Raw genomic sequence first — 113,803 nt, forward strand, 5'->3', positions numbered from 1 at the left:
GTGCCTCTTGTCCGGAGCGCGGTACTTGCGGCCGCGGCCGACCTTCTCGGCGCTGGTCACCGCCGGCGGGAAAAGCTCAACCGCAAGCCCCGCCATCGCCGGAGACTGCATGAGCGTGCGTCCCTCGGCATCCTGGACCCGCACCAGGTGCCGGTTCGGCTGCCCCGGCTTGTTAGCGGGGATCTGGTCCCTGAGCGCGTCCGGATGGCGGGCGATGATGTCCCGCAGCGTCCCGATCCGCTCCACCAGGAAATCGTTGTCCTCGTAGTCGAGGTCTTTGTGGAGGGCCTTGAATTGGAACCAGTTGGTGCAAAGGAGGATAAGCAGGGTAGCGACCAGGTAGAAACCCACCAGGCGGGCGGTGATCGAACTGGAGCGGGGTCGGTCAGGCCACTTCGTCGATGACATAGCCGACCCCCCTGATGGTCTGGATGAGTTTCAAGGGAAACGGGTCGTCCACCTTCTTTCTCAACCTCCTGATGGCGACGTCCACCACGTTGGTGTCGCTGTCGAAGTTGATGCCCCACACCTGCTCGGAGATGGTGGTGCGGGATAGTACCTCCCCCCGCCGCCTCAGCATCAGCGCGAGGAGCTGGAATTCCTTCACGGTGAGGTCGAGAGACTGGCCGCCGCGCCTTGCCTTGTGCCGGACCAGGTCGAGTTCGAGGTCCGCCAGCCTGAGCAGTTCGGTCTGCTGCAGGGGGTGCCGGCGCAGGATGATCCTGATCCGGGCCAAAAGCTCCGAGAAGGCGTAGGGTTTCACCAGGTAGTCGTCGGCCCCAAGCTCCAGGCCGTGCACCCGGTCGTGCACCGCGTCGCGGGCGGAGAGGAAGATCACGGGGACATCCTTTCCGGCCGCTCTCAGCTCCTGGATGATGGCCCACCCCCCCTTGACGGGGAGCATCACGTCGAGGATGACCAGGTCGTACTGCTCGGTCATGGCCAGGTGCAGGCCGTCCTCGCCGTCGTTGGCGATGTCGGCGCTGAAGCCGTTCTCGGTGAGCCCCTTCTTCAGGTAGTTGGCGGCCTTTTGCTCGTCTTCGATGATCAGGATGCGCATTCGGTTCCCTACTCCTCGTCAAATACCGGGAGAAGTATATATCATCGGGCGCGATAACTTAATAAAAAAGAGCGCCTACACCCTGAACCACCCCACCATGCCGTTCAGTTCTGTGGCAAGCTGCGAGAGGCTGCCCGAGGAGTGCCGGATGTCGGTGAAGGAGCTTCTCAGCTCCTTGGCGATCTCGTGCACCCCCTCCATGTTCTGGGAGACCTCGCTGCTGGTGGAAGACTGTTCCTCGGCGGCCACGGCGATCCGCTGCACCATGTCCGCCACCTGCTCCACGTAGCTCACGATCTCGCCGATGGCCCCCAGGGTCTGCTGCACCTGTCCCTGGACCTTTTGCACCGACTCCCTTTCCTCGTGCATGTAATCGACCGAGGACCTGACGCTGTTCTGCATGGTCTTGACGGTCTGGGAGATCTCCTGGGTCGCGGTGCTGGTCCGTTCGGCCAGCTCCCGCACGTTGTCGGCGACCACGGCGAAGCCGCGTCCCTGCTCGCCGGCGCGCGCCGCCTCGATCGCCGCGTTCAGGGCCAGCAGGTTGGTCTGGTTGGCGATGTCGTTGATCAGGGTGACGACGTCGCTTATCTCCTCCGACTGTTTCCCCAGCGACTCGACCTTCTGGGCCGCCTGCTGCACCGACTCTGCGAAACGGTCCAGCTCCTGTGCCGTTTCCTGCATCGCCTGTTTGCCACGCTCGGCGATCCCCTTCATGTGGGTGGCCGCATCCGAGGTGTCGCTGGAGTTTCTGGCCACCTCAATGGTGGTCTGGGTCATCTCGGTCATGGCGGTCGCTGACTGGTCGATGCGCGCCGTCTGCTCCTCGGCCCCACTCTCCAGGGCCACCGCCGTGGCGGAGAGCTCTTCGGAACTGCTGGCGAGGCTCTGGGTGGCGTCCTTGATCTTGCCCACCATCCCCCTTAAGTTGTCCACCATCTCCGCCATGGCCGCCTGGACCTTGCCCACCTCGTCGGCGTTGTTGCTGTCGATGCGGATCCCCAGGTCCCCCTTGGCCACCGCCTGCGACACCCCCAATAGCTGGGCCAGCGGTCGGGAGATGGAGCGGTAGACCCAGATGCCGAAGATGATGCCGAAGATGACGGCACCGAGGCTGATGGCGGCGATGAGCAGCGTGGAGAAGCGCACCATCTTGTTCACGGTCGTGATCGCCTTTTCCTGGTCCACCTGGGCGACGCTCACCGTTTTCTGCCCGCTCTCCGCCTGCTGCTTGACGATCTCGCGCAGCTTGCCCATGGCGGTTGCCGCCTTGGCCTCCATGTCGAGCCGGTTGCGGATCTTGGAGAGCACGCCGTCCTTTACGAAGAGGAGCCCCTTGATGGTGGAGAGTGCCCCCTCGGCCTGGCGCAGCAGTGCCATCTCCCCCCTGGCGTTGAGCTTTGAGAGTGCCTTTATGAGCTGGCCGTCCACCTGTGCTATGTGCACGAAGATGCCGTTCAGCTCGGCCTCGATGGCGTCGACATCCTTGCTGGTTCCCGCGGTGAACAGACGCGAGGCGAGCCCGTCCACCTTGAGCCCCAGGGAAAGGAGCTCTGAGTTGCTGGCCATCACCCCGGTGGCGATGGTCGAGTTGCCGAAGTAGGACGACTGCTTGCGGCTTTCCGAGGAGAGGGTGTCGGAGGCCATCGCGGCCTCCTGTTCCAGGACCAGGTTCACCGCGTTCATCTTCTGGGTGATCTCGGAGAAGAGCTGGTCCCGCGCCGAGGTGTCGGTGACGCCCGGTTCCAGCGCTGCACCCTGAGCCTTGCCGAAGGGGGCGATCTTGGAGTTCAGGTATTTTAGGTCCCCGGAGATGCTGCCGGAGCTTCTGGCCACCTCGTTTTGCAGCGCCTTGTTCATGGCGGAGTTGCACTTGGCCTGCGAGATCAGCACCCCCTTCTTGCTCTGGGCCTTGCTCACCTCCATGAGCCCCAGGTGGAAGTCCTTGAGGGTCAGCTTGAGCGCCTCCACGTTGCGCACCCGGTCCGAGACCCCCTTGGTCTCGGTCACGGATCTGCTGTAGGAGCTGGAGCTGGCCGACTGCAGACCCTTTATCTTGGCATCGAGCTCCTTGAGGCGCGCGGTCGCTTCCCGGATCCGCTCGGTGATGGCCTTGTTGGCCGCCGCCGCGTCCTCCTCGGCCTTTAGCTTACCCCGGGTGACCGTGAAGATCTCGCCGGCTATGCCGGTCAGGGCCTGATGCGCCTCCAGCTTCACGTCGCCGGAGAGCGCCTGCAACGCCCCCTGGCCGGTCTCCACCACGGCCAGCGATTTGTCGGACTCGGTCTTGGCCGCCTCGAATTCGCCGCGGTTTCGGGAGACGCTCGCCTTGATCAGGTCCGCCGTCGCCTCCTGGATCTGGCGTTGGAACTCGACCGTCCTCATCTGGAAAGGGGTGCTGCGCTGGGTGAGGTCCTGGAGCTTGCTGTCGACAAAGCGCAGGCCTACGATGCTGGCGACGGCGACTCCGGCGACGATCAGGATCACGGTGATAACGTTCAGGGTCAGCTTGGTCTTGATAGTCATGCGTTTGCTCCGGTCTGTAGGCGCTGGGGAAACGGTAGTCGGGTTACTGCTTTATGTAGCCTTGCCCCTCTCCCTTTATGAAGGAGATCAGCTTTTGCACCTTGGCCGAGGGAGCCCCCTTGGTGATCACGATCACCGGGCGCGCCACGTCCGGCGTCTTAACTGTCTTGATGGTGGTGTCCAGCATGGTCACCGGGCCGAAGGCGATGGCCTCCGGGTTGGCGGCCACCTTTTCGCGCACGTCCTCGAAACGCCCCGCCTCGACCACGTCGGTGGCGAAGGGTGCGTCCCCCATGGCGAGCTTCTTGAACGCGGCGTTGGTCGCCGGGTTGATCGCGGAGAGGACGATCAGGATGGGGGCGTCGTTGCCCCCCACCTCTTTCCAGTTGGTGATCTTGCCGGTGAAGATCCCCTTCAACTGGTCCATGGTGAGTGCGGGGACCGGGTTGTCCTTGTGGGCGACCGTGTAGATCTTGCTGGCGCCGATCTCGGTGGCGACGTAGGCGGACGGGTCCGCCACCTCGACGTTCTCCTTCCTGGCGGTCTTCACCAGGTCGGGGTAGGCGAGGCCGGCGGTTGAGAGGTCCAGTTCTCCCGCGATCAGCTGCTTGAACGCGAGGGTGGCGCTGCTGAAGTTGAGGTGCAAGGTGATGCCGGTGCTCTTCTCGAAAGCCTCCTGCACCGGTTTCAGATAGCCGTCGATGGGGGCGCCGCCCCCCCCCGCCTTGATCTCTTCACCCAAGGCGGTGCCTCCGAAGACCATCGATGCAACGAGTGCCAGACAAAACATCCCTCTTTTCATAACTACGTCCCCTCCTGGTTTGATGGATCTCTGTTACGAGAAGTCACGCGTCGACGCAATCGCCGCCGTTACTGTTTGATGTACTTTTTGCCGTCGCCGCTTATGAAGTCGAGTAGTTTCTGCACCTTGGCGGAGGGCTTCCCCTTGGTGATCAGGGTGATATCGCGCGCAAGCTCCGGCGCCTGGACCGCCTTGACCGAGTCGTCGACCAGCGAGAGCGGACCGAACCCGATGGCGGAGGGGTTCGAGGCGACGTTCAGCTTGACGTCCTCGGCCGTGGTGGCGTCGATCACGTCCTTGGCGACGGGCTTGTCGCCCAAAAACTTCTTGAAGAACATGCTGTTGGTGCCGGGAGTCAGCTTGCCGACCACCACCAGGATCGGCACGTCCTCTCCGCCGACCTCCTTCCACGAGGAGATTTCTCCGGAGAAGATCCCCTTCAACTGCTCGGCGCTCAGCTGGTTCACCTTGTTCTCCTTGTGCACCAGCACCTTGACCTTGTCCTTGCCGATCACGACCGGGGTGAAGGCGCCGGGCTGGCCGACCTCGGCCCCTTCCTTCTTCATCAGTGCCAGCCAGTCCTGGTAGCTAAGCCCCGCCGCGGCTGCGTCCAGATCCCCCTTCTGCAGGTCCACGAAGGCGTTCTTCGGCCCGGAGGCGACGATGTAGAGCTTCAGGCCGGTCGCCATCTCGAACGCGGAACGGATCGGCTTCAGGATGTTCTCGGTGGGCGCGCCCCCCGCTCCGATCTTCAGCTCGTCGGCGCTCGCCTGGGTGGTGAGAACTGCAAGCAAAGACACGAGAAGCGCTGCTGCAACACGTATTACTCTCATAGCTATTCCTCCTGCTTGTTGATTAGGGGACCGAGAGACCACGACGGTCACTCACAGTCGCTAGCTCCTATTCGACACTCACTAACGAAAACTTGAAAATTAAAAAGACGGAGATCGGGGGAAGGGGTGTGACAGAGAAATGTTCCTGCTGTTACAGAGTGGTCGTGGTTTAACGGGGGGGGAGGAGCCGGGAACGCACCCGGCTCCTGTTTGGATGGTCAAAGCCGGAACTGCTGCACCAGCTGCTGCAGTTCTTCCGAGTTGGTGTGCAACTGGGCGGCGGCACTCGCCGACTCCTGCGCCCCCTGCGAGGTCTGCTGCACGACCTGGGTTATCTGCACGATGTTGCTGGAGATCTCGCTGGTGGTGGCCGTCTGCTCTTCGGCGGCGGTGGCCACCTGGTGGATCTGCATCGCCACGTCGTTGATCTGCTCCAGGATCTCCTGCAGCGCGCTTCCCGACTTGGCCGCTTCGGCCGTGCCGGTCTCGACCTGGTGTACCCCTTCTTCCATGGCGACCACGGCACCCCTCGTCTCGCTCTGGATCGCCTTGATCATCTCGCCGATCTCCCTGGTCGCCCTGGTGGTCCGTTCTGCCAGGGCGCGCACCTCGTCGGCGACGACGGCGAACCCCCGTCCCTGCTCCCCGGCCCGCGCCGCCTCGATGGCAGCATTCAGGGCCAGGAGGTTGGTCTGGTCCGCTATGTCCTCGATGGTGCCGATGATGGCTCCGATCTGGTCGCTGCGCTGGCCGAGACTCTCGACGGTCCTGGAACTTTCCTGCACCTTCGCGGCGATCTGTCCCATCACCGTCACGGTCCCTTGGACCACCTCCGCACCGTTTTGTGCGGTTTGGGCGGCGCGTTTCGCCCCCTCGGCCGCCATCTGGCAGTTGCGCGCTATGTCCGAGGAGGTGGCCGACATCTGCTCCCCGGCCGTGGCCACGGTGCCGGCCTGGGCCGCGACCTCCTCGGCGCCGGTGGCGATCTGCTCCGACGTCGAATGCAACTGGTTGGAAGCGGAGGCAACCTGGGCGGAGGTGTCGGCGACCTTGCCGATGGTGCAGCGCAGGTTCTCCGCCATCGCCTGCAGCGCGGCCATGAGCTGCCCCGTCTCGTCGCGCGAGGTCGACTCGATACGCGCCGTGAGGTCGCCGGCGCCGATGGCGCTGGCCGCGGCAACGGCGGCCTGGAGAGGCTTGGTGATCATCCTGGTTATCACGACACCGCAGACTATGGCGATCACCATGCCAGCGACAACCAGGCCGGCCATCACCAGCGTCGCGCTGTTGGCGATCCTCGTGTTTTCCTTCGACGTCAGTTCTGCCTGCTTTTCCATCTCGTCCATCAGCTTGTTAAGCTGGTCCTGCTCGTGCAGCGCCGCCTTCTTGGCCTCTCCGTGCAGGAGAGCCATCGCCTCGTCGACCCTGCCCGCCTGCACCAGCCCGGTCATCCGGTCGATGTGGTCGCCATAGACCTTGCGGGACTCCTTGAACTCGGCGAAGAGCTTGCGTTCCTCGGCGCTGTCCAGGTTTTTTTCGAAGACGGAAGAGCGTTCACCGATTTCCTTGCGCAGCTTGTTCACCATGGCCAGCGCAGCCTGCCTCTCGCTCTCCTCTTTGGCTTCCATGAAATCCCGCAGGTTGATGCGGACCCGCTGGAAGTCGATGGACATCTGGGCCACGTTTGCCAGCGGCGCCGTGATCCACTCGTAGAGATGGGTATCCGCGTCGTCAATCTGGCGGATCTTCAGTATCCCTACACCGCCGACCACCGCGCTTATGACGGCAATCAGCAGAAATGCTGAAAGCAATTTGGTCCCGACTTTGACGCTTGCCAACATGTTTCCTCCTTGAGGATCTTGGGGGGTGTATTTTTCCCTTCTCTTCGGACCTGGTTTTCCACTTCAAAATCGGTCATTTGTTCGGGGAGGCTTCGATTACTCCCAATTTTCCCGGAGACGGTACCCCAAGGTCCGGCATGCGGGGGCGGAGACGGTCGTTGAATGGCCTTTGCATTGCAAATTTTTTATGGCAGGATTCTAACCGTTGTGCCTTTCCCGTTTCTTGTGGACGCGCAGGTATCTGGCTTGACAGCCGCCGAATGGGAGGAACTGCAATGAGCCGGTCGATTCTGAGCTACATTTACCCTCCGGGATGCTTCGCACTGCCGGAAATCAAGGAGAACCGCTGTCCCTTGTGCGGGAATTTCCAGGTCGACTGTAGCTGCACCGAGTGCCAGCACCCGGTGCTGGTGGACGACAAAGAGGAAAAATGCGGTGTGCAGGGGTGCCTGGAACACCTGCTGGACCGAGAGCTGGTCGCCCGGATCGAGATGCTGGAAAGCCAGCTCGAAGACCTCCGGGAGGAGGCGAGGAAGAGGGAACGGCCGACCCCCCCGTGCCCGGTGTGCGGCGACGTGCTGGTGGTGGACATCTACAACAGCGGGCCGTATTCATGCCACGGGCACTTCTACGCGGGGGAAAAGTACGGCTGGATCAAGAGGGAGCGGTATTAGCCGATGGATTCGCCATAGTGGCACAAGGGCCCGCGGGATACCCTGCGGGCCTTTTGTCGTCGGGAAGCGGATTCCCCGTTGCGCGGCACCGTCTCGATGTTGTATCTATCGGAGGACCTGACGCCGTACCGGGAGGAATCATGGAACCGCGTAAACTGCTGCAGCAGATGTTCGAAGCCGCCGTTCGGTCGGCGCTTCCCGAGTACTGCGTGCCGCGCCACCTGCCGTCCCCCCCGAAAGGGAGGCTGGTGGTCGTCGGAGCGGGGAAGGCATCGGCGGCCATGGCTCGCGCCTTCGAAGACGCGTGGGATGGAGAGATCTCGGCGGGACTCGTGGTGACGCGTTACGGCTACGAGGTCCCCTGCCGCCGCATCGAGGTGATGAGCGCATCGCATCCGGTCCCGGACCAGGCCGGGGGCGCGGCGGCGGCAAGGATGCTCGAACTGGTGCGGGGACTCACCTGCGACGACCTGGTCGTCTGCCTGATTTCCGGCGGCGGCTCGGCGCTGTTGCCGCTTCCCCTGCCGGGGGTGACCCTGGCGCAGAAGCAGGAGCTCAGCCGGGAACTCCTGAGGTGTGGAGCCGCCATCTCCGAGATAAACTGCGTTCGACGCCACCTCTCCGCCATCAAGGGGGGGAGGCTTGCCGCGGCCTGTCATCCCGCCCGTGTGCTTACCCTGGCCATCTCCGATGTTCCCGGCGACAACCCTACCGATATCGCCTCCGGCCCGACCGTCGGGGATGCGACCACCTGCGCCGATGCGCTTGCCATAGTGGACCGCTACCGCATCCCGCTGCCCGGGTCCTTGCGTGAGCGCCTCGTCTCCGGGCGGGGGGAGTCGGTGAAGCCGGACGACCCGCGCCTGAGGGACGCGCAGTTCCGCCTGGTCGCCACGCCGCAGGCGGCACTGGAAGCCGCGGCGCAGGTCGCGCGCCGGCAGGGGATTGCCGCCCACATACTGAGCGACCGGATCGAAGGGGAATCAAGAGAGGTGGGTAAGACGCTCGCGGCGATAGCCCTGCAGGTGGCACGGCGTCGGCACCCTTTCGGCGCCCCCTGCGTCCTGCTGTCGGGAGGGGAGACCACGGTAACGGTGCGCGGTAGCGGACGCGGTGGACCCAATGTGGAATTCCTGTTGGCGCTCGCGCTGGCCCTGGATGGTGAAAAGGGGATCTTTGCGGTGGCGGGGGATACCGACGGGGTTGACGGCCAGGAAGAGATAGCGGGGGGCTTCGTGAGCCCGGATCTGTTGCAGCGGGCCTGGGAGGCGGGGATCAACCCGAGGCTAAGCCTGGACGACAACGACGCGCACGGCTTTTTCGAGGCGTTGGGTGAAACGCTGGTGACCGGCCCCACGCTCACCAACGTGAACGATTTCAGGGCAATATTCATTGCCGGGTGATCAGGCCAGGCTCTCCGTCATCAGTTTCTTCATCACGAGGACCAGGAAGGCGACCGCCACGATGAGTGCCGTGTCTTCCAGGGACTGCCAGGGCTTGAAGGTCAGCGCGGAATGGCTGTAGTAGTCGGAAACGTAGCGCGCCAGGCCGGCGAGCAGTGAAACAAGGAGTGCTCCGCGCCGCCCTCCCCGCCAGGACACCAGGGATACCGGGGCGAGGTAAAAAAGCAGCAAGGAATAGTCACCGGTCAGGTAGTCGACATAACCCAACACCACGACCAGTAAATATCCCGTCGTAACCCACCCGCACCCGGCGCTGAGGAACTTCCGCATGAGACACCCCTGAGTTGCCCCGACGCGGGGGGCGAATCGCTGCTACGGCTTGATACTAAAAAAGCCGCCCGATGTTGACCACGGGCGGCTTTTCTACTACAGGTGAAAACTGAATTACTTTGCAGCCGGAGCAGCTTCAGCGGCCGGAGCAGCTTCTTTCTTCTCTGCTTTCTTAGCAGCTTTCTTTGCTTTTTTCTTCTTAGCAGCTTTCTTAACCGGAGCTTTTTCTTCTTTCTTCACTTCAGCAGCCGGAGCGGCCGGAGCCGGAGCAGCGTCAGCAGCGAAAACAACACCAGCGAAAGCAACAGCAACGAGAGCAGCAACTACGGAGGACACGATCTTTTTCATTTGAGAATCTCCTAAAGGGTGATTTTGAACTTCTGGCCTTTCTATAGCATCAGCCGTGCCAGGTTTTGTAATGCTAGATAACTACCTGATATCTTTTGAAGTTAAATTTTCATTCACCCTCCGGTATGGCGAAGCATACCTTATTTGCTTCATCCGTTACCTCAAATGAGGTATCGAGCCGCCCTGTCAAAAAGTTTGACGGGGCACTGCATGAGCGGTGCCCCGTTTCTTTTTGTCGCTGCTACAGGCATGTTGGCACTCTCATCCGAATCTATGCCGTCACATTGAACGTCACGATCAACACCCGAGAGACGATTGTAAAAGGTGGCTCTGAGTGTAAACTGGAAAACGATTTTCGAGCTGGTCGCCGGTGTCGGCATTGCGAAAGGCGCTGCTATTCGCGTGCTGATGACTGTGTTGATCGGCTTTCGGAGCAATCCCGTGCCGCGGTTTGACTTGCACCGTTAAGCTGCTATCAATTTAGCGTTCCACACCAACAACACTCAAGGAGGAAAAAGAATGAAACTTATCGCAGCTTTGACAGGAATCACTTTGCTTGCCGCCACCACCGTCTATGCCGGTCCCAAGAGCTACCAGGTGACCGGCCCGGTACTCGAAGTGAAGGATGACATGATCGTAGTTCAGAAGGGGAGCGAGAAGTGGCAGATCGCCAAGGACAAGGACACCAAGGTCACCGGGGATGTCAAGGTGGGGAGCAAGGTCACCATCATGTACACGATGAAGGCCGCCAGCATCGAGGCTAAGGACGGCGCCGCGAAGCCGGAGAAGAAGGAAAAGAAAAAGTAGGGAGATGACCCGGACGTTGCGGTGCGAAAGAGTTCGGGGAACTGGGGAGGAGCTGACATGAAACAGAAAACCGTCATCTACAGCTTGCGGGTCGCGGCCTTTGCCGTGGTGTTTGTGGCAGGATATCTCTGCGGCTCGATCACCGAGCACAGGGCCGATGCCCAGATGGGAGACTTGGGTAGCGAACTGTTGCAGAGGGCAGCCGGCAGCGGAGGTATCATCGGCAGCGTGGCCCAACTGGGCACCACCATCACCGAAATGGAGAAGAACGTGAGCGGTCTGCAGAAGAACATCGACACGCTGAAGAAGGTGAAGAGCGCCCTCGGGGGGAAGTAGCCGGCAGTCCGGTCGCCCCCAGGGAAACGGGTCACCCAGGCAGTTGGTTGGCAGGTTGATCGAGAAACCGCGTGGCCTAGGCAAGCCCGCAGCAGCAGAAAAGCCCCCGTGCGGTCACGAGGGGCTTTTCGTTACCCGCGTGTGCGGTGTGACGGCGGGTTCTCCCCCCGGACAAGCCCGATCACTGGCGAGTGCACGGCGGGATTCAAAGAAGGAATTGCCGGCGGAGCTGGCGGGATCAAGCGGTAGAAGGCGCTGTCCCGCCGGCAAGTTAGGGCAAAGCACATTAAATATCGTTGACACGCCTGCGCTCGTGCGATATGTTGCGTTCGCAAAAGCGAGGACCGATACACGAAAATACTAAACCATCCGCGAGGATGGGACGGAAAGCCTACAGGGTCTCACCGAGACAGCCGGGTCGCCGAAATATCACTCCAGATATCGAAGCCCCGGCTTTTTCGCGTCCGGGCGCGGCCGGGCCTGAACGGCATAGGCCGGTTTCGATACGACGGGAATATCCAGTGTGAATGTTCGGGTGCTTGGCATGATGCCGCGGGAGGGCTTATGTTTAACACAAAATGGACCTCAGACCTGGTGGTTGGTATCGAAGACATCGACCAGTGTCATAAGTACGTGGTCGAGAAGATAAACGAAGCGTACGACCGCTTCATGACCGGCCCCCCTCCCGAAGGTTACATCTTCGATGAAATCCTGGTGTACATGGCGCAGTGTTTCGACTACGAGCAGATGCTGATGATGGACACCTGCTATCCCGATTTTCTGGCGCACAGGGATGAACATGAGATATTCAGGCAGAGGATGATAGACATCCGCAGTCCTCGAAATGCAAGCAGCAGCCTGAGCATCGACCAACTGGTTATCCTGGACCATTGGGTCAGTCATCACATCCGCGAATGCGATGCGAAGCTGGGGGCTTTCGTGGGGGACCTGTCCGCGCCCCAGGGAAGGAGCAAAACCGCTTGAAACCATGCCGGGTACCCCTTTCCCTGCAGGAGATCTTTCCGGCCGTCGGAGGCTGTTTTGTAAAAAAAATCGCCATTGTGAAAAAAATTGTTGCAAACCGTTAAGCCATCTGTTAAAAGGTGGCCGTCGATTACAAAACGTTAAAAAAGTTCTCCGAACGGGCAAAACCAGAGTGATCTGGTGACGCAAAGCCACGGGTCCTGAATAAGGATAGCCGAGTTGCCGAAGAGATGAGTTACCCATCTTGGCATCCGGCTATCACCGATCAAGGGGCGCTCTCATCTTTGGCAGATGTGAGCGCCTTTTTTATTGGCACGGCGAGGTGCCCGGGCGATTTAAAACAGAATACGTTCTCCGAACGGGCAAAACCAGAGTGATCTGGTGACGCAAAGCCACGGGTCCTGTGAAGGATAGCCGGGTTGCCGAAGAGATGAGTCAGCATCTTGGCATCCGGCAAACCCCGATCTAGGAGCGCTCTCATCTTCGGAAGATGGAGCGCTCCTTTTTTTTATTACTACCATCAGAGGTACATGAGGCATGCGATGGAACAGATGACGAAACGGAACCTTGACCCGGAGTGGAAGCGAAAGCTGACTGAGTGCATGAAGGAGATAGGGCTTCTTTCCGCGCCGCACCTTCAGGTTACGGTGAACATCGCCGACTACCGCGTTTGTGACGCGATCAGGAATGAAAGAATGAAGTGACCCGGCCCCGGGCCGGAGCAAGCAACAGCAGCATCAAACAGCGGTAAGTCTCATCCCTACGGGGCAAGTGAAACCCGCGTCATCAGCCGAACAACCGGCTGTGGCGCGGGTTTTTTCGTGGTGCGTGCAGGTGGTCTCTTGAGGGGCCGCAACAACAGTGGTGCGATTTTCGTCGAGGGCTGAAGTGAGAATTCTTACACAGACAATGCTGATGTTATCGATGGCCGCCACCAGGCTGGACGCTGCTTCGTTCCTTCAGCGCCTGGCTGCGGCCGCCGCCCTTTTGGTCATGCTGCTGGGATCGGGGAGCACTGCGCAGGCGGCGGGGATCTTCTGCTCCCAGTTCGGCGGTGTGGTCGACGGCAACAACCCCGCCACCCTCGCCGCTGTCAGGGGGGCGTCGACGTTCGGGATCGACACCAACTGCACCATCAAGAATTTCCCGGATTCGATCGGCGGCTTCCCGATCACCAACATAAACTTCAACTTCCCGCAGCAGCAGTCCTTCTACATCGCCTTTCTGGATGTCTTCTACTACGGAAACATGTCGTGCAACGACCCGACCCAGTCGGACTTCTGGATCTACTGGGCCCCCGGCGGGTACAACAACATAAGCCCCGCCTGCCAGGCCTTCATGGTGCCGGTGGACGCGGTGAGCAAAAAGAACCCGCCGGCACAGACCAGCGCCGCAGTCGGCGTTCCCTTCACCTACACCATCAGCGTTCCGTTGCTGGGAAGACTCGACGCCACAGGCTCCTTCCAGTACATCGCCAACGCCGATGACGCGACGGTCACCAACGTGGTCATCCCCGATGATCTCACCGCGACCGGGGCGGCCCTGACTTACCTCACCAACACGGCATACCTGGTGAACCCGGCCACCGGCGTCAAGACGCCGCTGAACGGGGGGGCGCCGCTGGCCCTGGGGGCGAGCGCCAGCTGGCTCACCAACCACCCCGGCGTCCTGTCCGACGGCACGAAGCACTTGGTGTTCTCCTACGAGAACAACGCCCCCCTCGCGTCGCTGCCGGCAGGCTACAACCTGGAGATCGAGGTCACCGTCGTCCTCGACAACAGCCCCGCCAACGTCAACCTGGCGGGGACCCAGTTCTCCAACACCGCGAAGATGTGGTTCAACAAGCCGATCAACACCACCAGCATGGTGGACTTGCAGGCATGGCCCGGCACCACGCCGCCGATGACGGTGGTCGAGCCGAACCTCACCCTCGCCAAGAGCGGTTCGGCAGCAACGGTCAACATCGATTCGCAGGTAAGGTACACGCTCAACATCCAGAACACCGGGGGAAGCGACGCCTGGAACGCCACCATCACCGACCACATCCCGGCCGGCATGAGCACCGTCTCTCCGGTGGGCACCGTCACCGCCCAGGTCTTCGCCTCCGACGGCGTCACCCCGATATCGGCACCCCTTGCGGCCGGCGCCGACTTCGCCACCACCTGGAGCGGAGGCTCCGGCTCCCCGGGCCTGTTCACGCTGACCCTGCTCGACACCGTCAAGATCGCCCCCACCCAGCGCCTCATCATCACCTACCGGGCGCAGGTCGACAGCACCGGCGTCGCCTCCGGGACGACGCTCACCAACATCGCCGGCGCCACCAGGTGGTTCAGCGCCAACAGCAGCTACCCTGGGCGCCGCGAGTACGACCGGACCATCACCGACGGCACCCCGGGCACGCTGGACTACCAGGACGCCTACACGGTGACGGCCGCGCTGGCCGGCTACTACTTCCAAAAGACGGTGCGTGACCTTACCACCGGGGCCGCTCCGGCCACGGCGGCCTTTCCCGGGGACCGGCTGCGCTACACCCTGCTGCTGCAGAACTTCACCTGGCCCCCCCTGAACGGCGTCACCATCACCGATACCCTCCCGGCTGGGCTGCGCTCCATCGCCAACGTCACCGTCACCCCGGCGGGAGGCTCCGTGAACGTCGTCCAGCCGAGCGGCGGCACCCCGGGATCCATAACCGTTTCCGGCCTCAGCCTGCCGGGAGGCGCCACGGCCAACTCGCAGATCCAGGTCGAATTCGACGCCACCCTCGATGCGACCCTCGCGAACGGCGCCGTGGTCTCCAACCAGGCCAACGTCACCGGGACCGACACCGGCACCACCCCGGCAACGGTCTGGTCCGGCCCCAGCGACGATCCCTACCTGAACGGGACGGTGCTGCTCGGCTCCGGCGGGGACCCCACCCGGGTCACCATCCAGGCGCCGGGTGCACTCTCCAAGGCGAACCCCGCATCGGCCACGGCGACCATCGGCCAGCAGTTCAGCTACCTGATCAAGGTCCCGGCCACCCCGGCCGACGTCCCGCTCTACGACGTGAGGATACTGGACAACATGGCGCTCTCCGCGGCCGGCATGAGCTTCGTCAGTGCCGACGTCATCTCCGGCGGCAACTGGAACCTGACCAACACCGGCACGGCCACCAACGTCATCCTCCAGGACCTCGCCACCGGCATCGACATACCGGCGGGGGGGCAGGCGGTCATCCAGGTGACGGCGGCACTGCAAAACGGCAGCGTGAACCGCGCCGGACTCGCCTTCAGCAACACCGCTTCCTACACGTACAACAAGTTAAACGGCGACAGCCTGACCCAGTCGGCCGGAGGCGCGGCGACCACGGCCAACATGACGGTGGTCGAACCGCACCTGACCGCCGCCAAGACGGTCAGCTATGCCTTACCCGCCGGGAAAGCGGCGTCCGCCGCCGCGGCTCCCGCAGACGTGCTGCGCTACACCGTCACCGTCACCAACGACGGCGGCTCCCGGGCCTACGACGCCGACGTCATGGACTTTCTCCCCTCCAACGTGTCGCTGGTACCGGGGACTGCCACGGCGCAGATAAACGGCGCATCGGTGACCGGCTTCATGCCCACGCCGGCCGCTCTCGCCAACGGCGCCGTGGACTGGGGGAGCCAGAACGGGGACGCGAGCCTGGACATCCCGGCCGGCGGCACCCTGGTGCTCAGTTACCTGGTGACCGTACTGGAGACCAGCGGCGCCCCCATCACCAACGACGTCTATGTCGACTGGACCTCGCTGTCCGGCTCGGTCCCCGGCGAGCGCACCGGCGCCGGCTGCCCCAACGCCACCGCTCCCAACAACTACTGCTCCGGTCCGGTCTCCGCCACCGTCTCCTCGCTCGACCCGACCTCACTTGCCAAGAGCGTGGTCTCGGACTCCTGGAGCGCAGCTCCGGCAAGCGGCACCGACTCTACCCTGCGCGTGGGTGACACCGTGGTCTACAACCTCGCCCTCACCCTGCGCGAAGGGACCACGCAGAACGTGCTGCTCACCGACCAGCTCCCCGCGGGGCTCGCCTTCGACGGCCTGGTGAGCATCGCCCCCGCCTCGGGGAGCGGCAACTTCAGCTACACGGTTTCATCCCAGCCGGCGTCCGGCGCCACCGGCACCCTGACCTGGAACCTCGGCAACGTCGTCAACACGGCCGACAACAATGGCGCCAACAACACCCTGACGATCCAGTACCGCGCCCACGTGGTCAGAAATGCGCTGGCGCAGTCCCCGACGGCGCAGCAGCTCGTGAACAGCGCCACGCTCAACTACGCCATCAACGGCGTCGCGGCGACGCCGAAGAATTCCGGCGCAACCCTGAACGTCTGGCAGCCGCTTCTCAACGTCTCCAAGAGCGCGGCCACGGCAGGCGGCGGCACGGTGATCAGCGCCGGCGAAGCGGTCACCTACACCGTCAGGATGGCGAACAGCGGCACCGCCCCGGCCTACGACCCGGTCCTCACCGATGTTCTGCCGGTTGGCCTGCGCCAGGGCGGGGTCACCACCACCGGCGTCACCCTGGTTGACAGTGCCACCGGCGCGACCAGTGCCACCTTGCCGACGCTCGCCCCGAGCTACAGTGCGGCCACCGGTGTTGCGACCTGGAATTTCGACGTCGCTGGTTCCGCGGCCCTCTACGCGGTCCCGCCGGGGCAGACCCTGCAGGTGACCTACCAGGTGAAGGGGGACGCGGGGCTGGGGGCCGGGGTGACCCTGAACAACCAGGCGCAGGTCACCAGCTACTACTCCTTCGACAGCCAGGACGTCCCGACGGCGAGCGTCCTTGCCAACCGGCAGCTCTACGGCCCGACCGCCGCGGCCACGGTGCAGCTCACCACGGCGGCGGCTACGGCGCTCTCGAAGCAGGCCCAGGTGACCGGCGCCGCCATCGGCCGCCCCTTCAGCTACACCATCACCGTTCCCGCCGTGCCGCAGCCGACCGCCATGTACGACGTGCGCATCCTGGACGACTTGAGCTCCACGGCAACCGGGGTGGACCTCCGTTTTGTCGCTGCCCAGCGGGTCTCAGGCCCGGCCTTCACCCCGGTCAACACCGGCAGCGCCACCAGCCTGGTGATCCAGGACAGCGGCAGCGGCATCGACATTCCCGCAGGCCAGCAGGCCGTGATCAACGTCACGGTGGTGCTCACCAATTCCCCCGCCAATACCCTGGGTAAGCAGTTCCAGAACACGGCGACCTACACCTACAACGGCGTGAACAATACCCCCGCCACCCAGGCCAACGGTGCGCCGGGCGCCAGCGCCGCGGTCACCATCGTCGGCCCCGCGCTCACCGTGCACAAAAGCGGGCCGGCCACCATCAGCGCGCTCGCGCCGGGCCTCTTCACCCTCGACGTCCAGAACAGCGGCGGCAGCACCGCGTGGCAGGCGACCCTCACCGACATCCTCCCGAACGTCACCACCCCCGCACCGGGGAGCATGTGCGGCTCGGCCCCCACCAACGTCACGGCGCGCGTCTACCAGGCCGACGGGGTCACCCCGGTCTCGGCGAACCTGGTCAACGGCACCGACTTCACCGTGAGCTTCGCGCCGGCGCCCGCCTGCACCATGACCGTCGCCATGAAGTCGGCCGCGGCGGCCATTGCGCCGGGGGAGCGCCTGCTGGTGACGTACAACGCCGCACTCGACCCCTACACCGCGGGGGGGATCACCCTCACCAACGTGGCGGGCGCCACCAGGTGGCTGAGCGCCGACCCGGCGGTTGCCGCGGCGGGGGACATACAGACCACGACCGGCGCGCTCACCAACGGCACCCCCGGGGTGCTGGACATCCAGGACGCCTTCACCGTGACCACCCAGGCGCCGCTTTTGAGCTTCTCCAAGACGGTGCTGAACGCGACCACCGGGCAGTCCGGCGCGAACGCGAAGCCGGGCGACACCCTCAAGTACACCCTCACCATCCGCAACGTGGGCACCCTGGGCGCCGCGAACTTCACCCTCACCGACGAGCTGGACAGGCTGAACACCGTGGCCATGTTCGCGCCGGGGACCCTGAAGCTCTTGACCGTGCCGGCCGGCGCGAACGTCGCCGCCACCTCGGCCAACGGCGGCGCCAAGGGGACCGGAGTGGTGAGCGTCGGCAACCTGACCGTGGCCCCGCAGGGGCAGGCGGGTGACACGCTGGTGGTCGAATTCCAGGCCACCCTGGCGCCGGTGCTCGATCACGGCTCGCTGGTGCAGAACCAGGCGCAGGTCGCCTCCCCCCTGTTGCCGTCGCAGTCGAGCGACGATCCCTCGCTCCCCGGGAGTGCCGATCCGACCCGGACCCTGATCGTGTCCGCCCCCCGGTTCCTGTTCCAGAAGACGGTGCAGGACGTCACCTCCGGGAGCGCCACGGTGACGGCGGGTGACACGCTGCGCTACACCATCACCGTCAAAAACGACGGCACCGAGAACGCGACGGGGGTGACGCTGCGCGACCAGGTTCCGGCCAACACCGCCTACGTCGCCAACAGCACCACCCTGAACGGCAGGCCGGTCGCGGACGCCGGCGCCGGTGTGAGCCCGCTGCAAAACGGGATGCCGGTCAACTCGCCGGCGAATCCGGTGCCGGGCGCCATGCCCGCGGCCGCCGCAACGAGCAGCAACGTGGCCACCATCACCTTCGAGGTGCGGATCAGCAAGAGCGTGGTGGCCGGGACGCTCATCTCCAACCAGGCCTTCGTGGCCGGGACCGGCGCGGCGAGCGGCCCGTTCCCCGAAGAGGCCTCCGACAACCCCGCGACTCCGGCGCCCAACGATCCCACCACGGTGGTGGTCGGGAGCTTGCCGCTCGTCTACGCGCTGAAGACGGTCCAGCTTGCCGGCGACGTCAACGGCAACGGCCTGGTCGATCCGGGCGACGCGCTTGAGTACACCATCACCATGACCAACTCGGGGGCGATCCCCGCGACCGGCGTCGTCCTGACCGACGCGATCCCCGCCAACACCACCTACGTGGCGGGGAGCGTGCGCCTGAACGGCGTGTCCGTCGCGGATGCCGTTACCGGCGCATCCCCCCTCGCCAACGGCATCGGTGTCGTCTCCTCGGGACTCGCCCCGCCTGCGCCCCCCGCCAGCACCGGGACCCTCGCGGCAGGCGGCACCGGTGTCGTTACCTTCAAGGTGCAGGTGAACCAGGGCGTCGCCTCGGGTACCGTGATCAGCAACCAGGGGAGCGTGGGAACGGCGGAACTGCCGCCGCTCGCCACCGACTCCGACGCGAACCCCACCAACGGCTACCAGCCGACCGTGATCGCGGTGGGCAACGCCCAGCAGCTGACGGTCACCAAGTCCGCCGTGGTAGTTGGCGGCGGTGCCGCCCTCCCGGGGAGCGTGCTCGAATACACCGTGCGCGCCACCAACATCGGCCAAGTGCCGGCCACGGGGGTGGTGCTGACCGACGACCTGACCCCGCTCCTGCCCCAGGGAAGCTACCTCTCCGGATCCGGCGTCATGAACGGCTCCTCCAACGGGGTGAGCTACGCGGCCCCGGTCATCAGCGCCGGCTACGGTACGAGCTACGGCGCCCTGGCGCCGGGCGCCTCCGTCGTGCTGCGCTTCCAGGTGAAATTGAACGCGACGGTGGCCAGCGGCAGCGTGGTCAACAACCTCGCCCAGGCGAGCTGGGATACCCCCACCCAGGTCGCCAGCGCCGGGACTTCGGTCGCCGTCGGCGGGATGCCTGGGAGCGCGAGCCTTGCCGGCTCGGTGTGGCAGGACGCGAACCACGACAACGCGCTGGACGGCGGCGAAATCCCCTCCGCCGGCTGGGCGGTGGATCTGTACCAGGACGGCCGCGTAGTGGGGACGGTGAACAGCGCCGCCGACGGCTCCTACCGCTTCAGCGGACTGACGCCCAACGCCGGCACCGCGATCAGGTACGAGCTCCGCTTCCGCGCACCGGGCGCCGGCGCGGCGACCGCCCTCTTGGGGTGGTGCAGCTCCCCCTTCACCAACGGCATGCAGCGCATCTCCGACATAGTGGCAGGGGGAGGGACGCTGCTGCAGGAGTTGAACCTGCCGCTCACCCCAAACGGCGTGGTCTACAACTCCGTTATCCGTACCCCGGTCGCGGGGGCGACGCTGACCATGGTCCAGGCGGCGAACCGGCTCCCCCTCTCCGGCGGCTGCTTCAACGACCCGGTGCAGCAGGGGCAGGTCACCACGGCCAGCGGCCTCTATAAATTCGACCTCAACTTCAGCGATCCTTCCTGCCCCTCCGGCGGGGATTACCTGATCCAGGTGACGCCACCGGCATCCGGTTACACGGCCGGCGTCTCCAAGCTGGTGCCCCCCACTTCCAGCGACAGCACCGCCGCCTTCTCCGTCCCGGCCTGCCCGGGGAGCACGCTGGACGCGGTGCCGACCACGGCAGGGTACTGCGAGGCGCAGGCGTCCGACCTGGCGCCGGGCACCTCGGTGCTCCCCGGCGCCGCCACCGCCTACTACCTGCGGCTCACCCTGGACAACCTGCAGCCAGGCTACAGCCAGATCTACAACAACCACATCGCCGTCGATCCGACGCTCAACACGGCGATCGCCATCACCAAGACCGCGGCGGTGACCAACGTCTCGCGCGGCGCTTTGGTCCCCTACACCATCACCCTCAAAAACACCCTCGGGGCGACCCTCAGGAACCTGAGCGTGGTGGACATCTTCCCCCCCGGATTCAAGTACGTGGCGGGGTCGGCGCGCCTGGACGGCCACAAGGCCGAGCCGACGCTCAACACGCGCCAGATGGCCTGGAACGTCTCGCAGCTCACCAGCAGCACCAGCCACAGCATCACCTTCCTGATGATCGTCGGCTCCGGCGTCTCCGAGGGAGAGTACGTGAACCGCGCCCAGGTGCTGGACAACACAACCGACAGCGTCGCCTCCGGCGTCGCCTCGGCGACCGTCCGCGTCATCCCCGATGCGGATCTCGACTGCACCGACGTGATCGGCAAGGTCTTCGACGACGCCAACGCCAACGGCTACCCGGACCAGGGAGAGAAGGGGCTCGCCGGCGTGCGCGCCGTGACCGCCCGGGGGCTCGTGGCCACCACCGACGAGTTCGGCCGCTTCCACATCACCTGCGCGGTGGTCCCGGACGAAGACCGCGGCAGCAACTTCATCCTCAAGGTCGACGAGCGCACCCTCCCCACCGGATACCGCGTCACCAGCGAGAACCCGCAGGTGGAGAGGGCGACGCGGGGCAAGATGCTGCGCTTCAACTTCGGCGCGGCGATCCACCACGTGGTCTCCCTGGACGTCGCGGACGGCGCCTTCGAGCCCAAGGGGACCAAGCTGCGCAGGCAGTGGCAGCCGAGGGTCGACCTCCTTTTGAAGGAGCTCCGCAAGGCGCCGGCGGTGCTGCGGCTCTCCTATCTCGCCGAGGTCGAGAGCAAGGGTCTGGTGGAAGAGCGTCTGAAGGCGCTCAAGAAGGAGATCTCCGGCAAGTGGGGTGACGGTTACCCGCTCACCATCGAGACCGAGACCTTCTGGCGCCGGGGCGCACCGCCGTGATGAGACGTTCCCAGGGGAGGACCTGGCTCTCCCTCCCCTGTTCCCAGGGGGCCCCCACCCCCATACCCCCCTCCCGCAAGGGAGGGGGACGCATGCGGCGGGAAGATAGAAATGGCATTCAACAAGGCAACTCAACCTGTTTGGGTAGATGGATGGGACCAATGGTGAAGCAAAGTATCGCCCTTACATTCATGATCCTGGCCTCGATGGTCGCAGCCGAGACCGCCGCCCGTGCGGAGAGCGCGCCGGCGGCCACCAAGGCGGCGACCGCGACGGCAGCCCCGAAAGTCAGGGAGGCCGCCGGGTGCGGTGAAACGACCGAGGGGCACCTCCCCAAGGATGCGACCTACACCCCGTGGCTCCTCGACCCGTCCGTCTTCGCGCAGGACCAGGGGGACCGCACCGAGAAGCGACAGGTCGCCGAGAAAGAAGTGAAGACGGTCAAGCTGGCCGACCTGGTCCCCCCCATCCGGTTTCGCACCGGAGAGGCGGAGATCACCCGGGAGTACCTGGAGCTTCTGCGCGGCGTGCTGGAGAAGATGCGCGGCCGCGCCAACGTCCGGCTCCACTTCGTAGGGCACGCCGACACGCAAAGGCTGAGCGGGGCGCTGCAGGCGAAGTTCGGCGACAACACCGGCCTGTCCCGGGAGCGCGCCGGCACCACGGCCGAATACTGCCAGCGCGCCCTGGGGCTTCCCCCGGAGGCGATCTCCTACGAGGGGATGGGGGACGCCAAGCCGGTCGCCTCCAACGCGACCGAGGAGGGGAGGGCGCTGAACCGGCGGGTGGAGGTCGAGGTCTGGTACGACGAGATCGGCGAGAAGATGGTGGAAAAGGAGGTGGTCGTCCCGGCGCAGGTGAACCGGGTCAAGGTATGCCGCACCGAGACGGTCTGCAAGATGCGCTACAAGGAAGGGCTCGCCCATCGGGTCCGCGTCAGGAACCTGGTCGCCCCCCTGCAGTACGACGCGGCCCTGGTCACCGTGCCGGAGGAGTTCCGGCAGCAGATCCGGCAGGCGCTGAACAACCTGGCCGGCAAGCAGAACATCGCCGTCAAGTTCATCGCCTACAGCGACACCACGCCGCTTGAGGCCCGCGACGAGCGGATTTACGGCGACCAGCTGGGGCTTTCCAAGGCGGTCGCCCGGCGCGTGGCCCTCGCCGTGCAGGACGCCCTGAAGGGAGCCCCCGCATCCTTTGAAAGCGAGGGGAAGGGGGCCACCCAGCCGGTGGCCTCCAACGACACGCCGCAGGGAAGGGCGCGCAACCGGCGCGTCGCGGTCGAGTTCTGGCACGACGATGCCATGCAGGAACTATCCGACGAACCGCAGCTCTGCCCGGAAGACGCCGGCGCCGAGACCGTCACCAGGGTCTACGACCCTCCCTCCGGGGCTGTTCCCCCGATCCTGTTCCAGGACGGCAACCCGGTGCTCCCCGAGGGGTACACCGAGCGGTTGGGGCGGCTCATGGACGAGATAAAGGACCGAAGCAACGTACGCCTGCGCTTCACCGGCTACATCAACAACGAGCGGCTGGACCGGCGCACCGCCGCCGTCTACGGCGACGACATCGGCTGGGCAACGGCGCGCGCCCGCCGCAGCATGACCGCCGCGAGCGAGAAGATGGGGCTTGCCGTCAAGCAGGCGGAGTTCGAGGGGCGGGGCTACGTGCAGTCCGCGGACGTGGTCGCCACCGGCTTCACCGGCACGGGAGAGTCGCGGGTCGAGGTGCAGGTCGTCTATGACGAGCAGGTCCCCATCAACGACTACGAGGGTGTGGACATCGTCCGCATGACCCGCGAGGTGAACACGGCCGATCCCCTGGCGCTCAACCTCCTGCGCATCTCGGTGGACGGAAAGCCGGTCGACGACCTGAACAAGAGCATCCCCGACCTGCAGCGCTGCACCGACGTGGCGCTGGAGCGCGCCAGGATCGAGTTCAAGTACGACGACCTGAGGAGCGAGCCCCGGCTGAACGTGACCGCCTGGCCGCGCAGCATCCGCTACCAGGATCTCCCCGGGACGGAGTTCCCCGAGAACCTGGTCCGCTTCCGCCTCTACGCCAACTACCACAGCTTCATCAAGCGCGCCGAGGTGAGGATCTTCGAGGAGGCCCGTTCGGTGCGCGATCTCCCGCTGGCGGTGGTCCCCATGGACGGCGAGGGTACGGCGCAGTGGAGCGCGAACTTCGACAACCCGGTCACCCCCGCCCGCGAGCTCAAGTACCTGGTCCGCGTCTACGACGCGCAGGGGAACTTCGACGAGACCGTGCCCCAGCCGCTTTGGGTGGTCGAACAGCTCGAGCCGGGCGCCGCCCAGTCCGACCCGGAAAGGGAACTTCTGGCCGGCTACGGCGGCAGCCGCATCGCGCAGAGAAACATCCCGGTCAACGGCGGCACCGTCCAGGCCTACGGCAGCTCGATTCCGCCAGAGCACCGGGTCTGGCTGGCCGGGTACCCGGGACCGGTGGACGCCAAGGGGCGCTTCATCGTCGAGGAGATCCTCCCCAAGGGGATGCACACGGTCGAGGTGGCGGTGCTCGACAAGTCCGGCAACGGCGAGCTCTTCCTGCGCGACCTCTCCATGCCCAAGAACAACTGGTTCACCGTCGGGATCGCGGACCTGACCCTGTCCGCCGACAAGACCAGCGGCCCGGCGCAGCTCCTCGCCCCGGACCGGCCGCGGTACAGCCACGACTTCAACGCCGAGGGGCGCCTCGCCTTCTACACCAAGGGGGAGTTCGGCGACGGCTGGGGGCTCACCGCCAGCGCCGACACGCGTGAAGGTCCCCTGGACGAGATCTTCACCAACTTCCTGGACAAGTCGCCCGAGTCGCTCTTCAGGCGCATCGACCAGGATTACCACCTCCCGACCTACGGCGACGACGGCACGGTGCTGGAGGACGCACCGACCAGCGGGAAGTTCTACGCCAAGCTGAAAAAGGACCAGAACTACGGCCTGTGGGGCAACTTCAGGGTCGGCTACCTGGACAACGACCTGGCCCACGTGGACCGCGGGCTCTACGGCGCGAACCTCCACTACCAGGTTCCCGGCGTCACCAGCTTCGGCGAGAAGCGCTTCATGGTCGACGGTTTCGCCGCCGAGCCGGGGACGGTGGCCGGCCGCGACGAATTCCGCGGCACCGGCGGCTCCCTTTATTACCTGCGCCGCCAGGATATCCTGCAGGGTTCCGAGCGGGTGCGCATCGAGATCCGGGACAAAGATTCGGGCATCGTGCTGTCGGTGAAGGACCTGACCCCGGTGCAGGACTACGACGTCGACTACCTGCAGGGGCGCCTGGTCCTGACCCAGCCCCTGGAGTCGACGGCGGCGGACAACCTTCTCGTGCACAGCGACACCATCGGCGGCAACCCGGTCTTCCTGGTGGCCCGCTACGAGTACACGCCGGGAGTCGCGGAGCTGGACACCATGACCTTCGGCGGCCGGGCCCACTACTGGTTCGGCGATCACGTGAAGCTCGGCCTGACCGGCACCGGCGGCAAGGAGGGAGACATCGACGAGAGCCTCGCCGGCGCCGACCTCACCCTGCGCCAGTCGGCGGCCACCTGGCTCAAGGTGGAGACCGGCCGCAGCAAGGGCGCCGGGCTCTTCACCTCCACCTCGCTCGACGGCGGCTTCAACTACGGGACCGTGCAGGCACCCGTCGATGCCGCGACCGCCGCCAACGCCTATCGGGTCGACGCGAGCCTCGGGCTGCAGGATTTCAACAAGGACTGGCGGGGACGCTTCACCCTCTACAGCCAGCTCCTGGAGGCGGGGTACTCGGCGCCGGGCCAGGCAGCGGAAAAGGAGACCACCCAGATCGGCGGGACGGCCGAGGTCCCGGTGAACGAGCGGCTGAAGGTGAACCTCAAGGCAGACCGGCGCAGCGTGGACCAGGGGCTCGAGACCACGGCGGCCGAGGTGAACGCCAACTACCAGGTGGACGAGCACTGGAGCGCCGGTGTGGGCGCACGCCTGGACAGCCGCAAGGACAAGTCGGCCGTGGTCCCCCTGACCCAGGAGACCGGGGACCGCACCGACCTGGTGGGAAAGGTCGCCTACGATACCAAGGCGCGCTGGAGCGGCTACCTCTTCGGCCAGCAGTCGGTCCTTACCACCGGCAACCGCGAGGATAACGGCCGGGGCGGCGTGGGGGGCGCCTACCGGGTGACCGACCGCTTCAAGGTGAACGGCGAGGTCTCGGGTGGGAGCCAGGGCGCCGCGGGGCGCTTCGGCAGCGAGTACCTCTACAGCGACCGCACCACGCTCTACCTGAACTACGCCCTGGAGAACGAGCGCTCCGACAACGGGGTGCAGGCGAGGAAAGGGGCGCTGACCTCGGGCTTTCGCACCCGCTACTCGGACAGCGCCAGCGTCTACGGCGAGGAGCGCTACAGCCACGGCGACGTCCCAAGCGGCCTGCTCCACTCCTACGGCGTCGATCTCGCCCCCACCGACCGGCTGAACTTCGGGGTAAAGGGGGAGCTCGGCACCCTGCGCGACAACCTCACCGGAGCGGACCTCAAGAGGACGGCACTTGGGGTGAGCGCCGGGTACGGGTTCGAGAAGGTGAAGCTCTCCAGCGCCGTCGAATACCGGGTGGACGACGCCGAGCAGTCGGACCTGAGCCGTGTGAAACGGACGACCTGGCTGTTCAAGAACAGCCTCAAGTACCAGCTGACCCCGGACTGGCGGCTGATCGGCAAGTTCAACTACTCGCAGAGCACCAGCTCCCAGGGGGATTTCTACAACGGCAGCTACACGGAGGCGGTAGTGGGCTACGCCTACCGTCCCGTCGCCAACGACCGCCTCAACGCCCTGGTCAAGTACACCTACTTCTACAACCTGCCTGCGGCGGGGCAGCTAAACGGCACCGGCACGAGCGCGGGGGTCATGCAGCGCAGCCACATCGCCTCCATCGACGCCACCTATGACCTGACGCAGCGCTGGAGCGTCGGAGGGAAGTACGCCTACCGGCTCGGTCAGGTCAGCATGGACCGGGTCAACCCGGAATACTTCGACAGCAGCGCCCACCTCTACGTGGCGCGGGTCGACTGGCACTTCCTGCACAAGTGGGACGCGCTCGCCGAAGGGCGCCTGCTCGACCTGCCGGATGCGCAGGACCGGCGCAGGGGCGTGCTTTTGGGGCTCTACCGCCATCTGGGCAACAACTTCAAGGTCGGCGCCGGCTACAACTTCAGCGACTTCTCCGACGACCTGACCGACATGAGTTACCGGCATCAGGGTGTCTTCGTCAACGTAGTAGGGATGATTTAGCAACTAACAAACCACAGGGTGGCAAACATGAACAAAGTTCGGAAGTTAATCATCGCAGGGATCTCGGTACTTCTGTTGAGCTTTCCTGTCCATGCGCAGGAAGCCGCCCCGGTACAGCCCGGACAGGGGAGCGTGCAGGAAGAGGCTTTTCCGGAGAGCGTCGAGGATCAGGCCGTACCCGAGGATATCGATGTGCGGGTGGCAGCCGAGGGTGTCGATGCGCGAACCGCAGCGAAGGGGGGCGAGAGTTCACCGGGGCACCACCCCGAGCAAGGCCCGCCCGAACAGGGGGGTGCCAAGGCAGAGGCGAGGCGGGCTGCCGCCAAGGAACAGACCAAGGGGCTGGACGAGCAGGTGCAGGAGATCAAGGCGGACGTCCTCTCCATCGCCACAGAGCTGAACCGGCTCGAAGAGAAGCTCCTCTACCCCTCGGACACCCAGGTCGCCATCTTCGTCTCCCTGGAGGGGAACGAGAAGTTCCGGCTCGACGCCGTGACCATCGAGCTGGACGGCAAGAAGGTGGCCCAGCACCTCTACACCTTCAACGAGATCGAGGCGCTGAAGAAAGGGGGGGTGCAGCGCATCCACGTCGGTAACGTCATGACCGGCGAGCACCCGCTGCACGTCACGGTGCTCGGCAAGACCGAGAGCGGTGCGGATTTCCAGAGGGAGGAGAACTTCAAGGTCGCCAAGGGGATCGGCCCGAAACTGGTCGGGGTGGTACTCGCCGGCGGCAAAACCATTACCGTGAAGGATTGGTAAGCCATGTCCAGGTTGATTCTCATACTGGTTTGTCTGCTCTGCGCGAGCGTCGCCCTGGCATCCGGCACTCCCGTGAAGAGCGGTGCGGACTCCCGTCCCGCCGGCGACCTCAAGGACGTCTACTTCGGGGAGGCGCTCTACCACGCCTACCAGGGGGAGTGGTTCGAATCGGTGGCCCGGCTGGACACGGAACTGGGGCAGCACCGCCGGGTCGACGAGCCCGCGCTCGACACCCTCTACCCCCACCTGAACCAGGCGGAATTCGACGTCGGCGACTTCGAGCTGGGGTACCGGATGCACCTGCGCGCCGGGCGCGCCATCCGCGCGGTCATCGAGGGGAAGGTGGACGAGCCCCAGCGCAACGCGGCCATCTACCGGCTGGCCCGGCTCTACTTCCGGAAGGATCAGCCGCGGGAGGCACTGCAGGCCCTGGAACGCATCCGGGGCGAGGTGCCGGAGCGGATCCGCGACGACGTCGAATTTCTGCGGGCGCAGGTCCTCATGGCCAACGGCCGTTTCGAGGACGCCTCCCGCGTTTTGAAGGGTCTGCAGGGGGCGAAGGGGCTGGAAGGCTTTACCGGCTACAACCTGGGGATCTCGCTGATGGAGCAGGGAAAGGAGCAGGACGGGCGGCAGTACCTGGATCGCGCGGGGCAACTCGCGAGCCTCGACCCCTCCAGCCAGGCGATCAGGGACAAGTCCAACCTGGTGCTCGGCTACAAGCTCCTGGACGAGAACAACGGCGCCGGCGCCAAGCTGGTCCTGGACCGGGTGCGCCTGACCGGCCCTTTCTCGAACCGGGCCCTCCTCGGCTCCGGGTGGGCGGACGCCAACCAGGGGGAATTCGAAAGGGCGCTGGTCCCCTGGAGCATCCTGGCAAGGCGCGAGGTGACCGACCCCGCGGTGCAGGAGGCGCTCCTGGCCATGCCGTTTGCCTACGGGAAGCTGAAGGTCTACGGGAAGGCGGCGCTTTTGTACGGGCAGGCGCTGGAATCCTTCGGAAAAGAGATCGACAAGCTGGGTGCCTCCATCACCTCGGTGCGGGAGGGGAAGTTCCTGAAGGCCCTGGCGCGGGAAGAGCTGAAGCAGGACTCGGACTGGGTGGTGAAGCTGCGCACCCTGCCCGAGGCGCCGGAGACCTATTACCTGCTCGACTTGATGGCTTCGCACGATTTCCAGGAGTCTCTCAAAAACTACCTGGATCTGAACGAGTTGAGCGGCAAGCTCGTCGCCTGGGAGGGTGACCTGAACGCCTTCGAGGAGATGATCAGGAAGCGCCGGGACTACTACGAGCCGCTTCTTCCCGGGATCGACCAGGCATTCAAGCAGCTCGACTCCCAGATCCGTCTGCGTGAGGAGCAGCGCGACCGCATCGAGAAACGGCTGCACGCCATGCTGACCGCGCCGCGCCCGGACCACCTGGCCACCGCGCAGGAGAGGGTCGCCCTGGAGGAGATCTCCCGGCTGGAGCGTTCCGGCGGCGGTGCGCTTCCCGACGACGTGAAGCAGCGGCTGGCCCGGCTTCGGGGGGTGATCTCCTGGAACATCGCCACCCAGTACCACCAGCGCTTTACCGACACCTTCGAGGACCTGGACCGGCTGAACCGGGAAACCGAGCTGCTCAAGCGGCAGTACGACTCCTTCGTGCGCACCCGCCAGGCCGCGACGCAAAGCTACCAAGGGTACGACGGGGCCATCGCGCAGCAGCGTCAGCAGATCGCCTCGGCCCGGGAAAAGGTGGCCGCCCTGCTGCCGCGCCAGGGGAAAATATTGGAAGCCATGGCCGTGGAGGAAATGACCAAGCGCCGGGCAAGGCTGGAACAGTTCCAGGTCACTGCGCGTTTCGCCATCGCGGACAGCTACGACCGCGCCAACAAGGCGCAGGCTCAAAAGAGGGTGGGACCATGAAGCGAATCGCATTCCTACTCCTGGCATTCCCCGCGCTTCTTGCCGGGTGCCAATCGGGCGGCGGCAGGGAGACAATCGCTCAGCTGCGCGACGTGCGGCTCGAAATCAAGGAAGAGCCCATCGAAGGGGGGCTGGACAAGGCCATGGAGGGGTACCAGCGCTTCCTGGAGCAGACGCCGGAATCGGCGCTCACTCCTGCGGCGATCCGCCGCCTCGCCGACCTGAAGGTCGAAAAGGAGTACGGCTACCTCGCCGCCGCCCAGGCCGCGCCTGCCGGAGGGGTCGCGACAGCGACGCTCAGCAAGCCGGAGCCCACCGTCTCCTCCGGGGGGGGGCAGCCCGCCCAAGGCGAGACCGAGGCGGATTTCGAGAGGAGGGCGCTTGCGGGGACGCAGACGGCCGGACCTGTGCACGAAGCGGGGAGCGAGGGACTGGAGCGGAGCGGGACGCGTGAGGCGATCGCGCTCTACCAGAAGCTCCTGGAGAAGTACCCCAACTACCAGGGGAACGACCAGGTCCTGTACCAGATGTCCCGCTCCTACGAGGAGCTCGGCGAAACCGAGCAGGCCATGGCGGTCATGCAGCGCATGGTGAAGGATTACCCGCAGTCGCGCTACATCAACGAGGTGCAGTTCCGCCGGGCCGAGTACTTCTTCACCCACAGGCAGTACCTGGAGGCGGAAGCGGTCTACCAGGGGCTGGTGGACATCGGTCCCGACACCTCCTACTACGAGCTGGCCCTGTACAAGCTGGGCTGGACCTTCTACAAGCAGGAGCTCTACGAGGAGGGGCTGCACCGGTTCATCGCCCTTTTGGACCACAAGGTCACCACGGGGTATGACTTCGCCGAGGCCAAGGACGACCTGGAGCGCAAGCGGGTCGACGACACCTTCCGGGTGGTCAGCCAGAGCTTCTCCTACCTGCACGGCGCCGCCTCGGCCGTGGAGTACTTCGAGAAAAACGGCAAGCGCGCCTACGAGGACCGCGTCTACAGCAACCTGGGTGAGTTCTACTACGAAAAGCGCCGCTACAGCGACGCGGCGGCGTCCTACAACGCCTTCGTAGGGCGCAACCCCTTCCACCGCGTGTCGCCGCAGTTCCATATGCGCGTGATCGAGATCCACATCGCCGGCGGCTTCCCCACCCTGGTGATCGAGGCGAAGAAGGAATTCGCCAAGAACTACGGTCTGAAGGCCGAGTACTGGAAGCATTTCGAACCGGCCGAGCGCCCCGAGGTGCTGGGCTTCCTGAAGACCAACTTCACCGACCTGGCCCACCACTACCACGCGCTGTACCAGGACCCCGGCCACGCCAGGGAGAAGGAGGCAAGTTTCCAGGAGGCACTGCACTGGTACGAGGAGTTCCTGGTCTCCTTCCCCAAGGAGAGCGAGTCGGCGGCGATCAACTACCAGATGGCCGACCTGCTCATGGAGAACCGCTCCTTCGCCCGGGCGGCGCGGGAATACGAGAAGACCGCCTACGACTACCCGCGCTACGACAAGTCTTCCGCCGCGGGCTACGCGGCCGTCTTCGCCTACCGGGAGCAGCTCAAAGGCGCTCGCGAGGAAGAAAAGGACACGGTCAAGCGCGAAGGGGTGCGGAGCTCGCTCAGGTTCGCCGACGCCTTCCCGGAACATGAGAAGGCGGCGATCGTGCTCGGCGCTGCAGCGGACGACCTCTACGAGCTTAAGGACTACGAGCAGGCGCTCACGGTCGGGCGCAAGCTCATCGCGACTTTCCCGGCCGCCGACAAGGAGGTGCTCAAGTCGGCCTGGGTGGTGGCGGGTCACTCCTGTTACGAACTGAAGAAATACCCCGAGGCCGAGGCTGCCTACGTCCAGGTGCTGGCCCTGGTCCCGGCCGACGACAAGAGCCGGGAAGGCTTCAACGACAACCTGGCCGCCTCGATCTACAAGCAGGGCGAACAGGCCAACGCCGCCAAGGACTACCGGGGCGCGGCGGACCACTTCCTGCGCGTCGGGCGCATGGCCGCCGGCTCCAAGATCCGGGTGAACGCCGAATACGACGCCTCCGTCGCACTGATCCAGCTCAAGGAGTGGAAAGCGGCTACCGCGGTCCTCACCGGGTTCCGGGAGCTCTTCCCGGGACATGAGCTGCAGCCGGAGGTCACCCGGAAGCTCGCCCACGTCTACAAGGAAGACGGGCAGCTCGCCCAGGCCGCCGGCGAGTACGAGCGCCTGGAGACGGAGTTCAAGGACGAGGAGGTCAGAAGGGAATCCCTCATGCTGGCGGCGGAACTGCACCAGCAGACCGGGAACAAAAAGCAGGCACTCGCCGTGTACCGCCGCTACGTCGGTTACTTCCCTGAGCCGGTCGAGGTCAACCTGGAGATGCGCAACAAGGTTTGCGAGATCCTGAAGGAGGACGACCGCAAGGCGTACCTCGACGAACTGACGGAGATGGTCGCCATCGACGCAGCAGCCGGCCCGGCGCGCACCCCGCGCACGAAATACCTGGCAGGGAAGGGCGCCCTGGTGCTCGCCGAGCAGACCTACGAGCGCTTCACCGAGGTCCGCCTGGTGAAGCCGTTCGAGACCAACCTGCGCAAGAAGAAGGAGCTGATGAAGGCGACCACCCTGGCCTTCAACAAGCTGCCGCAGTACGAGGTGGGCGAGGTGACCGCGGCGGCGACCTTCTACCTGGCGGAGATCTACGGGCACTTCAGCAAGGCGCTGACGGGCTCGGAGCGGCCGGACGACCTCAACCCGCAGGAGATGCAGGAGTACGAGATGGCCCTGGAGGAGCAGGCCTTCCCGTTCGAGGAAAAGGCGATCTCGGTACACGAGAAGAACATGGAGCTGATCTCCCTGGGCATCTACAACGACTGGATCGACAAGAGCCTGGGCAAGCTGGCCAAGCTTTTGCCGGTGCGCTACGACAAGCCTGAACTCCCCAGCGGACTCATGGCCTCCCTGGAGAGCTACAGCTATGAGATCGAGAAGCCGGCGGCGGCGCCCGTGCCCGCGGCCGGGAACCCCGTCCTGAACGACGCCACTGCACCGGCGGAGCCTGCCGCCGCGGCCGGCAATGCCGCCGAGGGGACGACGACGGTACCGGCCGGGGGGGAGCAGGGAAAGAGCGCCGGCAAGGGGACCGTCGAGGGGGGCGCGGCGGAGGGAGATGCAGCCACCGCCGCGGCACCCGCTGAAAAGAAGGAAGTCGCGCCGAAAGCGGTACCGGCCAAGGCGAAGAAATCGAAGCAGGCCGCGAAGCGGCGCGCAAAAGGAGGCAAAAAATGAAGCGATTGACGATCAGCCGTCCCGGTTTCCTGCTCCCGGCCCTTTCGCTGCTGGTTCTGGCAGGGTGCGCGATTGGCGGCCAGGCGAAGAAAGAGCCCATTGCTCCCCCGCTCCCCGTGGCCGGGAAACCGGTCCCGCAGCCTTCAGGTCCCTCGGTGAAGCGTCTGGGCGACGGCAAGGAAGGCTTCCTGATCATGGAGCCGTCCAACCTCGACGGGCAGGCGCGCGCCGATTTCGAGAAGGCGAACGAGCTCCTGAAGGCGGGCGAATACCAAAAGAGCGCGGAACTCATGGAGAAGGTGATCGCCAAGGCGCCCGGCCTCACCGCGCCCCGCATCAATGCGGCCAGCGCCTACAGCCACATGAGCAAGCCCGAACAGGCCGAGCAGCACCTGAAGGCCGCGCTGGAGGCGATCCCCGGGCACCCGGTCGCGGGGAACGAGTACGGACTGCTGTTGCGCAAGGCCGGGCGCTTCGTCGAGGCCCGCGCCGCCTACGAGAAATCCCTGGCGGCCTTCCCCGAGTACCGCCCCCTGGAAAGGAACCTGGCCATCCTCTGTGATCTCTACCTGAAGGACCTCGCCTGCGCCAAGGCGCACTACGAGGCCTACAGCAGGGCCACCCCCGACGACAAGCAGGTGAAGCTGTGGATCGCGGACCTGCAGGCCCGCACCGGGCAGGTCGCCATGAGCAAAGGGGGCGGGCAATAGGTTATGAAGCGGAAAACGTTTCCATGGATTCATCACCGTTACAAGAACCCGTTTTGTTGGAATCACCGTCGTTTCAAGGAGGAGCGTATGTGGTTGAAGCTGATTTTCTGCATTTTCCTGGTGGTCTTCCCCGTCGCCATGGTTGTGGCGCAGGACGACAAGCCGGGCGGGCCGGTCACCGTCGACCCCAACGTCGACGTGGCCGCCGCCCCGCCTGCCGGCGCCGCTGATCCCGAGGCCAAGATGGTCGGCGGGATGTCCATCCTGGGCAACAAGGAGGCGCCCATGTCGCTCTTCATCGTGCCCTGGAAAACCTCCGAGCTCGGCGCCGAGACCAGCCTGGCCCGGACCCTGACCGAGCGGCAGGTGCCGGTTGACCGGGACGTCTTCCTCCGGGAGGTCGCCTTCTACGAGGTGAGCACCGGGAACAAGGTACAGGCGGCAGGCTCGCGCACCAACTGAAGGTAACCAACCGCATGCTGCGGATCAACTGACCCGAGAAGGTCAATCAGGCAAGGAGGAAGTGATGCACACGATTGTAAGGTTTTTCCAGATGGGCGGGTTCTTCATGTTCCCAATTCTGCTGGTGCTGTCGGCCGGCATCGCCATTTCCGTCGAGCGCTGGATCCATCTGAGCCGCGTCAAGAAGGAAAACCGCGAGATGTGGGAAGAGGTGCACCCGGTGCTGGCCCAGGGGGATTTTGACAAGGCCAGGGAACTGGTCTACGAGGACAACTCGGCCATCGCCCAGATGCTCTCCATGGGGCTTGCGCGCCAGGGAGCGGTCAGGCGCCGCGAGGACATAGAGATCGCCATGGAGGAGAGCCTGATGGAGATCATCCCCCAGTTGGAGAAGCGCACCCCGTACCTGGCGCTCCTCTCCAACATCGCCACCCTGTTCGGACTGCTGGGGACCATCATGGGTCTCATCACCGCCTTCACCGCCGTGGCCAGCGCAAGCCCCGCCGAGAAAGCGGCGCTGCTCGCGGCCAGCATCTCGGAGGCGATGAACTGCACCGCCTTCGGTCTCATGTCGGCGATCCCGCTGCTTTTGATCCACGCCCGCCTCAGTTCGACCACCGGGGAGATCGTGGGGAGCCTGGAGATGGTGTCGGTGAAGGCCTTGAACTCCATCTCCACCTTCAGCAAGCGCGCGTACTGAGAGATCTTCACCCCTCAATTGACAGGAGCAGGTTATGGCCAGACGTAGAAGAAGGCAGAAGGAACAACCGCACGAAGACATCATGGAGATCCTGAACCTGACTCCGATGATGGATGTCTTCACTGTTTTGGTCGTCTTTTTGCTCATCACGGCGGTCTTTACGAGTATCACCATCATGGAGTTGAGCGTCCCGACCAGCGCCGGCGCATCCGCCGCCACCCCGCCGAACTTTGCCATCGAGGTGATCGTGCGCAAGTCGGGGCTGGAGATCGCCAACGGGAAGTCCGTAGAGGCCGCCATCCCGAAGAAAAACGACAAGTACGACCTTGAGAAGCTCTCCGAGGTCATGCGCAGCCTGAAGGCGCAGTACCCGCAGAAGGAGGACGCCACGGTCCTTATGGAGCCCAAGGTCGAATACGATTACCTGGTCCAGGTCATGGACACGGTGCGGGGCGCCGAGGTGCGCACCCCCGGGAGCAAGGAGGTGGCCAGGGTCGCGCTATTTCCCAAGATATCGATAGGAGACGCACCATGAGAGAAAGCAGACGCTTGAAGCGGCTGGAGCGCAACAACAGCCGTCGCCAGGCCTTCCTGAACCTGATCCCGATGCTGGACGTGCTCTCGGTGCTGGTGTTCTTCCTGCTGTTCCATTCCTTCAACGGCGACATGCCGGAGCAGCGGCTCGCGCTCCCCACCTCCGTGGTGGAAACCAAGCCCAGGGGGACCGTGGTGGTCTCGGTCACCCCGGAGGCTGTGGTGGTGCAGGGGCAGGCCGTGGCGCGCACCGCGGACCTCTACGACGACCGCGTCGGCACGGTCCGGGAAGTCACCGAGCGGCTGGACCAGATCGAGAGCAGCCTGAAGGCCACCGGGGGGGGGACCGCCGCAGAGAACGAGACGAGGGAAGTCACCTTGTTGGCCGACAAAACCATTCCGTTCAAGGTTCTTAAAAAAATAATGACGAGCTGCACGGCTTCCGGATACGGCAAGATTTCGCTGGCCGTCATCCAGAAGGCTTCGCATGCCTAGCGGGTGCACTGTGAATACATCGTTACTGGAACAGGAATTGGCGCCGCTGAACGCGCGCATCGAGGAGGTCCGGGGGACGCTCTCGGACCTGGAGATGCAGATGCAGGTGGCGGAAGCGGAACTGGACATGTTTTCCGCGGACCGGGCGTGTTTCGACGCCTTGCGGGACGCCTGCGACGCCCTTGAACGTCTGGCGGCGCTGGAGGTGAAACAGCTCTTCTGGGGCGTGCTGCCGGAGATCCAGGATCCGGAGCCGCGCCTGTCCCGGATAAAAAGCTGCGTCGCCAGGTTCGACGACGATATCCGCGGCTCGCTGGAGAGGAAGGCGGGGCTTCGGGCGCAGATGAACCGGCGCCAGGAGGAACTGGACCTCCTGCATGAGGAGATCCACGATGCGCACGCCCGGGACGAGCGGCGCGACGAGGAGTACCTGGTCGAGCGGGAAGTCTCCCCGGTCCCGGGGCACACGCTGGTGATGCCCTGGAGCGACGACGAGGTGGTCGAGCGGCGCTACCGCCGGACCATGTGCAGCTCGATGCTGCTTGCCCTGCTCCTGGCCATCGTGGTCCTCACGGTGACCCTGCCGCCGCCGGTCCGTCCCGTGATCGCAGAGGTTCCGGAGCGGTTGGCGATGATGGTCCGCAAGGAGTACCACAAGCCGGAGCCCCCCCGCAAAGCCAAGGAAGAGAAGAAGGAAGAGAAAAAGGACGAGAAGAAGGAAGAAACGGCAGGGAAAAAAGAGGAGAAGAAGCAGTCGGTGGCGCAGGATAAACCGGCACCGGACCACCCCAGGCCGGCGGCGGTCGAGCAGGCCGCGGCGCCAAAGAAATCCCAGAACACCGGCGTTCTGGCTTTCAAGGAAAGCCTGAAGGACCTGATCGACGAGACACCGACGGCCAATCTCGGCGCGGAAGCGCGTCTGGCGAACCCGGCCAACTATGCGGCGGGACATGCCCAGGCAAGCCGGTCCCTGGTCACGATGCAGGGAGGCGGAGGCCCGAGCGGTGGCGGCTACGGCGCGGTAAGCCGCAACGTCGGCAACGGCGGCAGCGGCGGGATCGGGTCTGCCGCGGTGGGGCGCAGCGTCGGCGGAGGTGGAAGCGGCCGGCTGGGACGCGGCGACGCGGGCTTTGCGCAGGTCAAAAGCGGCATCGCAGGCCCGGGGGGCGCCAAGGAGGGACGGCCTCTCAGCTCGGGCGCACGTGCGGCCCGCACCGACGAGGAGATCCAGATACTGTTCGACCGCTACAAGGCGGCGCTCTACCGCATCTACAACACCGAGTTGCGCAAGGATCCGACCCTGCGCGGGAAGATGGTGCTGCGCATAGCCATCGAGCCCAGCGGTGCCGTTTCCGCCTGCTCGGTAGATTCCACCAACATGAACGCGGCAGCGTTCTGTGACCAGATCGTGGACAGGGTCAGAAAGTTCAACTTCGGACCCAAGGAAGGCGTGCCTAAAACGACGATCCTGTACCCGATCGACTTCCTCCCCGCGCGTTGAGACGGCGGGCACCTACATCACGACCGCAAGGAGGGCAGGGTATGGGCGTAATCATCGACACGCTGATCATTGCGCTGGGCGAACCGACCAGTTTGACCAAAGCGTTTCCTGGTTGCGAGATCAACAGGCTTACCCCGGCGGACTCCACGATACAACGGTATCGGGTCGCCCTGAAGGACGAGGATGAACAGCGCTACTTCGATTTCCTCCAGGACAACTGCATGGCCATGACCTCGAACCGCTTCTATTTCAGGATGAAAAGCGACAAATCGTTCGCAGACAGGATGAGGGTGCGCTTTGCCGGCAACTGCGGCAGGAAGTAAAACAACAGCCCGTGCAAGGGCGACAGGAGAGATAAGGATGCCTTACCGATTAACCGTCGGCGACTGTGCCGATCACCATCGACAGATGCGGCAGCCGACATGGCAGGAGGTAACGGGATGACGCTGACGGATATACTGATTTTGGACCAGGAAGAGCTGAAGCTCGTGCGCGACAAGTACATCGACTGCAAGTTGGATAAGTTGAGCCCCAGTGACAGCATGATCCAGCAATACCGCATCACCATCGACGTGGACAATGAAAACTCGTACTACAACTTCCTGCTGGACAACTGCATCGCGATGTCGTCTCACAACTTCTATTTCAGGGTTAAAGTCGACACAATATTTTTTGAAAGGATAAGGAGGAGAAGACTGGCATGACAATCACGAGAGTACTCAAGCAGATCAGCACGCTCGCCATCCTTGCGGGGACCCTTTCCCTTGCATCGGGCGTGGCCATGGCAGAAACCATCAAGGGAAGAGTCGGCGTCAGCGGCAGGATAGGATTTCAGGTCCCCGCCGACAACGAAGCGGAGTTCGGCTGGGGGAACAACAAAACGGACACAGGCTTGGTCGGAGGCGGCGGGCTCATTTACGGCATAGACGGCAACTGGGCGGCGGAAGTGGATCTCAGCCACTCGAGCTTCGACTCCGACACCGGCGATTTCGGAGTTTCCGACATCTCGCTCGGCGCACAGTACCGTTTCAGGGTCCCTGACCGCAAGGTCGTCCCCTACCTCGGAGCGGGCCTCGATATCCTGATCACCGACTACGATCCCTACGATGGGGCCTCACTCGATGTCGACACCTGCTTGGGAGCCCACGTCAAGGGCGGTGTCGATTACTTCGTCACCAGGGATCTGGCCCTTACCGCCGAGGCCAAATTCGTCCTTGCCCCCGATACCGACATCACCTACCAGGGGCTCCACACCGGCGACTTCGATCCCTCCAGCTTTTCCGGGACGATCGGCGTGCGTTATTTCTTCAATTGACGGACATCCCGTAACTGAGAGCATTTCGGAGGTACCACTATGAGACGCATCATTTTCCTGCTGGCGTTCTGCGTTTTCATCCCGACTGCCGCCTTTGCCGGCGGACTGGAGGTTTTCCTCTCCAACGTGAACGTCCAGGCCCGGGCCGATCTGCCCGGCTTTTCGCTGGGACTCAGCACCCAGTTCGGGGTGCCGGTGACCCAGGTCCAGGCGGTGATCAGGTCCGTACCCGAACCGGCGGACGCTTTCATGGTCCTGCAGCTCGGCCAGATGTCACACCGGCGGCCGGAGTCCGTACTGGCCATCTACCAGCCCAACAGGAAGAAGGGGTGGGGAGCCATCGCCAAGGAACTCGGCATCAAGCCCGGGTCGCCCGAATTCCATGCCCTGAAGAACGGGGACCTGCACTTCACCGGAGGCAGCGCCGAACGCGGAGGGGGGCGCGGCGACGGTCCCGGCAACGGTCACCGCGGCGGGCACGGCAGGGGGCACAACAAGTCTTGATTCGGCCCAGAAGTGGCGGCGTTCAGCCCCGCTGCTGTCGACCCGTTTAAGGAGACGCAATGAAAAAAGGTATCGTGACTGTAGTGGTGGTTGGCAGTTTTGCCAGCATTTGCGGCTGCAAAAAGGAGGGGCCCACGCAACGCGCCGGTAGGGAGGTCGACAAGGCGGTGGAGAAGATCGCCGGGGAACTGGGAAAAGCAGGGGACCACATGGACGAGCTTCTCAAGAAGGTGGGCCCGTAACGGGGAAGGAGCTCTCCGCCATCAATATCTGTCCGGCACCTGCAGCCGAGCGCACGTGGTGAAGAGAATAGAGTACTTGCAAGGGTGAGCGAAGCGGGTGTGTCGGCGATTTCCGGCGCACCCGCTTTCAACTTTATTATCGAGGAGCGGTCAGGTGGGACGTGGCATCAAGCCACCATGCGACGCCGAAACCAAAACGCCACGTTCACCAGAGCGATCATCACCGGCACTTCCACCAACGGTCCGATCACCGCGGCGAATGCCGCACCGGAATTGAGGCCGAACACCGCCACGGCGACGGCGATGGCCAGTTCGAAGTTGTTGCTGGCGGCCGTGAAGGCAAGCGTAGTGGTCTGGGCGTAGTCGGCACCGAGCTTCTTCCCGAGGTAGAACGAGACCAGGAACATCACCACGAAGTAGATCAGCAGGGGGATGGCGATCCTGACCACGTCGAGAGGGAGCTGCACGATGAGGCTTCCTTTCAGGCTGAACATGACCACGATGGTGAAAAGGAGCGCGACCAGGGTGATAGGGCCGATGCGGGGGACGACTTCGCGGTGGTAGCGCTCCACCCCCAGCGCCTTCACGCCGATCAGCCTGGTGATGGCGCCGGCGATGCAGGGGATGCCCAGGTAGATGAAGACGCTCTCCGCGATCTGTTTGATGCTGACCTCGACGGCGCTGCCGGCAAGACCGAAGTAGGGTGGCAGGACGGTAATGAAAAACCAGGCATAGACGCTGTAAAAGAGGACCTGGAAGATGCTGTTGAACGCCACCAGTCCGGCCGCGTACTCCGTGTTCCCCTTGGCGAGCTCGTTCCAAACGATCACCATGGCGATGCAGCGCGCCAGGCCGATCATGATGAGACCCACCAGGTACTCCGGCTTGTCCGGGAGGAAGATGACGGCGAGCGCGAACATCAGTACCGGTCCGATCACCCAGTTCTGTACCAGGGAGAGGCCGAGCACCTTCTTGTTCCTGAACACCTCGGGCATCTCCTCGTAGCGGACCTTGGCGAACGGCGGGTACATCATCAGGATGAGGCCGCAGGCGATCGGGATGTTGGTGGTGCCGACCTGGAAGCGGTTGATGAAGGACTCCACCCCCGGGACCAGGTAGCCGACGGCCACGCCCGCCGCCATGGCAGCGAAGATCCAAAGGGTAAGCCAGCGGTCCAGGAAGGAAAGTCTGCGGGAAAGATGTTCGCTCACTTGCAGCCTCCGAAGTGCTCAATAATCCAGGATTTGATCTCGTCGCGCACGCGGCGGAACTCCGGCAGGACTTCCTCTTCAGTGCCGACGCAGCGCGAGGGATCGTCAAAGCCGCGGTGGCTGCGCTCGGTGCCGCCGATGTAAAGGGGACATTTTTCGTTGGCGTCTCCGCACAAGGTCACCACGTAGTCGAAGCTCTCGCCGTCGAACTCGTCGAGGGTCTTGGACCGGTGTCCGGAGATGTCGATCCCTATCTCGGCAAGCACCTTGACCGCCAAGGGGTTGACGCGGGTCGCCTCGGTACCGGCCGAGTAGGCCTCGAACCCGCCGCCGAGGCAGTGGTTCGCCAGCCCCTCTGCCATCTGGGATCGGCAGGAGTTGTGGGTGCAGAGGAAAAGGATCTTTTTTTTGGCCATGGTTGCCTTTCCAACAGGTTTTGAGGTATCTGTGAAGCCATTTTTTTAGCGCCAAACCGGAATATAGTCAACACCAGATGCAGAGTCCTTTAATCCTGGTGTATTTCCAGCTTGTATCCAAAGCCGCGCACCGTCTTTATCAGATCTCCGGCTGCTCCCATCTTGGTGCGCAGGCGCGTTATGTGGGTGTCCACCGTTCTGCTGTCGTCGACGAAGTGGTAGCCCCATACGTCGCGTAACAGCGACTCCCGGCTCTGCACCCTGCCGATCCGCCGCGCCAGCGTCTGCAGGAGTTTGAACTCGGTTCCGGTGAAGGCGACCTCCCGGCCATTGACCGTCACCTGGTGACGCTCGACGTCGATGCTGAGCGGTCCGAGCTTCAGCGTTGACCGTGGCTCCGTTTCCCTGCGGCTGCGCCTGATCACCGCCTTTACGCGCAGCATAAGCTCCCGCGTAGAGAACGGCTTGACGACGTAGTCGTCCGCTCCCACCTCGAACCCGACCACCTTGTCGATCTCCTCTCCCTTGGCGGTAAGCATGATGACGGGAGTCTCGCAGGTTCTTTCCGACCTCTTGATGTTTTTGCAGACCTCCGTCCCTGGCATGCCGGGTATCATCAGATCCAGCAGGACGAGGTCGGGTTGGCAGTGGATGGCACTTGCGAGACCCTCGGCGCCGTCGTAGCTCACCTGGGTCTTGAAACCCTCTCTTTCCAGGTTGAAGGCAAGCAGGTCCGCGAGGTCCCGCTCATCCTCGATGATCAGTATCTTCTGCATGGCACTTCCTCTGTTCACATTAGCCGCAGCGCCCCACCTTCAGGCAGGGCGCTCCGTTCAGCACTCGATCTTGTGGTCTACTGTGCCACGTTGATGCTCTTGATGGTCTTCTCGACCTGGCTGGACCAGGTGTCGGGGAGCGGGGTGTAGTGCAGCGTGGATGTCATTTTCTCGGCCTTTTTCAACTGCCAGGTGAGGAAATCGACCAGTTTCCTCCCTTTGACCGGGTCCTTCTGGTCGCGGTACACCAAAAGCCAGGTGAGCCCGACGATGGGATAGGCGTCCTTGCCGGGCTGGTTCACCAGCGACAGGCGGTAGTCCGGTTCGGCGCCAACCTTCACCTTGACGCCCTTCATCCCCTGCACGGCGGCCGCCCTGGTGGAAAGCATGGTCGGCTTGACGAACCTGCCGGCCCTGTTCCTGAGAGCGGCTGTGTCCAGGTCGTTTTCCAACGCGTAGGCGATCTCCACGTAGCCGATACTGTACGGGACCTCCCTGATCTTCTTGACCAACGCGCTGCTCCCTTTCGCCCCTGTTCCCGCCGGCCAGGCGACGGACGTTCCCCTGCCGACCGTGCTCGCCCAGGATGGGTCCACCGAGCTCAGGTAGTCGGAGAATATGCTGGTGGTCCCGCTTGCGTCGGAGCGATGCACCACGATGATCTCTTTGCCTGGCAGCCTGAGCTGTCGGTTCTCCCTGGCGATAAGAGGGTCGTTCCACCTGGTGATCCTGCCCAGGTAGATCCCCGCGAGGGCGTGCGGCGTCAGCTTGAGCCCGGTGGCGACGCCGGGGATGTAGTAGGTGACGGCGACGGCGCCCATGACAGTTGGGATGTGCAGCAACTGGCCAGGTGCATCCTTCAGTTCCTGGTCCGAGAGAAACTTGTCCGAGGCGCCGAAGTCGACCTCGCGGGCGAGGATCTTTCTGATCCCCTCGCCGCTCCCCTGTGCCTCGTAGCTGAAACTGACGCCCGGGTCTTCGGCCTGGTAGTCCCTGAACCACTTGCTGTAGAGGGGGTGCGGGAAGGTTGCGCCGGCACCGGTGAGCGTCGTTTCCGCCTGGGCAGAACCGGATAGCGCCGAGAAGGTCAGGGCAACGACGAGGATGCCCTCAAGCATTCTTTTCAACATGTTCTGCTGTCTCCTTGATGTTTCGCGTCATATCGACCCTGTTCAGTATCATGGTTAGCAGCCGAGCCCGGCCTGCCTTTGTGGTGCGCCCCTCCTTGTCGGTCTCTCATGCCCGTACGTCGCAAAGCTTTTGTGGCACGCGGCACAGCACACTTCATTCTCCCTGGCTCTCACCCAAGGGGTCACGTTCTTGGTGTCGCACCAGTCGCAGTACCAGATATAGCTGTCTCCTACCGCCATGAGCTCCATCATCGATCTCCTTTTCTTTCTCTCTTTTTTGGTGCCCAGGGTAGCGCGCTCATGTTGCAGTCGTGTTGCAATCAGGTGAAATGAAAACGAAGAATGGGTGTTCTGCCGGTGCTGTTTCGCATGTTGATAAAGTGGCCGGCACTGTGGATTCGTTTCCGCGATGTAACATGACTGCCTCGGGACAACCGTCGCCCGGATGGGGGGCGTGACCTGTAACAGGTTGGAATCATGAGCCGCAGGAGAAGAGGGGGGCGAACTGTCGGCGGTGGGCAAGGATCGGCCGTTTTAAATTGTGACAATGCGGCCCGCGTGGATAACCCAAGCGGCGCGCCTGGCGATTGACAGGGAATTTCCCTTTGGGGATAATTCGTAAACCGGCCGAAGCGGACGGGGACGTTTTCAGAGCAGTGGGAGGATGCCATGCGCGAACGTGACTACTACGATTACGATGAAGAAGATCCCTGGGAAGGGGTGCGACTCTCAAAGGTAGCGATCCGGGCGCGGGCGACTCTCATCTTTTATACCGCGCTGGTTAGTGCGCCCTACGTCGCCCTTGTGGCACTGGGAGGTTACCTCAGCGGCCTGATGTCCCACGAGGTACTGGGAGTCACCTGTTACAACGCCATGATTTCAATCATCTTCTTCTTCGACACCCTGAGAAACGCGGCGCACGACTGCTTCGAGAGGGCCCAGGCGGAGGGGTTGGTGACCTGCAGGGAAGGTATCCCGATCATCGACCCGAGCTACCCGCACCGTCGCCTGGCCAGGCTCGCCTTCGCCATCCGTGGGCGCGTGGTGCGCGTAGTGCAGAAGTGATCGAGAGGAGGGGAGTACGGAAACACAAAAAGGCCGGTCGTAGAGACTGGCCTTTTTGATTTGGGGACGGCGACAAGATTATTTACCCGAGGACTTCTCGATCTCCCTTCCTCCGCTTTGCAGGTCTTCGCCAACCCCCTTGACGGTGTGGCAGCCAGCGAGGATCCCGATGCAGGTCAGAGCAAGGAAAGCAACAGCAGCAATTTTGCGTTTCATGGTCATTCTCCTTTTTTGGGTTGCCCAGCGATCTCGGACGTTTGCTGGTTTCCGTTAATGTTGCATGATACCCGATGCTGGAGGATTTAGCAAAGGAGCGGGCGCGGGATGTCGCGAGCGCGTAACTCGCCGCCGCATTTTTCCTTGCGATCCCAAGACCTTAGCTTGCCGTAGTCGCGGTTATCTTTAATAGGTGCCAGTTAAGCCCATGAAGACGGCAGTCAAGTGCGAGGCGGTGGCAGTCAAGCTCCTTGGAGACGCCTTCCGGACTTATGGCAGGCTGCATTTAAAAAAACGAGGTCGTAGTTAAGAAAAGTGAGACCGTTGTTAAGAAAAAGTAGGTCGTGTTTAATTTAAACATGGTCGTAGTTAATTGAAATGCACCAGCTCATTAATTACAGCTCCGTTTTTCAGGCCTGAAAAGGGTGGGACTTGACCAGGTGAAGACGTGCTTGCGGGAAAATGGGGGGTGAATAAGCGGAAGAGGGGGGCTTCGATTTAAAAAAAGGCGTGCATGGCATGAGTGAGCCCTCGCTTTTGGTTTTTGCAGACCTTCTTTTGTTTAAATACACCCCTACATTAGAAAAAGCATGCCCGCTTTATTTTAAAGCGACCCTTCCATTAGTAAATGCAGCTCTGGTGTTGCTTAGGGGGGGTGCGAAGAGGGGGAAGACGCGTGGGCCTGTTTAGCTGAGGGGCGAGCCACCAATAGGAAAACCCCGGTGGAGGCCAAAGCTCATGAGGAGAGGCGATCCGCCGGGGTACTTTGAGGTTTGAAGGGCGGTGAAAAGGTTGTGAGGGAAGAGACGACCGCTGAAACCGATTGCCTCTTAGGACGGAACCGCCTTCGGGGTCCTGCGGGCTTTCTTCCTGGTCTTATAGATGACGACGCCAGAATTTAACAGCGGCTTCATATCGCTTTCGTCGGCCAACACCGACAGGTACCGCATTATTTTGTGGATGCGCCCGTCAAGGTCCTGCCGTGCGGACTTCCGGGCCGCTATGTGCACCCGGTTTCCGGTGCGCCCCCCCTCGAACATTTCCTTGAACCAGTCGGCGCATTTCTGCAGAGTGCTCTGCGAGCCGAGTTTGTCTTCCCGCCAGCCGTTCTTGAAGATGTCCAGGGTGAACAGGACCGCGAAGAAGATGTTGATGTTCGCCAGGTACGCCGCATCGGGGCCGCTTGATTTGAACTTGAGCTCGTCCATGACTTACCTCCGTATGTTGGTGTTGTTGCCCTTCAACCCGGAGGCTTTTCAGCCAGTGTGCCAAGTCGTTCAAATTTGCAAAGTGAACTATCATGTGCGCGCTCTAACTCATATTTTGTTTTTCTACCCCGCTCCACTTGAAAACTGATTTCACCCTCTCCTGTACTTCGTCCGCACACCTCTCCACCGGAATGCACGGCAACCGCCTTTAAATATTGGTAGTTGCTAATTTTGAACAGGCGCTCAAAACTTGAACGCACCGTGAGGGGGGCTGCGGTGCGGCGCAGCAAAAAAGCCGGGCCCAAGCAATGCATCTGCGCAATGCCCGGGCCCGGCTTGGTACGGATCTATTTTATTTTGTTGTATGCATGCGGCAACATGGCTTGAGCCGCATCAGCCGCCTCAGCGACGCTGGTAATGACGCCCGGCGCCGGGGTCGCCAAGGATGTAGCCGGTCAGCGCGCCGGCCGCGCCCCCAAGTATCGCTCCTACTGCAGGGCTCCCGCCGGAAAGTCCACCGATCAAGGCCCCGCCGCCGGCGCCTATCGCGCCTCCGCTAAGCGTGCTTTGTTGCTGGCGCGACATCCCCACACATCCAAAGCTTAGCGCTGCCAGCAGCACGACTGCCAGATATCTTAAAGCTCTCATGCGCTGCCTCCTTGCCAGGCCTACGGTCCGCCTGGACCGGCGAAGGGCCGGTCGGCGATGCCTAATTTCAACTTCGGTTTGACGATCTGCGTCCAGATCACCCGCATGACCGGGATGTCACGATCGTCGGGATTGTTGCGATAGTAGCTGTCGATGTCCTGAATGATGGTTTCCATCGGGACTCCGCGAAGTCCTTCGGCCAGCTTTGCTACGAATCCCTGCCTTTTCAGCTCGGGGTGGCGTTGTATAACATTTTCCTCGATGGTCACCACGTGTCCGATCCCCCAGATGAAGGTGATCTTTGCGTCAGGCTGAAGGGCTTGCCACGTTTCACCGGTGAGCACAGGCATCTCCTTCAACTCCTTGGTGAGGTCGCCCGTTGGGTTGTCGTCAGCCGCAAGCGCGGGTCTCATGCCGGAAAGACTTGCGACGACCGATAGGACACAGCAAAAACGAAGTAATGTCTTAGCTAAGTTCATGTCCCACCTCCACTCTCGTTGATGCGTTCCAAGGGTTCATTATATCAAAGCTGCACTTTGGTAATCACGGAAATAAACTCGGGTAATCGGCTATTCCTCTCACAAAGCCCTGTTTTATTGCATGTTGCGGTATATACTTTCAAATACGGAAATGACCTCCATCCAAAGGAAAGCCCCATGAAGCAACCATCCTGGCGCACGGTTGTCTACATAATTTCAATTTTCATGCTGTTTAACATCTTTTACAGCTACATGCTGCGCGAAGCCGGACAGACAGCCCAGATCAGCTACAGCCGCTTCCGTGCCGAGCTGGCCGGCAATAACCTGAAGACGGTGAGCTTCAAGGGGACCGGCGTGCGCGGGGAATTCCTCCGCAAGATCAAAGTCGTGGAAATGGTGCAAGGTAAAGAGGTCGCTCGGGAGGTGGGCACGTTCACGACGACGATGCCTGCTGTAGCTGATCCGGGGCTGCTTGGCGAGCTTGCCTCCCACAACGTGGAGATCAGTGCCGTTTCCACTGAGTCGTCGCTGCTCGTTACGTTTCTCGTCTCCATGCTGCCCTGGATACTCATCATCGGGGTCTGGGTGTATTTTTCCCGCAATGTCAGCAAGCAAATGGGGACGGGAGGGATGTTCGGCGGCTTCGCCAAGTCAGGGGCACGGATGTACGGCGTCGGGGAAAAGGTCGATGTCACGTTTGACGACGTCGCCGGCATGGAAAACAATAAGATCGAGTTGAAGGAGGTTGTTGATTACCTGAAAAATCCGGAGCAGTTCCGCCAGATTGGCGGAAAGGTACCCAAAGGGATCCTGCTGGTAGGCCCACCCGGTACCGGCAAGACTCTGCTGGCGCGGGCGGTGGCCGGCGAGGCGGGGGTCAATTTCTTCACCATTTCAGCCTCCCAGTTCATCGAGATGTTTGTCGGGGTCGGCGCGAGCCGGGTAAGGGACCTGTTCGCGAACGCCAAGAAAGGTGCGCCAAGTATCATCTTCATCGACGAGATCGATGCCGTGGGTCGCAGCCGCGGCACGGGCCTTGGGGGCGGACACGACGAGCGGGAGCAGACACTGAACCAGCTCCTCTCGGAGATGGACGGTTTTGACCGGCACGAGGAAGTGATCGTGCTGGCGGCCACCAACCGTCCGGACGTGCTTGATCCTGCGCTGCTGCGCCCCGGCCGCTTCGACCGGCACGTGGTGATTGAGCGCCCCGACTGGCGGGACCGGGAAAAAATCCTCAAGGTACATGCGCGCAAGATCACGATGGCCGAGGGGGTCGACTTCTCAGTCATCGCCAAAGGGACCCCGGGGATGACCGGTGCAGATTTGGAAAACCTGGTGAACGAAGCGGCGATCCTGGCCTCGCGGGAGAAGGCATCCGCCGTCACCATGGCGCATCTCGAGCAGGCCAAGGACAAGCTCCTGATGGGTGGTGAACGGAAGATGGTGATAACCGAAAATGAGAAACGGATCACAGCCTACCACGAGTCGGGGCATACTCTGCTTGCCAAGCTCCTTCCGGGGACCGATCCAATTCACAAGGTCACCATAATACCTCACGGGGTCGCCTTGGGGGTCACCCAGCAGCTTCCGGAGGATGACCGCTATTATTACCCGCGAAGCTATCTGGAAAACCGCATTTGCGTGATTCTGGGGGGGAGAGCCGCCGAACGACTCGTCTTCGGTGAAGTCTCCACAGGTGCGCAGAATGACCTTAAGATGGTGACCGATCTTGCGGAAAAAATGGTTTGCCAGTGGGGGATGAGCGAGAAAATCGGGCCCGTGACCTTTACCCGTGGCGAAGAGCATCCCTTTTTGGGACGAAAGCTCGCAGAAGAGAAGGGCTTCTCGGAGGCGATGGCCTGGAAGATAGATCAGGAGATCACCGCGATCATCCGTCATAGCGAAGAGCTTGCCGACAGGGTTTTGTCTGAGAACAGGCCAGGACTGGACGCCCTGGCGGCGGCTTTACAGGAAGAAGAAACGCTGGATGGGGCACGGGTTGACGAGATTTTGCAACGGATGGGCAGTAATAACAGCTAGAATGGGGCTGATTCCCAGGAAAAGACGGGAGGATGCGTACGCCTTGGAAACAACAAAGGGGTTGCGGCTAAAAGCCGTAACCCCTTGTTTTAATGGCGGAGAGATAGGGATTCGAACCCTAGGTACCTTTCGGTACACCTGATTTCGAGTCAAGTGACGTGTTCTTTCAGTACCCACCAGCTTGTTCCATTGCCTGCCTTTTTATCTATATTTCAATTGACATAATAAATATATAGCCGTAATTTTATTTCAATGGGGTGCATGCCGTTTCATCCTAACCACGCTGTTAGAGGTTGCATGAGGGGTTGCATGAAGTCATGCAACCTCAACAGGGGGGCAAGATGTTCACCGACAAACTAATCAAAGGGCTGAAGCCGGGACCAGCAAAATACTACCGGCGGGAAGGTGAGGGCTTCACTATCCGTGTGATGCCGACCGGTGCTAAAACTTGGCTGTTCATCTACACCTTTGACGCGAAGCGGAGAGAGCTGAACCTTGGGAGTTACCCGGACGTGTCACTTGCCACAGCCAGAGAACGGCATGCAGCAGCAAAGAAACTGCTGAACAACGGGGCTGACCCCGGTGCGGTAGATCGGGAAGCCAAGATTGAGCGCACCCGCACGCCCTTTATTGCTGATTTCGTGGATGAGTACGTCAACCGATATGCCAAGGAGCATAATCGGAGCTGGAGGGAGATCGAGCGGGCCTTGAAGGCTGAAATTGTACCCAAGTGGGGGAAGCGGAAGATCATCGATATAAAGCGCCGTGATCTGGTGGTTATCCTTGACGAGATAGCCGACAGGGGAGCGCCGGTGATGGCGAACAGAGTGCTGGCCTACACACGCAAGATGTTCAGCTATGCCGTGAAGCGTGACGTTTTGGAAGCTAACCCCTTCATGGGGATGGAACGCCCGGCAAAGGAGGTGGGACGCGAGCGGGCACTTTCTGTAACGGAGATAAAGAAGCTTTGGGAGAACCTGGAAACAGCCAAGATGAGCTATAGCATACGCCGCGCCTTGAAGCTTATTCTTGTGACAGCACAGCGCCCCGGTGAAGTGGTCGGGATGCACCGGTGGGAAATCGAGGGAAATTGGTGGACGATCCCTGCCGAGCGATCCAAAAATAAACAGGCTCACCGAGTGTTTCTTACCCCTCTGGCGCTTGAACTGATTGGTGACAAGGAAGGGCACATCTTCGAATCGCCGACAGCCTCAGGCAAGTCGTATGAAGTTCGCACCATGACCCACGATATCAAGGCGAATCTACCCCATACGCCGGGAAGCAAGGTTGAAGACCGGCTGAAGATCGCACACTTTACTCCGCACGACCTACGGCGCACCGCTGCAACCTGCATGGCGGAAATGGGCATCCCCGGCGATATCCTCGATCGCGTACAGAACCACATCGCTAAACAGAAACAGGGCGTGGGTCATATCCACAACCGCTATTCCTATGACAAGGAAAAGCAACAAGCCCTTGAAGCCTGGGAGCGGAAGCTTAACAGCATCATCACCGGTTCCGCCGACGCAAAGGTGTTACCCATGAGTCGCAAGGCTGTCTCGGTAGGCTGAAAAACCTATTTCCCCAAAGACCAATACAGTGACTAAAGTGTCTAAAGGGATGATGAGCGCCTAAGGTGAAAGAGTGAGGCATTCGGTTCGGACAGTGAGTTCAAACGACCTTTGAACATGCGTCACTTGCAATCTAAGTTGCACCAGCGGAGGAATTGACGATCTGCTGGCTGCCCTAATGATAATCGGGAGGGGGAAGGTGTCCAAAAAGCCAGACATGCCGCTGAACAAATATCTGGAACAGCTACGGTCTTATCGTTTTGAGTTCCTGAAGTTTGACGACGAATTTATATCCTGGAGTGAGCGGCACTACCCAGCTAGTTGCTGTAGTGACGAGTTAAAACGTTTATTGGTGATTTCAGGGTTTGACAGACTATTGCCACGAAAAAATGACGTTTACTGCGAGGCTTCTGAGCCACTAGAGTTCACTTTCAAGGTTCACAGGTACACAACATATGAAGAATTAAAAGAGGATTTGGAAGCATTTGCAAAATACGTTGAAAATGAAGTAAAAGAAAGCCTGATAAAAAATAACTACGCAATAAGACAAAGGGATTATATAAGGCATAAAAACGGAAAAATTAATTATTTTAGTGCCAATAACAATAATAGTCACTTTAGCAAATTTAAAATATGCTTACGTACGTTCGAATTATACAAAATATATAAAAATTATACTCAGGTGTGTAAAGAAATGATTTGCGAAGGAATGTATTCACCGATTGGAGAAGATTCGGCGTGTTCGAGAAGAGCATCAGTAGACTATAAAATGGCTGTCGAACTTATCCAATGTTCTCGAACTGAATGGTTTCCTTTCCCTGCTCCTACCACTGAAATCCTTGAAAAGATCAAGCAGGACACCCCGCGTTTTGTTGTACCTCTTCACGTCCAACAAGCCTTCCAGAGGCATATGCAGGACCCCATTAACCGAAAGAAAGCGCAAGAGGCACTGTCCATATTAAAAGAGCGGAATTCACGCGATAAGTAACCCCTCCTTTTGATTCCATTTCGGAAGATGTATCAAATTCCCCTTTAACATCTACAGGGGATACCTCGTTCTGTTATTCCTCGCTTTTCCCATCTCTGATAAAAGTGCCTCCATAATGTTTCATATTCACCCTATTGGAGGCATGCCATGTCCACCGAAACCCGCCGTATTTATCGTCTCAAAGAACTTCCCCGTGTAACCGGCCTCTCCCTCACCACCATCTGGAGGTTGCAGAAAACCGGCGACTTTCCTCCCCGCGTGCAGTTGTCCCCTGGGCGTGTCGGTTGTCTCGCGTCTGCGGTGGATACCTGGGTCGAATCGCGCAAGCAGGTGGCATAGGGGGGCGCGGTGGATAAACCTTTCTTCGTAAAACTTGTTACTGCTGAGTTTCTCCTTCAGGTCTTTCGAATACCGCCTGGGGAGCACGAGAACTGGTTGAGAGCCTTTGCAGACGATCTTGTTCAGGGCGAAGGCCGCACCGAGTATACGCGGTCGCTTATATCTGAGGCACAGGAGTATTCACGGAAAAAGTCGGAGAACGGGCGGAAGGGGGGGAGGCCGAAAGCTAAAAAAAGCTAAGGTCAAGCTGAGAAAAGCTAAGGTTTTTCCAGATTTGAAATAAAAAACCTCAGGATAGGCCCGGGAAAGCCATTAACATTAACAGTAGCAGTAGCATGTAACCTTGCCAGTAATTACACCTGCTTACCTGGAACTGTTTTTTACGGAGTAAGAGGAAGGGGGAGGCACAATGAAAGATCAGGTTTTATCAATATCGACGGTTAGGTGGTTCGAGGACACCCGGCCTATCCTGCGCCATGTCACCTGGGGAGAGTTTGTTGACTTTTGCCGCGTCCCTGTCATCCGAGGAGCATTACCGCTCGACATCTATCTGACTGCAGAGAAGAGCGTCAAGGATCGCCAGAAGGATGGAACAGCGATTGTCGCAGGGCGCTTCAGGAGGTCCGGCACTCGGCGGCAGAGTGACCTCGAAGCCCTTTCAATGGTGACGCTAGACTTGGACGATGGCCATTATTACTTCGATGGACTCTGTGAAGCTCTCGAAGGTTTCGAGGCGGTAATATTCACCAGCTATTCGAATTCGGCAGAAAGGCCGAAGTTGCGCGCTTACCTTCCGCTCGCCGGAGACCTTACTTGCGATATTAAGGCGACTCTTGGACGAATCATTGACTATTTCGATGAGCGTGTGGGGCACCTGGACAGCGCATCTAGGCGGCCAGGGCAGCTCTTCTACTCCCCGGCGTGCCCGCCCGGTGGCGAAAAGTTGTATAGGGTCCGTCACAGCACCGGCGTTACCCTTGACCCTGCTGACTTTTTTACGCCCTCGATGAACGACGCACCAAAGATGCTCGAAAGTACGGTATCCAAACGACCGGCCCTAAGTAGGAAACCCGGTGATGTTTACAATGCACGGGCGTCATGGGCGGATTTGCTGGAGCCTCTCGGATGGAGTCCTTTCTTCCGCAACCACTGGACAAGGCCGGGCAAGCAGCGTGGAATATCCGGTAGTGTCTTGGCCGCGGGCTTTTACGTTCACAGCAGTGCACCTGAGACGGCACCTTTCCAGTGTGGGAAATGTTACAGCCCTTTCGGTGCATATGCCTTGATACACCACAGCGGCGACCACTCAGCAGCAGCAAAAGAGCTGAGAAGACTCGCGGTAGCCTCATGAACGAGTGACTGAACGATCATGGCCCAGAAAAATAACACCGGGAGGGTGCAAAATGCTTAATAGCAACAAGCCGAGAAAAGAGACTGGTGCGTCGCGTGACGTTCACAAGAATACGCCGACGCAGGGTCAGATCTCCCCTAAGAAGGCAAAAAAGCTCGCCCAGCCGAATGCGGAAAGCCTTGATAATGACTGGCGCCGTGAATTGGAGGAAGCCCTTGATGGGCTCAATTCTCAGCAGACAAGATTCGTAATGGAGTACGTCAAGCAATGCAAAGCAGCCCCTGCCTACCGTGCGGCATATGGTGACCATCTCTCCGAGGGAACCTGTGCCGTCAACGGGCACAAGCTGCTAAGAATTACTAAGGTTAGGCGGGCTATTCGGATGGTCTCCAATTCTGTTTTCCGGGAGTTCAAGACCGACCCTGATTTCATCCTCCAGGAACTTGCCAAGATGGCTTACCACGCCAACATGGACAACTTCATGGAAATTCAGGATGACGGTAACGCCGTGGTCGATCTTTCTCTGGTAGATAGACATATGGCGACGGCCATCAAAAAGCTGCATACCGAAGAGATTCTGCTGCCTCTGGGCTGCTACGGTGCCACCGAGGATGATGGAAAAGAGCCCCGCAGGGTGCGGAAGACCATCATAGAACTGGTGGACCGCCGCGCCGTGCTGATGGACCTAGCCAAACTCCACAAGATGTTTTCCGACAATTTCTCCCCCCGTGCGGAGACCGCCAAGATCATGCAGGAGCTGCGGGCCGGGGAGATCGACACCATGGAGGCTGCGTACCGCTTCACGGAACTGGGGCTACCGCTGCCCGAGGTCATCAAGATACAGCTCACCAAGGGCATCGGGGAGGGCGACGGCGAGGAAGAGAGGGGGCAGCTAACCGACGAAGAGCTTGACCAGCGGTTTCGTGAGGCAATGGCCAGCATCCAGGCCCAGCAGACCACCTTCCTCCCGGAGCGTCATAAGCAGGTACTGGCACTCAAGGAAGACCTTAAGGCGCAGGATAGCTTTGCCCAGTCGGCAGGATAAATAGAATCAACCATAATGCCAGGGGCGCCCCGATTTATCTCCGGGTGCCCCCCCCCTCAATGTGTTTCTCAGGTAATCGTCAAGAAAACTTGCTTTTGACCGTACCCAACACGTCATGAAGGACCGACAGGGACGATTCTACTTTGGCCACCTCTTCGGGGGACAACACGATTAACCCCCTATCCAAGAACAACTTAGCGAGGTTGATGGTCAATGCATTGGCGATCTTAGCCAATGAATCAAGGCTAGGATTCACTGCCCCTCTCTCGATCTCTCCAATAAACTTGTAGCTCAGCCCTGCCTGCTCGCCCAACTCCTCCTGGCTCCATCCTTTTGCGTGCCGCAAAGAACGGATATTTTCCCCCACAAGACGTCTTAGTGCTATTGGCGCTTTCATGTGGGAACTATACGTGCTTTACATCTGGCACTAAACCCACAGTATGTGCTAATATGTATTTAATTTAACACCAATACGTTTCATTGGTGTTGTACACACCTTTCTGTGTCCGTTCCGGGAGATGGCGACAAGTATGCGATAAATCCATCTAGATATGGTCTTTTAGTAATGGAACTGAAGCGAGGAGCCTGATGCTACCCTACGAGATTCTTCAATCAGAAATTGAAAACCTTCTTGAAAAGACTCGTCAATTCTCTCAAGGCGGCGAATCTGCGTCATTCTTTGAGACGCTGACTTTCATCAAGCAGAGCCGATACCTAGCCCCGTACAACGCCTTACTAGTAAAGCAGCAACGGTCGAGTGCGACCCTTGTCATCCCAGAGGAGCGTTGGCGTAGTAAATACGGTAGGAATCTGCGCCCCGGTGTTCAGCCGATAGTAATCATGAAAATCTTCGGTCCGGTCGAGTTCGTTTACGATATTAAGGATATTGAGGGGATAGAAGAGAATCCCATCCCCGGATATAAGCCTAACTTACCAACTGAAGAAATTTGCCGCGCGCTTTTTCCAACAGAAGGAGACCTCCGAGGAATAGAGGGGCTCTACGATGATGTGGTAAGGGCATGCCGTAGGCAACGACTACAACTTGAAGAATATCCTTTGGGGATAACCCTTTCTGGTCGTGTGCGGGTGAAGGATGCACGTTTTCTAACGCCAAGAAAAGGAATCAAAGCGGAGAACCGCCTAATCAACTACGTCCTGCAAGTGAACAGCACGCACCCCCTGGAAATACGCTTTGCTGCCTTGGTGCATGAACTGGCTCATATTTTCTGCGGTCACTTGGACGAATTCCAGGATGGGATTTTCAAGAGAAAGGAGCTTTCAGATCAGGAGTTAGAGGCAGAAGCCGTATCTTATCTTTTCTGCTATCGACACGGCTTCCGCCCCAAGTCTGAACAGTATCTGGCGAGTTACCTTATCGAAGGGCGGACTCCTTCTGTTGCAGGTTTCGGCCCCATAATTGACGCACTCAAGAAGATTGAGGACATGCTGAAGCCGGTTGAAGTGCAGGCTGTTCCGACAAAGTTCAGAATTTCGGTTGGTGGCTACACTGGTTCATCGTACTGCCTGGAGCTTCGGGACGAAGCCCTGATTTACGAGGAATGTGAGTGGGCCTATGAGCCAGTGCGGACAGTAGAAATAAAAGCTGCTTTTAAAGATTGGAGGCACTTTTGGCTGGAATGCCAGAAAGTGGGGCTTTGGAGTTGGCAGTCGAAGTACGAAGGGGTTGAACTTTGCGACGGAACAGACTGGGAAATTGAAATCATTTGGGACAATAGGGAGGTCTTTTCTTGCGGAACCAATGCCTTTCCTGGAGATGATGTCTTTACCGAAACAAGCGATTACCCGCCGCCATTTAAAAAGTTTTTAGGCGCTGTGCGTAAACTTGTCGGCGGATTACCCTTTACTTGACAGCATAGCTGGGATTGGAACTCTGATACTAACTCCAGTTCAACGACCGTTCAACGACCGTTCAACGACCGTTCAACGACCGTTCAACGACCGTTCAACTACCGTTCAACTACCGTTCAACTACTGTTCAACTACTGTTCAACTACCGTTCAACTACCGTTCAACGTTTATGGTACCTCACCCCTCCAAAGTTATGGTTTTTCTTGGACGCAATAGATGTAGTTTGGCGGTATAGGACAGATAGGGTCCCACTGAAATCAGTATTGTCCCCGAAGGGGGTGGTCTGATGGAAAGAGGTCCACCGGCTTGGTAACCCGCCGGGAAGGGAAGGGCAAGCTAAGCGGAATAAATGGTTTGTTCTTGTCAAGTTTCCTATCATAGATTATCTTCTGTTGCCAGACATTCACAATTAACCTCCGCAGAGCGTATCGGCATGGACACATTCGATAAATGGCTGACGATTGAAGAGCTGGCAACCTACCTGAAGTTGAGCCGGACCAAACTTTACGGGATGGCGCAACGCGGCGAGATTCCTGCGTCGAAAATCGGTACCCAATGGCGATTTGACCGCGAAGAGATTGATCAGTGGATGAAATCGCACTCAACCGCCAGGGGCGTCTCAAAGGTATAAAAGACGCCCTTGAAGCCAAATCATGCGACGGGACCGCCATTTTGCAAGGTTCTGCGCGCTATTGAAACTCGCAGCGGCAAAACTTAATTTCGAAAACAAGGATGAAACATGACCCCAGGCAACTTTCAGCAACTCGCAAATTTTATCTGGTCCGTTGCGGATTTGCTACGAGGGCCGTACCGGCAGCCTCAGTATGAACGAGTAATGCTGCCTTTGACGGTTTTGCGCCGTTTTGACGAGGTGCTTGCTCCGACTAAAGAAACGGTGCTGAAGCGTTACGAAACGCTGAAGGACAAGGACCCGCAGCTGGTTGACCGGATACTCAATGAACTGGCAAAGGATGATGATGGCAAACCGCTCGGCTTCCACAACCACAGCCAGCTCGATTTTCGCAAACTCAAGGGGGATCCGGATTACATTGGTCGTCACCTCATGGACTACATTCGTGGCTTTTCCGAAAATATCCAGAAAATTTTCGATCGTTTCGAGTTCGAAAAGGAAATCGAAAAGCTAGAAGAAGCCAATCGCCTCTATCAGGTCATCGCCCAATTTGCTGAGATAGACCTGCATCCTCGACGTGTCGACAACATCACCATGGGGCTATTGTTCGAAGACCTGATCCGGCGCTTCAACGAGGCGGCCAATGAGACGGCTGGTGACCACTTTACTCCGCGCGAGGTCATTCGCTTGATGGTCAATCTACTGCTGGAGCCAGACACAAAAGTGCTGACTCAAAAAGGCGTCATAGTCACCATCTGCGACCCAGCCTGTGGCACAGGCGGCATGCTGGCCGAAAGCCAGAATTGGATCCGTGCTCACAACGAGCACGCCACAGTAAAGGTCTATGGCCAAGACTACAACCCTCGCTCATACGCCGTCGCCGCTTCCGACCTTTTGATTAAGGGACACCGCGACAGTCGCATTGAGTACGGCAATACCTTGACCAATGACCAGTTCGACGGAATGCGTTTCGACTACCTGCTGGCCAATCCCCCTTTTGGCGTGGACTGGAAAGGCGAAAAGAAAGAAATCGATGACTGGCCAGACTTTCGCGGTTACCGCGGGAAGCTGCCCCGAGTCAACGACGGCGCGCTGCTCTTTCTGCTCCATATGATTTCCAAGTACCAGCCGTGGCAGAAGGACCACCGAGACAAGCCTGGCTCACGGGTCGCCATAGTCTTCAACGGATCGCCACTATTCACCGGTGGAGCGGGGAGCGGCGAGAGCGAAATCCGTCGCTGGATTATTTGTCACGACTGGCTCGAAGCCATCGTCGCCCTGCCCGAGCAGATGTTCTACAACACCGGTATAGGCACCTTCGTCTGGGTGCTGAGCAACCGCAAGGAAAAACACCGCAGGGGCAAGATTCAGCTGATCGACGCCCGCGACCTTTGGACGCCCATGAAACGCAGCCTTGGCAACAAGCGCCGCTTTCTTGACGAGGCTGCTATCGATGATATTACCCGCGCGCACGGAGCGTTGACTGATTCCAAAAACAGCAAGGTTTTTGACAACGCCGATTTCGGGTACCGACGTGTAACCATCCTGCGACCGCTGCGGCTGCGCTTCCAGATCACTCAGGAGGCAAAGGATCGCTACCTAGACACCTGCCCGGATCTGCTCGACGCTGTGCTGGCAATTGAAGAGGCGCTGGGCAATGAACCGTACTACGACTGGAATAAACTCTGGATGGAGATTCAGAAGATCGTCAAGGCTCTGCCCGGTGATGTGGACGGTTGGGCACCAGGGGCAAAGGGAACGGCGCAGAAAAAACTATTCCGCGATGTCTTCACTGTAGTCGACTCCCAGGCCGCACCAGTCATCATCAAACAACACAAAATGGTGCCTTTGGAGATTGAAGCATTGTTTCCTGGCCAGACTCTGCCCGACCTCAAGCACGATGAGCTTCACGCCCTGCTTGGCTTGAAGCCCGACGGTAAAAGGAAGCATATAGAGTACGAACCTGACCCGGCACTGAAGGACTATGAGAACATACCCCTCAAGGAAGACATCGTCAGCTACGTGTTGCGTGAGGTGCGGCCATACGTAGGGGACGCCTGGATCGACCGCGAGACCCTGGACGAGCAGGACGGTGGCATCGGCAAGGTGGGCTATGAGGTGAACTTTAACCGTGAATTCTTCCAGTACCAACCACCGCGCTCGTTGAACGATATAGATAGCGACCTAGAGGAGGTGGAAAGGCGGATTACATCACTGTTGCGGGAGGTTACGGAGTGACAAGGGATACAGCTCGCCTCAAATTCATCTGCCGCCTTGGCTATGGTGATGCACTACCAAAAGATGAAGACAATTCAGGGGACATTCCCGTTTTTGGCTCGAACGGGCAGTATTCTACAACAGTTACAAGAAATACCGAAGCTCCGGCAATAGTTGTGGGACGAAAAGGATCCTATGGGAAAGTTAACTGGGCTCCTAATGGCTGCTTTGCCTCTGACACGACTTTCTTTATTGATTACCGACAGACAAGTTCAAATTTGCGATGGCTGTATTGGGCACTGCAAACACTTCGTTTGGACGAAGGTTCGCAAGAAGCTGCTGTACCTGGGTTGAACAGAGAATCGGTCTATGAACAACGAGTTCTCTGGCCTGATGCAGCAAACCAAGTTCTCATCGCCAACTACCTTGACCGCGAGACCGCGCGCATCGATGCGCTGGTGGCGGAAAAAAATCGGATGTTGGCCCTGCTCGAAGAAAAGCGGGCCTCCCTCATCATCCGCGCCGTAACCCGCGGCCTCAACCCCGACGCCCCCTTCAAATCCTCCGGACTTAACTGGCTAGGGGATATCCCGGCGCATTGGGGTATTCCACCTGTTTATGCACGTTTTGAAGTTCAGCTAGGAAAGATGCTTGATGAGAAGAAAATCAAGGGAACTCATCTCGCATCATATCTGAGAAATGCCGATGTCCAATGGGGTGTGATTAATGTTTTGAATCTTCCGGTAATGGATTTCGATGACGAAAGTCGTATTAGGTACTCTCTCAAACCTGGAGATATTTTAGTTTGTGAGGGTGGTGAAATCGGGCGTTCTGCAATTTGGAACGGCGAAATTGGTGAATGTTACTATCAAAAAGCATTGCACCGACTGCGCTCTTTGAATGGTAACGACGATGCATCATTTTTTATCTTTGTAATGCGGGCACTAGTGAGCCTATGCGTTTTTTCATCCCAAGCTTTGGCGGCCACGATACAACACCTTCCTGCGGAAAAACTAAGGAATATTCGGTATCCGTCGCCACCTCTTTCCGAGCAAAAAGCCATAGTTTCTTTCTTAAATAAAGAAATTGCATATATCGATGGGGTCAGCGAAGAGATAGATATGTCTATTCAACTGCTCAAAGAACGCCGCGCCGCGCTAATTACCGCCGTCGTCACTGGCCAGATTCCTATCGAGGAGATGACCGAATGAAACTGGAGAGCGTAACCCTCGCGAATTTTAGAGGCTTTGATCAAATTGATCTCAGGTGCGAACCTGATGTGACCGTTATCGCCGGTGTGAATGGTGTTGGAAAGTCGGCGCTTTTGGGTGCGGTCGTTAAGGCCATGTCCTTTGCCCTACCAAGGATGACACCGTCAAAGGAAAGCACCATTGGTCTTGCCGACACGGATATCAAGACCGGCAAGGAGAGCCTGGCTGTGTCTGTCGTATTGCATTGTCCCAAAGCCAATGTTCATGTGGACATCGCAAGAGTGGCAGGTATAAGCACGTCGGATGCAGAGTTGCTGACGAAGCGGCGGGATGAATTGAGATTTGCGACTCGGGAAACAAAGAAAGGGTCGAAGGAAGAACGTGACATCGAGAATGAAATCCGCCTGATTGAATGTCAACTGGCACCTGTGGAGGACGTTCCCACGGTGAGAATCCTGTCAACCGATTCAGATGATAGCCCTGAGGATGTTGTCGCCTCGTTGAAGGCGGAAGGCGCGCAGCCGTTCGCTGTCTTTTATTCGACCTCCCGCTTTCTGACCCGCCTGCCGCTTACTCTGCCCAAAACCAAGGCAATCGAGATCGCCATGGCGTACAGCAAGGCGTTGGAACAGCTGGAAGTTTCCTTGAATGACTTTGCAAACTGGTACCGTGCATTGTCGGAAGGCAGTCATCCCAAACGCCTAGCCCAGATGTCTCAGCAGCTTGAAGCGGCAATCAGCACGTTTTTGCAAGATGTAAGTGGTCTTAGGCTGCACTCGGAGCGCCCAGCCCGATTCAGCGTACAGAAAAACGGCATGACGTTTTTCCTGGACCAGCTCTCCGATGGCGAGCGCGGCCTACTGGCACTTGTCTTCGATTTGACCCGCCGTCTAGCCATCGCTAACCCTGAGAGCGACAATCCCATCGCCGAAGGCGTGGCGCTGGTGCTGATCGACGAAATCGAATTACACCTGCACCCGAAGTGGCAACGCTATGCTATCAGAAGGCTTCGGGAAGTTTTCAAGAACTGCCAATTTGTCATTACAACACACTCCCCCCAAGTGATAGGCCAAGTCAAAGCGGAAAAACTGCGGTTATTAAGCCACGACGAGTCTGGAAAAGTTGTTTTGACTCCGGTTACTCAGGCGTTTGGCATGGACAGCAGTTGGGTCTTGCAGAACATCATGGGTGTCCCTGCCCGAGATTATGAGACAGAACAAAAAATTTCCCAGATTTATGACGCGATTGACGAAGGAAAATACGGAGATGCACGCACTCTAGCCGAGGCGATCCGTTCGGAAATTGGGGATTTTCCTGATTTGCAAGAGGCCTTTGCGCTGCTTGATCGATTTGAAATATTGGGGCAAGGATGAGAAGAATCGTAAAGACGCACGCGCCGCAACAACTAACAAAGTGGCGTAATGACAATAAAGACCTCAACCATGCTTACGAAGATATGCTAGGAACCGAGGCCCATCAGGCGCTCAAGGACAAACTGCTTGAGGAGCAAGGCGGGATTTGCGCATATACGGGCAGGGCTATTGACGCTGCATCATCGCATGTTGAACATTTGAAGCCGCAAAACCAGTGTGTTGGATCCGAAGACGTGGAATACCGCAACGTCGTCGCCTGCTTTCCGGCAGACGGTGGGGACACCGCGTTCGGGTATGGCGCACCAGTTAAGGCGGGATGGTGGAATGAAGCTCTTTTTGTATCTCCTCTTTCAGAAGAGTGTGAACGCCGGTTTCGATTTACCTGGAGTGGTCATGTATATCCAAACCCTGGTGATCACCAAGGTGCCACTGAAACGATCAAAATCCTTGGACTCGATAAAGAGGGATTACGGCAGCTCAGAAAGTCACGAATCGACGGTTTTTTTGGTTTTGGTGCCCGGACTCGTGCAAAGCCACTGTCAATTGCCGATGCCAGAACAGCCTTGGCACGTGTTGATGAGTTTAATGGGAATGGCCGGTTGCAAGAGTTCTGCTTTGTGCTGAAGCAGTTGTTGCCAAAGTTCATCGAACAAGGAGGGGAGTAATGAAACAAACCAGCGAAGCCGCTTTCGAAACCGCCATTGAGGCGGCGTTGCTGGCCGACGGCTATGCCAAACTCCCCTCTAGTGGCTTTGACCGTAAACGGGCGTTATTTCCCGCCGAGGCACTCGCCTTCATCCAAAATACGCAGACAAAAAGCTGGGAGAAGCTGGAAGCCCTGCACGGGGACGAAACCGGTGAACGGGTTTTGCAGTCGATGTGCAAGTGGATGGATACCCACGGTGTGCTAGCCACCCTGCGCCACGGCTTCAAGTGTTTCGGTAAGACCTTGCGCATCGCCTTTTTCCGCCCAGCCCATGGACTCAATCCCGAGCTGGAGGCGCGCTACCGGGCCAACCGGCTGGGCCTGACGCGGCAGCTGCATTTCAGCCCGATGAACGAAAAATCACTGGATGTGGTGCTCTCAGTCAACGGCATCCCCCTGGCGACGCTGGAGCTGAAAAATCCCCTCTCCGGCCAGACGGCCGCCAGCGCCATCCATCAATACCGCCACGATCGCGACCCGCGCGAGCTGGTATTCCAGTTCACCAAGCGCACCTTGGTGCATTTCGCGGTTGATACCGAAGAGGCGCACATGACTACCCGTCTCGCTGGAACTGGCACCCATTTTCTACCGTTCAATAGGGGCGATCATGGCGGTGCGGGCAACGAGCCGGACCCGGCGGGCCGCAACTACAAAACCGCCTACTTGTGGGAAGAGGTGCTTTGCCGCGACAGCCTCCTCGACCTGATGGCGCGTTTCCTCCATCTTGATGTGCAGGAAAAAGTTACAGTTGAAGGTAAAAAGGTGCGCAAGGAAGCAATGATCTTTCCGCGCTACCACCAGTTACAGGCTGTGCGGCGGATGGTCGCAGCCGCGAGCAGCGAAGGTGTTGGGCACAACTACCTGGTTGAACACTCTGCGGGCAGCGGCAAGAGCAACACCATCGGCTGGCTCGCACACAGGCTTTCCTCGCTGCACAACGTACAGGATGAGCGTATCTTTGACAGCGTAGTGGTGATCACCGACCGGGTAGTTCTCGACCGGCAGTTGCAGAATACCATCTTCCAGTTTGATCACCGCCAGGGGGTGGTGCAGAAGATCGATGAGGATTCTCGCCAACTCGCCGAGGCGCTGGAATCGGGTGTTCCGATTATAATAACCACATTGCAGAAGTTTCCCTTTGTCTCAAGTCAATTGCTGAAATTGGCTGAGGAGCGTGGTGACGTGGGAAAAAGCTATCTGCCAACCCGCAAATACGCGGTGATAATCGACGAGGCGCACAGCTCCCAGTCGGGCGAGACGGCTACTGAACTCAAGGGGGTACTGGGCGGCGCGGAACTGCACAAAAAAGCCCAGGAGTTGGCTGAGGAAGAAGGCGAAGTCGAGCTGGAACGGCTGTTTCGGGCCATGGCCAAGCGTGGCCGCCAGCCAAATATAAGTTTCTTTGCCTTCACCGCCACACCCAAGCACAAGACCCTTGCGATTTTCGGTCGGGGCGGTGAGCCCTTCCACCGTTACACCATGCGGCAGGCCATCGAGGAAGGCTTCATCGAGGATGTGCTGAAAAACTATGTAACCTACAAGACCTATTACAAGTTGATCAAAAAAGCTGAAGACGACCCCAACGTCGAACGTAAGACGGCGGCACGTGCGCTGGCGCGTTTTATGCGCCTGCACCCGCACAATATCGGTCAGAAAACCGAGGTAATGGTCGAGCATTTCCAGCAGCACACCCGCCACAAAATAGGTGGTCACGCCAAGGCGATGGTGGTGACCGGTTCACGACTGGAGGCGGTGCGATACAAGCAGGAATTTGATCGTTACATCCAGGAGAAGGGGTATCCCATCAAGAGCCTAGTGGCGTTTTCCGGTACGGTGGAAGACGACAAGGTGCCGGAGAAGACCTATACCGAAGTGGAGATGAACGACGGGCTAAAGGAAAAGGAATTGCCGGACACCTTTGCCAATCCGGAATACCGCGTGTTGCTGGTGGCCGAAAAATACCAGACCGGATTTGATCAACCCTTGCTGCACACCATGTATGTGGACAAGCGGTTGGCGGGCATCCAGGTGGTGCAGACTCTGTCGCGACTTAACCGGACCCATCCGCTCAAGGACGATACCTTCGTTCTGGACTTCGTGAATAACCCAGACGAGATTCAGGAAGCCTTCCGCCAGTATTATGAAGGTTCGGAGATGGGAGAAGAGGTCGACCCGGATCGGCTCTATGAGGTCAAGGCTGGACTGGACGCTTCGGGCATCTATCTCGATTCCGAAGTGAACGAGTTTGCCCACATCTTCTTTGCGCCAAAGCGGCGGCAAAGCCCCGCCGACCACAAGAACATGAATGCTATCCTAGATAAAGCGGTTGCGCGGTTTGCGCACCTTCAAAACGATGAGGAAGAAGAGGCCGAGTTGTGGCGCGGCAAAATACAAGCCTTTCGTAACCTCTACAGTTTTTTGAGTCAGGTGATTCCTTATCAGGATAGCGATCTGGAGAAGCTGTTTACCTATCTACGGCACTTGGCCTTGAAGCTGCCTAAGCGCAAGAGCGGCCCGGACTACCAGTTCGATGAAGAGGTGGAGCTTGATTACTACCGGTTGCAGAAGATCAGTGAAGGCTCGATCAATCTTCAAGAAGGCTATGCAAAGCCGCTAGATGGGCCGCACGAGGTCGGTACCGGCGTGGTGCATGAAGAAAATGTACCCCTGTCGCGACTGATCGACCTCATCAACGAACGCTTCGGCGGTGAATTGACCGAGGCGGATCAACTCTTCTTTGATCAGATCGCCGAGGCAGCGAGCCAGAACGAGACCCTGCGCATGGCGGCCGAAGTAAACTCTCTTGACAAGTTCCAGCTCGTTTTCCGCCAGGTGCTGGAATCGCTATTTATCGAGCGCATGGAGCTTAACGAGGAGGTCTTTACCGATTATATGAGCAAGCCGGAGCTGCAGGGACTGGTTTCGAAATGGTTGGGAAGTCAGGTTTATGAGCGGTTTAGCGGTTTGAAGGGAAGTTGAATCGGGTTTTCCAACTATGGACCATTGCAAAAGCGCCTCAAGCGAGGCGCAAACTGAAGAATAAGGCGTGAATTGTAGGTTCCGGATGCACATAATTATACAAAAAAACCCCCACAGCCTTTGTGGCGTGGGGGTGCACGTAAGTCGACAAATTACATCAACCGGTTCAAGCAACTAATGCGAACAAGTTAGCGACAAATCTTTTATGAGTTTCAGGATCGTCCAGCCGTCGTTTCGAATCTTCAGTGGGTTTGATAGCTTCCGAAATCACTTCTGGTGGATCGGATTGTCCAAACTCTTTTTTGACGATTAAGCCAATTTTAACCTTCGTCATGTCGAGTCTCCTTAAGCGACGCTTTATAGCACACCTTTTTCTGGTTTGCAACCGAATTATGCTGATGGTGCGACTTCTAATTTGCCATATGATTCAAATATGTTGAAGAAAAGGTCGCCGATGGTCGCTAAGTAATTTAGGCAGATATCGTGGTCAAACCCGCCTTTCATGTTGTCAACACAGAGAAACCCGATAACTCGGTACTCAGCTCCGTTTTCCTCTTTATATGAGATCCTTATCGGCACAACCAGAGAGGCGTTGTAACTTTTTTTCCAATTCTTGTTTAAATTAGTGTATTCGTCTTCTTGGTTTAGGCTGTTGGAAAGGTAATAATTTTTAGGATTTACGCCTGTAAGCATATCAAATGCGGAGTTCCCGTGGATCGGGAAAACAGGTAAACGAGCATCGGCATCTTTTCGAATCCTATAAGAAACAGGATCTCGAATGAACGTTTTAACCTCCGAATCGTTAATTACGACCTTTATACAGACTGAACAATCATCCTTGGTCATGATGTCAAATAATTCTTTAATATTAGTCATGCAAAATAGCATGAATTGCTTGAATGAACTCTTAACTTCTTCAAATTGCTCCTTCGAAAGTTGGCCATTGCTTGAGGTTCTAAGCATTTCCTGACGATATTCATGGCCAATGTTATGAACTATTCTAGCAACTTTGATGCGATCATCAAACATGTCATCCATTTTGTTTTTTAGATCGGATATCTCCTTGTCTTTGCTGAATATTGTTGAATCTATATTTTTGTACTGGTCAAAATACTTTTGGCTATCCCTTATTGCAAGATAAGCTACAATCACTATTGCAGTATTGACAAGAGCCAAGATTAATACACCGGCAGATGGACCGATTTGACCTTCTGCATTAACAGAGAACCACACTGTGACTATCGCAATGATATCAGCTACTAAGCTTGTTAACGCCAAGTAGCTTTGATGCTTGCTCAGGAACTCGTTGAATTTAAAAGGCATATTTTCCCCGGTAATGGCAGTAAACTGCCAAGTCACCTAGCTCACCGCTCAACAGAACCATGCCATCTCTACCCCTTGGGGTGATGGCACATGTGCGGGTTTAGTCAATGCACGGCAGGATTAGGGTTCTCGCGGCTACGTTTACACTTTTTTATTCATTTAGTCCAATAAAAACTAAATAAAGCACTCCTGAGGGCCAAAAAACCGCACCTCTAGGAACAAACTTATTTCTTGCCGAAGGTGATCGTTTTTGGCAAAAGCTCACTCCAAAGTTCACTTAAAAGATAAGGAGGCTGCTGTCTTTAACGCAACGGCCTGTTTTTATTGGTGGAGACGGTCGGGATCGAACCGACGACCTATGCGTTGCGAAATTTTAGGGTGGCTTTCATAAAGTCTGGTGGAACGCTAATACGAGATAGCCAAGAAGTAAGAGGGGGGATTCTTGCTGCTGGGCACCAGGTCTTTTTGAATTCACTCCATTTCACCGTTAGCCAGATACTAAGGGTTGCACTAGGGGTTGCATGGGGCTCAAGATGCAACAAAGGGTTACGGCTTCTTTAGCTGTAACCCTTTGTTTTTTAATGGCGGAGAGATAGGGATTCGAACCCTAGGTACCTTTCGGTACACCTGATTTCGAGTCAGGCACCATCGACCACTCGGACATCTCTCCGGATATGCTGTTGTCAAAGGAGCGGCGCTCCTCGGAGCAGAAAGATATACCTCATTCGAAAGAGAAATTCAACCCTGTTGTGGCTCCCCGAGGTCAGTAGGTAAGGCCCGCATAAAAATCCTGCAGAAATTGCCGCTGTGTCTTGGTCAGGACGCCCCTGGTGTCTATCTCTGACAGGATGCGCCAAATGAGGCCGAGCTCGCTGTACACCCTGAGCACGGCGGTGAGCTTGTGGCGCGAATGATCTTCCGATGCTATGGTCCCCTGCAGCAGCTCCTCGGTATAGGCGGCCAGCCGGGTGATCTCGTGGTGCGTCGCCATGATGGCGTTGGGGGTTATTTCTTCAATTTGCATAGGCCCCTCTCAAAGCCGTTGAAAAAGATTGGTTGTCCTAAATTTCGGCTTAAGCTCGGAAAAGGTTTAGGGCTTTTTTCCTCTTTTTTTCTCAGCTGTTGAGGGGCTTTCTCTCCTGCTTTTTCTGTGCCCGTAAGTTTGCGAAAAAACTGGAAAGCATGCTGGAGGTTTCCTCGCCGCGCACGCCGGGGGTGAGGACGACGCTGTGGTTCAGCCGCTTGTCATCGGAGAAGTCAAACAATGACCCCGCCGCTCCCCCTTTGGGGTCGTAGCTTCCGAAGACGACGCGGTCCAGGCGCGAGAGGATTATGGCTCCCATGCACATGGTGCAGGGCTCGAGGGTAACGTAAAGGGTGGCGCCGGTGAGTCGCCAACTGGCAAGCTTTCTGGCGGCCTTGCGTATGGCGATCATCTCGGCGTGTGCGGAGGGGTCCTGCTTGCTTTCGCGCAGGTTGTGCCCCCGCGCGATCACCACGTCGTCTTTCACTATCACGGCACCGATCGGCACCTCGCCTATCGATTCGGCTTTTCTTGCCTGGTCGATCGCTTTTCCCATCCAGTAGTGGTCGTCTTTCTTCATCGTTCCTTCTTTAATAGATCCAACGGCACTCGCCTTCCCTGCTCCCCCCCTCCAGTTCTGCTGCGCCCACTGAAGGGCCTCGGCCTACAGGCGGGGGCGGTGATGCTGGCATGGAGAAAAGGGTGAAGGCCGGCGCCGGTTTTGAACGTAGAACGCCTTGGCCGTTAATGCAGTCCCTCGCCGGTGGTGGTCATGACGAGTTTGCCGTGCTTGACCCCCTTCACGCCGATAAGTTCGTCGGCGATGCGGCGTACGTCGCGGGCCTTGCCGCGCACCACCAGGACTTCGAGGCAGTTATGGGCGTCCAGGTGGACGTGCAGCGCGGAGATGATCTGGTCGTGGTGGGCGTGCTGGTGCTCGGTCAGCTTGTCGGAAAGGTCGCGCACATGGTGATTGTAGACCAGCGTGACGGTGCCGACCCCTTCTTTTTCACCTTCTTCCCAATCGAGCTCAACCTGGGCCGCCCTGATCAGGTCGCGGATCGCCTCGGAGCGGTTGGCGTACCCCTTCTGTTCGATGAGCCGGTCGAAGCTCTCCAGCAACTGGTCGTCCATGGAAATGCCGAATCTTACTGTCTCTCCCATGCATGGCTCTCCTTGAGAAAAAGTGCCTTACTATACGTGAAAGACAAAGGAGAGTCAAAACCCACCTTCGCGCTACGCGCTTCGGTGGGCAAGCCCACCCAAAGGCGCAACTACCGGAGGCGCAAAACGGAAAGACGCAGAGATGGTAAGACATCGGATTTGTCTCTTTCTCTGCGCCTTGGCGGCTTTGCGTGCAATTGGTCTTTGACTATTTGAGGTAACTGCGGATGCCGGCCTCGAAGTTGACGGGCTCGAAATGGAAGGTCCTGCGCCAACTTCCGTCGCAGGTGCTGCCCTCCACCAGCATGGCGATCTGATCGGAGGTGATGGGGAAGAAGGAAAAACCCTCGAAGAAGGGAACGACCAGCCGCATGAGCGACAGCGGATTCCTGATCTTGGCGACGTGGCTTTTCCCCAGGACCCGGCCGATGATGTCGAGAAGCTCGTTGTAGGTGTAACGGTCGGGCCCGCAGAGGTCGTACTCCTGCCCAATGGTCTCCGGCTTTTCGAGCGAGTCGACAAAGCAGCGGGCCACGTCGTCGGCGGAGATGGGCTGTAGTTGGTACTCTCCATCGCCGATCACCGGCATGGCGGGGAAGGTGCGCATGTAGCCGGCCAGCATGTTGATGAAGTCATCCTTGGGGCCGAAGATGATGGAGGGACGGAAGATGGTGTAGTCGAGCCCTGACCGGCGCACCTGTTCCTCCGCCTGGTACTTGCTTTTGAAGTAGCGGGCGGTGCTGTCGGCACTGGTTCCCAGCGCGGACATCTGCAGGTGGCGCCGGACTTTGCCTTTTTTCGCGGCGGCCAGGATGTTCCCGGTCGCCTCCACGTGCAGGCGCTGAAAGGTGACCCCGCGGCCGGAAAACTCCCTGATGATCCCGACCAGGTTGATGGTGGCATCGCAGCCGGCCACCGCTTCTTCGAAGGTTTCCGGCCGGGTGACGTCACCCACGATTTCCTCGACGTCGGGCTCGACGCTCCCCAGGCTTCTGCGGTGCACCAACAGCCTCAAGCTGTGCCCGCGGGCCAAAAGTGCCTCTCTTACATGCCCTCCCACGAACCCCGTGCCGCCTGCCAAAAAGATCAACATACGCGCCTCCAACGCATCTATTTCCCAGCCTTCAACCCCGGTCTCGGAATAGTAACAACAGCCGATAGTGTAGCAGGTGTTACTCGAATCGCCATTTAGCGAACGAAGTGTATACAAAATCTTGTGTTCAGGGCCTTCTTGTGTTAAAAAGCCTTTCACAACAAAGACTAGAGGAGACCCGCCATGGCTGAGCAAGGTGATGTCTGTTACACATTTGAAGCAGCGATCGAAATGGCCGCCCAGATGGAGAACGAGGGATTCCGCGCTTATCTTGCCGCCCTCCGCATCGTGAAGGACAAGGCGGCCCGCCAGATCATCAAGGAAGCCGCGTTCGACGAGCTGGAGCACAAGCACCAGTTGGAGAAGGCGCTGGTCGAAGGTGAGATGAAAGGGGGAGAGGGGCTGCACCGGCCCGTTCCCACCATGAACCTCGACTACGTCCTGCCGAAAAAGGAGCTCCGCCCCGATTCGACCGCACGTGACGCCATGGCCTACGCCATCCACCTCGAGAAGGGCTCCATCGACTTCTACGACCGGATGTCCCGCGGCTGCGAGGGCGCTCCCATGGCAGTCCTTTTCAAGAAAATGCTGGCGGACGAGTCCCGCCATCTCCAGGAACTGGAAGACCTGTACGAGCAGCACTTCATGACCGAGAACTAGGTCGGGTCTTTCCGCGCCGCACCGGGATACAAAAAAATCCCCTCCTTTCCGGGAGGGGATTTTTTGTTGTCTCAATTGTCAGCGTCGGAACCTTTTTTAGAGGATCTCGACAAGCTTCAGATCAAAGTTGAGCGCCTGGCCTGCGAGCGGATGGTTTGCGTCGATGGTGATGGTTTCGTTGGTCACCTCGGTCACCAGTACGTTGAAGACCTGGCCGTCCTCCTGGGTTACTTCCAACTGCTGCCCGACTTCCGGGTTAATCTCCGGGGGGAGGTCGCCGCGCGGAACCACCGCCACCATCTCTTCCATCCTGTCGCCATACGCTTCGTCCACGGGGATGTGGATGGTTTTGGATTCGCCGACGATAAGCCCTTTCACCCCCGCATCAAAACCCGGAATGACCTGGCCGGAGCCGATGATGAATTCCAGCGGACCGTGGCCGCAGCCGCAATCGTCCTCGCCGCACTCGGAGGAGTCGAACACGGTGCCGTCGTCCAGTCTCCCAGTATAATGAACCTTTACGCGGTCCCCGTCTTTAGCTTGTGCCATATTGTTCACCTCGCATTATTTTGAACACAAGCTTCAGAGATTACCAGATGACCGCAATATAATCCACCGTTTAATTGCTCCAGCCGTCTCCCGAGCGCTCGCCCGCCTTGCCGTTTCGGTTGCCTTTCTTTCCTCGGAATTTATCTTTTGTCAAATCCATCATGGAAATGGTATGTATCTACACTCGGGGGATTCATGGAGACGAAGAACAGGGCAACGCTTTTCAACGGCCTCGTGGTCGGCGTCGAGCAGATGGACGTGCTCATCGGCGATCAGGGGTGGCACACCTACCAAGTGGTCCGTCATCCCGGCGGTGCCGGCGTGCTCGCGCTGCACGACGACGGCGGCGTTACGCTGATCCGGCAACTGCGTCCCGCGGTGGATGACTTCCTGCTGGAGATCCCGGCCGGGAGGCTCGCCCCCGGAGAGGACCCGCAACTGTGCGCCGCGCGCGAATTGATGGAGGAGACGGGGCTCGTGGCGCAGAATATCGTATCCCTTGGTGTCGTCCATCCTTCGCCCGGTGTCTTCGACGAGGTGGTGCATCTCTATCTCGCCACCGGCCTTTCCCAGGGAGAGGCCGCACCGGAAGCGTACGAAGAGATTTCCTGTCAGAAGATCCCGTTTGACCAAGCCCTGTCCATGGCGATCGACGGCAGCATCACCGACGGTAAGACCATCGTGGCCCTGCTGCGCGCCCGGAGGCACCTGTCATGATACTGACCGCACGGATAGACGCGGAGCAGTCGGGTCTCAGGCTGGACGATGCCGCCAAGGCGCTCTTCCCCCAGCTCTCCAAGGGGGAGATCCGCCGGGTGATCGACTGGGGCGGCTGCAACATAAACCAGGTGCTGGTCCGGGTCGCCTCCCGTCAGGTTAAGGAGGGGGACGAGGTCGCCCTGGGGCTGATGGAGGCCGAGCGCTGCATCGACCTGGTGTACCAGAAGCACGAACTCCTGTACGAGGATAAGGATTTCCTGGCCGTGTACAAGGCGGTCGGGGTGAACAGCCAGCGCACCCCGTACCAGTTGAAGGGGACGGTGGAGTACGCGGTCGAGTGCTACATGAAGAGCATCGGTCTGCGAGACCCGTCCCGCGTAGTGCACCGCCTGGATCGCGGCACCAGCGGCGTGATGTTCTTCCCCAAGCACAAGCAGGCGGCGACGCTGATCTCGAACCTTCTCAAGGAAGGGAAGGTGCAGAAGACCTACTGGGCGTTGGTGTCGGGTTCGCCGGACCAGCAGAGCTGGAAGGTGGATGCGCCGCTGGACCGGGTCAGCAAGTTCCGTTATGGCGTGTCGCACAGGGGGAAGCCTGCGCGCACCGTGTTCAACGTCTTGGGTGAAGGGCGCGGGGTGACCGCCATCGAGGCGAAGCCGCTTACCGGACGCACTCACCAGATCCGCGTGCACTTGGCCCACTCCGGCTTTCCCATCATCGGCGACGAGAGCTACGGGGGGATTCCCGCCAGCAGGATGATGTTGCACTGCCGGGCCATGCGCTTCACCGGCCCACGCGGCAAGATCATCGAGGCGGTGGCGTCGCCCGACGCGGATTTCCTGGAGGCCGCGCCGGAAGGGGTGTTCGAGCAGCAGGGGCAGCCGACGGAATAACGCGTCCTTTTTGCCGGGGGCGCAGGGGCACGTGCTGTAGGGGCAAATAATCATTTGCCCAGCTGCCGGTGCCCCAACCGCTCTGGATGGCATGAAAGGACAAGGGACGACAGAGGAGGGCGAATGATTATTCGCCCCTACAGGAATAATCACAGCCCCGACTTGAGGGATAAAACGGAGGGTAATTATGAAGAAGAAGTTGTTACTGGTGCTGTTCCCGGTGGTGTTGCTTGTGACGGGAGCCCTGGCGGTATGGGGGGATGAGCAGAAAACGGTTCAGCCGGGCTGCGGCAACTGCGCGAAGATGCAGCAGCAGGCGCCGTGCGCCAACTGCCCCAAAGCAGCTGCCATCGAAAAGGGTGCCGCTCCTTGCGCGAACTGCCCGAAAGCGGCTGCTGCCGACCAGGGTGCCCCTTGTGCCAACTGTCCGAAACAGGGGGGAGCTACTCCTTGTGCCAACTGCCCGAAACAGGGTGCCGCCGCGCAGCCTGGTTGCGACAAGTGCGCGAAGGGTGCCGCCGCGCAGCCTGCTTGCGACAAGTGCCAGAAGCTGAAGGGTGCCGAGGCTGCTCCCGCAGCGGGTTGCCCCAAGTGTGCCAAGCTGCAGCAGGACCAGCAGCCTGCGGACCAGCCGGTCCAGAAGGAATGCTGCAAGAAGAAGGCTCTGTAAAGAGCGGTCTCGGCCTGTGGGACTTGACTAGAAGGGGGCTGGCTCTACGGAACCAGTCCCCTTTTTTACGCTGCGCCTCTCACGAAAGAGGCCACCTGCTAGTGTGCGGGTCGAAAGTCCCCTGCGCCGCAGCATCAGGATTATCCACCAGGAGCGCCCGAACCGGCGCTCCATCCCCATCCTTTAGTTTCAACGGCAGGCAGATCAATTGGTAATCTCCCGGCGGGATGTCGGCGAGGTTAACCCCTTCGATCACAGGGATGCCTCCGTTCAGAAGTATCCGGTGCACCTCGCCGTCCCCGTCCATCGGTTCCACCGAGAGATAATCGACCGCTACCAGCTTCACCTTCATGTGGTGCAGGTAGTGCGCCCCTTCCACCGTCAGCGCCGCGAAGTCGCTGCGAAACTCCTTGTCTTTCCAGAATTCCGAGTTGCCGGTCTTGATCAGCAGCCTTTCCACTCCCTTCAACTGCAGCGGTTCAAGTTCGGTGCGCCCGATCTGTTTGGCGCCGGGGATTTCCACGACCCGCGCCTGGCCGATGAGCAGGTCGAGCGGGATCTCATCAACCGTGATCCCGGCGTCGTTGAAATGGCGGGGAGGATCGATATGGGTGCCGGAGTGGCTGCCCAGCGTGATGCGGGAAACGTTGGCTTCGTCCCCCTTGGCGATGCGTTGCCAGGGCTCCACGCTAACGGCGGGGTCCCCCGGGTAGGTCGGGAGATCGGGTGACAGCGCTACGCTGATGTCGTGGATTCTCATGGGGCACCTCCCGGAACAGCTTAATGTGAAGCGGCACGGATGAAAGTATAACGCAAATCTCTGAAGCGCTCACGCAAAGCCGCAAAGGCGCAAACGAAAACCTCTTAAACAAACAGGGATGAAGGGGATGCAGGGGATAAAACCTTTCTTGGTGTTTATCCCTTTCATCCCTTTCATCCCTGTATCTTTTGGTTTCTTTGCGTCTTCGCGTGATCCGTCTTATTCGGTTTTAGTGGCGTCTACCTCGGCGATGAGCCGCTCGAGGTCGGCTTCGCTGAAGCGGTAGCGCTCGCCGCAGAATTCGCAGGTTACTTCGGCGCCGTGCTGCTCTTTGAGCATGGAGCTGAGTTCCTTCTTCCCCATCGAGATCAGCACCCGCTCGATGCGCTCCCTGCTGCAGCTGCAGGCAAACCCGATGGCGCGCTTCTCCAGGATGTCGTACTCCATGCCGGACAGGAGCAGCTCCATGATCTCTTCCGGTGTCTTCCCCCCGTGCAGCAGCTCGCTCAAGGGGGGGAGCTGCTCGATATGGTTCATCAACTCCTCCACCACCAGGGGATCTACCGGCGGTATGGCCTGGATCAGGAAACCGCCGCATGCGGTCACTTCGCCGTCCTGTTCGATGAACTCTGCGATGCCCACGGCCGACGGAATCTGCTCTGATTCCACCAGGTACAGGGCGAGGTCCTCGGCGATGCCGCTTGTGTAAAGCTGAACGGTGCCGCGGTAGGGCTCCTTGAGCCCGAGGTCCTTGGCGACGGTGAGAAAGCCCGCGCGCCCCAGGGCGTTGGGGACGTCGAGGGCGCCGTCGGGACGAAGCAGGTGCACCTGGGTGTCGCCGACGTAGCCGCGCACGCTGCCGTCGCTGTCAGCCTCGATCACGATCTTCTTCAGGGGGCCGTTACCCTCGAAACGCATGGCCACCCGCTGGCCGGTCTTCAGCATGGCTCCCATGAGCGCCCCCGCGGTAAGAGAGCGTGCCAGTGCGGCGGTAGCTGTCGGAAGCGTGCCGTGGCGCCGGCAGACTTCGCTGGCCGTGCTGGTGGTGACGCAGGTAAGGGCCCTGACGCTCCCGGACTTGGCAATGGCGCGCACCAAATAATCACTCATAGAACCACCCCCACCCTTCCTCCTATTTCACCCTGTCTAAACCAGAGCTCTTTCAATGTAATGTGATCCCAGATGCTGGTCCCCTTCACCCTGTGGGCGAACAGCTCGGCCAGGCGCGGCACCTTGCCCAGGTCGCATACCAGCAGCTCCCCCATCATGCTCAACGACGGTATCCTCTGCACCACCTTCCGGGTCAGCCAGTCGAGGTCGAGCGGCGCAACCGGGCCGAGCCTGAGGAATACGCACTTGCGCGCGGCGCTGAACTCGATTCCTTCCAGGGTGAAGCTGGCGGAAAAGGGGATGGCGAACGGGACCAGCCGTTTCTTGAGTCGGCCGGAAACGTCGCAGTAACCGTTCTCAATGACGAGCTTGAATTCCACCAGCTCATCGTCGAGCGCCTTGTCCAGGAACTCGCGCTGCAGGTACTCCTGGGTGATCCGGAATTCCCGTCGCAGCAGGAGGTCCTTGAGGCTCTGCTCCTGCACCAGCCCCATGAAGGCGGGATCGTTGAGCCGGTCCTGGATGCGGTCCTTGATCTTGTCGATGATACCCATGTCTTACACCAGCCCGGTACTGAAGTTGAACTCCGAGGCGCCCGGGACGGCAATCCCCTTGCGGAATGATTCCAGCACCCGATCGCGTTCCTGCTGCTGCAGTCCGGAGAGGTCGAGCAGGAACCTGCCACAGCCGAGCCCGCGCAGGTCGTTTCGGTACTGGGTCAGGGCGAATGGCGTCTGTGCGCTCACCACGGTCAGGTGATCCTTCACCTTCACCGAGTACAGGTCGCCCCGGTCCGAGGTGAGCGGCGCGTCGCCCTTCATGTCCTTGATGGCGATCTTCGAGGTGATCACCGGAACCGGTGCGTACAGGAGCACCCCGCGCTCGATTTTCAGGTCGCTGGAGAGAAGCTGCGCCATGTTGGCCCGGTCGTCCTCGATGTAGAGGGTGGCGCGGGACACCCCGAGCTCCTGCCAGGACAGCAGCGCCTGGCTGTTCAGCGAGAAGAGCCGGTAGTCGGTGTTAAGCTCCGCGTCGGTCCCCTTGAAGAACTGGAAATGGGACAGGTTGGTGAGCTCGAAGCGCTTGAAGCCGGCTTGCAGTATGCCCAGCACCGCGTCGCGGTAGAACGGGAGCTCCGCCTCGAAGATGATGAAGGGGAGCTGCCAAACCACCTTGTGCTCGCTCCCCTTGAGCTTGCGGGCGAACGGGCCGAACTGGTGCAGGTTGGCCTTGGAGACCGGCAGCACCACCGTGTCGACCAGGTCGCGGTGCAGCTCGTGCCACTCCTTGACGTGCTCGATCTTGACCGCCAGCTCTTCCTTGCCGCGAAACGGGGCGGGACGCTTGCCGACGAGGGCGGCGAGCGCCTTCTCCCGGTTCTGCGCGCTCCTGTCCTTGAGCGCGCCCAGCGACTGCTCGGAGAGCCAGGCGTAGAAGCGGCGCCGGATGTCCTTGAGGACGGGTGGGGGGATCATCAGCGCCGGGAAGTCCGGGGCCGACAGCGAGGTCAGGGTGAACTGGGTGTCGCCGCTCTTGGAGAACTGCGCGCGCAGCACCCCTTCCATGTCGCTGGTGCGCGAGGGTTCCAACTCACCCAGTTCGAACTCGGTCTGGAGGTCGCTGCCGAGCACCTTGGCGTCGATCTTCAGCTTCTGGTCCTGGTACGAGAGGGTGAGCCGGCAGGGGATGCTCCCCCCCTTCACCCCTTCCAGGCGCCTGAGGCAGGCGTTCTCGCTCATGGTGAAGGCGGTCTCGGAAGAGACCTTGAACACCGAGTCGCCCAGCTTGAACGGGAAGGGCGAAGGGGTGGATACCAGGGTGTTTTCCCTGGCGTTCATCACCTTCTTGCCCCCGATGTAAAGCTCCTTGATGGTGAAGGCGCGACCGGCCATGTCGCTCTTGGGCTGGACGCGGATGCGGTCGCCGACGTGCAGTGCGTCCCGGGTGTCGAAGCTGATCCGGTTGCCGCGGATCTCCCTGATGTCGCCCAGGTAGCGCCCGGTGGCTCCTTTGATGGAGGGGGTGGAGATGTCGGTCGGGTTTTGCGAGGCGAGGAAGCCTTTGGTCGGTACCCGCCCGAAGGAAAGTTTCAGGAGCTCCTTGGCCTGGGCAACCTTGGCCGCATGCTCACCCGGCGCGGCGTCGAGCACCATGCGGTAGGCGCCGATGACGCTGGCAACGTACTCCGCCGACTTCATCCTCCCCTCAATTTTCAGGGAATGGACACCCGCCTCGATGAGCTGCGGGATCATCTCGATGCTGGAGAAGTCGTTGGTGGAGAGGTAGTACCCTTCCTTACCCTTGTGCTTGTACTGGCGGCGGCAGGGCTGCGCGCAGCGCCCGCGGTTGCCGCTGTGCCCGCCCAGAAAGGAGGAAAAGAAGCATTGGCCGGAGATGGAGAAGCAGAGGGCGCCGTGGATGAAGCACTCGATTTCGGCACGGCTCGCCGCAACGATCGACTTTATCTCGTCGATGTGCAGCTCGCGGGCCAGCACCACGCGTTCGAACCCGAGCTCCTCGAGCTGGCGCACACCCAACGAGTTGTGGATGGTCATCTGCGTCGAGGCGTGCAGCGGGATGCCCGGGAAGAATTCCCGCGCCAGGCGTGCCACCGCCATGTCCTGCAGGATCACCCCGTCCACCCGCATCGCCTCCAGGGCGGCCAGGTTATCGACGAGCAGCGGCAGTTCGTTTTCCTTGACGAGGGTGTTGAGGGTGACGTAGACCTTCCTGCCGTGGGCATGGGCGTAGGTAGTCATGCGCTCCATCTGGGGGAGGGTGAAGTTCTTCGCCTTGGCGCGCGCGGAGAAATCGCGCAAACCGGCGTAGACCGCGTCGGCGCCGTTCTCCATGGCGGCGAAAAAGGCTTCCAGCGAGCCCGCGGGTGAGAGCAATTCGGGTTTATTGGTAGGGACGACGTTCGATTTTAATGACATCTGCCTAGAGTACCGGAAGGGGTGACACGGGTCAAGCGGCAAGGTCGATCCCACTTAAACGTCTGACTCAGGAAAAGAATCCCCGCTCCCACCCCCCCCCAGGGGGAGGGGCGTAGGAGCACACGTCGCTATTTAATATAGAGGCGAGCTGATAGGGGGTGGGGTTGAGGGCTACTTCTTGGGCTGGATGGGAAGGTACTTATACCTGCGCCTTTTGCTGGAGAGGTCGGCTAAAGAGTAGAGTTCGGACTGGGCGATGCTCCAGCCGGAAGCCTCTTTCTTGAGATGGACGGCCTTGGTGACGAATTCGGTGCCGGGGGTGCTGCCCTCGAAACCGAGTCGCGCCTGCACGACGGCGCTCCTGGCGCTTTTCAGCGAGACCCTTGCCTCCTGGATCTTCTCCCAGCAGCAGGCGGGCTTGCGCGGTGCGGAGGCGAGCCGGTTGGCGAACTTTTCCCTGCCGTCCTTGCCGCTGCTGGTGCGTTGGTAGAGTTCGTCATACCTGCCGTCGCGCCAGAGGTCGAGGATGGTTTCGAAGTCCTTCAGCACCTCCTGTGTGCTGGCGGACGAGGTGTCGTGGGCGGGGGCGCCGCGCCGGGCACCCTCGGAGGGCGCGGCAGCGATGGCAACGACAAGCATCAGGATCAGCAAGGGGCGCAGGACGGACATGGGTCACCTCCTCCGGTGCAAGTACCCGGAGAGCATACCGTAAAATGGATGCGGCGCCAGTAAGGGCGCTAGCCCCACCTCTCCGCCACCCGTTCACCCGTTCACCCGTTCACCCGTTCACCCGTTCACCCGTTCACCCGTTCACCCGTTCACCCGTTCACCCGTCCCTCCGTCCCTCCGTCCATCCGTCCATCCGTCCATCCGTCCATCCGTCCATCCGTCCATCCGTCCATCCGTCCATCCGTCCATCCGTCCATCCGTCCATCCGTCCATCCGCCCATCCGTAGGGGCGAATAATCATTCGCCCTGATCCTTCATCCTTGTCCAGAGGTAGCGTGTCCTTCAAGCAGCGGCGCTGGGCGAATAATTATTCGCCCCTACAGTGTCATCGCCGGGTGCTGACACTTGGGGAGAAGGGGCGGCCGGGAGGGGAACGCTAAAACCTTCCCCCCCTGGCCCCTGGTCCCCAGCCCCTGCCTTTACAGCGTCTTCTCTGCTGCTTCCGCGAACAGCTTCAGCCGGTCCATCAGGGCCTGGAACTTCTTCGGCTTCAAAGACTGCGGCCCGTCGGAAGATGCCTTCTCGGGATCGGGATGCACTTCGATGATCAGCCCGTCGGCGCCGGCGGCAACCGCGGCGTACGACATCGGCGCGATGTAGTGGTAGTTGCCGGTGCCGTGGGAAGGATCGATCACGACCGGGAGATGCGTCTTGTTCTTAAGGACCGGGATCGCGGAGAGGTCGAGGGTGTTCCTGGTGGCGGTCTCGAAGGTCCTGATGCCGCGCTCGCACAGGATGACGGACTGGTTCCCCTCGCTCATGATGTACTCGGCGCTCATCAGGAATTCCTGGATGGTCATGGACATGCCGCGCTTCAACAGGATCGGCTTGTTGATCTGGCCCACTTTCTTCAGGAGGGCGAAGTTCTGGGCGTTGCGCGCGCCGATCTGGAGCATGTCGGAGTAGGAGGCGACCAGGTCGACGGACTCGGGGTCGATGACCTCGGTTACGAAGGGGAGGCCGGTGAGGTCGCGGGCCTTGGCGAGGAGTTTGAGCCCTTCTTCTTCGAGCCCCTGGAAGGAGTAGGGGGATGTGCGGGGTTTGAAGGCGCCGCCCCTGAGCATCTGGGCGCCTGCCGCCTTTACGGCCTTGGCCGATTCGATGATCTGCTCCTCGTTCTCAACCGAACAGGGCCCGGCCATGACGATCAGTTCCTTGCCGCCGATGGCGAGGGTGTCGGAGATGCGCACGACACTCGGCTCTTTCTTCACTTCCTTGGAGGCCAGCTTGTACGGCTGCAGGATGGGGACCACGCTTTCGACCCCCTGCATCGATTCAAGCGTCTGCAGCACGCTCTTGCCACGCTCGTCGCCGACCGCGCCGATCACGTCGCGGGTGGTGCCGCGGATGATGTGCGGGGTGTAGCCGAGTTCCTTGATCCTCTTGGTGACTGCGTCCCGCTCCTTCTTTGCCGCTCCTGCCTTCATTACCACGATCATACTCGCTCTCCTTTTGGTTCCCCCAAAGCGAAAGGGCCGGAGGATTGCTCCCCCGGCCCTTAGTATGATGTTCTGGTAACCTGCTATCCGAACCGTAAGGGGGAGGAGAATCCTGCCACCCCGGCTTCGGTTCGGAATTTAGTACCTGCTACCTAAATTACACCTCTACCCGGGGCGACGGCCTAAAATAAAAGCCGTACCAAAAGTAAAAGTTAGTAAAGGTAAAGTAGCCGGTGTTGATCATGACAGCGTTAATGCCACTCGAAGGCTCTAATGTCAACAAAAAAAGTTGCACCTCGCTCACCCCGCCTCAGACCCGCTTTTCACCGGCACTTGCTTGCCCTGAATTAATTCAATGTTGTTTGACAATCAGCACCCTTTCCGCTAATTTGACCGGAATGCACGAGTGGCTGGTCAATTACGGGTTTTATTCCCTGTTTCTGCTGAGTTTCCTGGCCGCCACCCTGCTGCCGCTCGGCTCCGAGTGGCTGGTCGTGGCACTGTTGATCGGGCGGCAAAATCCTGTTGCCGTGGTCCTGGTCGCCACCGCCGGCAACTACCTCGGAGCGCTCAGCACCTACTGGATCGGCCTCTACGGCGGCGACTTCTTGAGGCGCCGGGTGCTGCGCATGGACGAGGAGGCCACGCTGAAGGCGGAGCGGTTCTACGAACGCTTCGGCTCGTGGTCGCTTCTGTTAAGCTTCCTGCCGGTGATCGGCGACCCGCTCTGCCTGGTCGGGGGGGTGCTGCAGGTCGGTTTCATCCGCTTTTCCTTCCTGGTCCTGACCGGCAAGCTGGCACGTTACGCGGCGGTCGCCTGGCTCACCCTGGAGGGGGCGGCACTCTGAAGTACGGAGGTTTGATGCTCAGCTGTACCAAGAAGGTTCTCCCCAACGGATTGCGCCTCGTTTCGGTCGAGATGCCGCACCTGCACAGCGCGGAGATTGCCATCTACATAAAAGCGGGAGGCCGCAACGACACCACCGGCAAGGCCGGTATCTCCCATTTCCTGGAGCACATGCTCTTCCGCGGCTCCAGCGAGTTCGCTTCCAACCTGGAACTTGAGATCGCCTTCGAGGCCATCGGCGGCAGCGTCAACGCGGCGACCGACGAGGAGACCACCTGCTACTTCTCCCGCGTTCATCCGGACCAGATCGCCGAGGGGATACGTCTTTTCTCCTCGATGCTTTTGACCCCGACCCTGGAAGGGCTGGAAATAGAGAAGCGGATCATCACCGAGGAGGCGCTGGAGGACATCAACGAGCGCGGCGAGGAGACCAACACCAGCAACCTCTGCAGCAGGCTGTTGTGGCCCGACCACCCGCTCGGCACTCCCACCATCGGTTACCTGGAGAGCATCAAGGGGATCACCGAAGAGGACCTGCGCCGCTATCTCGCCGACCACTACGTTCCCGGCAACGCGCTCATCGTCGCGGCGGGAAGGCATGACTCCGCGCAGTTCTTCGCCGCCTGCGAGCAGTTCTTTGCCGGCTGGAGCGGCGGCAGCGCGATACCGCCGATCCCGGCCAACCAGGTGCAGCAGGAGCCGTGTTCGGTGTTCGTCAAGGACTCGGACAGCCAGGTGAACCTGCAGATCGCCTTCCGCGGCTTTGCCCGGCAGGACAAGCGCCTCATGGGGCTCAGGCTGATCAGGCGGATTCTCTCCGGCGGCGGCAGTTCGCGGCTGCACCTGTCGCTGCGGGAGAAGCTCGGCATCGTCTACTCCGTCGACGCGTCCTTGTCGGCCTACGAGGAGACCGGTGCCTTCGCCATCGAGCTCGCCACCGCGCCGGAGAACCTGGTGCTGGCGGTTTCGGAGGTGCTGCGCGAGGTGAAGAGTCTTGCCTTCGAGGAAGTCGGGGAGGCGGAGCTGGCGCGGGTCAAAGAAGGGTACTTCTACGATCTCGAGTACAGCGCCGATTCCACCTACGAGATGCAGGTCCGTTACGGCTGGGGTGAGCTGATGTCGCTGATCAGGACCATCGACGAGGATCGGGCCGAGGCGGCCGCCGTCGGCGCCGAAGAGCTCAAGCTCACGGCGCGTACCCTGTTTGCCCCGAAGAACCTCGTAGTTGCCGCCGTCGGCCCCTGGAAGGCGCCCGCCAGGCGTGCGGTGGAGAAGCTTATCCGCGAGTACCAGAAGGGGTGGGCGGGTTTTTAAACAAAAAGGCTTTAACGCAAAGGCGCAGAGGCGCTAAGACGCAAAGGGGAGCTGAAGTCATACCTTCAAGATTTTCTTTGCGGCTCTGCGGCTTGGCGACTTTGCGTTAGGAATTTAGATTCTGGTTTTTCAGACGGAGCAAACATGAAGACGGCATTACTTTTGATGGCTCACGGCAGCAGGATCGCCGAGGCGAATAACGCGGTGCACGAGATCGCTAAACGGGTGCAGAAGATGACGCAGTTCGAGATCGTCGAGGTCTCCTTCCGGGAACAGCACCAACCCAACATCCAGCAGGGGGTGGACGCCTGCGTGGCGCAGGGTGCTGAGCGCATACTCCTGGTTCCCTACTTCCTTTACATGGGCGCACATGTCCTTGAGGACCTCCCCGAGGAGTTGGCGGAGGCGAAGAAACGCCATCCCGGCGTGGAGATGGTGCTCGGCAAACACCTGGGCGTGCACGACAAGCTCGCCGAGGTCGTGGTCGAAAGGGTGGCGGAGAGCCTGACCGAGCAGAGGTGGCACTGATGTCGGTGCACCTGCGCCCCGAGGAGATCGAGGCGGAGTCTTTCCGCATCATCGAGGAGGAACTGGGGCCGCACGATTGGAATGCGCAGATGTGGCCGCTGGTGCGCCGTGCCATCCACACCAGCGCCGATTTCGATTACGCCCGCAGCATGGTGATCACGGATCGGGCGGTGGCCGCCGGCATCGAGGCGCTCCGGGCGGGGCTGGGTGTCGTGACCGACACCACCATGATCATTTCCGGCATGAACAAGGAGCGGCTCAGCAAGTTCGGTTCGCAGCTCTCCTGCTTCGTCGCTGACCCGCAGGTGGCCAGGGAGGCCAAGGAGCTCGGGGTGACCCGCTCCATCCTCGCCATGCGTAAAGCGGCCCGAGACACAAACAACGGCATATTCGTCATCGGCAACGCCCCTACCGCCCTTTTCGAACTGATCAGGCTCGTCCGCGAGGAAGGGGTGCGCCCCAGGTTGATAGTGGGCTTGCCGGTCGGCTTCGTCGGCGCCGCCGAAAGCAAGGACGCCCTGCGGGAACTGGCGCGGGAATACCCGCAGCTGCAGTTCGTCACCACCATCGGGCGCAAGGGCGGCTCAAACGTTGCGGCCGCGGTGATGAATGCCATACTGATCCAGGCCGTCGAGGCTGGGACAGCAATCTGATTTTTGATGCCGGGGCCCGTTACCCGGCCTGCTTTCATGTAATACCTTTCAATGTTTTCGTCTTCAGATGGGATGAAATATGAGCGGGAAAGAACTCAGATACGGCTTCACCACAGGTGCCTGTGCTGCTGCCGCCGTTAAAGGCGCCTCCCAGATGCTGCGCGACCAGACCCTGGTCGACGAGGTACAGCTGACGCTGCCTTGCGGCAAGGGGGCGCGGTTCCGCATCGAGGGCGGCGTACTGCACGAAAATACTGCTTCCTGCTATGTCACCAAGGATGCCGGCGACGATCCGGACGTGACTAACGGCGCGCAGATCCACGTCACAGCGCGGGTCGACATGTTCACCAAGAACCGCATCGTGATCGAGGGAGGCGCCGGCATCGGCAAGGTGACCAAGCCGGGGCTGGCGGTTCCGGTGGGCGAGTGGGCCATCAACCCCGTCCCGCGCAGCATGATCCTCGAGGTGGTGAAGGAAGTCTTCGCCCTCCGTTGCGTACCGGCCACCCTCACCTTCACCATCAGCATCCCCAACGGGGAGGAACTGGCCAAGAAAACGCTGAACGAACGGCTGGGGATCGTCGGCGGGCTCTCCATCCTGGGGACTTCCGGGATCGTGAAGCCGATATCCACCAGGGCATGGACCGATACCGTGGACACCTCCATCGATGTTGCGCTCGCCTGCGGCTCCCGCACCGTGGTTCTCTCCACGGGACGCAGTTCGGAGATGGCGGTGCAGCGGGTTCTCAAGCTGACCGATGAATCCTTCGTGATGATGGGTGACCATTTCGGGTACTCGCTGCAGAGCTGCGCCAGGAAAGGTGTCCCCGAGGTGGTCGTGGCGGGGCAGTTCGCCAAGCTGGTGAAGATCGCCTGCGGCCACGAGCAGACCCACGTCACTTCCTCCGAACTGGACCTGGTGGCGGTGGCCTCCTGGCTCAGGGAGAACCCGGGGACCGCGCAGCTGGAAAAGCTGGCGCGGGAAGCGAACACGGCGCGTCACCTTTTGGAGGCTTCCGGCTTCGACAAGGCGCTGATCAAGCTGGTCTGCGGCAAGGTGGCAGAGGTCTGCGCCGAACTGGCGCCCTGGCTGAAGGTGCGGGTGTTCCTGGCCGGGTACCAGGGGGAGATGCTTTACTTTGACAGGTAACCGGTTCCCTCTCCCGGGGGAGAGAGTGCCCGAAGGGCGGGTGAGGGGGGGGGCCGTAATCTCGGCATCGCCTATCGCAGCGCCCTCACCCCTGCCCCTCTCCCGGGGGGAGAGGGGAGATGGACCTCTTAGTCGGAAGATTAGCTGATCGAAGGCTTTTTGACATTGTGATGAGAAAGGAGGGGGGCATGGCGGAACAAAAGATCTATTTGGTCGGCGCCGGCATCGAGGGATGGGAGGGGTTCGGCAAACAGGCACTCGAGGTGATCGACAGCGCCGAGGTCCTGGTCGGCCACAAGCGTCTGCTGGACATCTTTCCCGACTTCAAAGGGGAGAAGCGCCTCCTCGAAGACCTCTCCATCATGCTGGAGTACCTGAAGAACACGGAGAAGAAAACCGTGGTCCTCGGCTCCGGCGACCCCAACTTCTTCGGTGTCGCCCGGTTCCTGATCAGGAACCTCCCCAAAGAGCGCATCGAGATCTTTCCCAACGTCACCAGCGTGCAGTACGCCTTCGCCCGGATCAAGGAGCCCTGGGATGACGCCACCTTCGTGTCCGTGCACGGCAGGGGGATCAAGCCGGCCCTTGACCGCATCGTAGCCTCCGAGAAGATCGCCATCCTCACCGACAGCGTGAACACCCCCGCGGTCATGGCCAGGGAGCTCATCCACCGCGGCGCCGAGGGGTACGAGGCCTGGGTCTGCGAGGACCTGGGGCTTCCCACCGAGAAGTTCACCAAGACCGACGTCCGGGGGCTGGTCGACTTCAAGTGCTCGCCGCTCAACATCCTGATCCTGATCAAGACCTGGGAGCCGAATCTCGAGAACTATCCGGTAATCGGCATCCGCGACGACGAGTTCGCCACCGCGAAGAAGCTGATCACCAAGGAAGAGGTGCGTGCCATCACCCTGGGCAAGCTGCAACTGCAGGATGACCTGGTGATGTGGGATATCGGCGCCGGCAGCGGCTCGGTTTCCATCGAGGCGGGGAACCTGATGCCCAACGGGCGCATCCTCGCCCTGGAGAAGAATTCGCAGTACCTCACCTACCTCAAGGAAAACCTGAAGAAGTTCGTGGCCCGCAACGTCACCGTGATCGAGGCCTTCGCCCCCGAGGGGCTGGAAGACCTGCCCGATCCCGACCGCGTCTTCATCGGCGGCTCCGGCGGCATGCTGGAGGAGATCATCGAGGCGGTCGACAAGCGCCTCAAACCCGACGGCTTCATCGTCCTCAACGCGGTCACCCTGGATACCCTGACCAAGTCTGTGGAATTCCTGGAGGATCACGGCTACACCGTCGAAGTCACCTGCGTCAACATCTCCAAGACCCGCAGCCTCACCGACTACAAGATGTTTGCAGCTCACAACCCGGTGTACGTCATCTCCGCCTGGAAAGGGGAGGAGTAGTGGCGGTTGTCTACGCGGTAGGTGTGGGGCCGGGCGACCCGGAGCTGTTGACCAGGAAGGCGGAGCGGATCTTGAGGAGCGTGGACGTGATCTGCGCTCCCACCGGTGCGGCCGAGGGGGGAAGCTACGCCCTCTCCATCGTCGAGGAGTTCATCAACCGCAGCCGCCAGGAGGTGCTGGTCCAACTGTTCCCCATGGTGAAGGACCAGCAGGGGCTGGACCCGTTCTGGGAGGAGGCCGCCGACCAGGTGGCGCAGCGGATTGCTGCCGGCAAGGACGTCGCCTTCGTCACCATCGGCGACCCGTTTCTCTATTCGACCTACCTCTACATCCACAGGATCTTCCTCGCCAAGTATCCCGAGATAAAGATAGAAGTGGTGCCCGGCATTTCCAGCATCCTGGCCTCCTCGGCCATCTCCGGTCTGCCGCTTGGCCTTGGGGCAGAGCGCATCGCGATCCTCCCCGCCACCTATGAGAAGGACGAGCTGAAACGCACCCTGGAGGAGTTCGATACCGTGGTGCTCATGAAGGTTAACCGGGTGTTCGATTCCGTCTATGCGGCGCTCAAGGAGCTGGGGCGGGAAAAGGGGGGCGTCTTCGTGCGCCGGGTCGGTTCCGCCGAAGAAGAGGTGCATCACGACCTGGAGGCCCTGGTGGGGCAGAAGCTCGATTACCTCTCCATGCTGATCGTCAGGAAGAACCCGCTGTAGCCAAAGGCCGTTCAGGTTTTATTCCTTCAACGCAAAGGCGCGGAGGCACAGAGGTGCAAGGGTAAAGCGTGAGGGATGTGCCTGCCTTTCCCCGTTTCCGTTTTTTCTTAGCGTCTCCGCGGCTTGGCGTCTTTGCGTTAATGCTTTTTTTAAAGGTGTTTCCATGTCCCATGAGAACATAGTCCATTTTGTCGGCGCCGGTCCCGGCGACGTCGAGCTGATCACCGTGAAGGGGGCGCGCCTTCTGGGCGAGGCGGATGTTGTCGTCTATGCCGGCAGCCTCGTCGATCGCGAACTGGTGCTCACCTACGCGCCCGATGCCCGCGTCTACGATTCGGCGGGGATGGACCTCGAGCAGACCACCAAGGTTCTGGCCGAGGCGGTGCTGGCGGGGGAGCTGGTGGTGCGGTTGCACACCGGTGATCCTTCCGTCTACGGCGCCATTCAGGAGCAGATGGAAGAGCTGGACAAACTCGGCATCGGTTACGAGGTCGTGCCGGGCGTCACCAGCGCTTTCGCCGCCGCGGCCACCCTCAAGCAGGAGTTGACCCTCCCCGAGGTGTCGCAGACCGTGGTGATCACGCGCCTGGCCGGGAGGACCCCCGTACCCGAGCGGGAGCAGTTGGGCAACATCGCGCAGATCGGCGCCACCCTGGTGATCTACCTTTCCATCTCCATGATCGAGAAGGTGGTGGAGGAACTTCTCTCCGGTGCCTACACGGAGGATACCCCCGTCGCCGTGGTGGCCAAGGCTTCCTGGGCCGACGAGCAGGTGCTTACCGGGACGCTGGCGGATATCGCTGCCAAGGTAAGAGACGCCGGCATCGGCAAACAGGCGCTCATCGTGGTGGGGGACGTGCTGCGGGCGCGCAGCGAAGGGATGAAGGCGAAGTCCCTGCTCTACGACAAGGGGTTCAGCCACGGCTGCCGGGAAGGGATATTGGCTTAGAACCCGTTCTACGTTCTACGTTAAACCCGCGAAACCGTCCGCATCTGTAGGGGCGAATAATCATTCGCCCTGCAAAGTAGCCACACGGGAACCTTAGATCGCGGGCAGCGGCATCGGTGGCGGCGACCGCGGCTGGGCGAATATTTATTCGCCCCTACACCGGCATCCCCACCGTCGGGAAGCGACGTCCCCACCGTCGGGAGGCGACATCCCACCGTCGGGAAGCGACATCCCCACCGTCGGGAGGCGACATCCCACCGTCGGGAAGCGACATCCCCACCGTCGGGAAGCGACGTCCCAACCGTCATGACGGGGACGACAATAGACTTTATGCGTGTTGCCATCATCGCCATAACCGCTAACGGCGCCAAGCTAGGTGCGACGCTCAAGCGCGGACTGCAGCAGGGCACGCTCTTTGTCCTGGAGAAGCACGCCGCGGCCGACGCGGTCCCGTTCTCGGAACGGCTGCCGGCGCTGATGGCCAGGCTGTGGCCTGATTTCGACGGCTTCGTCTGCATCATGGCCACCGGCATCGTGGTTCGCTCCATCGCAGCGCTGCTGCAGGGCAAAGACCAGGACCCCGCTGTCGTGGTGGTGGACGATGCCGGGCGCTTCGCCATTTCCCTCCTTTCCGGCCATCTTGGCGGCGCCAACGCGCTTGCCGCCCGATGTGCCGACCTTACCGGCGCCACGGCGGTGATCACCACCGCGACGGACGTCAACGACCTCCCTTCTTTCGACATGCTGGCCCGTGACAACGGCTGGCGCATCGAGGACCTGTCCCGGGTCAAGGTACTGAACGCGCTGCTCCTGGAGGGGAGGACGATCGCGGTCGTCGATCCGACCGGGAAGGTGGCGAAGTACTGCGGCGGAAAGGGAAATCTCCTTTTCCTGGAAGATTTGGAGCAGGCGGCCCAAAGCGGCGCAAGCGGCGTGGTCCTGGTGACCAACAGGCTGCTGTCGTCCGGAGTCGACCTCGAACGGACCCTGGTGCTGCGCCCGGTCGACCTCTGCCTCGGCGTTGGCTGCAACCGGGGGACCACGGCCGAGGAGATCGAGGCGGTGGTGGCGCGGCACCTGGCGCAACTCTCCCTCTCCGAGCGGAGCATCAAGTGCCTGGCGAGTGCCCAGGCCAAGGGTGATGAAGTGGGGCTGCTCGCCTACGCGGACGGGAAGGCTGTTCCGCTGGTTTTCTTCAGCAGCGACGAGCTGAACGGCGTCGCGGTTCCTTCGCCCCCCTCCGAGCATGCCTTTCATGCCATCGGCGCCCGCGGTGTCGCCGAGCCGGCGGCGCTGCTGGCGTCCAACGGGGGGAGGCTGCTCCTCAACAAGGTGAAGGACGGCAACGTAACTTTGGCTGTCGCACAGCTTTCCGTAACGTAAAACGCTCCGTCCCACGCTCCTCCCCCCGGAGGGGCGGGAGACGGTCGGGGTGATGCGCTGCAGGCAATGCCCGAAACGGCAATCAAGAGATAGAGGTCCACGTTTAATGTCCAAGCTTTACGTAGTAGGAATCGGCCCCGGCGGGCTGAACCACATGACCTTCGAGGCGCGACAGGCCATCGAGGATGCCGACGTCATCGTCGGCTACCAGGCCTACCTTGACTTCATACAGCCGCTCCTTGCCGGCAAGCTCCTGTACTCTTCCGGGATGATGCGCGAGGTGGAGCGCTGCTCCCAGGCCCTCGCCGTCGCCGCCTCGGGTAAGACGGTGGCACTTGTTTCCAGCGGCGACGCAGGGATCTACGGCATGGCCGGACTTGCCCTGGAACTGGCCGACGAGCCGGACGCGCCCTCCGGTGTCGAGGTCGTCGTGGTGCCCGGTGTCTCGGCGGTGCAGGCCGCGGCCTCGGTGCTCGGCGCGCCGCTCATGCACGACTTCGCCGTCATATCCCTCTCCGATTTGCTGACCCCGCTGGAGAAGATCCGTCAACGGCTCAGGGCTGCCGCCGAGGCGGATTTCGTGGTGGCGCTGTACAACCCGCGCAGCAAGGGGCGCACCACCCAGATCGAGGAGGCGGCTGCCATCCTGATCGCGGCGCGCGGCCCGCAGGTACCGGTCGGCATCGTCCGCAACGCCTGCCGGGACGGCGAGGAGCGCATCATCACCACGCTGGGGGAGATGCTGAATCACCCCATCGACATGTTCTCTATCGTCATCATCGGCAACGCCTCGACCCGTCTCTGCAAGGACGGCAGGATCGTCACCCCGCGCGGCTACGCTACCCGCGGCGAAAGTCAGAACCCCAACCGCAGGAAGCGGAGAGCCGGCATGGACACCGCTGCGCCGGGCGCGGACCCGCACGCGGTGATGTTCTGCGGCACCGGGTCCGACGTGGGTAAATCGGTGCTGACAGCCGGCTTCTGCCGCATCCTCAAGCGCCACGGCCTCTCGGTCGCTCCCTTCAAGTCCCAGAACATGGCGCTCAACTCGGCGGTGACCCCCGAGGGGGGCGAGATCGGGCGCGCCCAGGGCGTGCAGGCCGAGGCTTGCGGCATCCCCCCCCACACCGACATGAACCCGATCCTTTTGAAGCCCAACTCGGACACCGGCAGCCAGGTGATCGTGCAGGGCAAGGTGGTGCGCAACATGGGGGTGAAGGAGTACAACGCCTTCAAGCCCGAGGCCTTCCTGAAGGTAGAGGAGAGTTTCCAGCGACTGCGCGAGCGCTATTCCTTCATCGTCATGGAGGGGGCGGGGAGCATCGCCGAGATCAACCTGCGCGAACACGACATCGCCAACCTGAAGGTGGCTGCCATGGCGGGCGCTCCCGCGATCCTGGTGGCAGACATCGACCGGGGCGGCGTCTTCGCCCAGATAGTGGGAACCCTGGAACTGCTCACGCCGGAAGAGAAGGCGCTGGTGAAGGGGGTCATCATCAACAAGTTCCGCGGCGACGCCTCCCTGCTCGCCTCCGGGATCGAGTACGTGGAAAACCGAACCGGCGTCCCGGTCCTGGGGGTGCTCCCCTGGTTCAAGGGGCTTGCCCTCCCCGAAGAGGACAGCGTCGCCCTGCAGAAGAAACCGGCCGTGCCCAAAGAGCCGCAGTCGGGAGAGAGGCTGCGCGTGGGCGTGGTGCGCCTGCCGCGGATCTCCAACTACACCGACTTTGCGGTGCTGGAGGCGGAGCCGGATGTCGATCTGTACTACATCCATTCGCCCTGGCTGGTGGAGACCATGGACCTCGTGATCATCCCGGGGACCAAGTCCACCATCGCCGACCTCGTCTCGATTATGGAGCAGGGGATTGCCGATGCCCTCAGCCGCTTCCAGGGGGCGGTGGTCGGCATCTGTGGCGGTTACCAGATGCTCGGTGTTACCGTGAACGACCCGGACCGGGTCGAGACCAGCCTGGAAAGCGCGCAAGGGCTGGGACTGCTGGACGTGGTGACCACGATGCTGAAGGAGAAGCAGACGCACCAGGCCCAAGGGGAGCTGCTGCCGGCAGGGGAGGGGGTGGCGCCGGGATGCAGCCCCGCAATCGCAGGTTACGAGATACACATGGGCGAAAGCGTGCTCGGCAGCGGCGCGAGCCCCTTCGCGCGGATCTGCAGCCGTTCCGGGAGCGACACCGACCTGGAGGAAGGCGCCGTCTCCGCCGACGGCAGGGTTTTCGGCACCTACCTGCACGGGATCTTCGACAACCACGGCTTCCGCACCGCCTTCCTGAACCGCCTCAGGCGTCGGAAGGGGATCCCGGAGCAAGCGGAAGCGGCGCTTGCACCGGACCCGTTCGATGAACTCGCGGCGCACATGGAAAAGCACCTCGATCTGGAGCGGATCTTCCAGATCTGCGGCATCTCGCCCCTCCGGGTTCACCCTCCCCAACCCTCCCCCTCCGGGAGAGGGAGCCATGCAGCGCCGCCTGCTCAAGAGGATGGCCGGGAGCCGAACCTCCTTCCCCCGGAAGGTCGGGAGGGGGGCCCTGAAACCACTGTCGCGTGATGATGTCCATTGACGCCCATATCGCCGTAGTGCTCGGCGCCGTGCTGCTGGATCTGGTTCTCGGCGACCCGCGCGCTTTGCCTCACCCGGTGGTCGGTATCGGGGAGCTGATTTCCGCGCTCGAAGGGCCGCTGCGCCGCATGGTCCCGAACGTCCGCCTGGCGGGTGTTCTGCTGCTGGTTATCACCGTCGGCGTCAGTTACGCGCTGGCCGCATCGTTCGTCTATGCGGCGTACCTGCTCGCTCCCGCCGCGGGTTTCGTCGTCTCCCTCTACCTCGCCTGGGTTTCGCTGGCAGCTCGTTCGCTGCACCTGGAGTCCGCCAAGGTGGTGCAGGCGCTGCAAAGCGGCGACCTCCCCGCCGCCAGACTGGCGCTGTCGTACATCGTGGGACGCGAGACCGCGGAGCTGGACGAGCCCGAGATCATCCGGGGAGCGGTGGAGACCGTTGCGGAGAACACCGGCGACGGAGTCATCGCGCCGCTGTTCTACCTGCTGCTGGGCGGCCCCGCGCTGGCCATCGCCTACAAGGCGGTTAACACGCTGGACTCCATGGTGGGGTACAAGAACGAACGCTTTATCGAGTTCGGCTGGGCCTCGGCGCGCTTCGACGATCTGGCCAACTACGTGCCTGCGCGTCTGACCGGACTGCTCATGGTGCTGGCGGCTCCGTTGTGCGGTTTGAACGGCGGCGGCGCCTGGCGGATCCTGCGCAGAGACGGCAGGAACCACTCCTCGCCCAACAGCGGCTTCCCCGAGGCGGCGGCCGCCGGCGCCCTCGGCGTCAGGCTGGGCGGCGCGAACCGCTACTTCGGCAAGATCATCGAGAAGCCGACCATCGGCGACCCGCTGCTGCCGCTCTCCCGGGAGAGCTACGCCGGGGTGGTGCGGCTCATGTACGGCAGCGAGGCGCTGCTGGTGGCCGGATGGCTTGCGGCGCTGGCGCTGGTGGGGGGTATTTAACAACCTGCCGGGGCATAATCATTCGCCCCGATTTTTGCAAGACATTCGCCGCTCTTGCCGCGGCATCAAATGGGGCACGCGCGGCTGGGCAAATGATTATTTGCCCCTACAGGCGGTGTTCGCACCCCCTCTCCTGATAAGAGAGGGTAGCATCAGCCTGCTTGAGTACAGATCTGGATATCTATAGGTGTCCCACCGGGCCGCCTGCGGGCGGAAAAGGTAAGCTATGGCAATCGCACACGAACATGGAGGCAACGTCTTCGCCGTGGCCAGGAACCTCGGGCTGGCGCCGGAGCGGATCATCGACTTCTCCGCCAGCATAAATCCGCTGGGGATGGCGCCGGGGGTGCGCGAGGCGCTGACGGCGAGCCTGGACCGCCTGCTCCATTACCCGGACAAGGGAGCCGCCGAGCTGAAACAGGCGCTGGCCGCCTACCACGGTGTCGAACCGTCCCAAATCGCCGTAGCAAACGGCTCCACGGAGCTGATACACCTGCTGCCGCGCACTTTCCAGGGGAAGAAGGCCCTGGTCGTGGCGCCCGCATTCGCGGAGTACGCCCTGGCCCTGGAGCGGGCCGGGTGGCAGATCGAGTATTTCACCCTGTCCCCCGCTGACGACTTCGCCCTCGATGTGGCAGCCCTGGCGCAAAGGGTCGCCGACGGCTACGACATGCTCTTTCTTTGCAACCCGGGCAACCCCGCAGGAAACCTGCAGCCACTGCGTGAGATCGCCGGGGTCGTCGACCTCTGCCGGGAGAGCGGAACCTTCCTGGTGCTGGACGAGGCCTTCATCGATTTCTGCGAGGAGGAGTCGGCGAAGCACCTGGTAGTGCGGAACCCGCGGGCGATCCTGCTCCGCTCCATGACCAAGTTCTTCGGTATTCCCGGCTTGCGCCTGGGCTACGCCATCGCTGCTGCGGAAACGGTTGCGGAAATCGCGGCCCAGCAGGATCCCTGGAGCGTCAACACGGCGGCCCAGGTGGCCGGCATCGCCTCTCTGGCGGATCAGGATTACTGCCGCCGCACCAGGAGCTACGTCGATGAGGAGCGCGCACGACTGGCCGCCGCCCTCGCGGACGTGCCCGGTCTGAAAGTCTTCCCGGGGCGGGCCAATTATCTGCTGGTCCGGATACTGCGGGCGGGGGTGAGCGCGGGACAGTTGCGCGAGGCGTTGCTTGCCAAGGGAATGATGATTAGGGACTGCAGCAATTTCCAGGGTCTGGACGCCAGCTTCTTCAGGGTCGCGGTACGGCTCGAGGAAGAAAATGACCTGCTGCTGCGAGGATTGGCGACAGAGTTGGCCTAGGGGGCGAGAAAACGTCCCTCACCCGCCCTGCGGGCACCCTCTCCCGGAGGGAGAGGGGAGTAGCGGGAGATCATAGCTGATCGGGTTTACTGATGGCCTGGCACACGATCCCGGGAGTTCCGGGGAAAGGACAAAAAAAGAGGCCAGCCGGTTGCCCGGTTGGCCTTGTCAGTTCCTGCATTACACCATGTTGTTCCGTCGGCCTTGCGGTCGCCGCAACTAGCTGTTGGAGAGCGAGTAGAAGTCCTTGCGGCACAGCCTGATACGCTTGATCTCTTCGTTGCAGACGTAGCGGACTATGGCGTCGCGATCCCTCTCGTTGATGTGCATGAAGCGCAGGCCCGCGTTGTGGATCACCCCGTTGCCGCTCGCGATCTTGTCGACGTGCATAACCTGAGCAACCACCGGCACCACTTTCGGCTCGGGCAGCGGCAGATGGAAGGTGGCATAGACGATGTCGTCCCGCGTCATCGCCATCTCGGTCTCGGTGCGCAACCCCCCGCCGCTGATGTTGACGATCCTCGGCAGGCTGCTCTGTGTGGCCACCCGCAGACCGGCGGTGCCGCTTTCCTCAGCGGTGCCGGCGGTAACGTTGAACAGGATCACCGGGATGTCGGTGCCGAGGCGGAAGTATTCCCTCTGGTCCTCGGGGGTCACCCGGTCGGTGAAGGCCACCCGAAGGTCCTCCTCGCCGTGGTCGTCCAGCACCACCCCTTTGCAGCGATAGCTGTTGCCGCCCATGCCGACCCGGACCACCAGCGGTGCTTCGCGCCGCAGCAGCACACCCTCGGGGAGTTTCTCACGGGACAGCCTCAGACGCACCTCGGTATCGTTTATCTCGGTGACTACCGCGCCGTCATTGAAAACCGTATCCCCCGATAATGCCACTTCGACCCGCGCCTTCTGGCCCGGTTGGAAGTAGTCCTTATAGTTGTAGGTTCCGTTTTGCATGTGACGCCGCCCACCAAATGAAATAACAACAAAGGTACAGCTGCTTACAGCCTGCAATACAAACGCCAACGGTGCCCCGAGTGCCGGCGGTGCGGGCAACTAACTGATCTAGCGAAGTTGACGTGTTCGACTCTTCTAATCATGCAGCGGGTTCTGTCCGCCAAAGGCCGGAAATGCTGGGCCATATCACCGGAAGCGTTGGAATATTAACGCAAAGTGTCTTTTAATTACAATATTTTTCTTGACATCAAGGCCATGCTGGCTATCCTAAAACGAAATCATTTCTATTTAGAGGCGGGTATGGACCAGCGTCACGCAACAGCCTTGAAAGCCGCCGGCATGAAGGCGACGCCCAAGAGGCTGGCAATTCTCGAGATGCTCGAGGCGGAGCCGGGATACGCGAGCCCCGAGGAACTCTGGAAGAGGTTGAAGGACCGTTTCGACCGGCTGGGCCTTCCGACGGTGTACCGCAACCTTGAGGAACTCTCCGAAAGCGGCGTGCTCTCCAAGGTCATCCATCCGAACCGCCAGCTCTACTATTACTTCTGCAGCAACCGCGAGCACCATCACCACTTCGTCTGCCTTTCCTGCCGCAAGGTCGAGGATATCCCCTCCTGTGGCATCGAGGCGCTGGAGCATGAGGTGTCCAAGCGCAACGGTGGGAAGGTGCTCTCGCACATCCTGCAGTTGAACGGACTGTGCGGCGGTTGTGCCGACAACGAGGAAAAACGATGAAATGGCTGATGGCCTTACTTCTGGCGCTGCTCCTGGCTGTGCCGGGATGCAGCAGGGAAAAGCAGCAAACGGACGGCAAACTCCAGGTGGTGACCACCCTGTTCCCGCTCTACGACTTCGCCAGGACCATCGGCGGCGATAAGGCTCGGGTGAGCCTGCTGCTTCCTCCCGGCGTCGAGCCGCACTCCTTCGAGCCGCGTCCTGAAGATGTGGTTCGGGTGAACCGCGCCGACCTCTTCGTCTATACCAATGCGGTCATGGAGCCCTGGGGCGCCAACATCATCTCCGGTCTCGACCGGGGCAAGGTGGAGGTGGTCGAGGGGGGGAAGGGGATACCGCTGGTGCAGGGGCCGGTCTCGGACCAGCATCGCGGGGAGCACGACGCCCATGAAGGGAAGGGGGGCGACCCGCACATCTGGCTGGACTTCGACAACGCCCGCGCCATCGCCAAAAACATCCTGACAGCCTACGTCGCCCGCGATCCGGCCAACAAGGCTTATTACGAGCAGAACGCGGCGAAGCTGGACGGGCAACTGGCCGTACTGGACCAGCGTTTCAAGGAGACCCTGGCCCAATGTCCGAAGAAGGTGCTGCTGCATGGCGGGCACTACGCCTTCGGGTATCTCGCCAGGCGCTACGGCCTCAAATACATCTCCGCCTCGGCGGTGAACGCCGATGCCGAGCCCACCCCGGCCAAGCTGGCCGAACTGGTGCAGGTGATGCGCCGCGAGCACCTGAACTACGTCTACACCGAGGAGCTGCTGAGCCCCCGCATTGCCGAGACCATCGCCCGGGAGACAGGCGCCAAGGTGCTCCCGCTGCGGGCCGGGCACAACGTCACCAGGGACGAACTGCAGCGCGGTGTCAGCTTCATCTCCCTCATGGAAGAAAATCTCCAAAACCTGAAGACGGGACTGCAATGAAAGACAAGGCTCTCAGCGTCCGCAACCTCTGCGCCGGCTACCACGGCACCGAGGTGCTGCAGGACATAAGCTTCAGCGTGAACGCCGGCGACTACGTCGGGATCTGCGGCCCCAACGGCTCGGGCAAGAGCACCATGGTCAAGATCATCCTGTCGCTTCTGGCTCCGACCTCGGGAGAGGTGTCCCTGCTGGGGAGCCCGCAGGCATCCTTCCACGACTGGCACCGGATCGGTTACCTGCCGCAGGGGCTGCAGTTCTTCAACCCGAACTTTCCAGCCACGGTCGACGAGGTGGTCCGCCTGGGGCGGCTCTCCGCCAAGAAGTTCCCCAGGCGCTTCACCCGGGAGGATGCCCTGGCCGTTGAGCGGACCATGGAATGGATGGGGATCTCCCACATCAGGGGGGCCATGATCGGCGAACTATCCGGGGGGCTGCGCCAGCGGGTGCTCCTGGCCCGTGCGCTGGTGAACGAACCGGCACTGCTGGTGATGGACGAGCCGACCACCGCGCTCGACCCGGAGACCAGGGAGAGTTTCTACAAGCTGATCTTCGAGATGAACCGGGAGAGAAACTGCACCGTGCTCCTGGTCACCCACGACACGGCCACCATAGGGAAGTACGCCTCGCACCTGCTGTACCTGGACAAGAAGGTGATCTTCTACGGCAGTTTCGACGATTTCTGCAGTTCCCCCGAGATGACCGGTTTCTTCGGGGAGCACGGCCAGCACCTGGTCTGCCACCGGCATTGAGTCGCGGCATCCTGGCCGGCACCGTTGGGCGAATGATTATTCGCCCCTACGCGTGGACGCTGCCTTGGTACAACAACGAATCGCGGCATCCTGGCCGGCACCGTTGGGCGAATGATTATTCGCCCCTACACGTGGACGCTGCCTTGGTACAACAACGAATCGCGGCTTTTTGGCCGGCACCGTCGGGCGAATGATTATTCGCCCCTACGCGTGGACGCTGCCTTGGCACAACAACGAATCGCGGCATCCTGGCCGGTACCGTCGGGCGAATGGTTATTCGCCCGTGCCGTGCGGGCCTCCGCTGCATAACAACGGCTTTCCTGTAGGGGCGAATAATCATTCGCCCCGATTCTGAGGTTTTGAAATGAATCTGAACGAGATGCTCAGCTACGGCTTCATGCAGAGGGCGCTGATCGGCGGGTCGCTGATCGCCATCCTTTGCTCGGTGCTCGGGGTGTTCCTCGTGCTGCGCAGGCTCTCGCTGATCGGCGACGGCCTCGCCCACGTAACCTTCGGCAGCGTCGCCCTGGCCCTCTTTTTCCGGCTGCACTCGGTCTACATGACCCTCTCCATCATCCCGGTGGTGCTCGCCTCGGCCCTGGGGATCCTGAAGCTCTCCCAGAAGGCGCGGATCTACGGCGACGCCGCCATCGGCATGGTCTCCGCCATCGGCATCGCGACGGGGGTGCTGCTCGCCAGCGTCGCCGGCGGCTTCAACATCGACCTTTTCAGCTACCTCTTCGGCAACATCCTTTCCATCAGCTCCAGCGAACTGGGCATTGCAGCGGTCCTGTTCTGCATCGTCATCGCCGGCGTGGTCATGTTCTACAACGAGCTCTTCGCCAGCACCTTCGACGAGGAACTGGCCAAGAGTTCCGGGCTCAACACGGACCGCATCAATACGGTGCTGGTGCTGCTCACCGCCCTGACCGTGGTGCTCGCCATGAAGGTGGTGGGCATCATGCTGATCTCGGCGCTCCTCATCCTGCCGGCGGTTTCCGCCCTGCAGATCGCCAAGGGGTTCAAGACCGCCATCGTTTCGGCGGCGGGAATCGGCGTCGCTACCGTCGTCTGCGGCATATCCCTCTCCTTCGTCATGAACCTCCCCACCGGCGCCACCATCGTGCTGATCAACTTCGCGGTCTTTCTCTGCGCCTTCGCCGCCCGGAGCCTGCTGCGTCACCCCTGAACCCTGCGCCAATTTTTTGATTGTTCCGGTTAACTTTCCGGGAGCACCGCCGATAAGCACAATGGGCGGGCATTCCGCCAGTACGCAACGAGGCGGCCGGGATGATAGAGGCAAAGGGATGGGTAACCGCTAAGGTCGGGGAGAGGTACACCGGCCACAACCGGGTGCTGGGCGTGATCGCCTCGCTCCTGGTCGGGCTGGTGCTGCTCGACGTCTACCTGGTTCCCCTGCAATCCCCCTGGGGGATGTACGTCGTGCTCGCCTCCTTGGCCCTTGGGGGCTTCCTCCTGCCCACACGGCTGCTGCTGCCCGACGGCCAGCTCAAGGCGTCTTTGGAACTGGTGCTCCTTTTGATCTACCTGGTCGCCGTCTGCTGGTTCACCGGCAGGACCGACAGCCCGTTCGTGTCGGCTATCTACCTGGTCCTGATGGCCACCTCGCTCACGCTGGGGAGGCGCATCACCTACCTCATGGCGGGGCTCGCCGTCGCCTCCTATTCGTTGCTCGCCACGGGCGAGTCCCCCCCGCTTTGGAGCCAGATACCCGGTTACCTGATCCATGTCTTCCCCTTCGTCCTGATCGCCCATGTGGGTGCCATCCTTGCCGGAGAGACCGAGGCCGCCCGCGCCGAGGTGGAGCGCCTCTCGCTCACCGACGACCTCACCGAGCTCAACAACATGCGCAGTTTCGAGGCCCTCGCCCTGCAGCAGGAGAAGGTCGCGCGCCGGTACCAGGCCCCCTTCGCCATCTGCATGCTGGACGCCGACAACCTGAAGCAGATCAACGACCGCTACGGTCACCTGGCGGGGACGGAACTGATCAAGTGGACCGCCCGGGTGATCAGGTCGAACATCAGGGAGAGCGACATCGCGGCACGCTTTGGCGGGGACGAGTTCATCATCATGTACACCGACCACGACAAGGAGCAGATCCGCCCGGCGGTGGAACGGATCGTCCGCGCCATGAGTTCCTGCCCCTTCAGCTACGACGGCGACCTGATCGAATGCACCTTGTCGGCCGGCATCGCCTCCTTCCCCTGGGACGGGGACGACCTAAAGAGCGTGGTGAAGCAGGCGGACCTGGCCATGTACCGCAGCAAGCGGCTGGGGAAGAACCGGGTGTCACTGGCGGAGTCGGAGCGGGATCAGGGGGCGGAACGGGAGAAACTACAGGTACGGGGAGAAAAGCTTCGCGGCCGCGTCCCGCAGCTTGACGGGGAGCGAACGGGCGTCCATCTCGGCAAGCGTGAGCTCCCGCGATAGCGCGAGGGTGGCATGGCAGTGGTCCTCGAGCCGGGCGGCGAAGTCAAGGTCGTACACCTCGAGGTTGAACTCGAAGTTGAGCCTGAGGCTTCTGGGGTCGAGGTTGGCGCTGCCGATCAGGCTCCAGCTCCGGTCCACCACCATGAACTTGGTGTGCGCGAAGGGGGCGGGCTGGGCGTAGATGCGCACCCCCTGCTGCAGGAGCTCCCACAGGTACGAGTTGCTGGCCCACTGCAGGAAGGGGAGGTTGTTGAGCTCGGGGAGCACCAGGGTGATCTCGACGCCGCGCAGGGCCGCGGTGATCAGGGCCGAGATCAGCGGGCGGTCCGGTATGAAGTAGGGGGTCACGATGGTGACCGTGCGCCTGGCGCAGGAGAGCGCTCCCAGGATGATCCAGTTCAGCTTCCTGAAGTCCTTGTCCGGTCCGTCGCTCACTGCCCGCACCAGGGCCGTCCCCGTTTCCGCGATCTCCGGGAAGTAGCGCGCGTCGGTCAGCTGTTTTCCCTTGGCGAAGTGCCAGTCCTCAAGGAAGGTGCGCTGCAGGTCGGCCACCACGGGGCCGGTAACCTGGAAATGCAGGTCCTTCACCACGGGGGGGGGACCGGCAACCATGTGCCTGCCGCCGATGTTCATCCCGCCGGTAAAGCCGGTCCTGCCGTCGACCACCATGATCTTGCGGTGGTTGCGCAGGTTCAGGTATCCCCCAGGTCTCAGGGGGAGGAATCTCATGAACTCCACCTTTGACCCCTTCAAGAGCTCCCATGCTGTCGGAACCGAGTATTTCTCCCCCAAGCTGTCCACGATGACCCGCACCTCCACCCCGCGGTTTGCCGCGCGCGTCAGGGACCTGATGAAGCGCTTCCCGGTCTCGTCTCCGTCGAAGATGTAGGTGGAAAGATGCACCGATGATTGTGCCGCGTCGATGGCGGCGAGCATGGCGGGATACGCCTCCTCGCCGTTTTCCAGCGGCACCAGGTGGTTTCCCGGCAACAGCCTCGTGCTCACCACGCGCTCGGAAAGGTTGCGCAATTCCCTGAGGTAGGATAGTTCTCCGGGAAGCTTGGTGGGGGGGAGGTCCGCCGCCTGGGGGAGGATCAGGGCCGGGCCGGCTTCCATGTGCCAGCGCTTGGCACGGCTGTAGATCCGGTTCACCCCCATGCCCCAGTAGAAGATGGGGCCGAAGAACGGGATGGCGAGGCAGGTGAGGATCCACCCCAGGGCCGAGCGGGGGTCGCGCTTGTTGATCAGCGCGTGCCCGGCGGAGAGGACGGCCAGCGAGACCAAGGAGACCAAAAGGAGTGTGGTGAAGATGTGGTCCAGCACGTGTGCCATAAGGATGAGCCTGTCGTCAGCAAAGCATCCGGCGCAAAGCCGTCATATCATGCAAAAAGAGGGCGGCATGGCTGCCGCCCCCCGGTGGAATCTGGCAACTGCTGCGGCATGCAGGGATCAAAGCAGCGTGAAGGGCTTGGCCCTCTTGGTCCAGTCGCTGTCCGGGTACTCTTTGGAGAGCTGCTGGTAGATCTCCTTCAGCGCCGCGGGGTCGTGGCTCGAACTGAAGCGCGCCACGCCGCGCAGGTACACCGCCTCCGGTGCCGCCGCGCATTTGGGGCAGCCGTTCAAGAGAGTGCTGAACTGGATCACCGCCTCGTTGAACTGCCCGTCGTCCAAGCACGCCTTCCCCATCCCCAAGAGCACCGATCCGATCATCTCGTCGGGGGGAAGAAAGCCCACGGTGCGCTGGTGTTCACGCCCGTAGAGGTCGAGCGTGATCAGCGTCGGGGTCCAGGAGATGCGGAAGTCGCCGGTCTGGGTGTTGGAGGAGACCGGGATCCTGACCGGGACCACGTGGTCCGCGATGAAGTTCACGACCGCGTCATCGGCGAAGGTGACCTCTTCCATCTGCTTGCAGCCGATACATTGCGGGCTGAAGAATTCCAGCAGAACGGTCTTCTGTTCTGCTTTGGCCCGAGCCAGCGCTTTGCCCATGTCCGTTTCCCAAGGTATCATGGTAAACCCTCCTCCCGGTTATCATTAAACCCACGCTAAAGGGTAGCCCCTGTATTTCCGGTGTCAAGTCCCCTAACCGCTTGCAGTTTTGGGCGAAATGCATATAATGAATCCGGCCTCGCCCAGACACTCACGCCTGAAAGGAAGTACTTTGTCCAGCAAAAACCCGCGCCGCGCCGCTTTCGATATACTGCTTCGGATCGAAAAAGAGAAGTCCTTCGCAGACATCCTGATTGACCACGAACTGTCCAAGGACATGATCAAGGGGGCCGACCGCGGCCTTCTCACCGAACTGGTGTACGGCGTGCTGCGCCGGCAGGGAACCCTGGATCACATCATCGGGCAGTTCTCCAAGCAAAGAACCGACAAGCTCGAGCTCTACGTGCTGCTGCTTTTGCGCCTGGGGCTGTACCAGAGCTTCTTCCTGGACCGCGTCCCGGTGTCGGCCGCGGTGAACGAGACCGTGAAGCTCGCCAAGGAACTCGCGCCTCGGGCCTCGGGTTTCATCAACGCCATCCTGAGGAACGCGGACAGAAACCGCGACAACATCCGCTATCCGGACCGCGCCGAGAACCCGGTGGGCTACCTGGCGGTCCGCTACTCCCATCCCGCCTGGCTCACCGGGCAGTGGTGCGACCAGTTGGGCGTGGACGGTGCCGAGGAACTCGCCGCCGCCATGTCGGAGCCCCCCCCCTTCACCATCAGGACCAACACCCTGCGCGTCTCCCGCGAGGCGCTCATGGCCCGCCTGGCCGAGGAGGGGATCAACTGCAGCGAGACCCGATGGTCGCCCGACGGCATCAGGCTGAACCAGTCCGGGCTGATCTCGCGGCTACCCTCCTTCCGGGACGGGCTTTTCACCGTCCAGGACGAGTCCTCGCAACTGGCGCCGCTGTTCCTGGCGCCGGAAAAGGGTGACCGGGTGCTGGACGCCTGCGCGGCCCCCGGCGGCAAGACCACTCAGATCGCCCAGCTCATGGCGGACACCGGCGAGATCTACGCCTGCGACGTCAACCACAAGAAGCTCAGGCTGATCAAGGAGACCTGCGACCGGCTGGGGATCACGTCGGTGCGCACCTTCACCATGGACGCCACCGCGCCGTCCCCCGCGATCAAGGAGGTCACCTTCCAGAGGATCCTGGTGGACGCCCCCTGCTCGGGGCTGGGGGTGATCCGGCGCAACCCCGAAGGGAAATGGAGCAAGTCCCCGGAAGACCTGCTGCCGCAGGCCCGCACCCAGATCACCATCCTGGAGAACCTCTGCAAGTACCTGGAGAAGGAAGGGACGCTCGTCTACGCCACCTGTTCCACCAGCGTCCAGGAGAACGAGTACGTGATCGATACCTTCCTGCGCGAGCACCCCGAGTTCGTCGCCGAGGACCTGCGCACGCTCTTCCCCGAGTTCGCGCCGCTGTTCACCGAGCGCGGCTTCTTCAGGAGCTGGCCGCACCGCGACGGCATGGACGGCTTCTTCGCCGCCCGTCTCAAGAAAACGAGGTAGGAGAACCTATGAAAAAGATCGCACCATCCATACTTTCCGCCGATTTCGCACGTCTGGGCGAGGAGATCAAGGCCATCGAGACGGCAGGCGCCGACTACGTCCACATCGACGTGATGGACGGCCAGTTCGTCCCCAACATCACCATCGGCCCGCTCATCGTCGAGGCCGCGCGCCGGGTGACCACGCTGCCGCTCGACGTGCACCTGATGATCGTCGAACCGGACCGCTACATCCCCGATTTCGCCAAGGCGGGGAGCGACATCATCGTGGTGCATGCGGAGGCGACCAACCACCTGCACCGCACCATCCAGCTGATCAAGTCCTTCGGCAAGAAGGCGGGGGTCTCGCTCAACCCCGCGACCCCGCTGAACGTGCTCGACTACGTCATGGAGGAGCTGGACCTGATTCTCCTGATGACGGTGAACCCCGGCTTCGGCGGCCAGTCCTTCATCGAGGCCTGCATACCGAAGATCCAGGCGCTGCGCGCCACCATGGACCGCAGGGGGATCGAGGCGGAGCTCGAGGTGGACGGCGGGGTCAAGACCGACAACATCGCCCGCATCGCACACGCCGGCGCCGACGTCTTCGTGGCCGGCAGCGCCGTCTTCAACTCGCCGGACTACGCGGCCACCATCTCCGAACTGAAGAGGCGGGCCAAGGAGCCGGTGCTCTGATAGCGGAGAACGGGCAGGAACGGCCGGGGTCGCCGGCCGCGATCAGGGAAAGGCTGAAGGCCTCCCTTGCCGCACGCCGGCGCGCCGCCATGGAGGCGGGGCCCGTTCCCGCCGCCGTCCTGCTCCCCCTGTTCCTGAAGGACGGGGAATACCACATCCTCTTCACCAAGAGGACCACCCACCTCACCCACCACAGCGGCGAGATCTCCTTCCCGGGGGGACGCTGCGAGCCAAGCGACCGGGACAGCGCCGACACCGCCACCCGCGAGGCCTGGGAGGAGGTCGGCATCGACCCCGCCGATGTCGAGATCCTCGGGGAACTGGATGATTGCCACTCCATCCACAACTACCTGGTCACCCCCGTGGTCGGCATCTTCCCGGAAAACTACCCCCTCACCGTCAACGACGCGGAGATCGAGCGGCTCATCGAGGTGCCGCTGGCGCACTTCTCCAAGTCCGGGGTCTACCGCGTTGAATACTGGGACCACAAGGGGTTCAAGAACTACCCGATGTACTTCTACCTCTACGGCGACGACGAGATATGGGGGCTTACCGCGCGCATACTGAAGAACTTCCTGGACGTGTTGTGGGGAGTGGAGCAGGCGGGTGAGGAGTCGGAGCAGTTCTAGCGGGCTTTGGCGAGCAGGATCCTCTTCAGGTCGATGGCGAGGCGCGTGCGCTCCTTATCCAGCACGAAGCCCCGCTTGAGCACCCCCTCCTCGATCCCTTTCATGTGCAGCGCCCCCCAGGGCACCACGACGCTATCGTAGCGCTCCAGCACCCGGTCCAGGTAGCCGAGCAGCACCTGGTTGCGGCGGGTCAGGATGTCGTCCATGATCACCGCGTACATCTCCGGGGTGACGTTTTTCTCGGCCCAGCGGTTCAGGTTGGCGGCCGCGTCGACCATGGAGGGGGCCCTGCGCAGCTCTTTCCCGACATGGTCCAAAAAGAGCAGGGTCTCGGGGCGGAACGTGCTCAGGTCGGTGTCCGCGACCAGCACGTCCGGCTGGTTTGCCGCCCGTTTGGGCGCATCCAGCGATTTCTCGTCGATCACGTTTCCGTCAAAGAGGAGCTTCTCCTGCGAGGCGAGCCCGAGAAAACTCGCCACCTCCCGGTAATCGAAGTGGTTCCGCAGCACCTGTTTCCTGTCGGTCACCCCTTCCGCCAGCACCACGGTCCGCCCCTTCATCGCAACCCGCGCCACGTCCTCGTAGTACCCTTTTTCCCCGACATGCACCATTCCGGTGAGCCGCAGCGTCTTGCTGCCGCGGCGGTACACCCGCTCGGTCAGGTAGAGCCCGCGCGGCGACACCCTGATGAAGCCCGCCGTGTTGTTGAGCGCCCAGGCGTCCGCGAGGAACAGGGTGAACGTCGCCAGCAGCACGGGGAGAAGGACCAGGTTGACGGCCGTGAAGGCCAGCGTGTTCTTCGCCTCGAAGAAAGGGCCCTCGAAGCGCCAGGGGGGGAGCGTAAGCCCCGGGGCCTTGCCGTCGCGGTAGCGCGAGATCAAAAGCGGCGGGACGCCAAGCTGCAGCGCCGCCATGGCGATGGCGAAGAACTTGGAGTCTCCCAGCGCCGGGAAGAGCCAGGCGGCCAGCGGGCAGCCGAACAGGAACGCGATCAGCGGAAGAAAGAGCTTCTTGGGGAGGCGCCGGTCGATCCCCAGTGAGAAGTAGAGGGGGATAGCGAGAAGCAGGACCGAGTTGGCGACCTGCATCCTGAACATGGTGAGCGGTGCCACCGGGGCGACCAGCGCGGAGAGCTCGTCCAGTACCGAGAGGAAACCGTCGGCGAAGAACAGGATCAGAAAGAGGTTGGCGAAGTTTCTCATGGTTTCCCGGGGTTATGGTGTGGCGTGGCAGCAGGCCCGTCCCAGCGGGCAGCCGTCGCAGCAAGGTTTCTTGCGGCAGTGGCGCTTGCACTGTTCCACGATCAGCGCGTGGTACTCGTTGAACAGGGGGACCTCGTGGGGCAGGTGCTCCATGAAGAGCGAGCGCACCCGGTGGTAGTCATCCCTGTCGCTGACGATTCCCAGCCTGGAAAAGAGGCGGCGGGTGTAGGCGTCGACGACGAAGGACGGCTTTCCTCCGGCGTAGAGGAGGATGGAGTCGCAGGTCTCCGGGCCGATGCCGGGTACCCCGATCAGCTCGTCGCGCAGTTGCCGCCAGTCACCGGCGAACATCGCCTCCAGGCTCCCGTGCCGCTCGAAAAGCCACTGCACGAACCCTTTCAGCCGCACGCTCTTCACGTTGAAAAAGCCGGAGGGGCGAACCAGCTCGGCGAGCCGCTCCCGGTGTACCTCCCGGATCGCCTCCGCCGAGAGGAGCCCCTCCCGTTTCAAGTTCGCTATCGCCTTTTCTACGTTGAGCCAGTTGGTGTTCTGGGTGAGGATGGCACCGACGCAGACCTCGAAGGGGGTGTCCGCGGGCCACCAGTTGAGGGCCCCGTAGCGCCGGTACATCGTGTCGTAAATGTACAGAAGGCGGGTCTGTGTTTCGCTCGCTGCCACGGTGGTATCTCTGGTGCTGCTGCCTGCCGTTAGGGGGCGCTGCTGAGGTCCTGCGCCTCGGTTGCGTCATCTTCCAGGTATTCCCTGGAGTACCTGACGTAGTTCCCGGCAGAGCGTCCCAGCCAGGCGATCTCATTCTCGGTGAGGTCCCGCTTGTACTTCGCGGGTGCCCCGACCCAGAGGGTGCCGGGGGGGATCACGGTCCCTTCGGTGACCAGGGCGCGGGCGCCGACCAGGGCCCCCTTGCCGACCACCGCCTTGTCCATGATCATGGCCTGCATGCCGATGAAGGCGCCATCCTCGATGGTGCAGCCGTGCAGGGTGACGCTGTGCCCAACGGTGACGTCGTTGCCGATGACCAGCGGCGCGCCCGGGTCCTCGGCGTGTTTTTTGTGGGTCACGTGCAGCATGGAGAGGTCCTGGATGTTGGTGCGGTCCCCGATGCTGATCGAGTTCACGTCACCGCGCACCACGCAGTTGTACCAGATGCTCGCTTCCTTGCCGATAGTGACGTCGCCGATAACGACGGCCCCCTCCGCGATGAAGGCGGACGGGTCTATCTTCGGCTGCATCCCTTTGAAAGGGCGGATCATATCCTTCTCCTCTGTGCACTCCCTTTCCCTCGGGGGGAGTGTTTCGTCTACTTTCCCTCTCCCTCTGGAGAGGGGCGGGGTGAGGGGATCTGTTTCCTGTTTTCGTCTTGGAGGCCGGGCGTCGCCCTCACCCCCAACCCTCTCCCGGAGGGCGAGGGAAGCATCGGGCGAGGGGGGCAAGTTAGTCCCGCGGGATGGCCAGCATGCGGTCCAGGGCGCGCTTGGCGGGGATGCGGACCTCTTCCGGGACCTTGACCACGGGGGTCATGCTGACCAGCGCCTCGTGCACGTCTTCGAGCGAGGTGAGCTTCATGTTGGGACAGATGAGAGCCGGCGAGGCGAGGATGAACTCCTTCTCCGGGTTCTCGCGCTTGAGCCGCCACAGGATGCCGGCCTCGGTGCCGATGATGAAGCGCTTGGCGCTGCTTTTCTTGCAGTAGTCGTACATGCCGGTGGTCGAGCAGACGTGGTCGGCGAGCGCCACGACGGCCGGGTTGCACTCCGGGTGACAGACGAAGGGCGCGCCGGGGTTCTGCGCCTTCAGCTCCTTGACCACCTCGGGGCGAAGCCTCTCGTGGGTGGGGCAGTACCCTTCCCAGAGGTGGAATTTCTTGTCGGTGAAGCGGGCCACGTAGCTCCCCAGGTTCTTGTCCGGGGCGAAGATGATCTCCTTTTCGCTCATGGACTGGACCACCTTGAGGGCATTGGCGGAGGTGCAGCAGATGTCGCTCTCGGCCTTGACCGCGGCGGAGGAATTCACGTAGGTCACCACCGGCACGCCGGGGAGCGTGGCCTTCAGTTTCTTCAGCTCCTCGGCCGACACCATGTCGGCCATGGGGCAACCCGCGTCCAGGCGCGGGAGGAGTACGGTCTTTTCCGGTGCCAGTATCGAGGCCGATTCGGCCATGAAATGCACGCCGCAGAAGACGATCACCTCGGCGTCAGTCTTGGCGGCCTCCATGGAAAGGGCCAGCGAGTCTCCCGTTATGTCAGCGATCTCCTGCACTTCGTCGCGCATGTAGTTGTGCGCCAGGAGCACGGCTTTGCGTTCTTTGAGCAGCGATTTAATATCGGACTTTAAAGATGCCTGCGTCATGTTTGTCACCACCAAACTGTCTTTCTCATTTGAAATATATGGTAAACAGGACCGATCTTAGACAATGTTCGGGATCATGTCAAACCAATTAAGGTCCTACCTTTGCAAGCTTGACACCCGTCGGTAAAACCTCTATTATTTTTTGGACTTTTTGTATGACAAACGCGCGTTTGACGCATACCAAGCGAGGTAAATAGTATGTTCGGAATCGGGATGCCTGAACTGGTCATCATTTTGGTCATAGCACTCATCGTCATCGGCCCGCAGAAGCTGCCGGACCTGGCGAAGTCGCTGGGGAAGGGGTTGGCCGAGTTCAAGAAAGCCACCGATGACTTCAAGCAGACCATCGAGGCCGATAGCAGGACCGAAGAGGAGAAGGAGCACCTGGCCAAGCTGGCCGAGGCCAAGAAGAAGGCCGAGGAGGAGAAGGTGCGCGAGGCCGAGGAGCTCAAGGCCAAGGTCGAGGGGACCGCTGCCGCCGAACCGGCACCGGCTGCCGCGGCCACCGCGGAAGCGGAGAAGAAGGCCTAGGGGCCTCACAGACATCCGGACGCGAAAAAGGCGGGGTGACCCGCCTTTTTTCTTACCCCGAAGCCGGAATGCTCCAGCACCCGCCTTGGGCGGGCACAGGTGACGCCATGTTCAACTGGTTCAGGAAGAAGAAAGAGGCGCTGCAGTTCCCGGATAGCGCCGCCGCCTTCGCACACGCCTGCTCCATCGGCTACACGCCGCTCATCGGCGGCCTGGTTCCGGCACTGGTCGAGGAGTCGGGCGGCTTGAACCGGGACGGCGAGCGCACCTTCCTGGTCAGCCTGGCCGCCCCCGAGCGGCCGTTGCAGCTTTGGAGCTGCACCCTGAAGGGTGCGCCAGGATACCCGGAAGAGGGGGAGTTCATCGGCTTCCGGGTGGTCACCATCGCATCCGACCTCCCCGAGCCCGCCAACCTGATCGGCTACATCGCTTGCCGCCTGGAACCGAGACTGGTGCCGGGGAAGGGGTGGGCCGTGGCGCAGAACTACACCCCGGAAAACATCAAGCCCGACTTCCGCCCCATGTAGGTAAAGGCGGGCGAATGATTCTTCGCCCTACACCCTGACAACGTCAACCCCGATTTCTGCCCATGTCTCTATTTCTGAGCCAGCACCAGCTCGGCCGGGACCGGCTCGCTCTCCCAGGTGATCTCCGGGTAGAGGGACTTGTCCAGCTTGAGGTAGGTGCCGTCCACCCCCGTTTCCGCCCACCAGCATTCGTTCCCCTTCACCGGGAGCTTATCGAAAAGGTACAGGTCGTTGTTCTTGTCTCTGGCGAGGAACATGGTGCTCTCCTTTTTCCGTGGCGGCCGCAGCCGCAAACGGGAAGGCCCTCCCGCTTTGGCAGGAGGGCCTTTCGGTAATCCGTGCTTAGCTTTCGCTACTTGATCTTGAACTTGTCTCTGGCGATCTTCGCCTCTTCCGATTTCGGGTGCTCATCCACCAGCTTCTTCAGGATGTAGGCGGCGCTCTTGCTGTCCCCCAGCTCCCTGAAGGCCATCCCCTGCTTCAGCATGGCGGCCGGTGCCTTCTCCTTGTCCGGGTAGTTCTTGATGACCTCCTGGAACTCCAGCACCGCCTGCTCGTAGTTCTTCTCCTGGTAGTAGCTCTCGCCGATCCAGTACTGGGCGTTGGCGGCCAGGCTGTGTTTGGGGTACTGCACGAGGAAGCTGGCGAAGAACTCGCGGGCCTTCGCCCCCTGTCCGGCCTTCAGGGCATCCTGCCCCTGCTGGTAGAGCTGCTCGGGGGACTTGAGCGCCGCTGCCGCCTTCGCCTGCTGCTCCTCGATCCCCTTCTCCAGCTTGGTCATGCGCGCCTCGAGCGCGGCCAGCCTCTTGTTCAGGTCTTCCTTCAAAAGGGCGATGTCGTCGGCCGGTTTCTGCGCCAGGATCCGCACGTCGTCGACCTTGCCGGTCAGAAGCTGCATGTCCACCCTGGCGCTCTCCAGGGTCGCCTGCAGGTCCGCCCCACCCTTGCGGATGGAGGCCATCTCCTTTTGGTACCCCGCCATGTCCGCCTGCAGCGCCTCCAGGCTCTGCCGGTACCCGGCCAGGGACTTCTCCACCCCTTCCTTCACCTCGCCGCGGACCTCGTTCAGTCCCCGGTCGAGCGTGAAGAGACGGTTCTTGATCTCATCGTTGTCGCGGCGCACAGACTCCAGATCGCTCTGGCTGGCACAGCCGAAAAAGGTCAGCAGAACCAGCGCTCCCAGCGCCCCCCTCGTAAACCACATGACAAAACCTCCTTTAAGGCCGGTCGATAAAAAAAGGAGCCCGTAGGCTCCTTTGGGCTGCGTGGCAAACCTCACTTCACGACGACGAATTCGTCCCTTCTGTTCTTGGCCCAGGCCGCCTCGTCGTGCCCGGCGTCGACCGGCTTCTCTTCGCCGTAGCTGATGGTGCTGATCCGCTCGGAGGAGATGCCCAGGTTCACCAGGTAGTCCTTGGCTGCCTTGGCCCTTCTCTCACCCAGCGCCATGTTGTAGTCGTCCGAGCCGCGCTCGTCGCAGTTCCCCTCGATGCGGATCTTGACCGACGGCTGCTTGCTCAGGTACTCCGCGTTCCTGGTGAGGAGGTTGCGCGAGTCCTCGGAAAGGTCGGAAGAATCGAAGTTGAAGTAGATCTTCTGCAACAGGCCCTGCAGGTCGCCCGACGCCTTGGGCGTCTCGCGGGCCGGCTCCTGCGCCACCACCGGCTCGCGCACCGGGGTCTGCTCGGTGACCGGCGCCTTGGGCGCTTCAGGTCTGGCTTCCTGGGCCGGCTTGGCTGCTTCGGGGGCGGGGGCCGTGACCGGGGGAGGCGGTTCTTCCTTCACCAGGTCCTTTTTGGCGCACCCTCCCGCTACCAGCGCTCCCAAACTTAGAACAACGAGGCATCCGGCGATTCTCTTGCGCATTCCCCACTCCTTTTGATCTATGGAATATGGATATCGTGGCTTACCGATGTCCCTTGAAAAAACGAATGGAAGTATACCCACCTTTTCCAGGTTAGGCAACGGCAATGCCTCGCCGTCACCAGTTCACCGACCAGGTCGGGTGGGTGTTCAGCGCCCGGTCCGGGGATATCCTGGTCTGTCCGCTGCCGTCGGCGCGCATCAGGTACAGCCCCTCGCCGCCGTCCCGGGTCGAGCTGAAGACGATGAAGCGCCCGTCTGGGGAGTAGCGCGGATGCTCGTTGCTCCCCGCGCTGGTCAACTGGGTGTCCCCGGAACCGTCTGGGTTGATGGCGTAGATCTGGAAGCCCCCTTCCTTGCGCGCGTAGACGATGCGGTCCCCTTTGGGCGACCAGCGCGGGGTGACGTTGTAGGCCCCGTTGCTGGTGAGACGCCTGAGGTTCCCGCCGTTGGCGTCCATCACGAAGAGCTGCGGCTTGCCCAGCCGGTCGGAGACGAAGGCGATCCGGGAGCCGTCGGGAGACCAGGCGGGGGAAACGTCGATGGCGTGGTTGTTGGTGAGGCGCGCCAGGTCCTTGCCGTTCCGGCTCATCTGGTAGATCTCGGAGTTGCCGTCCTTGGAGAGGACCAGGGCGATCTTGTTTCCGTCGGGGGAGAAAACCCCCATGGCGTTCAGGCCGCTTCGGGACGATACGCGCGCCTCCTGCCCGGTGAAGAGCTCACGCCGGTACAGGTCGGGGTTCCCCTTCTTGTAGGAGGTGTAGATGAGCTCCTTGCCCGAAGGGGCGAAGTCGGGGTAGAGGTTGATCGAGCCGTTGTTGGTGAGCCGCTGCGGGTTATGCCCGTCGTAATCCATGATGAAGATCTCCTTGTTGCCGGAGGCCTTGGAGACGTAGGCGATCTTCCCGGTGAAGGGGCCCTTCGCGCCGGTCAGCACGCGCAGCACCTCGTCGGAGAAGGCGTGCCCCATGCGGCGCAGGTCCTTCAGCCGGCCGCTGTAGCGCTTGGCGACCACCTCCCGGTTCAGCACCTGGTCCACCAGGCGGCACTCGATGATGGCCGTGTCGCCTTGGACGCCGTAGGCGCTTTTCAGAAGCAGCGCGCTGCCGACCTCGTTCGGGGCGATCTCGAAGGGGCCAGCGATACCGAGGTCGAACCCGAAGAGCTCGGGGAGCTCGCGCGCCACGTCGGCGGGAATGGAGCCGGAGAGCGCGGTCGTGGGTGCAATGGCCAGCTTCATCTTCCCGGAGGTCGGGGCGGTGACGTCGAGGTAACTCTCCGCCGCGAAACCCTGCGGGCCCAGAAGCAGTAACGACAGTAGCAGAAGGATTCTTATCATCTATTTCACCCCTTCAGGCATGAAGCGGAACACGCGTTTGTACTGCGAGCGGTTGGGCGGGGGCACCAGTGTCTTGCCTGCCAACGCCACTGCCCGTTGTACGGCCTCGTCGAAGAAGGGATCCCCCGACCCCTTTTCGACGCGGTAGTCGATGCTGCCGTCGGGAGCGACCGTGATGGTGGCGATCACCTGCGGCGCCTTGGTCTGCGTGGCGATGACCTGCTTGAGGGCGTCCCTGAGCCGGGACTGCAGGTACGAGGAATAGTCGCTCCCCGCCTGGTTCCCGGTCGCCCCGGGCATCCCGGTGCGGGCGCTCCCTTTCTTCCTGAGGGCGTCGATCGCAGCGGCCTGGCGCCGCTCTTCAGCCTTTTGCTGCAGCTTGGCCATCCGTTCGTTGAAGGCCCGGTCCTCGGCCTCTTTCTGCTGCTGTTCGGTTTTGGCCTGGGATTTGACGGGCGGCGTCTTCGCTGCGGGCTTGGTCGGCAGGGCCATGGCCGGCTTGGGCGCCGCTGGGGCTGGGGCCGGCGCGGCGGGTGCCTTGGCCTCGGCCGGCGCCGGGGCTTGCGGCATGCCGCTTTGCGGCGCAGCGACCGGCAGCGTCACCATGTCGACGTAGGTGACCGGAGATTCGTCCCGACGGAACTCAGGGAGGAAGTGCCAGTTGGCGATGATCAGGAACACGACCAGGTGGCAGACGAGGGAGAGCGCCAGCATCCCCCCCGGCTTCGGGTAGTTGCGCGTTAACGCGGTCTTCATCGGCGTTGCGGGGACTCCGTCACCATGCCCAGGCGCTCCACCCCGGCTCCCTTGATCTGGGCCATGACCCGGACCACGTCGCCGTAGGGGACCGCCTGGTCAGCCTTGAGGAACACCTCGCGCTTCTCGCGGCCGGCCAGCATGGTGTTCAGCTTGTCCTTCAACTGGTCGCCCGCGACCTCGGTGGAATTGATGAAGGTTTTACCGGACTGCTCGACGGAGACCACCAGGGTGTCCTCCTTGGGCGCCAGCGACTTGGTATCCGCCTTGGGGAGGTTGACCTGGACCCCCTGCTGCATCATCGGCGCGGTGACCATGAAGATGATCAAGAGCACCAGCATGACGTCGACCAGAGGTGTGACGTTTATCTGCGACATCGTGCCGCGATCGCCGTTTTCCCTGTTGCCGAACTCCATGGTTTATCTCCCCGCGAAGTTGCGCTGTACGATGTTGAGGAATTCGGTGGAGAAGCTGTCCATCTCCGAGATGAGCACCTTGATCTTGTGCTGGAAGTGGTTGTACCCCATGACGGCCGGGATGGCGGCGACGAGGCCGATCGCGGTGGCGATGAGCGCCTCGGCGATGCCCGGGGCGACGACCGCCAGGGACGCGGAGCCGCTCTGGCCGATCTTCTCGAAGGCGGTCATGATGCCCCAGACGGTGCCGAAGAGGCCGACGAACGGTGCGGTGGCGCCGGTGGTGGCCAGGAAGGTGAGGTATTTTTCCAGCCTGGTGATTTCGATGGTGGTGGCACGGCGCAGGGCGCGGGCGATGTTGTCGACCCCGCCGAGGTCGGTGCTGACGATGTTGGGATCAGCCTTCTCCTCGACCTTCTCCTGCAGTTTCCGCAGCTCGCCGTACCCCTCCTGGAACAGGACCGTGAGGGGGGAGTGCTCGAAGCGGTCCAGTTGCGAGTTGATGGCGTCGAAGCGCTTGGCTTTCCAGAAGAACTCGAGGAAGCGCTCGGAGGCGCCGTTGGCGCGGTACACCTGCAGCAGCTTGTAGAAGATGATGCCCCAGGAGACCACCGAGAAATAGAGCAACAGTAAAAGTACCAGTTTTACGACCAGGCCGGTCGAAGCAAGCATGCCCACGTGCAACCTCCGCGGTTAGATGGAAATCAAACTGGAAAAATATG

The 113,803-nt window shown here is 61.1% G+C and carries 106 protein-coding genes, 1 tRNA gene and 3 riboswitches (1 of these 110 running past the window's edge); of the genes, 62 read left to right on the plus strand and 45 right to left on the minus strand.

Features of this window, described 5'->3' with window-relative positions; translation table 11 throughout:
* From KOM00_RS03835 to KOM00_RS03860, 6 genes are all read right to left on the minus strand, one after another.
* Positions 1 to 408, minus strand: the 5' end (the start) of a protein-coding gene (locus KOM00_RS03835) for a heavy metal sensor histidine kinase (protein WP_216497515.1). The gene continues 1,032 nt to the left of window position 1, outside the view; the window shows 408 of its 1,440 coding nt (coding positions 1–408); its start codon is at positions 406 to 408; its stop codon lies beyond the left edge, outside the window.
* The gene (locus KOM00_RS03840; protein WP_216497516.1) at positions 386 to 1,060 is read right to left on the minus strand and encodes a heavy metal response regulator transcription factor; all 675 of its coding nucleotides are present in this window, start codon (positions 1,058 to 1,060) and stop codon (positions 386 to 388) included. The genes KOM00_RS03835 and KOM00_RS03840 overlap by 23 nt, the downstream gene beginning before the upstream one ends.
* A gap of 75 nt (positions 1,061 to 1,135) precedes the next feature.
* Positions 1,136 to 3,586 carry a methyl-accepting chemotaxis protein gene (locus KOM00_RS03845; RefSeq protein ID WP_216497517.1) on the minus strand — a complete coding sequence of 817 codons (2,451 nt, stop codon included), beginning with the start codon at positions 3,584 to 3,586 and terminating at the stop codon, positions 1,136 to 1,138.
* Positions 3,587 to 3,629: 43 nt separating this feature from the next.
* Positions 3,630 to 4,388, minus strand: a complete 759-nt coding sequence (locus KOM00_RS03850; RefSeq protein ID WP_216497518.1) for a substrate-binding domain-containing protein — start codon at positions 4,386 to 4,388, stop codon at positions 3,630 to 3,632.
* A 68-nt stretch (positions 4,389 to 4,456) separates the two neighbouring features.
* Positions 4,457 to 5,221, minus strand: coding sequence for a substrate-binding domain-containing protein (locus tag KOM00_RS03855; protein ID WP_216497519.1), 765 nt, complete (start codon positions 5,219 to 5,221; stop codon positions 4,457 to 4,459).
* Between the two features lie 218 nt (positions 5,222 to 5,439).
* Complete coding sequence (locus KOM00_RS03860) at positions 5,440 to 7,062, minus strand: methyl-accepting chemotaxis protein (RefSeq protein ID WP_216497520.1); 1,623 nt, start codon at positions 7,060 to 7,062, stop codon at positions 5,440 to 5,442.
* Positions 7,063 to 7,337: 275 nt separating this feature from the next.
* Here KOM00_RS03860 and KOM00_RS03865 point away from each other — a divergent pair, with 275 nt between their 5' ends.
* Complete coding sequence (locus KOM00_RS03865) at positions 7,338 to 7,736, plus strand: hypothetical protein (RefSeq protein ID WP_216497521.1); 399 nt, start codon at positions 7,338 to 7,340, stop codon at positions 7,734 to 7,736.
* 140 nt (positions 7,737 to 7,876) lie between these two features.
* On the plus strand, positions 7,877 to 9,139 hold the full coding sequence (locus KOM00_RS03870; protein WP_216497522.1) for a glycerate kinase type-2 family protein: 1,263 nt from the start codon (positions 7,877 to 7,879) through the stop codon (positions 9,137 to 9,139).
* Here the strand turns inward: KOM00_RS03870 and KOM00_RS03875 are convergent, their stop codons facing one another.
* Together KOM00_RS03875 and KOM00_RS03880 are read right to left on the minus strand one after the other, a co-directional pair.
* A complete protein-coding gene (locus tag KOM00_RS03875) occupies positions 9,140 to 9,469 on the minus strand; it encodes a hypothetical protein (RefSeq protein ID WP_216497523.1) in 330 nt (109 codons plus the stop codon).
* A 114-nt stretch (positions 9,470 to 9,583) separates the two neighbouring features.
* Entirely contained in the window at positions 9,584 to 9,817 is a 234-nt protein-coding gene (locus KOM00_RS03880) for a hypothetical protein (protein WP_216497524.1), read from the minus strand.
* Between the two features lie 519 nt (positions 9,818 to 10,336).
* On the opposite strand from KOM00_RS03880, the gene KOM00_RS03885 reads away from it, so the two are divergent.
* The 20 genes from KOM00_RS03885 to KOM00_RS03980 all read left to right on the plus strand — a co-directional run bounded on the left by KOM00_RS03885 (position 10,337) and on the right by KOM00_RS03980 (position 39,144).
* Positions 10,337 to 10,624, plus strand: coding sequence for a hypothetical protein (locus KOM00_RS03885; protein WP_216497525.1), 288 nt, complete (start codon positions 10,337 to 10,339; stop codon positions 10,622 to 10,624).
* 57 nt (positions 10,625 to 10,681) lie between these two features.
* Positions 10,682 to 10,960 carry a hypothetical protein gene (locus KOM00_RS03890; RefSeq protein ID WP_216497526.1) on the plus strand — a complete coding sequence of 93 codons (279 nt, stop codon included), beginning with the start codon at positions 10,682 to 10,684 and terminating at the stop codon, positions 10,958 to 10,960.
* 349 nt (positions 10,961 to 11,309) lie between these two features.
* Positions 11,310 to 11,386: riboswitch (cyclic di-GMP riboswitch) on the plus strand.
* A 138-nt stretch (positions 11,387 to 11,524) separates the two neighbouring features.
* A complete protein-coding gene (locus KOM00_RS03895; RefSeq protein ID WP_216497527.1) occupies positions 11,525 to 11,944 on the plus strand; it encodes a bacteriohemerythrin in 420 nt (139 codons plus the stop codon).
* A gap of 150 nt (positions 11,945 to 12,094) precedes the next feature.
* Positions 12,095 to 12,171, plus strand: a riboswitch (cyclic di-GMP riboswitch).
* A gap of 124 nt (positions 12,172 to 12,295) precedes the next feature.
* Positions 12,296 to 12,371: riboswitch (cyclic di-GMP riboswitch) on the plus strand.
* A 115-nt stretch (positions 12,372 to 12,486) separates the two neighbouring features.
* The gene (locus tag KOM00_RS03900) at positions 12,487 to 12,648 is read left to right on the plus strand and encodes a hypothetical protein (RefSeq protein WP_216497528.1); all 162 of its coding nucleotides are present in this window, start codon (positions 12,487 to 12,489) and stop codon (positions 12,646 to 12,648) included.
* Positions 12,649 to 12,832: 184 nt separating this feature from the next.
* Positions 12,833 to 21,472, plus strand: coding sequence for an isopeptide-forming domain-containing fimbrial protein (locus KOM00_RS03905; protein ID WP_216497529.1), 8,640 nt, complete (start codon positions 12,833 to 12,835; stop codon positions 21,470 to 21,472).
* A 161-nt stretch (positions 21,473 to 21,633) separates the two neighbouring features.
* Complete coding sequence (locus KOM00_RS20875) at positions 21,634 to 26,751, plus strand: OmpA family protein (protein WP_216497530.1); 5,118 nt, start codon at positions 21,634 to 21,636, stop codon at positions 26,749 to 26,751.
* Positions 26,752 to 26,778: 27 nt separating this feature from the next.
* The gene (locus tag KOM00_RS03915) at positions 26,779 to 27,513 is read left to right on the plus strand and encodes a hypothetical protein (RefSeq protein ID WP_216497531.1); all 735 of its coding nucleotides are present in this window, start codon (positions 26,779 to 26,781) and stop codon (positions 27,511 to 27,513) included.
* Positions 27,514 to 27,516: 3 nt separating this feature from the next.
* Positions 27,517 to 29,421 carry a tetratricopeptide repeat protein gene (locus KOM00_RS03920; protein ID WP_216497532.1) on the plus strand — a complete coding sequence of 635 codons (1,905 nt, stop codon included), beginning with the start codon at positions 27,517 to 27,519 and terminating at the stop codon, positions 29,419 to 29,421.
* Complete coding sequence (locus KOM00_RS03925) at positions 29,418 to 32,681, plus strand: tetratricopeptide repeat protein (RefSeq protein WP_216497533.1); 3,264 nt, start codon at positions 29,418 to 29,420, stop codon at positions 32,679 to 32,681. The genes KOM00_RS03920 and KOM00_RS03925 overlap by 4 nt, the downstream gene beginning before the upstream one ends.
* Positions 32,678 to 33,391 carry a tetratricopeptide repeat protein gene (locus tag KOM00_RS03930; RefSeq protein ID WP_216497534.1) on the plus strand — a complete coding sequence of 238 codons (714 nt, stop codon included), beginning with the start codon at positions 32,678 to 32,680 and terminating at the stop codon, positions 33,389 to 33,391. The genes KOM00_RS03925 and KOM00_RS03930 overlap by 4 nt, the downstream gene beginning before the upstream one ends.
* An 87-nt stretch (positions 33,392 to 33,478) precedes the next feature.
* Positions 33,479 to 33,853, plus strand: coding sequence for a hypothetical protein (locus KOM00_RS03935; protein ID WP_216497535.1), 375 nt, complete (start codon positions 33,479 to 33,481; stop codon positions 33,851 to 33,853).
* A 64-nt stretch (positions 33,854 to 33,917) separates the two neighbouring features.
* A complete protein-coding gene (locus KOM00_RS03940; RefSeq protein ID WP_216497536.1) occupies positions 33,918 to 34,553 on the plus strand; it encodes a MotA/TolQ/ExbB proton channel family protein in 636 nt (211 codons plus the stop codon).
* A gap of 34 nt (positions 34,554 to 34,587) precedes the next feature.
* Entirely contained in the window at positions 34,588 to 35,088 is a 501-nt protein-coding gene (locus KOM00_RS03945) for an ExbD/TolR family protein (protein WP_216497537.1), read from the plus strand.
* Positions 35,085 to 35,582 (plus strand): ExbD/TolR family protein, encoded by a 498-nt coding sequence (locus KOM00_RS03950; RefSeq protein ID WP_216497538.1) that lies wholly within the window; start codon positions 35,085 to 35,087, stop codon positions 35,580 to 35,582. Before KOM00_RS03945 ends, KOM00_RS03950 begins: the two co-directional genes overlap by 4 nt.
* 10 nt (positions 35,583 to 35,592) lie before the next feature.
* Entirely contained in the window at positions 35,593 to 37,083 is a 1,491-nt protein-coding gene (locus tag KOM00_RS03955) for an AgmX/PglI C-terminal domain-containing protein (protein ID WP_328757990.1), read from the plus strand.
* A gap of 41 nt (positions 37,084 to 37,124) precedes the next feature.
* Positions 37,125 to 37,406, plus strand: coding sequence for a hypothetical protein (locus KOM00_RS03960; protein WP_216497540.1), 282 nt, complete (start codon positions 37,125 to 37,127; stop codon positions 37,404 to 37,406).
* A gap of 117 nt (positions 37,407 to 37,523) precedes the next feature.
* The gene (locus KOM00_RS03965; protein WP_216497541.1) at positions 37,524 to 37,787 is read left to right on the plus strand and encodes a hypothetical protein; all 264 of its coding nucleotides are present in this window, start codon (positions 37,524 to 37,526) and stop codon (positions 37,785 to 37,787) included.
* Positions 37,784 to 38,398: a porin family protein gene (locus tag KOM00_RS03970; protein WP_216497542.1), complete on the plus strand. Its 615-nt coding sequence runs from the start codon at positions 37,784 to 37,786 to the stop codon at positions 38,396 to 38,398. Before KOM00_RS03965 ends, KOM00_RS03970 begins: the two co-directional genes overlap by 4 nt.
* 39 nt (positions 38,399 to 38,437) lie before the next feature.
* Positions 38,438 to 38,902, plus strand: coding sequence for a hypothetical protein (locus tag KOM00_RS03975; RefSeq protein ID WP_216497543.1), 465 nt, complete (start codon positions 38,438 to 38,440; stop codon positions 38,900 to 38,902).
* Positions 38,903 to 38,961: 59 nt separating this feature from the next.
* Positions 38,962 to 39,144: a hypothetical protein gene (locus KOM00_RS03980; protein WP_216497544.1), complete on the plus strand. Its 183-nt coding sequence runs from the start codon at positions 38,962 to 38,964 to the stop codon at positions 39,142 to 39,144.
* Positions 39,145 to 39,311: 167 nt separating this feature from the next.
* Here KOM00_RS03980 and arsB read toward each other — a convergent pair whose 3' ends face one another.
* The 4 genes from arsB to pstS form a co-directional block, all read right to left on the minus strand.
* Complete coding sequence (gene arsB, locus KOM00_RS03985) at positions 39,312 to 40,355, minus strand: ACR3 family arsenite efflux transporter (protein WP_216497545.1); 1,044 nt, start codon at positions 40,353 to 40,355, stop codon at positions 39,312 to 39,314.
* Positions 40,352 to 40,771, minus strand: a complete 420-nt coding sequence (locus KOM00_RS03990; protein ID WP_216497546.1) for an arsenate reductase ArsC — start codon at positions 40,769 to 40,771, stop codon at positions 40,352 to 40,354. Before KOM00_RS03990 ends, arsB begins: the two co-directional genes overlap by 4 nt.
* An 89-nt stretch (positions 40,772 to 40,860) precedes the next feature.
* On the minus strand, positions 40,861 to 41,547 hold the full coding sequence (locus tag KOM00_RS03995; RefSeq protein WP_216497547.1) for a response regulator transcription factor: 687 nt from the start codon (positions 41,545 to 41,547) through the stop codon (positions 40,861 to 40,863).
* 77 nt (positions 41,548 to 41,624) lie between these two features.
* Complete coding sequence (gene pstS, locus KOM00_RS04000) at positions 41,625 to 42,677, minus strand: phosphate ABC transporter substrate-binding protein PstS (RefSeq protein ID WP_216497548.1); 1,053 nt, start codon at positions 42,675 to 42,677, stop codon at positions 41,625 to 41,627.
* A gap of 669 nt (positions 42,678 to 43,346) precedes the next feature.
* Here pstS and KOM00_RS04005 point away from each other — a divergent pair.
* Complete coding sequence (locus KOM00_RS04005; RefSeq protein WP_216497549.1) at positions 43,347 to 43,742, plus strand: hypothetical protein; 396 nt, start codon at positions 43,347 to 43,349, stop codon at positions 43,740 to 43,742.
* 78 nt (positions 43,743 to 43,820) lie between these two features.
* On the opposite strand, the gene KOM00_RS04010 is transcribed toward KOM00_RS04005, so the two are convergent.
* From KOM00_RS04010 to KOM00_RS04025, 4 genes are all read right to left on the minus strand, one after another.
* Positions 43,821 to 43,958 carry an entericidin A/B family lipoprotein gene (locus KOM00_RS04010; RefSeq protein ID WP_216497550.1) on the minus strand — a complete coding sequence of 46 codons (138 nt, stop codon included), beginning with the start codon at positions 43,956 to 43,958 and terminating at the stop codon, positions 43,821 to 43,823.
* Positions 43,959 to 44,788: 830 nt separating this feature from the next.
* Positions 44,789 to 45,166, minus strand: coding sequence for a hypothetical protein (locus KOM00_RS04015; protein WP_216497551.1), 378 nt, complete (start codon positions 45,164 to 45,166; stop codon positions 44,789 to 44,791).
* Positions 45,167 to 45,568: 402 nt separating this feature from the next.
* Complete coding sequence (locus tag KOM00_RS04020; RefSeq protein ID WP_216497552.1) at positions 45,569 to 45,814, minus strand: YMGG-like glycine zipper-containing protein; 246 nt, start codon at positions 45,812 to 45,814, stop codon at positions 45,569 to 45,571.
* A 20-nt stretch (positions 45,815 to 45,834) separates the two neighbouring features.
* Entirely contained in the window at positions 45,835 to 46,293 is a 459-nt protein-coding gene (locus KOM00_RS04025) for a hypothetical protein (protein ID WP_216497553.1), read from the minus strand.
* 177 nt (positions 46,294 to 46,470) lie between these two features.
* Between KOM00_RS04025 and ftsH the strand changes: the two genes are divergently transcribed.
* From ftsH to KOM00_RS04055, 6 genes are all read left to right on the plus strand, one after another.
* Complete coding sequence (ftsH, locus tag KOM00_RS04030; RefSeq protein WP_216497554.1) at positions 46,471 to 48,336, plus strand: ATP-dependent zinc metalloprotease FtsH; 1,866 nt, start codon at positions 46,471 to 46,473, stop codon at positions 48,334 to 48,336.
* A 341-nt stretch (positions 48,337 to 48,677) separates the two neighbouring features.
* Complete coding sequence (locus KOM00_RS04035) at positions 48,678 to 49,907, plus strand: tyrosine-type recombinase/integrase (protein WP_236026738.1); 1,230 nt, start codon at positions 48,678 to 48,680, stop codon at positions 49,905 to 49,907.
* Between the two features lie 199 nt (positions 49,908 to 50,106).
* On the plus strand, positions 50,107 to 50,895 hold the full coding sequence (locus tag KOM00_RS04040; protein ID WP_216497556.1) for a hypothetical protein: 789 nt from the start codon (positions 50,107 to 50,109) through the stop codon (positions 50,893 to 50,895).
* Between the two features lie 147 nt (positions 50,896 to 51,042).
* Positions 51,043 to 51,234: a helix-turn-helix transcriptional regulator gene (locus KOM00_RS04045; protein ID WP_216497557.1), complete on the plus strand. Its 192-nt coding sequence runs from the start codon at positions 51,043 to 51,045 to the stop codon at positions 51,232 to 51,234.
* Between the two features lie 409 nt (positions 51,235 to 51,643).
* Positions 51,644 to 52,585, plus strand: a complete 942-nt coding sequence (locus tag KOM00_RS04050) for a hypothetical protein (RefSeq protein WP_216497558.1) — start codon at positions 51,644 to 51,646, stop codon at positions 52,583 to 52,585.
* Between the two features lie 52 nt (positions 52,586 to 52,637).
* Positions 52,638 to 53,630 carry a terminase small subunit gene (locus KOM00_RS04055; protein ID WP_216497559.1) on the plus strand — a complete coding sequence of 331 codons (993 nt, stop codon included), beginning with the start codon at positions 52,638 to 52,640 and terminating at the stop codon, positions 53,628 to 53,630.
* A gap of 79 nt (positions 53,631 to 53,709) precedes the next feature.
* Here the strand turns inward: KOM00_RS04055 and KOM00_RS04060 are convergent, their stop codons facing one another.
* A complete protein-coding gene (locus KOM00_RS04060) occupies positions 53,710 to 54,027 on the minus strand; it encodes a helix-turn-helix domain-containing protein (protein ID WP_268898976.1) in 318 nt (105 codons plus the stop codon).
* A gap of 191 nt (positions 54,028 to 54,218) precedes the next feature.
* Between KOM00_RS04060 and KOM00_RS04065 the strand changes: the two genes are divergently transcribed.
* From KOM00_RS04065 to KOM00_RS04095, 7 genes are all read left to right on the plus strand, one after another.
* The gene (locus KOM00_RS04065; RefSeq protein WP_216497561.1) at positions 54,219 to 55,499 is read left to right on the plus strand and encodes a hypothetical protein; all 1,281 of its coding nucleotides are present in this window, start codon (positions 54,219 to 54,221) and stop codon (positions 55,497 to 55,499) included.
* Positions 55,500 to 55,932: 433 nt separating this feature from the next.
* A complete protein-coding gene (locus KOM00_RS04070) occupies positions 55,933 to 56,130 on the plus strand; it encodes a helix-turn-helix domain-containing protein (RefSeq protein WP_216497562.1) in 198 nt (65 codons plus the stop codon).
* Positions 56,131 to 56,238: 108 nt separating this feature from the next.
* Positions 56,239 to 58,368, plus strand: coding sequence for a type I restriction-modification system subunit M (locus KOM00_RS04075; protein WP_216497563.1), 2,130 nt, complete (start codon positions 56,239 to 56,241; stop codon positions 58,366 to 58,368).
* Positions 58,365 to 59,558: a restriction endonuclease subunit S gene (locus KOM00_RS20880; RefSeq protein ID WP_216497564.1), complete on the plus strand. Its 1,194-nt coding sequence runs from the start codon at positions 58,365 to 58,367 to the stop codon at positions 59,556 to 59,558. The genes KOM00_RS04075 and KOM00_RS20880 overlap by 4 nt, the downstream gene beginning before the upstream one ends.
* The gene (locus tag KOM00_RS04085; RefSeq protein WP_216497565.1) at positions 59,555 to 60,931 is read left to right on the plus strand and encodes an AAA family ATPase; all 1,377 of its coding nucleotides are present in this window, start codon (positions 59,555 to 59,557) and stop codon (positions 60,929 to 60,931) included. Before KOM00_RS20880 ends, KOM00_RS04085 begins: the two co-directional genes overlap by 4 nt.
* A complete protein-coding gene (locus KOM00_RS04090; RefSeq protein WP_216497566.1) occupies positions 60,928 to 61,596 on the plus strand; it encodes a retron system putative HNH endonuclease in 669 nt (222 codons plus the stop codon). The genes KOM00_RS04085 and KOM00_RS04090 overlap by 4 nt, the downstream gene beginning before the upstream one ends.
* The gene (locus tag KOM00_RS04095; RefSeq protein WP_216497567.1) at positions 61,596 to 64,616 is read left to right on the plus strand and encodes a type I restriction endonuclease subunit R; all 3,021 of its coding nucleotides are present in this window, start codon (positions 61,596 to 61,598) and stop codon (positions 64,614 to 64,616) included. Before KOM00_RS04090 ends, KOM00_RS04095 begins: the two co-directional genes overlap by 1 nt.
* A 166-nt stretch (positions 64,617 to 64,782) precedes the next feature.
* Here the strand turns inward: KOM00_RS04095 and KOM00_RS04100 are convergent, their stop codons facing one another.
* The 7 genes from KOM00_RS04100 to KOM00_RS04130 form a co-directional block, all read right to left on the minus strand.
* Positions 64,783 to 64,950 (minus strand): hypothetical protein, encoded by a 168-nt coding sequence (locus KOM00_RS04100; protein ID WP_216497568.1) that lies wholly within the window; start codon positions 64,948 to 64,950, stop codon positions 64,783 to 64,785.
* A 56-nt stretch (positions 64,951 to 65,006) separates the two neighbouring features.
* Positions 65,007 to 65,975 carry a hypothetical protein gene (locus KOM00_RS04105; protein WP_216497569.1) on the minus strand — a complete coding sequence of 323 codons (969 nt, stop codon included), beginning with the start codon at positions 65,973 to 65,975 and terminating at the stop codon, positions 65,007 to 65,009.
* Positions 65,976 to 66,521: 546 nt separating this feature from the next.
* Positions 66,522 to 66,609: transfer RNA gene (locus KOM00_RS04110), tRNA-Ser, on the minus strand.
* 93 nt (positions 66,610 to 66,702) lie between these two features.
* Complete coding sequence (locus KOM00_RS04115; protein ID WP_216497570.1) at positions 66,703 to 66,963, minus strand: hypothetical protein; 261 nt, start codon at positions 66,961 to 66,963, stop codon at positions 66,703 to 66,705.
* Positions 66,964 to 67,054: 91 nt separating this feature from the next.
* On the minus strand, positions 67,055 to 67,543 hold the full coding sequence (gene tadA, locus KOM00_RS04120) for a tRNA adenosine(34) deaminase TadA (protein WP_216497571.1): 489 nt from the start codon (positions 67,541 to 67,543) through the stop codon (positions 67,055 to 67,057).
* Between the two features lie 164 nt (positions 67,544 to 67,707).
* Positions 67,708 to 68,127 (minus strand): nickel-responsive transcriptional regulator NikR, encoded by a 420-nt coding sequence (gene nikR, locus KOM00_RS04125; RefSeq protein WP_012531991.1) that lies wholly within the window; start codon positions 68,125 to 68,127, stop codon positions 67,708 to 67,710.
* Positions 68,128 to 68,335: 208 nt separating this feature from the next.
* Entirely contained in the window at positions 68,336 to 69,220 is an 885-nt protein-coding gene (locus tag KOM00_RS04130) for a complex I NDUFA9 subunit family protein (protein ID WP_216497572.1), read from the minus strand.
* Positions 69,221 to 69,403: 183 nt separating this feature from the next.
* Here KOM00_RS04130 and KOM00_RS04135 point away from each other — a divergent pair, with 183 nt between their 5' ends.
* Positions 69,404 to 69,880 carry a ferritin family protein gene (locus tag KOM00_RS04135; protein ID WP_216497573.1) on the plus strand — a complete coding sequence of 159 codons (477 nt, stop codon included), beginning with the start codon at positions 69,404 to 69,406 and terminating at the stop codon, positions 69,878 to 69,880.
* A gap of 96 nt (positions 69,881 to 69,976) precedes the next feature.
* On the opposite strand, the gene KOM00_RS04140 is transcribed toward KOM00_RS04135, so the two are convergent.
* A complete protein-coding gene (locus tag KOM00_RS04140; RefSeq protein ID WP_216497574.1) occupies positions 69,977 to 70,429 on the minus strand; it encodes an FKBP-type peptidyl-prolyl cis-trans isomerase in 453 nt (150 codons plus the stop codon).
* Positions 70,430 to 70,624: 195 nt separating this feature from the next.
* Between KOM00_RS04140 and KOM00_RS04145 the strand changes: the two genes are divergently transcribed.
* From KOM00_RS04145 to KOM00_RS04155, 3 genes are all read left to right on the plus strand, one after another.
* Positions 70,625 to 71,146: an NUDIX hydrolase gene (locus KOM00_RS04145; RefSeq protein WP_216497575.1), complete on the plus strand. Its 522-nt coding sequence runs from the start codon at positions 70,625 to 70,627 to the stop codon at positions 71,144 to 71,146.
* Positions 71,143 to 72,042, plus strand: coding sequence for an RluA family pseudouridine synthase (locus KOM00_RS04150; protein WP_216497576.1), 900 nt, complete (start codon positions 71,143 to 71,145; stop codon positions 72,040 to 72,042). Before KOM00_RS04145 ends, KOM00_RS04150 begins: the two co-directional genes overlap by 4 nt.
* A 187-nt stretch (positions 72,043 to 72,229) precedes the next feature.
* Entirely contained in the window at positions 72,230 to 72,712 is a 483-nt protein-coding gene (locus KOM00_RS04155; RefSeq protein ID WP_216497577.1) for a hypothetical protein, read from the plus strand.
* Between the two features lie 79 nt (positions 72,713 to 72,791).
* Here the strand turns inward: KOM00_RS04155 and KOM00_RS04160 are convergent, their stop codons facing one another.
* The 6 genes from KOM00_RS04160 to aroF form a co-directional block, all read right to left on the minus strand.
* Positions 72,792 to 73,472: a cyclase family protein gene (locus KOM00_RS04160; protein ID WP_216497578.1), complete on the minus strand. Its 681-nt coding sequence runs from the start codon at positions 73,470 to 73,472 to the stop codon at positions 72,792 to 72,794.
* Between the two features lie 219 nt (positions 73,473 to 73,691).
* The gene (gene hslO / locus KOM00_RS04165) at positions 73,692 to 74,582 is read right to left on the minus strand and encodes an Hsp33 family molecular chaperone HslO (protein ID WP_216497579.1); all 891 of its coding nucleotides are present in this window, start codon (positions 74,580 to 74,582) and stop codon (positions 73,692 to 73,694) included.
* Positions 74,579 to 75,136: a hypothetical protein gene (locus KOM00_RS04170; protein ID WP_216497580.1), complete on the minus strand. Its 558-nt coding sequence runs from the start codon at positions 75,134 to 75,136 to the stop codon at positions 74,579 to 74,581. The genes hslO and KOM00_RS04170 overlap by 4 nt, the downstream gene beginning before the upstream one ends.
* A gap of 3 nt (positions 75,137 to 75,139) precedes the next feature.
* Positions 75,140 to 77,518, minus strand: a complete 2,379-nt coding sequence (locus tag KOM00_RS04175; protein ID WP_216497581.1) for a peptidase U32 family protein — start codon at positions 77,516 to 77,518, stop codon at positions 75,140 to 75,142.
* A 171-nt stretch (positions 77,519 to 77,689) separates the two neighbouring features.
* Entirely contained in the window at positions 77,690 to 78,187 is a 498-nt protein-coding gene (locus KOM00_RS04180) for a hypothetical protein (RefSeq protein WP_216497582.1), read from the minus strand.
* A gap of 479 nt (positions 78,188 to 78,666) precedes the next feature.
* Entirely contained in the window at positions 78,667 to 79,686 is a 1,020-nt protein-coding gene (gene aroF / locus KOM00_RS04185) for a 3-deoxy-7-phosphoheptulonate synthase (RefSeq protein WP_216497583.1), read from the minus strand.
* Positions 79,687 to 80,084: 398 nt separating this feature from the next.
* Here aroF and KOM00_RS04190 point away from each other — a divergent pair, with 398 nt between their 5' ends.
* The 12 genes from KOM00_RS04190 (at position 80,085) to cobD (ending at position 93,457) form a co-directional block, all read left to right on the plus strand.
* A complete protein-coding gene (locus KOM00_RS04190; protein WP_216497584.1) occupies positions 80,085 to 80,534 on the plus strand; it encodes a YqaA family protein in 450 nt (149 codons plus the stop codon).
* A 14-nt stretch (positions 80,535 to 80,548) separates the two neighbouring features.
* A complete protein-coding gene (locus KOM00_RS04195; RefSeq protein ID WP_216497585.1) occupies positions 80,549 to 81,847 on the plus strand; it encodes a M16 family metallopeptidase in 1,299 nt (432 codons plus the stop codon).
* Positions 81,848 to 81,898: 51 nt separating this feature from the next.
* Positions 81,899 to 82,375 carry a sirohydrochlorin chelatase gene (locus tag KOM00_RS04200; protein ID WP_268898978.1) on the plus strand — a complete coding sequence of 159 codons (477 nt, stop codon included), beginning with the start codon at positions 81,899 to 81,901 and terminating at the stop codon, positions 82,373 to 82,375.
* On the plus strand, positions 82,375 to 83,028 hold the full coding sequence (locus KOM00_RS04205) for a precorrin-8X methylmutase (protein ID WP_216497587.1): 654 nt from the start codon (positions 82,375 to 82,377) through the stop codon (positions 83,026 to 83,028). Before KOM00_RS04200 ends, KOM00_RS04205 begins: the two co-directional genes overlap by 1 nt.
* A 79-nt stretch (positions 83,029 to 83,107) precedes the next feature.
* Positions 83,108 to 84,178, plus strand: a complete 1,071-nt coding sequence (locus KOM00_RS04210; RefSeq protein ID WP_216497588.1) for a cobalt-precorrin-5B (C(1))-methyltransferase — start codon at positions 83,108 to 83,110, stop codon at positions 84,176 to 84,178.
* 188 nt (positions 84,179 to 84,366) lie between these two features.
* A complete protein-coding gene (gene cbiE, locus KOM00_RS04215; RefSeq protein WP_216497589.1) occupies positions 84,367 to 85,584 on the plus strand; it encodes a precorrin-6y C5,15-methyltransferase (decarboxylating) subunit CbiE in 1,218 nt (405 codons plus the stop codon).
* Complete coding sequence (gene cobI / locus KOM00_RS04220; RefSeq protein ID WP_216497590.1) at positions 85,584 to 86,294, plus strand: precorrin-2 C(20)-methyltransferase; 711 nt, start codon at positions 85,584 to 85,586, stop codon at positions 86,292 to 86,294. Before cbiE ends, cobI begins: the two co-directional genes overlap by 1 nt.
* A gap of 163 nt (positions 86,295 to 86,457) precedes the next feature.
* On the plus strand, positions 86,458 to 87,243 hold the full coding sequence (cobM, locus tag KOM00_RS04225; RefSeq protein WP_216497591.1) for a precorrin-4 C(11)-methyltransferase: 786 nt from the start codon (positions 86,458 to 86,460) through the stop codon (positions 87,241 to 87,243).
* Positions 87,244 to 87,573: 330 nt separating this feature from the next.
* Entirely contained in the window at positions 87,574 to 88,626 is a 1,053-nt protein-coding gene (locus tag KOM00_RS04230) for a cobalt-precorrin 5A hydrolase (RefSeq protein WP_216497592.1), read from the plus strand.
* A 106-nt stretch (positions 88,627 to 88,732) separates the two neighbouring features.
* A complete protein-coding gene (locus KOM00_RS04235) occupies positions 88,733 to 91,189 on the plus strand; it encodes a cobyric acid synthase (protein ID WP_216497593.1) in 2,457 nt (818 codons plus the stop codon).
* Positions 91,189 to 92,151, plus strand: a complete 963-nt coding sequence (gene cbiB, locus KOM00_RS04240) for an adenosylcobinamide-phosphate synthase CbiB (RefSeq protein ID WP_216497707.1) — start codon at positions 91,189 to 91,191, stop codon at positions 92,149 to 92,151. Before KOM00_RS04235 ends, cbiB begins: the two co-directional genes overlap by 1 nt.
* A gap of 226 nt (positions 92,152 to 92,377) precedes the next feature.
* On the plus strand, positions 92,378 to 93,457 hold the full coding sequence (gene cobD / locus KOM00_RS04245; RefSeq protein ID WP_216497594.1) for a threonine-phosphate decarboxylase CobD: 1,080 nt from the start codon (positions 92,378 to 92,380) through the stop codon (positions 93,455 to 93,457).
* A gap of 219 nt (positions 93,458 to 93,676) precedes the next feature.
* Here cobD and KOM00_RS04250 read toward each other — a convergent pair whose 3' ends face one another.
* On the minus strand, positions 93,677 to 94,408 hold the full coding sequence (locus KOM00_RS04250; protein ID WP_216497595.1) for a PilZ-like domain-containing protein: 732 nt from the start codon (positions 94,406 to 94,408) through the stop codon (positions 93,677 to 93,679).
* A 300-nt stretch (positions 94,409 to 94,708) separates the two neighbouring features.
* Between KOM00_RS04250 and KOM00_RS04255 the strand changes: the two genes are divergently transcribed.
* From KOM00_RS04255 to KOM00_RS04275, 5 genes are all read left to right on the plus strand, one after another.
* Positions 94,709 to 95,143 (plus strand): Fur family transcriptional regulator, encoded by a 435-nt coding sequence (locus KOM00_RS04255; RefSeq protein WP_216497596.1) that lies wholly within the window; start codon positions 94,709 to 94,711, stop codon positions 95,141 to 95,143.
* Positions 95,140 to 96,066, plus strand: a complete 927-nt coding sequence (locus KOM00_RS04260; RefSeq protein ID WP_216497597.1) for a metal ABC transporter substrate-binding protein — start codon at positions 95,140 to 95,142, stop codon at positions 96,064 to 96,066. Before KOM00_RS04255 ends, KOM00_RS04260 begins: the two co-directional genes overlap by 4 nt.
* Positions 96,063 to 96,815 (plus strand): metal ABC transporter ATP-binding protein, encoded by a 753-nt coding sequence (locus KOM00_RS04265; protein ID WP_216497598.1) that lies wholly within the window; start codon positions 96,063 to 96,065, stop codon positions 96,813 to 96,815. The genes KOM00_RS04260 and KOM00_RS04265 overlap by 4 nt, the downstream gene beginning before the upstream one ends.
* 364 nt (positions 96,816 to 97,179) lie before the next feature.
* Positions 97,180 to 98,004, plus strand: coding sequence for a metal ABC transporter permease (locus tag KOM00_RS04270; protein WP_216497599.1), 825 nt, complete (start codon positions 97,180 to 97,182; stop codon positions 98,002 to 98,004).
* A 101-nt stretch (positions 98,005 to 98,105) separates the two neighbouring features.
* A complete protein-coding gene (locus KOM00_RS04275) occupies positions 98,106 to 99,266 on the plus strand; it encodes a GGDEF domain-containing protein (RefSeq protein WP_216497600.1) in 1,161 nt (386 codons plus the stop codon).
* Here the strand turns inward: KOM00_RS04275 and cls are convergent.
* On the minus strand, positions 99,171 to 100,598 hold the full coding sequence (gene cls, locus KOM00_RS04280; RefSeq protein ID WP_216497601.1) for a cardiolipin synthase: 1,428 nt from the start codon (positions 100,596 to 100,598) through the stop codon (positions 99,171 to 99,173). The genes KOM00_RS04275 and cls overlap by 96 nt on opposite strands.
* 117 nt (positions 100,599 to 100,715) lie before the next feature.
* Positions 100,716 to 101,276 (minus strand): thioredoxin fold domain-containing protein, encoded by a 561-nt coding sequence (locus KOM00_RS04285; RefSeq protein WP_216497602.1) that lies wholly within the window; start codon positions 101,274 to 101,276, stop codon positions 100,716 to 100,718.
* Positions 101,277 to 101,427: 151 nt separating this feature from the next.
* Here KOM00_RS04285 and rsmB point away from each other — a divergent pair, with 151 nt between their 5' ends.
* The 3 genes from rsmB (at position 101,428) to KOM00_RS04300 (ending at position 104,080) form a co-directional block, all read left to right on the plus strand.
* A complete protein-coding gene (gene rsmB, locus KOM00_RS04290) occupies positions 101,428 to 102,777 on the plus strand; it encodes a 16S rRNA (cytosine(967)-C(5))-methyltransferase RsmB (protein ID WP_216497603.1) in 1,350 nt (449 codons plus the stop codon).
* 8 nt (positions 102,778 to 102,785) lie between these two features.
* The gene (rpe, locus tag KOM00_RS04295; protein WP_216497604.1) at positions 102,786 to 103,451 is read left to right on the plus strand and encodes a ribulose-phosphate 3-epimerase; all 666 of its coding nucleotides are present in this window, start codon (positions 102,786 to 102,788) and stop codon (positions 103,449 to 103,451) included.
* An 89-nt stretch (positions 103,452 to 103,540) separates the two neighbouring features.
* A complete protein-coding gene (locus tag KOM00_RS04300; protein ID WP_216497605.1) occupies positions 103,541 to 104,080 on the plus strand; it encodes an NUDIX hydrolase in 540 nt (179 codons plus the stop codon).
* Here the strand turns inward: KOM00_RS04300 and KOM00_RS04305 are convergent.
* The 4 genes from KOM00_RS04305 to nadA all read right to left on the minus strand — a co-directional run bounded on the left by KOM00_RS04305 (position 104,077) and on the right by nadA (position 107,649).
* Positions 104,077 to 105,282, minus strand: a complete 1,206-nt coding sequence (locus KOM00_RS04305) for a TraB/GumN family protein (protein ID WP_216497606.1) — start codon at positions 105,280 to 105,282, stop codon at positions 104,077 to 104,079. The two genes, KOM00_RS04300 and KOM00_RS04305, sit on opposite strands and share 4 nt — an antisense overlap.
* 12 nt (positions 105,283 to 105,294) lie before the next feature.
* On the minus strand, positions 105,295 to 105,912 hold the full coding sequence (locus tag KOM00_RS04310; protein ID WP_216497708.1) for an endonuclease III domain-containing protein: 618 nt from the start codon (positions 105,910 to 105,912) through the stop codon (positions 105,295 to 105,297).
* 77 nt (positions 105,913 to 105,989) lie between these two features.
* Complete coding sequence (locus KOM00_RS04315) at positions 105,990 to 106,553, minus strand: gamma carbonic anhydrase family protein (RefSeq protein ID WP_216497607.1); 564 nt, start codon at positions 106,551 to 106,553, stop codon at positions 105,990 to 105,992.
* A gap of 181 nt (positions 106,554 to 106,734) precedes the next feature.
* The gene (gene nadA, locus KOM00_RS04320) at positions 106,735 to 107,649 is read right to left on the minus strand and encodes a quinolinate synthase NadA (RefSeq protein WP_216497608.1); all 915 of its coding nucleotides are present in this window, start codon (positions 107,647 to 107,649) and stop codon (positions 106,735 to 106,737) included.
* Between the two features lie 198 nt (positions 107,650 to 107,847).
* On the opposite strand from nadA, the gene tatB reads away from it, so the two are divergent.
* Together tatB and KOM00_RS04330 are read left to right on the plus strand one after the other, a co-directional pair.
* Complete coding sequence (tatB, locus tag KOM00_RS04325) at positions 107,848 to 108,180, plus strand: Sec-independent protein translocase protein TatB (protein WP_216497609.1); 333 nt, start codon at positions 107,848 to 107,850, stop codon at positions 108,178 to 108,180.
* A 107-nt stretch (positions 108,181 to 108,287) separates the two neighbouring features.
* A complete protein-coding gene (locus tag KOM00_RS04330; RefSeq protein ID WP_216497610.1) occupies positions 108,288 to 108,707 on the plus strand; it encodes a hypothetical protein in 420 nt (139 codons plus the stop codon).
* 68 nt (positions 108,708 to 108,775) lie between these two features.
* Here KOM00_RS04330 and KOM00_RS04335 read toward each other — a convergent pair whose 3' ends face one another.
* From KOM00_RS04335 to tolQ, 7 genes are all read right to left on the minus strand, one after another.
* A complete protein-coding gene (locus KOM00_RS04335) occupies positions 108,776 to 108,964 on the minus strand; it encodes a hypothetical protein (protein ID WP_199396022.1) in 189 nt (62 codons plus the stop codon).
* A gap of 95 nt (positions 108,965 to 109,059) precedes the next feature.
* A complete protein-coding gene (ybgF, locus tag KOM00_RS04340) occupies positions 109,060 to 109,911 on the minus strand; it encodes a tol-pal system protein YbgF (protein WP_216497611.1) in 852 nt (283 codons plus the stop codon).
* 71 nt (positions 109,912 to 109,982) lie between these two features.
* The gene (gene pal / locus KOM00_RS04345) at positions 109,983 to 110,573 is read right to left on the minus strand and encodes a peptidoglycan-associated lipoprotein Pal (RefSeq protein ID WP_216497612.1); all 591 of its coding nucleotides are present in this window, start codon (positions 110,571 to 110,573) and stop codon (positions 109,983 to 109,985) included.
* Positions 110,574 to 110,688: 115 nt separating this feature from the next.
* The gene (gene tolB / locus KOM00_RS04350; protein WP_216497613.1) at positions 110,689 to 111,909 is read right to left on the minus strand and encodes a Tol-Pal system beta propeller repeat protein TolB; all 1,221 of its coding nucleotides are present in this window, start codon (positions 111,907 to 111,909) and stop codon (positions 110,689 to 110,691) included.
* Positions 111,910 to 112,665, minus strand: coding sequence for an energy transducer TonB (locus KOM00_RS04355; protein ID WP_216497614.1), 756 nt, complete (start codon positions 112,663 to 112,665; stop codon positions 111,910 to 111,912).
* The gene (gene tolR, locus KOM00_RS04360) at positions 112,662 to 113,081 is read right to left on the minus strand and encodes a protein TolR (RefSeq protein WP_216497615.1); all 420 of its coding nucleotides are present in this window, start codon (positions 113,079 to 113,081) and stop codon (positions 112,662 to 112,664) included. Before tolR ends, KOM00_RS04355 begins: the two co-directional genes overlap by 4 nt.
* A 3-nt stretch (positions 113,082 to 113,084) precedes the next feature.
* A complete protein-coding gene (tolQ, locus tag KOM00_RS04365) occupies positions 113,085 to 113,759 on the minus strand; it encodes a protein TolQ (RefSeq protein WP_216497616.1) in 675 nt (224 codons plus the stop codon).
* Between the last annotated feature and the right edge of the window lie 44 nt (positions 113,760 to 113,803).

It is taken from the genome of Geomonas diazotrophica (genome assembly GCF_018919385.1).
In the GTDB taxonomy this organism is placed as follows: Bacteria; Desulfobacterota; Desulfuromonadia; order Geobacterales; family Geobacteraceae; genus Geomonas; species Geomonas diazotrophica.

Bases quoted from the DNA above. Each gene is read 5' to 3' on its own strand.
- KOM00_RS03840 (WP_216497516.1), bottom strand. From the start codon at position 1,060: ATGCGCATCCTGATCATCGAAGACGAGCAAAAGGCCGCCAACTACCTG.
- KOM00_RS03845 (WP_216497517.1), bottom strand. From the start codon at position 3,586: ATGACTATCAAGACCAAGCTGACCCTGAACGTTATCACCGTGATCCTG.
- KOM00_RS03850 (WP_216497518.1), bottom strand. From the start codon at position 4,388: ATGAAAAGAGGGATGTTTTGTCTGGCACTCGTTGCATCGATGGTCTTC.
- KOM00_RS03855 (WP_216497519.1), bottom strand. From the start codon at position 5,221: ATGAGAGTAATACGTGTTGCAGCAGCGCTTCTCGTGTCTTTGCTTGCA.
- KOM00_RS03860 (WP_216497520.1), bottom strand. From the start codon at position 7,062: ATGTTGGCAAGCGTCAAAGTCGGGACCAAATTGCTTTCAGCATTTCTG.
- KOM00_RS03865 (WP_216497521.1), top strand. From the start codon at position 7,338: ATGAGCCGGTCGATTCTGAGCTACATTTACCCTCCGGGATGCTTCGCA.
- KOM00_RS03870 (WP_216497522.1), top strand. From the start codon at position 7,877: ATGGAACCGCGTAAACTGCTGCAGCAGATGTTCGAAGCCGCCGTTCGG.
- KOM00_RS03875 (WP_216497523.1), bottom strand. From the start codon at position 9,469: ATGCGGAAGTTCCTCAGCGCCGGGTGCGGGTGGGTTACGACGGGATAT.
- KOM00_RS03880 (WP_216497524.1), bottom strand. From the start codon at position 9,817: ATGAAAAAGATCGTGTCCTCCGTAGTTGCTGCTCTCGTTGCTGTTGCT.
- KOM00_RS03885 (WP_216497525.1), top strand. From the start codon at position 10,337: ATGAAACTTATCGCAGCTTTGACAGGAATCACTTTGCTTGCCGCCACC.
- KOM00_RS03890 (WP_216497526.1), top strand. From the start codon at position 10,682: ATGAAACAGAAAACCGTCATCTACAGCTTGCGGGTCGCGGCCTTTGCC.
- KOM00_RS03895 (WP_216497527.1), top strand. From the start codon at position 11,525: ATGTTTAACACAAAATGGACCTCAGACCTGGTGGTTGGTATCGAAGAC.
- KOM00_RS03900 (WP_216497528.1), top strand. From the start codon at position 12,487: ATGGAACAGATGACGAAACGGAACCTTGACCCGGAGTGGAAGCGAAAG.
- KOM00_RS20875 (WP_216497530.1), top strand. From the start codon at position 21,634: ATGGTGAAGCAAAGTATCGCCCTTACATTCATGATCCTGGCCTCGATG.
- KOM00_RS03915 (WP_216497531.1), top strand. From the start codon at position 26,779: ATGAACAAAGTTCGGAAGTTAATCATCGCAGGGATCTCGGTACTTCTG.
- KOM00_RS03920 (WP_216497532.1), top strand. From the start codon at position 27,517: ATGTCCAGGTTGATTCTCATACTGGTTTGTCTGCTCTGCGCGAGCGTC.
- KOM00_RS03925 (WP_216497533.1), top strand. From the start codon at position 29,418: ATGAAGCGAATCGCATTCCTACTCCTGGCATTCCCCGCGCTTCTTGCC.
- KOM00_RS03930 (WP_216497534.1), top strand. From the start codon at position 32,678: ATGAAGCGATTGACGATCAGCCGTCCCGGTTTCCTGCTCCCGGCCCTT.
- KOM00_RS03935 (WP_216497535.1), top strand. From the start codon at position 33,479: ATGTGGTTGAAGCTGATTTTCTGCATTTTCCTGGTGGTCTTCCCCGTC.
- KOM00_RS03940 (WP_216497536.1), top strand. From the start codon at position 33,918: ATGCACACGATTGTAAGGTTTTTCCAGATGGGCGGGTTCTTCATGTTC.
- KOM00_RS03945 (WP_216497537.1), top strand. From the start codon at position 34,588: ATGGCCAGACGTAGAAGAAGGCAGAAGGAACAACCGCACGAAGACATC.
- KOM00_RS03950 (WP_216497538.1), top strand. From the start codon at position 35,085: ATGAGAGAAAGCAGACGCTTGAAGCGGCTGGAGCGCAACAACAGCCGT.
- KOM00_RS03960 (WP_216497540.1), top strand. From the start codon at position 37,125: ATGGGCGTAATCATCGACACGCTGATCATTGCGCTGGGCGAACCGACC.
- KOM00_RS03965 (WP_216497541.1), top strand. From the start codon at position 37,524: ATGACGCTGACGGATATACTGATTTTGGACCAGGAAGAGCTGAAGCTC.
- KOM00_RS03970 (WP_216497542.1), top strand. From the start codon at position 37,784: ATGACAATCACGAGAGTACTCAAGCAGATCAGCACGCTCGCCATCCTT.
- KOM00_RS03975 (WP_216497543.1), top strand. From the start codon at position 38,438: ATGAGACGCATCATTTTCCTGCTGGCGTTCTGCGTTTTCATCCCGACT.
- KOM00_RS03980 (WP_216497544.1), top strand. From the start codon at position 38,962: ATGAAAAAAGGTATCGTGACTGTAGTGGTGGTTGGCAGTTTTGCCAGC.
- KOM00_RS03990 (WP_216497546.1), bottom strand. From the start codon at position 40,771: ATGGCCAAAAAAAAGATCCTTTTCCTCTGCACCCACAACTCCTGCCGA.
- KOM00_RS03995 (WP_216497547.1), bottom strand. From the start codon at position 41,547: ATGCAGAAGATACTGATCATCGAGGATGAGCGGGACCTCGCGGACCTG.
- pstS (WP_216497548.1), bottom strand. From the start codon at position 42,677: ATGTTGAAAAGAATGCTTGAGGGCATCCTCGTCGTTGCCCTGACCTTC.
- KOM00_RS04005 (WP_216497549.1), top strand. From the start codon at position 43,347: ATGCGCGAACGTGACTACTACGATTACGATGAAGAAGATCCCTGGGAA.
- KOM00_RS04010 (WP_216497550.1), bottom strand. From the start codon at position 43,958: ATGAAACGCAAAATTGCTGCTGTTGCTTTCCTTGCTCTGACCTGCATC.
- KOM00_RS04015 (WP_216497551.1), bottom strand. From the start codon at position 45,166: ATGGACGAGCTCAAGTTCAAATCAAGCGGCCCCGATGCGGCGTACCTG.
- KOM00_RS04020 (WP_216497552.1), bottom strand. From the start codon at position 45,814: ATGAGAGCTTTAAGATATCTGGCAGTCGTGCTGCTGGCAGCGCTAAGC.
- KOM00_RS04025 (WP_216497553.1), bottom strand. From the start codon at position 46,293: ATGAACTTAGCTAAGACATTACTTCGTTTTTGCTGTGTCCTATCGGTC.
- ftsH (WP_216497554.1), top strand. From the start codon at position 46,471: ATGAAGCAACCATCCTGGCGCACGGTTGTCTACATAATTTCAATTTTC.
- KOM00_RS04035 (WP_236026738.1), top strand. From the start codon at position 48,678: ATGTTCACCGACAAACTAATCAAAGGGCTGAAGCCGGGACCAGCAAAA.
- KOM00_RS04045 (WP_216497557.1), top strand. From the start codon at position 51,043: ATGTCCACCGAAACCCGCCGTATTTATCGTCTCAAAGAACTTCCCCGT.
- KOM00_RS04050 (WP_216497558.1), top strand. From the start codon at position 51,644: ATGAAAGATCAGGTTTTATCAATATCGACGGTTAGGTGGTTCGAGGAC.
- KOM00_RS04055 (WP_216497559.1), top strand. From the start codon at position 52,638: ATGCTTAATAGCAACAAGCCGAGAAAAGAGACTGGTGCGTCGCGTGAC.
- KOM00_RS04060 (WP_268898976.1), bottom strand. From the start codon at position 54,027: ATGAAAGCGCCAATAGCACTAAGACGTCTTGTGGGGGAAAATATCCGT.
- KOM00_RS04065 (WP_216497561.1), top strand. From the start codon at position 54,219: ATGCTACCCTACGAGATTCTTCAATCAGAAATTGAAAACCTTCTTGAA.
- KOM00_RS04070 (WP_216497562.1), top strand. From the start codon at position 55,933: ATGGACACATTCGATAAATGGCTGACGATTGAAGAGCTGGCAACCTAC.
- KOM00_RS04075 (WP_216497563.1), top strand. From the start codon at position 56,239: ATGACCCCAGGCAACTTTCAGCAACTCGCAAATTTTATCTGGTCCGTT.
- KOM00_RS04085 (WP_216497565.1), top strand. From the start codon at position 59,555: ATGAAACTGGAGAGCGTAACCCTCGCGAATTTTAGAGGCTTTGATCAA.
- KOM00_RS04090 (WP_216497566.1), top strand. From the start codon at position 60,928: ATGAGAAGAATCGTAAAGACGCACGCGCCGCAACAACTAACAAAGTGG.
- KOM00_RS04095 (WP_216497567.1), top strand. From the start codon at position 61,596: ATGAAACAAACCAGCGAAGCCGCTTTCGAAACCGCCATTGAGGCGGCG.
- KOM00_RS04100 (WP_216497568.1), bottom strand. From the start codon at position 64,950: ATGACGAAGGTTAAAATTGGCTTAATCGTCAAAAAAGAGTTTGGACAA.
- KOM00_RS04115 (WP_216497570.1), bottom strand. From the start codon at position 66,963: ATGCAAATTGAAGAAATAACCCCCAACGCCATCATGGCGACGCACCAC.
- tadA (WP_216497571.1), bottom strand. From the start codon at position 67,543: ATGAAGAAAGACGACCACTACTGGATGGGAAAAGCGATCGACCAGGCA.
- nikR (WP_012531991.1), bottom strand. From the start codon at position 68,127: ATGGGAGAGACAGTAAGATTCGGCATTTCCATGGACGACCAGTTGCTG.
- KOM00_RS04130 (WP_216497572.1), bottom strand. From the start codon at position 69,220: ATGTTGATCTTTTTGGCAGGCGGCACGGGGTTCGTGGGAGGGCATGTA.
- KOM00_RS04135 (WP_216497573.1), top strand. From the start codon at position 69,404: ATGGCTGAGCAAGGTGATGTCTGTTACACATTTGAAGCAGCGATCGAA.
- KOM00_RS04140 (WP_216497574.1), bottom strand. From the start codon at position 70,429: ATGGCACAAGCTAAAGACGGGGACCGCGTAAAGGTTCATTATACTGGG.
- KOM00_RS04145 (WP_216497575.1), top strand. From the start codon at position 70,625: ATGGAGACGAAGAACAGGGCAACGCTTTTCAACGGCCTCGTGGTCGGC.
- KOM00_RS04150 (WP_216497576.1), top strand. From the start codon at position 71,143: ATGATACTGACCGCACGGATAGACGCGGAGCAGTCGGGTCTCAGGCTG.
- KOM00_RS04155 (WP_216497577.1), top strand. From the start codon at position 72,230: ATGAAGAAGAAGTTGTTACTGGTGCTGTTCCCGGTGGTGTTGCTTGTG.
- KOM00_RS04160 (WP_216497578.1), bottom strand. From the start codon at position 73,472: ATGAGAATCCACGACATCAGCGTAGCGCTGTCACCCGATCTCCCGACC.
- hslO (WP_216497579.1), bottom strand. From the start codon at position 74,582: ATGAGTGATTATTTGGTGCGCGCCATTGCCAAGTCCGGGAGCGTCAGG.
- KOM00_RS04170 (WP_216497580.1), bottom strand. From the start codon at position 75,136: ATGGGTATCATCGACAAGATCAAGGACCGCATCCAGGACCGGCTCAAC.
- KOM00_RS04175 (WP_216497581.1), bottom strand. From the start codon at position 77,518: ATGTCATTAAAATCGAACGTCGTCCCTACCAATAAACCCGAATTGCTC.
- KOM00_RS04180 (WP_216497582.1), bottom strand. From the start codon at position 78,187: ATGTCCGTCCTGCGCCCCTTGCTGATCCTGATGCTTGTCGTTGCCATC.
- aroF (WP_216497583.1), bottom strand. From the start codon at position 79,686: ATGATCGTGGTAATGAAGGCAGGAGCGGCAAAGAAGGAGCGGGACGCA.
- KOM00_RS04190 (WP_216497584.1), top strand. From the start codon at position 80,085: ATGCACGAGTGGCTGGTCAATTACGGGTTTTATTCCCTGTTTCTGCTG.
- KOM00_RS04195 (WP_216497585.1), top strand. From the start codon at position 80,549: ATGCTCAGCTGTACCAAGAAGGTTCTCCCCAACGGATTGCGCCTCGTT.
- KOM00_RS04205 (WP_216497587.1), top strand. From the start codon at position 82,375: ATGTCGGTGCACCTGCGCCCCGAGGAGATCGAGGCGGAGTCTTTCCGC.
- KOM00_RS04210 (WP_216497588.1), top strand. From the start codon at position 83,108: ATGAGCGGGAAAGAACTCAGATACGGCTTCACCACAGGTGCCTGTGCT.
- cbiE (WP_216497589.1), top strand. From the start codon at position 84,367: ATGGCGGAACAAAAGATCTATTTGGTCGGCGCCGGCATCGAGGGATGG.
- cobM (WP_216497591.1), top strand. From the start codon at position 86,458: ATGTCCCATGAGAACATAGTCCATTTTGTCGGCGCCGGTCCCGGCGAC.
- KOM00_RS04230 (WP_216497592.1), top strand. From the start codon at position 87,574: ATGCGTGTTGCCATCATCGCCATAACCGCTAACGGCGCCAAGCTAGGT.
- KOM00_RS04235 (WP_216497593.1), top strand. From the start codon at position 88,733: ATGTCCAAGCTTTACGTAGTAGGAATCGGCCCCGGCGGGCTGAACCAC.
- cbiB (WP_216497707.1), top strand. From the start codon at position 91,189: ATGATGTCCATTGACGCCCATATCGCCGTAGTGCTCGGCGCCGTGCTG.
- cobD (WP_216497594.1), top strand. From the start codon at position 92,378: ATGGCAATCGCACACGAACATGGAGGCAACGTCTTCGCCGTGGCCAGG.
- KOM00_RS04250 (WP_216497595.1), bottom strand. From the start codon at position 94,408: ATGCAAAACGGAACCTACAACTATAAGGACTACTTCCAACCGGGCCAG.
- KOM00_RS04255 (WP_216497596.1), top strand. From the start codon at position 94,709: ATGGACCAGCGTCACGCAACAGCCTTGAAAGCCGCCGGCATGAAGGCG.
- KOM00_RS04260 (WP_216497597.1), top strand. From the start codon at position 95,140: ATGAAATGGCTGATGGCCTTACTTCTGGCGCTGCTCCTGGCTGTGCCG.
- KOM00_RS04265 (WP_216497598.1), top strand. From the start codon at position 96,063: ATGAAAGACAAGGCTCTCAGCGTCCGCAACCTCTGCGCCGGCTACCAC.
- KOM00_RS04270 (WP_216497599.1), top strand. From the start codon at position 97,180: ATGAATCTGAACGAGATGCTCAGCTACGGCTTCATGCAGAGGGCGCTG.
- KOM00_RS04275 (WP_216497600.1), top strand. From the start codon at position 98,106: ATGATAGAGGCAAAGGGATGGGTAACCGCTAAGGTCGGGGAGAGGTAC.
- cls (WP_216497601.1), bottom strand. From the start codon at position 100,598: ATGGCACACGTGCTGGACCACATCTTCACCACACTCCTTTTGGTCTCC.
- KOM00_RS04285 (WP_216497602.1), bottom strand. From the start codon at position 101,276: ATGATACCTTGGGAAACGGACATGGGCAAAGCGCTGGCTCGGGCCAAA.
- rpe (WP_216497604.1), top strand. From the start codon at position 102,786: ATGAAAAAGATCGCACCATCCATACTTTCCGCCGATTTCGCACGTCTG.
- KOM00_RS04300 (WP_216497605.1), top strand. From the start codon at position 103,541: ATGGAGGCGGGGCCCGTTCCCGCCGCCGTCCTGCTCCCCCTGTTCCTG.
- KOM00_RS04305 (WP_216497606.1), bottom strand. From the start codon at position 105,282: ATGAGAAACTTCGCCAACCTCTTTCTGATCCTGTTCTTCGCCGACGGT.
- KOM00_RS04310 (WP_216497708.1), bottom strand. From the start codon at position 105,912: ATGTACCGGCGCTACGGGGCCCTCAACTGGTGGCCCGCGGACACCCCC.
- KOM00_RS04315 (WP_216497607.1), bottom strand. From the start codon at position 106,553: ATGATCCGCCCTTTCAAAGGGATGCAGCCGAAGATAGACCCGTCCGCC.
- nadA (WP_216497608.1), bottom strand. From the start codon at position 107,649: ATGACGCAGGCATCTTTAAAGTCCGATATTAAATCGCTGCTCAAAGAA.
- tatB (WP_216497609.1), top strand. From the start codon at position 107,848: ATGTTCGGAATCGGGATGCCTGAACTGGTCATCATTTTGGTCATAGCA.
- KOM00_RS04330 (WP_216497610.1), top strand. From the start codon at position 108,288: ATGTTCAACTGGTTCAGGAAGAAGAAAGAGGCGCTGCAGTTCCCGGAT.
- KOM00_RS04335 (WP_199396022.1), bottom strand. From the start codon at position 108,964: ATGTTCCTCGCCAGAGACAAGAACAACGACCTGTACCTTTTCGATAAG.
- ybgF (WP_216497611.1), bottom strand. From the start codon at position 109,911: ATGTGGTTTACGAGGGGGGCGCTGGGAGCGCTGGTTCTGCTGACCTTT.
- pal (WP_216497612.1), bottom strand. From the start codon at position 110,573: ATGCGCAAGAGAATCGCCGGATGCCTCGTTGTTCTAAGTTTGGGAGCG.
- tolB (WP_216497613.1), bottom strand. From the start codon at position 111,909: ATGATAAGAATCCTTCTGCTACTGTCGTTACTGCTTCTGGGCCCGCAG.
- KOM00_RS04355 (WP_216497614.1), bottom strand. From the start codon at position 112,665: ATGAAGACCGCGTTAACGCGCAACTACCCGAAGCCGGGGGGGATGCTG.
- tolR (WP_216497615.1), bottom strand. From the start codon at position 113,081: ATGGAGTTCGGCAACAGGGAAAACGGCGATCGCGGCACGATGTCGCAG.